Consider the following 111,695-nt stretch of genomic DNA (forward strand, 5'->3'; position numbering starts at 1 on the left):
CATAGATGATCGGCAGATCGGGCTCGCCTGCGTCAGCGATCAGCACCCCGTTGACGCTGGCTTCCACGCCGCGCTCGAGGATCCGCAGCCGGGTCTCGTGTTCCCGGCGTCGCGTCACGTCCTTGGCGATGCCATAGACCCCCTGGATGCGCTCACCGACCACGATCGGCAGATTCGTGATGTCCAGGCGGCGGACCTTGCCGTCCCGATGGGGGATCTGCAGTTCATAGCGGCAGGGGTCGCCGGCCGCGGTGATCTCGAATTTCTGTTGAACATACGCCAGGTCGTCGGGCTGCAGGAACTGGGAAAAGTGCGCGCCCATGATCTGCTCGACGGGGAAGCCGGTCAGCGAAGAACAATGCTCATTGGCCGTGGCGAAGTGTCCCCGCAGATCCAGTGAAAACACCGCATCCGGGTTATAGGCGAACAACGAGCGGTAGCGCTGCTCGCTCTCCCACAGCGAACGCCGGTCCTGCTCGCGCTCCACCGCCAGGGCCACCAGATCCACGGCCTGACGCGTCATTTCCAGTTCGGACTCGTCCGGTCTGGCCGGCCGCCGATAGTAGGTCGCAAAGGTGCCCAGCAACCGACCATCACTGGCGATCACCGGATAGGACCAGCAGGCCCTGAGCCCCTCGTTCGTGGCCAGGGTCCTGAATCCCTTCCAGCGTGGATCATGTGCGAGGTCCTCGCAGACCACCACTTCACGGCCATGAGCCGAGCTGCCACAGGCGCCCATGCCGGCGCCGATGGGAATCGAGCCGATCGCCTCCCGGTAGCGCAACGGCAGACTGTTGCCCGCCACCAGGCGCAGCGCGCGGCCTTCGTCGTCGGCCAGCATGATCGAGCATAGCCCTCCCTGCAGTTGCCCCTCGAGCATGAGGCAGATGGCATCGAGCGTCTGGTCGAGCGGGACTTCCTCGGCAATCATCGCCTGGATGGATTGCTGCTGCTCGAGCTGCTCCCGCGCCGCCATCAGCTCCCGGGAGTGCCCCAGGACCAGGCGCACCATCCCCAGGCTGAAGACCAGTAGATAGGTCAGCGTCAGCCCGCCCAGACCAACGGCTGACGGCACGATAACGGCCTGCAGCCAGCTCGCCTCGGACGCGGGGTGCACGGAGGGACTGAGCATCGGTCCGCCCGGCAGCCCGATGTGGCGTGCCGCAAAGGTGGGGGAATCCGTCACATCTCGCGCGACCATGCCCGGCGCCGCCAGCGAGAGGAGCGCCTCGTCATCACGGGAGAGGTTGACCTGAAAGCCGCCCAGTTGAATGCGCAGCCCACGCTCCAGGAGGGTCGCCATGTCCAGCACGGCCACCAGCTGCTGGTCGCGACGCGGGACCGCGATCGCCATGATCGCCAGACCCGGGGCGCCGTCATCGGGCACCATCATGCGCGGCTGGGGAAACGGCATGTCCAGCCAGTCGCGCACGCGCTCGGAATCCGCCCATTGCGCCCACCAGCGCCGGGCCTCCTCGCTGCGCGCCCGGCCCCAGCGCCAGTCCTGGTCGCTGCCCAGCAGGCCGATGACCTCGAGGCTGGGGGTATCACGCAGGTAGTTGGCCGCATCACGGTTCAGCACGGCGGGCTCCAGGCCCATGGCGGAGGCATCCAACCGCTCGGCCATGCGCTGCATCAGCATCAAGTGCGACCCCATCACCTGCTCGGCATTGAGGCGAACGTTGTCGAGCAGATACTCCGCCTGCTGGTCGATCCGTTGCTGCTGCTGCCAGCTGAGCAGGTACCACGCCAGACTGCTGGCCACCACCCCGGCCAGGCCTGCCATGACGGCCGCCCTTCCCAGCTTGAGCTGTCGCTGGGCCGTCCTGGCAGTCGCCGCCACCATGGCGCCGCCGAACATCAGCGCGAACAGCGCCACCACCAGCGGGGATGCGGTCATGCCCTCCCATCCAGGACCATCCCCCGAGACGACGCGCATCATCCCCAGCATGGTGAGCCCGAAGAGCAGCAGCAGGCACCCGCACACCTGCCACAGCCGACGCAGACCCTGTCGCCCGAGCCCCGAGACTAGACAGGCGGCTACCACCACCAGCAAGGCGGCCAGGAGTGAGGAAACCCGCGGTTCCCCGGACAGCCAGGAGGCGCCCTCCTGGCTCCCGCCGACCGCGGCATTGTGCAGCAGGGTATATCCCATCAAGACCAGCAGGCCGCCACCTGCCAGAAGGCGCGTGCGCTGCCAGTGCTGGACCACGGCGAGAAGGCCAACACCGGACAACATGGCGGCCAGTGAGGCATCCGGGCCCAGCAGCGTTTGCGGGGGGTAGTGGAACCACTCCAGCATCCCGGCCAGGCCCATCAGCACGAAAGCCGCCGATACCATCAGCAGCCAGCTATCCAGGGCAATATCGCGGGTCTTGAACGGCATGAACGTCGTGCTCCCTGCGCGTGATCTACAAGGTGCCTGGCACTACCCGGCCCAGTCGCCGCCTTGTCGCGGTGCCCCAGATGGTGCGGTGCTTCGCCTGGGAACACCAGCCTCTGTCCTCATCCAATAGGCTGAGAATCCTCAGCTTACCATTCCCGGCCCATGGCGTTGCCGACCTTCGGCCGGCGGGGCAGCCGCGTCAGGATGAACGGCAAAGGGGGAATGACGATTTCGCTACTGGCCACGAGCCTAATAACCAAAGGCTATTGGAAAAACGCTTTCTTATTCTCTAGTGTATTTTTCCCAACAACGGCGCGTACACCGCGACGTCTTCCCTGGTTTCAGCGAATACACAGGAGCAACCCATGCTCAAGCGCATAGCCCTTACCGCCATGGCCGCAGGCCTGATGACCGCTGGCGGCCTGGTCCAGGCCGACGACCACGCCATCAAGGTCGGCATGTCCGGCGGCTACTTTCCCTTCACTTTCGTCGAACAGGACAAGCTCCAGGGCTTCGAGGTGGATGTCATGGAGGCCGTGGCCGAGGAGATGGAGGTCGAGGTCGAGTTCGTCACGGCGAACTTCTCGGGACTGTTCGGCATGCTCGAGTCCGGTCGGATCGACACCATCGCCAACCAGATCACCATCACCGAGGAGCGGGCCGCCAAGTACGCCTTCACCGAGCCCTACGTCTACGATGGCGCCCAGGTCGTGATCAGGGAAGGCAACGAGGAGATCCAGGGCGTCGAAGACCTGAAGGGCAGGACCGTTGCCGTCAACCTCGGCTCCAACTACGAGGAACTGCTGCGCGAGTTGCCCTATGCCGACGAAATCGACATCCGCACCTACGAGAGCAACATCGAGCAGGACACGGCCCTGGGCCGCGTCGACGCCTTCGTCATGGACCGGGTGAGTGCCAGCCAGGTGATCAAGGAGAAGCCGCTGCCCCTGGCGCTGGCCGGCCAGCCCTTCTCCAAGATCCGCAATGCCCTGCCCTTCCGGGACACCGAGGAGGACCGCGCCCTGCGTGACCGGGTCGATACCGCCCTGGCCACCCTGCGCGAGTCGGGCGAGCTGCAAGCGATCTCGGAAGCGTGGTTCGGCACCGACATCACTCGCCCCTGAGGCGCTGAGTCGCTCCCGTGCGTTTGCTCGATGTCGACTACATGCTGGGGCTGGTGCCCATCCTGCTGCGCTATCTGCCGCTGACCCTGCAGATGGCCGCCGTGGGGATGGCACTGGCCCTGGTGCTGGCCTGTGGCCTCGCTGTGATCCGCGTGCTGCGAATCCCGGGCTTGAACGCCGCCACGCTACTGTTCATCTCCTTCTTTCGCGGCACGCCACTGTTGGTGCAACTGTTCCTGTTCTATTACGGCTTGCCCCAGCTGCTGGCCTTCCTGACCCAGATCAATGGCATTACCGCCACCATCATGGGCCTGACCCTGCATTTCTCGGCCTACATGGCGGAATCCATCCGCGCCGCCATCGTCGGGGTCGACAGGAGCCAGACGGAGGCTGCGCTCTCCATCGGCATGACCAACGGCCAGCTGATGCGGCGCATCGTGCTGCCTCAGGCCACGAGGGTCGCGGTCCCGACGCTGATGAACTACTTCATCGACATGATCAAGGCGACCTCCCTGGCGTTCACCCTGGGAGTCACCGAGCTGATGGGCGCCACCCAGAAGGAGGCCGCCGGCAGTTTCCTCTACTTCGAGGCCTTCATCACCGTGGCGGTCTTCTACTGGGTCATCGTCGAGCTGCTGGCCTGGTTCCAGCGGCGCCTGGAAATCCGACTCAACGAAGCATATCGCCGATGATCAAGGTAGAGGGACTCGTCAAGCGCTTCGGCGGAACCGCCGTGCTCGACGGCATCGACCTGGCCATCGAGCAGGGCGAGATCATCGTCGTCATCGGCCCCTCGGGGACCGGCAAGTCGACGCTGCTGCGCTGCCTGAACTTCCTCGAGCGCCCGGATGCCGGCCGGCTGACCATCGGCGACCTGAACGTCGACGTCACACGGGCCAGCCGCGCAGACATCCTGACGGCACGCCGGCGCACGGCCTTCGTGTTCCAGAACTATGCGCTGTTCGCCAACAAGACGGCGCTGGAGAACATCGCCGAGGGGCTGATCGTCGTCAACCGCTGGCCCAAGGAGAAGGCCCATGCGCGGGCCAGGGAGATCCTGGAGCGCATCGGCCTGGCCGACAAGGCCGACGCCTACCCCGCCGCCCTGTCCGGCGGCCAGCAGCAACGCGTCGGCATCGGGCGCGCCATGGCGGCCCAGGCCGAGGTGATCCTCTTCGACGAGCCGACCTCCTCGCTGGATCCCGAATGGGTCGAGGAGGTCCTGAGCCTGATGAAGCAACTCGCGAGAGAGCGTCAGACCATGCTGGTGGTCACCCACGAGATGAGCTTCGCCCGGGACGTGGCGGACCGGGTGATCTTCATGGAGGGCGGACGCATCGTCGAGCAGGGACCACCCAGCCAGCTCTTCGGCTCGCCGAAGGATCCCCGCACCCGGGACTTCCTGCGCAAGGTACTGGCGACCCAGGTGTCGATCGACTCCCCGACCTAAGCCGAACGGCTGACAGGCGCGTTGTGGGGCCCGGCGGGCTTCCCGTATAGTGTTCGTACACTTTCCCAGGCCCTCGCCCTCCTCGATGCCACAGCCACGCGTCCAGATCCGCCCTCGCCGTCGCCCTCCCCTGCATTTCCTGCCGCTGGGTGGCTGTGGCGAGATCGGCATGAACCTCAGCCTCTATGGGTATGGGGAGAGGGGCCACGAGGACGACTGGATTGCCGTGGACTGCGGCATGATGATCCGCCAGGACTTGCCCGACAATCCGCTCCAGGTGCCGGACCTTTCCACCCTGGAGACCCTGTCGATCCGTCCTCGGGCACTGATCATCACCCATGGCCACGAGGATCATATCGGGGCCGCCGCCTGGCTCTGGCCCCGGTGGGGCTGCCCGATCCACGCCACCCCGCTGGCCGCCGGCCTGCTAAGGGCCAAGTTCGGCGAACGCGGGCTGGCCACCGACGCCATCCGGGTCATCGAACCCGGCGAGGCGCTCGAGACCGGCCCTTTTACCCTGCGCTACCTGCCGCTGACCCACTCGATTCCCGAGAGCTGTGCACTGCTGATTGCGGCCGGGGAGCATCGAGTACTGCACACCGGCGACTGGAAGCTCGATCCCGAGCCGTTGATCGGCCCCCCGATCTCGGCCGCGACCTTTCGCGCCATCGCGCCCGTGGACCTGGTGGTGGGAGATTCCACCAACGCCCCCATGCCCGGCCACTCCCGCAGCGAAGGCGAGGTCGCCGAGGCGCTGACCCACACCATCGCCGGCTGCGAGGGGCGCGTGGTGGTGAGCTGCTTCGCCAGCAACCTGGCACGGGTGCTGGCCATCGGTCGCGCGGCAGAACGCTGCGGTCGCCGGGTCAGCCTGATGGGGCGCTCCATGGAGCGCATGGTGGGCGTGGCCCGGGGGCTCGGCTACATGGACGACCTGCCACCGCTGGTGCCGGTGACCGATCTGGGCTATCTGCCGCCGGAAGAGGTGCTGGTGATCGCCACCGGCAGCCAGGGCGAGCCGCGGGCCGCGCTGTCACGCCTTTCCCGGGGCCGCCATCCACACTTCGAGCTGATGGCCGGCGACACCGTGATCTTCTCGGCCAAGGCCATCCCTGGCAACGAGCGACTGATCGACCGCCTGAAGCGCGGGCTGAAGCAATTTAGCGTGGCTATCCTCGACGAGGAGAATCACCCCGAACTGCACGCCTCGGGCCACCCGGCGCAGGACGAATTACGCACCTTCTACGGCTGGGTGAAGCCACGCCACCTGCTGCCGGTACATGGCGAACCACGCCACCAAGAGGCCCACCGTGCCCTGGCCGAGGCGTTAGGCATCCAGGCACCGGTGACGCCGGTGAACGGGGATTTGATCCGCCTGGATGCCCAAGGGCTTTTTCTGGAGACGCGCCATCCCCAGAAGCCGCATATCGTCAGCCAGGATGCCGTATCCGCGTTGCCCGGCCTGGGGAGTAGCGACAGCGGAAACCGCTCACGCCATGGGAGCCTTTACCTGGCCATCTCGGTGGCTGCCACTGACACCGGCTGGACCCGCATCGGTCGACTGATGCTCGATGCCAGCCAGGCGAGCCCCATGGACGAGACTGCCTTCGCCGACTGGCTCGATGACTGCCTCGAGGAGATCCAGGTGGATTCCCTGGCGGAATTGCGCCTGGCCCTGCAGCCTAGACTGCTCGGATGGCTCGCCGATCACCTGCACCGTGTACCCGAGGTGCACCTGCAGATTCTGGCAGTCGAAGCCGAGATGTTGGGGAAGTAAGGGGTACTTTCGATTGTGGGAGAGACCTTCCTGTCGCGATGAAGAAGGCAATCATCGCGGTGCAACCGCTCCCACAGGGGCCTCAAAGCCTACACGGGATTGTAGGCGCCATGCTTGCACGGCGACTATTTGAATCCGGCCTGCCAATGCCGTGCAAGTCGAAGCGTCGAAACGACGGCTCCCACGAGAGGTCAGAAACTGCATAGGCTTGTGGGAGCCACGACAGCAAGGCCGGGATAAAGCGCCTCAGGCCTTGCTGGCATTCTTCGGCGGACGACCGCGCTTGCGCTTGGGCTGCTCGGTCACCAGGTCATCTAGGGAAAGGCCGGCTTCATTGATCTGTTCGCGGATCTCGGCGAGCTTCCTGGCCTTCTCGGCTTCCTCTTCCTGGCGCTGAACTTCCTCGTCCTTCTTCTGCTCGATCACCTCACCGATGACCTCGGCCAGCTTGTGGAGCTGTTCCATGCTCAGCTGGCGTGCCGCGGCACGAGCCACGTTCTTGTTGCGGGCGATGCGCTCCAGGGATTCGCTGGACATTAGCGGTCTCCATGCCGAATGTTGGACGGTTGCTTTATGTAATGACACGTCAAAAGTATATGCACTTGCATGACATTGGCAAGAAAAGTCGCGTTAAAAAATGGAAGAAAGCCGGGAGAAATTAGAATGCACTGGGCCAGGCAGCCGAGGGACATTGGCGAAATCCCGCCAGGATTTCCCTCGCCCGTAAGGCAACGGGCGACATCATGATGTCGCCCGTTATGCCATGGTGCTGGCTTCAGGGTAGCGATGGTGACGGCTCAGCCGCCGGTCATGTTCATGAAGCGTACCACCTGGACGTCGCCGTCGGTAGTGAAGTGATGACGCTCGGGCTTGAGCGGCATGGCGCGCACGATGGCCTGCTTGAGCGCCTCGATATCGCCGGGATAGCGGCGCAGCACGGCACGCAGGTCCACGGAGTGCTCGTTGCCGAGGCACAGCAGCAGGCGCCCCTCCACGGTGACGCGAACCCGATTGCAGGTATCGCAGAAATTATGGCTGTGGGGGGAGATGAAGCCGACCCGGGACTCGCTGTCGGGCATCATGAAGTAGCGCGACGGGCCGAGGGTCGACTCGGTGGTGGGAATCAAGGTGTGGCGGGACTCGATGTGCGCCTGGACCTCGTCGCTGGAACAGAAGGTCTCGGCCCGGGAGTGGTCCGACACGTCGCCCAGCGGCATCTCCTCGATGAAGCTGATATCGAGGCCCTCGTCACGCGCGAAATCGACGAGGTCGATCACCTCGTCATCATTGCGCCCCTTGAGGATGACAGCGTTGAGCTTGATCCGCTCGAAGCCGGCGTCGCGTGCGGCACGAATGCCGTCGATGACCTTGTGCAGGTCGCCGGTACGGGTGAGACGACGGAAACGGTCGGGATCCAGGGAATCGAGGCTGATGTTGAGACGCTTGAGCCCGCCCTCGCGCAGGCGAGTGGCGAACCTGGGCAGGCTCGCGCCGTTGGTGGTCATGGCAAAATCCTTGAGCCCCGGCAGCGCCCCGATATCCGCGACGAGGCGATCGATATCACGACGCACCAGAGGCTCGCCCCCGGTCAGCCGGACCTTCTCCACGCCCATCTCGGTGAAGGCCCGAGCGACCATCCCCAACTCCTCCAGGGTCAGTACCTGGGCACGCGGCAGGAAGGTCATCTCCTCGCTCATGCAGTAGACGCAGCGAAAATCGCAGCGATCGGTGACCGAGATGCGCACATAGCGCACTCGCCTGCCGAAATCGTCGATCAGCTCATCGGTCATGAAGACATCTCCCAGCGACGGGCATCATGATGGTCCCCGTCGCGCTCCGAAACCCAGTAGTCCCCGCTGGCGGTATGCTCCTTCTTCCAGAAAGGCGCGCGGGTCTTGAGGTAATCCATGATGAAGTCGCAGGCCTCGAAGGCGGCGCGTCGATGGGCGCTGGCGACCACTACCAACACGATAGGGTCTGACGGGGCGAGGCGTCCAATCCGGTGGATCACGGTTACGCCCTGGAGTGGCCAGCGGGACTCGGCCTGCTCGACAATCTCGCCGAGGGCCGCCTCGGTCATGCCTGGGTAGTGTTCCAGGGTGAGCGCCTGAACCTCGGGACGCTCGTTGAAGTCGCGCACCAGTCCGGTGAAGCTCACCACCGCCCCAATGTCGCTACGCCCTTCGAGCAGGGCGCGCTGTTCTACGCCGGCATCGAAGACGCTTTCCTGCACGCGGATCATCGTTAGCCTCCGGTCACCGGGGGAAAGAAGGCGACCTCGTCGTTGTCGGTCAGCGGCGTGGCATCGCTGGCCATCACCTGATTGACGGCACACAGCACGCGCCCCTGGTCGAGACCCTCGAAGCGGGGATCCAGGGCCTTGAGGGCCGTCTTGAGGCCGGCCACATCGGAACTCGGCAGACGCTCGACCGGAACCGAGACATCGCCCACCCCGAGACGCTCGCGCAGTTCGGCCAGGCACTTGACGCGGATGCAGGGCGCGGCGATATCGCAACGCTGCCCCACCGAGACTTCTCCGGAAGCCCCCTCGCCGGTGACGATCGGCGACGGGGCGGATTCGATGATCGAGGGCGCTACCGCTCGCTCCCCGCGGGCCTCGTCCCGCCGATAGTCGCCGGACTTGCCACCGGTCTTGGTGTCCAGGTGGATGGCGCCGATCTCCATGCCCTTGTCCACCGCCTTGCACATGTCGTAGAGGGTCAAGCAGGCCACCGAGACCGCCGTCAACGCCTCCATCTCCACCCCGGTTCGTCCGTTGAGGCGACAGGTGGCGGTGACATGCACGCAGGACTCTGGCTCGTCGAGGTCGAAGTCGATGGCGACCTTCGACAGGGCCAGGGCATGGCAGAGCGGGATCAGCTCGTGAGTGCGCTTGGCGGCCTGGATGCCGGCGATACGCGCCGTGGCCAGCACGTCGCCCTTGGGCAGGCCGCCCTCGGCGAGCAGCGCCAGGGTCTCGGGCTGCATGCGGATGAGGCCCGAGGCGCTGGCCTCGCGGCGGCTCTCCGGCTTGTCGGCGACGTCGACCATGTGGGCCTCGCCGCGGGCATTGAGATGGGTCAGGGACGGGTTGGACAGAGGCATGGGGGCAGCGTCTCATGGCAGTCGATGTAGGGGTTGGATGCTCACCGTCTCGCCCGGGGCAACTCCCTCGCGCTCGTCGGTGAGCTCGATCAGGCAGTTGGCCGCCACCATCGAGGACAGGATCCCGGAGCCCTGGGCGCCGGTGCTGCGCACGTGCAGGCGGCCCTCGGCGTCGGCGTGGTAGCAACCGCGCAGGAAGTCGGTTCGCCCGAGACGGCTCTTCAGGGCCTCGTCGGCGATGGCCGTCAGCCGTAGCGGCTCGCGCACCGCCCTTCCCTGCAGCTTGGACAGCAGCGGCGCCACAAATTGCAGAAAAGTCACCATCACCGCCACCGGGTTGCCGGGGAGCCCCAGGAAGGGTACGCCTCGCTCCCCCAAGAGGCCGCAGGCCAGGGGGCGCCCGGGACGGATGGCAATCCGCCAGAAGGCCAGGCGACCGACTGCCTCCAGCGCCGCACGGGTGAAGTCGGCGTGGCCCACCGACACGCCGCCGCTGGTGATCACCATGTCGGCCCGCCCGGCGGCATCGCCCAGGGCGGCGACCATGGCGTCCCGGTCGTCGGGGAGGATGCCCAGGTCGATCAACTCGGCGCCCTGCTCGGCCAGCAGACCGGCCAGGGTATGGCGGTTGGCATCGAAGATACCTGCCGGCGGCAGGGGCTCACCGGGAGCGGTCACCTCGTCGCCGGTGGAGAAGATGGCCACCCGAGGGCGGCGATGCACGCTCGCCTCGGCCAGACCCAGCGAGGCCAGCAGGCCCAGTTCGGCCGCTCCCAGCCGGTTACCGGCGCGCAACGCAGTCTGGCCCCGGGGAATGTCCTCGCCGGCCTGGCGCACGTGCTGGCCGCGCTTCACTCGCTCTGTTTGATGCACCACCACCGTCTCACTTCGCTCCTCGAGCTGTTCGAGCATGATCACGGTATCGGCCCCCGGCGGCAGCGGCGCCCCGGTGGTAATGCGCACGCACTCGCCGGCACCCAGCGCCTCTTCCAGGCGACTGCCGGCGAGCACCTCGCCGACGACTCGCCACTCACCCGGCAACTCGGCGTCCCCAGGCCAGGCCAGGGCTATTCCATCCATGGCGGCATTGGTGTTCTGGGGCACATCGATGGGCGAGACGACATCTTCTGCAAGCACACGTCCGTGCAGTTCGGCCAGCGCCACCCGTTCGGCGGGTAGCGGTGCCTCGGCGAGACTGGCCAGACGCACGCGTGCCTCCTCTACCGGGAGCATGCGCTCGCCGAGATCGAAGCAGGAGAGCGTCATGGCGCGGTCTCCTCGCACCTGCGTTCGCGGGGCAGCTGGCAGCTCGGCCAGCGAGCGGGCCAGGCGGCGATCCAGTCGGTGAGTGCCTCGAGATCATTGAGATCCAGTGCCGCGACGCCCTCGGGCAGCGCGAGGGACGCGTCACTGGCCACGGCGCACACCCAGGGGTCCTCGGCCACGCGCAGCGACTTGCCCACCTCGGGGCGATAGAGCTCGAGCTTGGGCAGTGGCCAGGCCTTGAAGCCTTCCACCAGGATCAGGTCGGGATGCTGAGGCCGCACCATGTCGATGAGTTCGGCCAGATCCGCCTCCTTACGCCCGGGGGTCTCCATCATCAGCGCCACTCGGGCGCGGGACGCCACCAGCATCGGCGAGGCGCCGGCCTGGCGCAGGCGGTGGCTGTCCTTGCCGGGCTGGTCGACGTCGAAGGCATGGTGAGCATGCTTGATCACCGCCACACGCAAGCCCCGCTCGCCGAGGCGTGGCAACAGCTGCTCCAGCAGGGTGGTCTTGCCGGTTCCGCTCCAGGCGGCGATGCCGAGCAGTGGCAGATCGTCGTCGAACGAGAGGCTCTCGGGTACGCCATCGCTCATGGGCTCAGGGACTCCTTCTTTCCTCCGCGGTTTGAGTTTCCCTCGCTCAGGGCGCGCTCAAGCCGTCGCTTCTCGTCATCGGTATTGAGGTTGGCCAAGGCGTCCGGGCAGTCGCTGACGTCCACCCGGCACCAGGCGTGGCGGGCGTACCAGCGGTCGATCTTGCGCTCGCCATCGGCCAGGGAGGACGCCAGGTCCTCGGCCAGGGCGGTACGGATCAACGCCACCACCGGATGCAGCCGCTCGCCGTCGAAGGCCACGGCGATATCGCACTCGCCGATGCCGGCCACCAGGCGATCCACCAGGTCATGGGGCAAGGCCGGGCTGTCGCAGGGCACCACCAGCAACCAGGGGGTGCGCGCGGCCCGCAGGCCGCTGTAGATGCCCATCAGCGGGCCCTGGAAGCCGCCTTCGGCATCCTGGATCACGCGGTCGGCCAGCGGCGCATAGGCCTCGGCATTGCGATTGGCGTTGATCAGCACCTCGGCGACCCGCCCCGCCAGGCGCTCATGAACATGGGCCACCAGCGGGCGTCCCGCGAAGGGTTCGAGCCCCTTGTCGCGACCGCCCATCCGGCGTCCCTGGCCGCCGGCCAGGATCAGGCCAGTGAGGTCGTCTCGGGTGATCATTGGCGCTCCTGACGAATCGGTCATGTTGTGAGTCATGATGCCTCAGCCCGGCGGCGGGTGCCATGCCGGCCGTCCACGCTGGCCCCCTGCCCTGACGCCGGTCAAGCCGTGGCTTATCCCCGTGCCGCCAAGGAGGTACACTATGTTGAAAATATTCCACGAATGCGGCAACAACCGCGGTAAGGACCGACCCATGGAAGAGGCATTCGATGTAGGCGCCCGGCTCAAGCAGCTGAGGCTTTCGCGCGGGCTGTCCCAGAGAGAGCTGGCCAAGCGGGCCGGTGTCACCAACAGCACCATCTCGCTGGTCGAGCAGAACAACGTCAGCCCGTCGGTGAGTTCGCTGAAGAAGATACTGGACGCCCTGCCGGTGTCGATCAGCGCCTTCTTCGCCGGCGACGAGCCCAGCCAGCCGCAGCCCTTCTATCGGCAGGACGAACTGACCGATATCGGCGATGGCAGGCTTTCCTGGCGGCTGGTAGCCGCCCGCCGCCCCGACCGGCGCATGTCGATCATCCACGAGCGCTACCCGCCCGGGGCCGACAGCGGCGAAGAGATGCTGGAGCATGATGGCGAGGAAGGCGGCGTGGTGATCGCGGGGCAGATCGAGATCACCGTGAACGGCGAGGTGGGGGTGCTGGGCGCAGGCGACGCCTACTACTTCGATTCCCGCCTGCCCCACCGCTTCCGCAACCCCGGCCGCGAGGAGTGCGTGATCGTCAGCGCCAGCACCCCGCCGACCTTTTCCGACGCGGGCCAGGAGCAACACCACGCCTGAGCAGGATCACTCCTCCTCGGCGCGGGGCAGTACCCAGTTGAGGACGATGCCGACCAGAGCGGCGAGACTGACGCCCTGCAGGGTGAACTGGCCATTGCCGAACTGCATGCCGCCGATGCCGAAGACCAGCACCAGGGAGACCACCACCAGATTGCGCGGCGCGGTGAGCGGCTTGCCGGCCCGCACCAGGGTGTTCATGCCGACCACGGCGATGGAGCCGAAGAGCAGGGTCATGATGCCGCCCATTACCGGACCGGGGATGGTCTGCAGCAGCGCGCCGAGCTTGCCGACGAAGGCCAGGACGATGGCGATGCAGGCGGCGACCACCATGATCCTGGGGTTGAAGGCACGGGTCAGGGTCACGGCCCCGGTGACCTCGGAGTAGGTGGTGTTGGGCGGTCCGCCGAAGATCGCCGCCGCGGTGGTGGCCAGGCCATCGCCCAGCAGGGTGCGATGCAAGCCGGGCTTCTCCAGGTAGTTCTTGCGAGTCACCGAGCCGATGGCGACCATGTCGCCGATATGCTCTACCGCCGGGGCGATCGCGACCGGAATCATGAACAGGATCGCCGCCCAGTGGAAGCTCGGCGCGGTGAACGATGGCAGCGACAGCCAGGCCGACTCCTGCACCGGCGTGAAGTCCACGACCCCCATCACCAGCGAAAGCACATAGCCCGTGACGATACCGCCCATGATCGGGATCAGGCGGATCAGGCCGCGACCGAACACCGCCAGCACCAGGGTGACCAGCAGGCTGGTCATGGAGAGGAAGATCGCCGCGCCGTAGCCGATGTTCTCACTGGTCTCGCCGGTGGCCATGTCCACCGCCACCGGGGCCAGTGCCAGGCCGATCACCATGATCACCGGCCCCACCACCACCGGGGGCAACAGCCGATGCAGCCAGGCGGTGCCCTTGAGGCGCACGAACTGGGAGATCACTACATAGACCAGGCCGGCGGCCATCAGTCCTCCCAGGGTGGCGGGAATGCCGTAGTTCGCCACGGAGCCCTGGATAGGCGCGATAAAGGCAAACGACGAGGCCAGGAAGACCGGCACGCTGACCCGGGTCACGCCATGGAAGATCAGGGTGCCGATGCCCGCGGTGAACAGCGCCACATTGGGGTCCAGGCCGGTGAGCAGGGGCACCAGCACCAGGGCGCCGAAGGCCACGAACAGCATCTGCGCCCCGGTCAGCAAAGTGCGCAACGGGGAGTCGGTGGGCATGGCGGCCGCCGCCGTGTTGTCGGTCATGATCAAGGGCTCCGGGAAAATCGAGGGGAACGGGTCGCGCGGCATTCTACCAGCCTGACTTACCCAATAGCTTCTCGTCGCTCAACGCTCGGCTGAGCTATCGCAGTAGCTGCCATCGCTCAGGGCTGACCTGTCGGCAAGCCTGCGAGGAGGCGCTGTGAATACTTCCCTGTACGCTACCGACGCCATCCATGGCGTAGGACCTCCTCTTCGGCTTGCCCCCAGCGCCCTCTCGCTTTTCGTAACTGTGATAGTCCTGTCAAAACTCGGGTGTCGCCGTCTCCAGATACTCCTTCAGGCGTGCCTCGGCCTGGTCGTCGAAAAGGATATCGCAGGCTTCGCGCAGTCCCGGCGAGTTGCGGATGCTCTGCTCAGGCACCACCAGCGAGACCTTGGCGCGACGCCTCAGGAAATCCTCGAGCTTGGTCACCATCTCGCGACGCCTGGCCAGTTTCAGCTCGCAGCGCAGGTATTCGGTACCCTCGATCAGCACCTCGCCCTGGCGCGGGTCCTGGCGGATGTCCTCGAGCATCTCCAAAGCCTGGGCGCCATAGCGGCGCCAGAGCCGTGTGCTGAGCGGCTCGGAGGCCTCGGCGCTGGTCATCGCATCCAGGTCCATGAGTCGCGCCTGGTGCATGAACGCCTCGCGGACCGAGGGATCGGGCTCACCGTACCAGCGAACATCCGGGTACGGGATCTCGACGCCGAGCCGGCGAACCTCCTCAACCACCTCCTCACCGACATTGAGACAATCGGTCAGCTTGCCGCCGAAGATGCTCAGATGGCGCCGCTCGTCGTCGATGTCGATGGCATGTTTGCGCGACAGGTTGAGGAAATCCCGGTCGCCGCCACCGCTGGGCTTGACCGCCAGAGGGCGCACGCCGCAACGCGTGGCGATGATGTCCTCCTTGCCCAGCGGTGTCTGGAGTTCGAGTCGCGTGTTGATGTTGTCGAGCACGAAGCGGATATCCTCCTCCGTCGCGCCGACCTCGGGCTTCTCGACCCGGGTATCGGTGGTGCCGATACAGGTGCGCGGCCCCATGGGGATGACGAAGAAGAGTCGACCGTCGTCGGCGAAGAAAGCCAGTACGCGCTTGCTGTCGGTCAGCCGCGGCACGATCAGATGGATGCCCTTGGAGAAGACATGATGGTGATCGGTCTGCTGCCCCGAGAGGTTGTTGTGTTGGTCGACCCAGGGCCCGGCCGCGTTGATCAACACCTTCGAGCGAATCTCGAAGGTCCTATCATCGGTACGGTCCCGGACCGAGGTGACCCAGAGGTCCCCTTCTCGGCGGGCCCCCAGCGACTCGACGTAGTTGGCCGCCACGGTGCCGAAATCCAGCGCGCCGCGCACGAAATTGAAGACGAAACGCGCATCGTTGTCGTGCAGGTAGGCATCGGAATACTCGAAGCCTCCCTGGGCATTGCGCGTATTGATGATCGGCTCCCGCGCCTTGATCCCCGACGGACGCAGAAAATTCGGCCTCCGGGTGAAGGCGCTGCCCATCAGCCAATAGAGCCAGGTACCGGCCCAGGGGTAGAGAGGGTGGTGGCGAAAGCCCTTGTTGATGGTGGTCAGAAAGCGAATCTCCTGGACGGTGGAGGGGTAGCTTCTGATCAGGTGGTTGCGGCTCTTGCACAGCTTGCGCACCAACTTGAAGTCGCCGCTCTCCATGTACTTGATGCCACCCCACACCAGGTTGGAAGAGTGCATGCTGGTGCTGCCGGCGAAATCGCCCCGGTCGATCAGGGCGACCCTGGCCCCCTTGCCGCTCAGCGCCGCCGCCGCCGAGGCGCCGTTGATGCCGCCGCCGATGACCAGCGCATCGAAGATCTGATCGGGGAGCTTGCGGATGTTGTTCTCTCTGAGTTGCATGTCTGGCCCTTTTTCAAAGCAACGGGCCCCACTCGGACTGCACCGAGCGGGGCCCTGGGTCCCGTTCAGGCAACCGGTCACACGATCTGGAACCGCCCCGGGAGCATCCGGGGCAAGGTTGGGCGGATCAGGCGACCCGCCCGCCCATCATTCGCGGGAACCGGCGGCCATCCACGTCTCCATCATCTCGTCGTAGGGAACGGTGGTGCCCTGCGGCATCTCGTCATCCAGCTTCGCCTTGGGCGAACCCGGCTCGTCGAGCCACTCCTGGGGATCGCGCTCCTCGTTGAGGTTGGGCGCGTAGACCTCGAAGACGCCGGCCCGTGCCAGGCGCGCCATGATGCTGTCGAGATCCCCGGCCAGGTTGTCGAGCGCCTCCTGGGGCGTGATCTCGCCATTGACCGCCGGCGCCAGGTTCTGCCACCACAGCGGTGCCATGCGCGGGTAGTCCGGCACGTTGGTGGAGGACGGCGTCCAGTTGGACTCGTTGGGGCTGCGGTAGAACTCCACCAGGCCGCCGAGCTTGGGTGCCATCTCGCTCATCTGGTCGGAGAACACGTCCGACTCGCGGATCGGCGTGAGGCCCTCCATGAGCTTCTCCAGGGAGACCGTCTTGGAGACGGTGAACTGGGCAAACAGCCAGGCGGCGGTACGACGGTCTTCCGGGGTGGAGTCGAAGAAGGTCCAGGACCCCACGTCCTGATAGCCGACCTTCATGCCCTCTTCCCAGTACGGACCGGTGGGCGATGGCGCCATGCGCCACTTGGGATTGCCCTCTTCATCGGTGACCGGGAGGTCGGGGTCGGTCATGTCGGCGGTGAAGGCGGTGTACCAGAACATCTGCTGGGCGACATTGCCCTGGGCGGGTACCGGCCCGGCCTCACCGAAGGTCATGCCACTGGCCTCGGGCGGCGCGTACTTCTCGAGCCAATCTACCATCTTGGTCACGGCGAACACCGAGGCCGGCGAGTTGGTGGCACCTCCGCGGGAGACGCTGGCGCCGACAGGCTGGCTCTCCTCGTTGACGCGGATACCCCAGTCGTCCACCGGATTGCCGAACGGCACACCGGGGCTGCCCATGCCCGCCATGGAGAGCCAGGAGTCATGGAAGCGCCAGCCCAGCGACGGGTCGCGACGGCCATAGTCCATATGGCCATAGACCTTGGTGCCGTCGATCTCGCCGACGTGCTCGCTGAAGAACTCGGCGATATCCTCGTAGGCGGTCCAGTTGGTCGGCACCCCCAGGTCATAGCCGTAGATGTCGCGGAACTGCTCCTGGAGGTCCTCGCGCTGGAACCAGTCGTAGCGGAACCAGTAGAGGTTGGCGAACTGCTGGGTGGGCAACTGGTAGATGCTGCCATCCGGACCGGTGCCATACTGCAGGCCGATGAAGTCATCGAGATCCAGGGTCGGCAGGGTATAGTCGGCCCACTCGTTCTTCATGGCGTTGGAGATGTTGATGGTGGTGCCGTAGCGGATATGGGTCCCGATGGCGTCGGAGTCATTGACGTAGCCATCGTAGATGTTACGACCCGACTGCATCTGGGTCTGCATGTTGTTGACCACATCACCCTCGCCGATGATGTTGTGGGTCACCTCGATGCCGGTCAGCTCGCTGAACGCCTCGGCCAGCACATCCCGCTCATAGATGTGCGTGGTCAGGCCTTCGGCGACGGTGTTGATCTCCATGTCGCGGAAGGGCTCGGCCGCCTTGGCGAACCACATCAGTTCCTCTATCTGCTCCTCGCGGGACAGCGTCGAGTTCTGGAAGTGTTCATCGACCAGGCGTTCGGCGATGGCGCGCGCGTCGTGCTCGTCGGCGTGCAGTGCACCACTTGCCAGCATGACACCGGCCGCCAGTAGAGAGAGTCGCATTGTTGTCGCTTTCATGTTGACCTCTTTGGTTGTCGTGGTCCGTCCCTGGACATTCGGCTCCATGCGTTTCTGTCAGCCCCAGCGCATCAGGATCAGTAGCCAGAGACCCGATGCCCCCAGAGCCAGCCAGATGCTGAGCGGGGTGAAGCCCACCACCACCAGGTGGATATAGGCAGCGGATAGCAGCCCGATGAAGAGCCGGTCACCGCGGGTCGTCGAGATCGGCAGGAAGCCCTTGCGCTCGACCGTCGGCGAGATGACCTCCCAGGCCGTCATGCCGGCCAGCATGGCGGCGATGACCGCGAAGAAGACCGTAGTGGGGGTGGTCCAGACCATCCATTCCATGTCGCGTCCTCCTCAGGTGCGGCCCAGGGCAAAGCCCTTGGCGATGTGGTTGCGAACGAAATAGACCACCACGATGCCCGGCAGGATCGTCAGGGTACCGGCGGCGGCCAGCGCCCCCCAGTCGATCCCCGAGGCGCCCTTGGTCTGGGTCATCACCGAGGCGATGGGCTGGGCGCCGGTGGAGGTCAGGGTGCTGGCCAGCAGCAGCTCGACCCAGGAGAACATGAACAGGAAGAACAGAGTCACGCCGATGCCCGAGCTGATCATGGGGATAAAGATCTTCACGAAGAACTTCGGGAAGCTGTAGCCATCGATGAAGGCCGTCTCGTCGATCTCCTTGGGGACCCCGCTCATGAAGCCCTCGAGGATCCACACGGCCAGCGGGATATTGAACAGGCAGTGGGCCAGCGCGACCGCGATATGGGTGTCGAACAACCCAACGGTGTAGTAGAGCTGGAAATAGGGCAGCAGGAAGACGGCCGGCGGCGCCATCAGGTTGGTCAACAGCCAGAAGAACAGGTGCTTGTCGCCGATGAACTTGTAGCGGCTGAAGGCATAGGCCGCCGGCAGCGCCACCGCGATACTGATCAGCATGTTCATCAGCACATAGGCGATCGAGTTCACGTAGCCCATGTACCAGCTGGACTCGGTGAGGATCTTGGCATAGTGCTCGAGGGTGAAGCTCTCGGGCCACAGGGTCAGTCCGCCGAGGATCTCGGTGTTGGACTGGAAGGACATGTTGAGCAGCCAGTAGATCGGCAACAATACGAACACGATATAGGCGGTCATGAGCCCCCGGCGGCGCCACTGGCGAGAGGCCGGACGAGCCTTGCGGCGACGCCGGTTATCGGCGGCAGCGGCACGTTGGCGCACGGCGTCGGGGGTCGTGGGCAATGAATCACTCATTTCATGCCTCCTTGTTGTTGTCGTCTTTCTGCATGTTCATGATCGCGGTGTAGAACACCCAGGTGACCAGCAGGATGATTAGGAAGTAGATCAGCGAGAATGCCGCCGAAGGCCCCAGGTCCTGCTGGCCGATGGCCATGGTCGTCAGCGACTGGCTGAGAAAGGTGGTGGAGCTGCCGGGGCCCCCACCGGTAAGCACGAAGGGCTCGGCGTAGATCATGAAGGAGTGCATGAAGCGCAGCAGCACCCCGATCACCAGCACGTTGGTGAGCTTGGGCAGCTGGATGTAGCGGAACACGGCCCACTTCGAGGCGCGATCGATGCGCGCCGCCTGATAGTAGGCATCGGGGATCGAGCGCAGGCCGCTGAAGCAGAGCAGCGCGATCAGCGGCGTCCAGTGCCAGACATCCATCAGGATGATGGTCGCCCAGGCATCCACCGGGCTCGCGGTGATGTTGTAGCCATAGCCGAGCTCACGCAGGCTCCAGCCCATCAGGCCGATATCGCCCCGGGTGAAGATCTGCCAGATGCTGCCCACCACGTTCCAGGGGATCAGCAGCGGCATGGTGACGAGTATCAGCACGGCAGAGGCCTGCCAGCCCTTCTTGGGCATGATCAGGGCAATGCCGATCCCCAACGGCACCTCGATGGCCAGCACGGTCAGCGAGAAGGCGAACTGGCGCGCCAGGGCGGCCTGCAGCCCCGGGTCGTTGAGCATCTCCCGGAACCACTCGGTGCCGGTGAAGAAACGGGTATTGGCATCGAAGACATCCTGGACCGAGTAGTTCACCACGGTCATCAGCGGGATGACGGCCGAAAAGGCCACCAGCAGCAGCATGGGCAGGATCAGCCACCATGCTCGATTGTTGTAGACTTTATTCATGGTCGATCTCCACGCGGTATTCGTCGACGTAAAGGCCGAGTCGCTCGTCGGGAAAGCGCAGCCATGCCTTGCCGGTCGGCGTCTCCTGGTCTTCCTCGATGCGCGCCTTGAGCGCCATGCTGCCCAGCGTCAGGTAGACGATCGAGTAGGTCCCAAGGTCCTGGGCGTGATCCACCCGAGCCTCCATACCCCCCTCGACCGGCTCGGGATGCACCTCGATGAATTCGGGACGAATACCGAGCTTGATGTTGGTGGAGCGGGCACGAGCCACGGCATGGTGGACATCCTGCCCTACCGTCAGCTCGATGTTACCGGCCATCACGCGCCCGTCACGGGTCATCACATCCAGGAAATTCATGCCCGGGCTGCCGATGAAGTAGCCCACGAAGGTATGGTTCGGCCTCTCGAAGAGCTCCCTGGGCGTGCCGAACTGCACCACCTGGCCCTCGTACATCACGGCGATCTTGTCGGCGAAGGTGGAGGCCTCGAGCTGGTCGTGGGTCACATAGACCATGGTGATCTCGAAGCGCTGGTGGATCTCCTTGAGCTTGCGGCGCAGCTTCCACTTGAGCTGGGGGTCGATGACGGTGAGCGGCTCGTCGAAGAGGATCGCCGAGACGTCCTCGCGCACCAGCCCCCTGCCCATGGAGACCTTCTGCTTCTCGTCGGCGGTGAGGTTCTTGGCCTTGCGCTTGAGCTGGGGGGTGAGCTCCAGCACATCGGCGACCTCCATGACGCGCTCATGGACCCGCGCCTCGGGGGTCTTCACATTGCGCAGCGGAAAGGCCAGGTTGTCGTAGACCGTCATGGTGTCGTAGATGACGGGGAACTGGAAAACCTGGGCGATGTTGCGTGCCTCGGGTGGCAGGGCATTGACCACCTCGCCGTCGAAGAGCACCTCACCGCTGGAGGGTTCCAGCAGGCCGGAGATGATGTTGAGCAGGGTAGACTTGCCACAGCCCGAGGGCCCGAGCAACGCATAGGCCCCGCCCTGGTGCCAGACGTGGTTCATCTCGCGAATGGCATAGTCCTCGGGTGACCGCGGATCGGGCAGGTAGGTATGGGCCAGCGATTTGAGGGTGATCTCCGCCATGTCAGATGCCCCCCAGGTGAGTCGGTATATGCACCACCGCGCCCTGGCGGTCGAAGGCATAGACCTTGTGGGTCGGGAAATAGAGCGTCACGGGTGCATCGACACGGAACTCGTGAACCCCCTCGAGGTGTACCGTCATGTGGAAGAGGTCGTTGTGAACGTGAAGGAAGGTCTCGGAACCGCTGATCTCCGCCAGGTCGACGGTCATCTTCACCTCGATGTCATCCTTGGCCCGAGGCGTGAGCGAGATGTGCGAGGCGCGCACGCCGAAGCGATACTCTCCCGGCGCCAGGCTGCGCAGGTCATCGTTGATGGGAAAATGCAGTGTCTTGTCGAAGGTGACCTCGGCGCCGGAGATGATCCCCTTCACGATGTTGATCGGAGGCTCGGAGAACATCTCCGCGGTCAGGATATCTTGCGGACGGTGGTAGACGTCCTCTGTCCGGCCATACTGCAGCAGGCGCCCCTCGTGGAGGACGGCGGTGTTGCCTCCCAATGCCAGGGCCTCTGCCGGTTCGGTGGTGGCATAGACGGCGATGCAGTTGCGCTCGCTGAACACCGAGCGCAGCTCGTCGCGGAATTCCTCGCGGAGCTTGTAATCGAGGTTGACCAGCGGCTCGTCGAAGAGCACGACATCGGCATCCTTCACCAGCGCACGCCCCATGGCGGTTCGCTGCTGCTGACCACCGGACAGCTCGAGGGGCAGGCGATCGAGCAGGTGCTCGATATGCAACATCTCGGCGACCGCCCGCACCCGCCGGTCGATTTCGGCGCGCTCGACCTTGGCCAGCTTGAGGGGCGATGCGATGTTGTCGTAGACGGAGAGAGCCGGATAGTTGATGAACTGCTGATAGACCATGGAGACGTTGCGCTTGCGCACCGAACGTCCGGTCACGTCTTCCCCGTTCATCAGGATGCGCCCCCGGGTCGGGGTATCGAGCCCTGCCATCAAGCGCATCAGGGTGGTCTTGCCGGCCAGGGTCCGCCCCAGCAGGACGTTGAAGGAGCCGGGCTGTAGCTCCAGGTTAACGCCCGCGATGTGAGTGGCGCCACCGACCACATGATCGATGTTATCTAGGATCAAGGACATACAGATCTCGACGGTTCGTTGTTATGTGATGGGTTCGGAGACTGCTGAACACAACGTAGCCGAGATTCGCTTTCAAACACAAATGTCGTCAAGCGAAAACACCACGAACCAGCATGACTATCACCTCAACAGGCGATCAACTTGCTGATATTGCGATGGTTTCGCTATTCATTGAACTTTTGTCTAACGGATGGGATCGGGAGATGGCAGAACATCAGATAGCGGGAAATGTCACCATGTGATCGAAAACGAACATCATGCAACATGGCGAGGCTACCCAGGACAGGCAGGATGGAAACGAAAACGCCATCATCCCCTGCTGGGCCGTGCAGGGGATGATGGCGACAGGAAGGAGCCGTAGTGGCGTTCAGCGCGTGCCGAAGATCTTGTCGCCCGCGTCGCCCAGGCCGGGAACGATGTAGCCGTTCTCGTCCAGGTGGTCATCCACTGCGGCGGTGTAGAGCTCGATGTCCGGATAGCTGTCCTGAACCCGCTTGATACCCTCGGGAGCCGCCACCAGCACGATCACTTTCATGTGCTTGCAGCCGCGCTCTCGCAGCATGTCCAGGGTCGCGACCATGGTGCCGCCGGTGGCCAGCATGGGATCGATGACAATGGCCATGCGCTCGTCAAGGTCATTGGCGAACTTGGCGAAGTAAGGCACAGGCTCCAGCGTCTCCTCGTCACGGTAGAGCCCCACCACGCTCACCCGGGCGCTGGGGATCAGATCGGTGACGCCGTCGAGCATGCCCAATCCCGCGCGCAGGATCGGCACGATGGTGACCTTCTTGCCCTTGAGCAGCTGCACCGGAATCTTGTTGCCGCTCCAGCCGTCGATTTCCTGCTCCTGGAGCTCCAGGTCGCTGGTTGCCTCGTAGGTGAGCAGCTTGGCCAGCTCGCCGGCCAGTTCACGGAAGCTCTTGGTGCTGATGCCGGCTTCGCGCATCAGACCAAGCTTGTGCTGGACCAGGGGATGCTGGATGGCGTGGACGCTCATGGGAGGAACCTCTTCGACGGCGGTGGGTATGTGGCGACTATCGTCGGATGGACAGCAACGACAAATTGACGGCCATTCTACCCGCATCCCGCGTTGAGGTTAAGGCTGAGCGAGCGCCTCGCCACCCCGCAATAAATCACTACAGTACCGCTCGGAGCTGATCCAGCGGCAGGCCTACGAGGAGGCGCTGTGAATACTTCCCTGTACGCTACCGACGCCCTGCTTCGCTCACGCGTCCTGCTCCGCTTGCAGGACCGGTGCTGGCCATCCATGGCCAGCCCGTTCGGAGGAATCCTCCTCACCCCTGGCGTAGGACCTCCTCTCCGGCCTGCCCCTGGCGCCCCTCGTTCGGGTCAGTGAGGACCGCTCTAAGGCGTTGTGGGTAGCTGCCAGTCGATGGGCTCACGCCCGTGCTCGGCCAGAAAGGCGTTGGCCCGGGAAAAGTGGTGGTTGCCGAAAAAGCCGCGGTGGGCGGAGAGCGGTGAGGGATGCGGCGATTCCAGCACCAGGTGGCGCGACGTATCGACCAGCGCCTTCTTCTTGCGTGCGGGGCTGCCCCACAGCAGGAATACCGAGGGTTCGGCATGCTCGCTCACTGTGGCGATGGCGCGGTCGGTGAAGGTTTCCCAACCCTTGCCACGGTGCGAGCCGGCATTGCCCTGCTCCACCGTCAACGAGGTGTTGAGCAACAATACCCCCTGGCGTGCCCAATGCTCGAGGTTGCCGTGATCCACCGGCTGGAAGCCCACGTCTGCCTGCAGTTCCTTGTAGATGTTGACCAGCGACGGGGGGACGCGCACGCCCGGGCGCACCGAGAAACACAGCCCATGGGCCTGGTTCGGTCCGTGATAGGGATCCTGTCCGAGAATCACCACCTTGACCCGATCCAGCGGCGTCAGATCGAAGGCGCGAAACCAGTCCGCCGAGTGCGGATAGATCACCTTCCTGGCGGCCTTCTCGGCGGCCAGGAAGTCGCGCAGCGCCTGCATGTAGGGCGCCTCGAACTCGTCGCCCAGCCACTGTTGCCAGCTGTCGGGAAGTGGACAGGCCATGGGTCAGCGCTTCGCCTGGTCGACCAGCGGCTCGACGTAGGCCACACCCATGTCCCAGGGGAACTGGATCCAGCAGTCCTGGGCCACCTCGGTGAGGTACTGGTCGACCAGCGGCTTGCCCTCGGGCTTGGCATAGATGGTCACGAAGTGGGCCTTCGGCAGCATCTCGCGCACGGTCTTGGCGGTGCGGCCGGTATCGACCAGGTCATCGACCAGCAGCCAGCCCTCCCCTTCGTGATCGACGCCCTTCATCACCTCCAGGCCGCCCTGATCCATGTGATCGTAGCTCTTGATGCAGACGGTATCGATCAGGCGCACATTGAGTTCACGGGCGATCAGTGCTGCAGGAATCAGCCCCCCGCGGGTGATGGCGATGATGCCCTTGAAGTCACGCTCGATCAGACGATGGCAGAGTTCGCGCACGTCGCGATGCAGCTGATCCCAGGAAACGGTGAAGTGCTGGTGGTAGCGATGGGTGCTCATGAGGTTCACTCGTCCTCGGTGAAGGAACAGACCGAGAAGACCCCGTAGCCCGCTTCACGGATGCGCTGGGACCCGCCCAGGTCCGGCAGGTCGACGACGGTGGCGGTCTCGACGACCTGCCCGCCGCTGCGGGTGATCAGCTTGGCCGCGGCCAGCATGGTGCCGCCGGTGGCGATCAGGTCATCGACGATCAGGATGCGATCCCCCTGCTGGAAGGCATCGGAGTGCAGCTCCACCTCGGCCTCGCCGTACTCCAGGGTATAGGTTTCGCTGATGGTGCGGAACGGCAGCTTGCCCTTCTTGCGCACCGGCACGAAGCTGCAGCCCAGCTCGTAGGCGAGCGGCGCACCGATGATGAAGCCGCGGGCATCGATGGCGGCGATGGCGTCGAGGTCCATCTCCTGGTAGCGATGCACAAAGCTGTCGACCAGCTTGCGGAAGGCCGCACTGTTCTGCAGCAGCGGGGTAATGTCGCGGAAGTTGACGCCCGGCTGCGGCCAGTCGGGGACCGTGCGGATCACGGACTTGATGTAGTCGCCGTAGATGCTCATCAATACGAGTCTCGGTGAGTGAGTGCAGTCAGTAGGTTCAGTCGAGGAACAGGAACTTGCCGGCAAACAGCAGGGCCAGCACGATCACCGCGGGGTTCAGGTCCTTGAAGCGCCCGGAGAGCGTCTTGATCGCAGCGTAGCTGATGAAACCCAGCGCGATGCCCTCGGCGATCGAGAAGGTCAGCGGCATGGCAAGTGCAGCGATCAGCACCGGCGCGGCGTCTGTCGGGTCATCCCAGTTGGCATGGGCCAGGCTGCCGGCCATCAGCACCGCCACATAGAGCAGGGCCCCGGCGGTCGCGTAGGCCGGGATGGAGCCCGCCAGCGGGGCAAAGAACAGGCTGATCAGGAACAGCACCGCCACCACCACGGCAGTCAGGCCCGTGCGCCCGCCGGAGGCGATGCCGGCAGTGGACTCGATATAGCTGGTGGTGGTGGAGGTGCCCAGCACCGCGCCAGCCATGGACGCGCCACTGTCGGCCATCATCGCGCGACCGATGCGCGGCAGCTTGCCGTCCTTGTCCAGCAGGCCACCCTTGTGGGCCACGCCGACCAGGGTGCCGGAAGTGTCGAAGAGGTCAACGAACAGGAAGGCGAAGATCACGCTGAGCATCGCCACGTCCAGGGCGCCGGCCAGGTCCAGCGCCATGAAGGTCGGCGCGATGGCGGGCGGCATGGACATGAAGCCACCGAACTCGTTGTGGCCAAGGACCATCGCCAGCACGGTGACGCCGAGGATGCCGATCATCACCGCCCCGGTGACCTTGAGGTAGGCCAGTGCGGTGATCACGAAGAAGCCCAGAAGCGCATAAAGGGCAGCGGGCTCGGAGAGATCCCCCAGGGCCACGTAGGTGGCCTCATTGGCCACCACGATGCCGGCATTCTTCAGCGCGATCATCGCCAGGAAGAGCCCGATACCGGCGGCTATCCCTAAGCGCAGGGAGAGCGGGATCGAGTTGATGATCCACTCGCGGACCTTGAAGATGCTGAGCAGGAAGAAGATGAAGCCGGAGAAGAAGACCGCGCCCAGCGCTGCCTCCCAGGTGTACCCCATGCCCAGTACCACGCCGTAGGTGAAGAAGGCGTTGAGGCCCATGCCGGGCGCCTGGGCGATCGGGTAGTTGGCCCACAGACCCATGATCAGGCAGCCCACCGCGGCGGCCAGGCAGGTGGCGACGAAGACCGCGCCGTAGTCCATGCCGGCCTCGGAGAGGATGCTCGGGTTGACGAAGATGATATAGGCCATGGTCAGGAAGGTGGTGATCCCGGCGATGACCTCGGTCTTCACATCGGTCTTGTGCTCGACCAGCTTGAACTGGTTGTCGATCAGGCGTTTCAGCATGGTTATCGTTCCTGCGCGCGTGGACGTTGCGATGGTCCTGGGGTGCGAGAAAGCCCGCGAGAAAAGCCGCCTATGGTACCCAAAGCCTCGGCGTGTGGCGAGGCGCCCGGGTGACCACAGGCAGCACGGTCCCACCTAGTTAAGCAACTTGCGGGCCATTCGCCACCCGACCCACCAACGAAGACTTGACGGAACGGTCAGGTTCTATCGTTCGTATCACACGCCTCGCGCTTCCAGTACCCGCTCCACCGTCTCGACGATGGCTTGGGTCTGGGGATCGATCTCGATATTGATGGCGTCACCCGGAACCCGATCCACCAGAATGGTACGAGCCAGGGTCTCGGGAATCAGGTCGACGCAGAACCGCGGGCCGTGGTCAGTGGTGGCCGATTGCACCTGCCCGATGGTCAGGCTGATACCGTCCACCCCGATGTAGCCCTTGTCGAACAGGAAGCGGCCCAGCGCATGGGGCACCTCGAACCAGAGGCGGCGATTGTTGGGGGCCTCGTCGAGCTCGACCAGCTCGGCCAGGGCCATCACGTGGCCGGACATGGCATGGCCGCCGATCTCGTCGCCGAAGCGCGCCGCCCGCTCGATATTGACGCGGTCGCCCACCGTGATCGCACCAAGATTGGTCACCCGCAGGGTCTCGCGCATCAGGTCGAAACTGACCCGCTCGCCATCGATGGCGGTGACCGTGAGACAGACCCCGTTGTGGGCCACCGAAGCGCCCAGCACCAGGCCCTCGCGCAGCTCTGCCGGCAGCGCCAGCACATGGGTACGAAAGGCCTCCGCCTCATGGATGGCCACCACCTCGGCGGTGCCCTGTACGATGCCTGTGAACATGAACGCTCCTCGTGCTGGCCGACCGCGACCGGGCCGGAGAAAGATCGCCAGTCTAGGAAACCCCGGGGACGACGTCCATGGCAGCAAGGGGCAAGGGGCAAGGAGAAAGGAGTGAGATGCGAAGAGCAAGTGCCAGCCTCCAACGACAGCCACGCCACCACGAATATGTTCCAGCATTATGCCGTAAGGCAGGAAATCCCACCAGAGCAAAGCGTTCTTAACGACATCATCTCCCATTCTCATTGACATACGGTCGTTCGAAACCTAGGATAGGCAGCTACATTTTAAAGGCGCCGATTTGTACCCGGATTGCGGGCGCCGACGTCGCGGACCGTCCCCGAGGCAGCCCACGGCGTGAAGTGCAGCTAAAAGGGTGTGTCCAGCGTTGATGGCCACCCGCCAGGGTGGCCTTTTTTTCGTGCCTGCCCACTGCCCCGCCCGCCCGATGCTCGACCGGCGCCCCACCGGCGGCTGTGATGATTCGACTCCACGACGTTTCCAAGACTTACTACCCCAGGGGGCGGCGCAGCAGCGCCTCGGCCGTGACGGCACTCAAGCATGCCGACCTCCACGTCCCCCAAGGCCAGATCCATGGCGTGATCGGCCTCTCCGGTGCCGGCAAGTCCACTCTCATCCGCTGCGTGAACCTGCTCGAGCGCCCCACGACCGGCACCGTCACCGTGGACGGCCAGGAGCTGACGGCCCTCTCCGGCGCGGCGCTCAACCAGGCTCGCCACCGCATCGGCATGATCTTCCAGCACTTCAACCTGCTGACTTCACGCACGGTCTTCGCCAACGTGGCCCTGCCGCTGGAGCTGATGGGCATGAAGCGCGGCGAGATCCGTGAGCGGGTCACGCCCCTGCTGGAACTGGTGGGCCTGGCCGACAAGGCGAAGCAGTACCCGGCACAGCTCTCGGGCGGCCAGAAACAGCGCGTGGCCATCGCCCGGGCACTGGCCAGCCGCCCCAAGGTGCTGCTCTGCGACGAGGCCACCTCGGCCCTGGACCCCCACACCACCGGATCGATCCTCGACCTGCTGCGCGACATCAACCAGAAGCTCGGCCTGACTATCCTGCTGATCACCCACGAGATGGAAGTGGTCAAGTCTATCTGCCATCGGGTCAGCCTGATCTCCGACGGCGAGCTGGTCGAGGAGGCCGACGTGGGTGACTTCTTCACCGCACCGCGCACCCGCCTGGGACGCGACTTCCTCAACGATTTCCTGGAGCTCGACCCGCCGCGCGCCCTGATCGAGCGCCTCGAGGAGACCCCCGGGCCACACAGCCATCCGGTGGTTCGCCTGGCCTTCTCGGGCGACGCCGTCTCGACCCCGCTGATCTCGCGACTGGCCCGGGAGTGCGGCGTGGACGTCAGCATCCTCCAGGCCAAGGTGGAGTCGATCCAGGAGCGCACCCTGGGGCTGATGATCGCCGAACTGATGGGCCCGGCGGAGAAGACCCGCGAAGCCCTCGACTATCTCGAATCCCACGACCTGCAGGTGGAGGTGCTCGGCCATGTCCAGCGCGATGATTGACCTGATTCTCAAGGCCACCCTGGATACGCTCTACATGGTGGGCGTGTCGGGTGTGATCTCGGCCCTGGTGGGCATCCCGCTGGGCGTGCTGCTCTACGTCACCCGGCCGCGACAGATACTGGCCGAGCCGACGCTCAACCGGGTGCTGGGGGCGATTACCAATATCGGTCGCTCGATCCCCTTCATCATCCTGATGGTGGCGATCATCCCCTTCACGCGGATGCTGGTCGGCTCGTCGATCGGCACCAATGCCGCCGCCGTGCCCCTGACCATTGCCGCCATCCCCTTCGTGGCGCGCCTGGTGGAGGGCGCCCTCAACGAGATTCCCCCAGGACTGGTCGAGGCCGCCCAGTCCATGGGCGCCACGCCTTGGCAGATCATCACCAAGGTGCTGGTCCCCGAGGCGCGCGGCGGCATCTTCACCGCACTCACGGTGACCGCGGTCACCCTGGTCAGCTACTCGGCCATGGCCGGTGCCGTGGGCGGCGGCGGCCTGGGCGACCTGGGCATCCGCTATGGCTACAACCGCTTCAATCCCACCATCATGCTGATCACCGTGGTCATCCTGGTGGTGATGGTCCAGGGCTTCCAGAGCCTGGGCGATTATCTGGTGCGAAAGAGCGACCACAAGTGATTCTTTCGGATTGATAACCAAAATGCATTACAGTTTCTCTGGTTATTCCACTATCATCGTGACCGAGTCTGCGACACCTTTAACGAGGAGAACCACAACATGCGCAAGAGCCTGATCGGCACCCTGGCGGCCTCCGCCCTGACCCTCGGCGCCGGCACCGCCCTGGCCGACGAGCATTCCATCAAGGTCGGCACCGTGGCGGGGCCCGAGACCGACGTCATGCAGGTGGCCGCCGAGATTGCCCAACGCGAGTACGGCCTCGAGGTCGAGATCATCGAGTTCACTGACTATGTGACACCCAATGCCGCCCTGGCTGACGGCAGCCTCGACGCCAACGCCTACCAGCATGAGCCCTACATGCGCTCCATGGTCGAGGACCGCGGCTACGACTTCGCCATCGCCGGCTATACCTTCGTGTACCCGATCGGCGCCTACTCCGAGAAGTACGACAGCATCGAGGAACTTCCGGACGGGGCCACCATCGCCCTGCCCAACGACCCCTCCAACGAGGGTCGGTCACTGATCCTGATGCACAACGAGGGGCTGATCGAGCTCAACGATCCGGAATTCCTGGAAGCGACCCCGCTGGACATCGCCGAGAACCCGCGTGACTTCGAATTCCGCGAGATCGAGGCCGCCCAGCTGCCCCGCGTGCTGCCCGACGTGGACATGGCCTTCATCAACAACACCTTCGCCCAGCCGGCCGGGCTGAGCCTGGACGACGCCCTGATCAAGGAGGGCGCGGAGTCTCCCTACGTCAACCTGATCGTGGTGCGCGGTGGTGACGAGGAGCGCAAGGCCATCCAGCAGCTGGTCAAGGCCTACCAGACCGAGGAGGTCGAGGCCAAGGCAGACGAACTGTTCGGACCACAGGCTGTTCCCGGCTGGAAGTAAGGCAACTCGATTGCCTGCCGCGAGGCGCGCCGGGGGCAAGCCGTAGAGGAGGTCCTACGCCAGGGATGGCGTCGGTAGCGCCCAGGGACGGGTTCACAGCGCCTCCTCGAAGGCTTGACCACGGGTCAGCCCCGAGCGAAACCACGATTCGAGATAGCTAAAGGGCCGGCCACTGTGCCGGCCCCTTTCGTTAAAGGAGCCACCATGACACCGGACTACCCCTTGCTGGCCCGCCAGCTCGAGGCCCTGCTCGATACGCCCGACTGGCTGACCAACAGTGCCCAGACCTGCGCCTTCCTGATGCAGGAGCTCCCCGACCTCAACTGGGTCGGCTTCTACCTGCAGCGTCAGCCGGAGATGCTCTCGCTGGGCCCCTTCCAGGGCAAGCCAGCCTGCCATCCGATCCCCTTCACGAAGGGCGTCTGTGGTGCCGCTGCCCGCACGCGCGAGACCCAGCGCGTGGCGGATGTGCATGCCGTGGCCGACCATATCGCCTGCGATGCGGACTCCCGGGCCGAACTGGTGGTGCCCATCGTGGTCAATGACCGGCTGTGGGGGGTATTGGACCTGGACAGCCCAAGGCAGGACCGCTTCAGCGACGCCGACCAGGCGGGCATCGAGCGGTTGGTGGCAGTGTTCATCGAGAAAACCGCCCTGCCCCAATAGAGAAACGCCCCGCAGCCGAGGGCTGCGGGGCGTTTCGGTATCTGGTAGGACCAGGCGGATTTGAACCGCCGACCTCCACGATGTCAACGTGGCGCTCTAACCAACTGAGCTATGGTCCTGAAGCTGTCGTCACCGGGCGAGTTGTGGTAGGACCAGGCGGATTTGAACCGCCGACCTCCACGATGTCAACGTGGCGCTCTAACCAACTGAGCTATGGTCCTGCATCACCGCTGCGGCATGACTTCGCCGTGGCAACGGATGCGTATTCTACCCATCCGCCCCCGAAATGCAAGCCCGGCATCGCCACTCAATGGCGGCGAATCAGCACCTTGACCCAGCTTCACGCTACTGGGTGCGGACCCGCTCGACGGCTTCCTTCCAGCCGGCGTAGAGACGCTCGCGTTCCGACTCTTCCATCTGTGGCGTGAAACGCCGCTCGCAGCGCCACAGTTCGGCGATCTCGTCGAGGTCGCGATACCAGCCGAGGCGGAGACCTGCCAGGTAGGCGGCCCCCAGAGCCGTCGTCTCCAGCACCGTGGGGCGATCCACCTGGACGCCCAGCATATCGGCGAGGAACTGCATCACCCAGTTATTCGCCACCATGCCACCGTCGACCCGCAAGATGCCCGGCGATGCCGACATGTCATCGTCCATGCAGACCTGCAGGTCGCGCGTCTGGTAGCAGACCGCCTGGAGGCCGGCGGCAACGATCTCAGCAATGCCGGTGTCGCGGGTCAGGCCGAAGATGGCACCGCGCGCCTTCGGGTCCCAGTGCGGCGCCCCGAGGCCGGTAAAGGCCGGTACCAGATAGACGCTATGACCGCTGCGCGTCTGGCACGCCAGGGCTTCGGTCTCGGCGGCATCGGCAAACAGCTGAAGGCCATCGCGCAGCCACTGCACCGTGGCCCCGGCGACGAAGATGCTGCCCTCCATGGCGTAGGTCGGCTTGCCGTTCAGCCGATAGGCCACCGTGGTCAGCAGGCGATTGCGAGAGGTCTCGGCGGTCTCTCCGGTGTTGACGATCATGAAGCAGCCGGTGCCATAGGTACTCTTGCCCATGCCGGGCGAGAAGCAGGCCTGGCCAACCAATGCGGCCTGCTGGTCACCCGCCACCCCGGCGATGGGCAGTTCGCCCCCCAGCCAGCGGCCATCGACCACGCCGAAGTCATCGCTGGAATCCTTGACCTCGGGCAGCAGACTGGCCGGAATGTCGAACAGGGCCAGCAGTTCTTTGTCCCAGCGCTGCTCATGAATATTGAACAGGGCGGTGCGCGAGGCGTTGGTGGCATCGGTGGCGTGTACCCGACCGTCGGTGAGTCGCCAGATCAGGAAGGTGTCCACGGTACCGAAAGCCAGCTCGCCCCGCTCGGCCCGCGCCCGAGCATCGGGCACTTCATCGAGCAGCCAGGCGAGCTTGGTGGCCGAGAAGTAGGGGTCGATCAGTAGCCCGGTCCGCGCCTGAACGTCCTCCAGGTGGCCCGCCTCCCGGAGCTGACAGCAGGCCTCGTCGGTGCGACGATCCTGCCAGACGATGGCGTTGTGCAACGGCTCGCCGGTGACCCGATCCCACAACAGGGTGGTCTCGCGCTGATTGGTGATGCCGACCCCGGCGATCTCCTCGGGCGACACGCCCGTCTCGGCGAGCACTTCACGGCAGGTGGTGAGCACGGTCTCCCAGATGTCCTTCGGGTCATGCTCGATCCAGCCGTCATGGGGAAAATGCTGGGGGAATTCGCGCTGCGCCGAGGCGACGCTGCGCCCCTGGCGGTCGAAGAGGATGGCGCGGGAGCTGGTGGTGCCCTGGTCGATGGCCAGTAGATATGAAGCCATGGCAAGCATCCTGATTGTGGTTGTAGTGGCGTGCGGATTTCGGTTTTAAACGCTAATGTTCGTTTATGATCATCCAGACTACTCCAGCCGACCGCCCCGCTCAAATTCCCGGACGCCGGAGCCACTACGACTTTGGATGAATCTAGAGGACCGACCAGGCTATCGCAGTTGGCCTTAGCGAGGGGCGCCGGGGGCAGGCCGAAGAGGAGATCCTACGCCAGGGATGGCGTCGGTAGCGCCCATGGAGGGGTTTACAGCGCCTCCTCGCAGGCCTGCAGCCGGATCAGCCCCCCAGTGCTGGAATCTGTCATAGCTCTTGGAGAACAGAACCGATTTCTGCAGCGTCCGAGACGATGACGTAAAATCCGGGAAGCCAAGGAGATTCCATGAACCAGCAGCAACGCCAGGACGCCATCATCGAGCTGGTGCGCCGCCAGGGCTATGCCAGCATCGAGCAGCTCACCGAGCACTTCACGGTCACCCCCCAGACCATTCGCCGCGACCTCAACACCCTCTCCGCCGAAGGGCGCATCCGCCGGGTCCATGGTGGAGCAGGCCTGGAGTCGAGCACCGTCAATACCGCCTACTCGACCCGCAAGACCCTCAACCTCGAGGCCAAGCAACGCATTGCTGCCCTGCTCGCCCGGCACATCCCCGACCACTCGTCGCTGTTCATCAATATCGGCACCAGCAACGAGGTGATCGCCGAGGCGCTGCTCGACCATCAGGGGCTGGAGGTGATCACCAACAACCTCAACGTGGCGGCGATCCTCCAGCACAAGGAGGACTTCAACGTGATCATCGCCGGCGGCCAGGTGCGCTCCCGCGACGGCGGCATCATCGGCGAGGCGACCATCGACTTCATCAACCAGTTCAAGGTTGACTACGGCATCATCGGCATCAGCGGCATCGACGAGGATGGGTCCCTGCTGGAATTCGACTATCAGGAAGTGCGTGTCGCCCAGGCCATCATCCGCAATTCCCGCAAGATCTTCCTGGCCACCGACCACTCCAAGTTCCAGCGCAACCCGGTGGTCCGCCAGGGCAACCTGGCACAGCTTGACGCCCTGTTCACCGACCGCGAGCCGCCCGAGGCCATCCTGCGGCTGCTGAAGCAGCACGACGTGACGCTGCATATCGCCTGACACCGCACACGGCAGCCTTTTTCTATTGCCCCTCAGCCCTGCCTGCAAGCCAGGGGCGCCATGACGCGCCTTGATGTTCGCTTTGTTTTCGTCTATTTTCGATATCAAACATCATCGACGTCCGGGTCAGCGCTGGACGGGAGACTCCATGAGCGACAAGTCGAACGAGGTGCTCGACCTCTTCGTGATCGGCGGCGGTATCAATGGCACCGGCATTGCCAACGATGCTGCAGGACGCGGCCTGGCGGTAGGCCTGTGCGAGCAGGGGGATCTCGCCGGCGCCACCTCCTCGGCGAGCAGCAAGCTGATCCACGGCGGCCTGCGCTACCTGGAACACCATGAATTCCGCCTGGTGCGCGAGGCACTTCGCGAGCGCGAGGTGTTGCTCGCCAAGGCCCCGCACATCATCTGGCCACTGCGCTTCATCCTTCCCCACCGCCCCCACCTGCGCCCGGCCTGGATGCTGCGCGCCGGCCTGTTCCTCTACGACCACCTCGGCAAGCGCGAGAAGCTCCCGGGGTCACGGGGAGTCAGGCTCACCGCGCACCAGGGCCTTGCTCCCGGCATCACCCGTGGCTTCGAGTACTCGGACTGCTGGGTGGATGATGCCCGTCTGGTGGTCCTCAACGCCATCCAGGCTCGCGACAACGGCGCCGAGATCCAGGTCCGCACACGCTGTATCGGGGCCCGCGAGATTGACGGCCAGTGGGAAGTGGAACTCGAGGAGATAGATTCGGGCCATCGGCTGACCCGCCGCTGCCGGACACTGATCAACGCCGCCGGCCCCTGGGTGGAGCAGGTAGTGAGCCGCCAGGCCAGGCGGCAGTCGCGATATGGCGTGCGCTTGATCCAGGGCAGCCATCTGATCGTGCCTCGCCTGAATCACGATGAGCGGGCCTATATCCTCCAGAACACCGACCGGCGCATCGTCTTCGTGCTGCCCTACGAGGAAGACTTCAGCCTGATCGGCACCACCGACCGGCGCTTTGAGGGCGACCCGTCGCGCGTCGAGACCAGCGAGGAGGAAATCGACTATCTGCTCTCGGTCGTCAACGCCCACTTCCGCATCCAGCTTTCTCGGGACGCCGTAATCCGCACCTTCTCCGGCGTGCGCCCGCTGTGCGACGACGAATCGGCCGAACCCTCGGCCATGACGCGCGACTACACCCTCGACCTGGACACCCGTGGTGCCCCCTTGCTTTCGGTCTTCGGCGGCAAGATCACCACCTATCGCAAGCTTGCCGAGGCTGCCCTTGCGGCGCTAGAGCCCCACCTGCCGGCGATGGCCGCCCCCTGGACTGCCGAAACGCCACTGCCGGGCGGCGACATTGGTGACCAGGCCACCTTCGAGTCACAACTGCTGGAGGCCTACCCCTTCCTGGATGCCGCGCAGGCCCGGCGCTTTGCTCGCTCCTATGGCTCGCTATGCCGGGAGTTCCTGGACGGCAGGGACTCCCAGTACGCCCTGGGGCAGGCATTTGGCGCCGGGCTGACCGCGGCCGAAGTGGACTATCTGATCGAGCAGGAATGGGCGCGCTCGCTCGAGGACATCCTGTGGCGGCGTACCAAGCTGGCCCTGCGTCTCAATGCGGTCGAGACTCGGCGCCTGGGGGAGTACCTGGAGGAACGGCTGGCTCGCCAGAGCCTCCCCCCTACCCCATCGAAGCCATCTACCCGGGTGCATCCCCGCGCAGCTCGATCCCGACCGCGACGCACGGCCTGAGATCAGGCGCCAAAGAAAAGAAATCACAGAACGGTGACGCTGGCCGGCGCGAGCGGATCCCGCTCGCGATGCTGGCTAAGCTCGCGGCCCTCCAAGGCAGTCAGCAGGATCTGCAGTGGATCCCCGTGACTGACCAGCAGGATGGTTTCCCCCGCATGGTGCTGCTCCAGGTCGGCGATCAGCTCCGTCATGCGCGCGGCCACCTCTGCGACGGCCTCGACGCCGGCATGGCGGTGCGCCGGGTCACGGGCGTCCCGTGCCCAGACCTCGGCATAGCGGTGATCTCCCTCACCCTCGAACGCACCGAAGTGGCGTTCCCGCAGCCGCGTATCGGCCTCGCACCGCAGGCCGAAGTGCTGCGCGATACGGGCTGCCGTCTCGGTGGTGCGACGGAAGTCCGAATGCAGGATCCGGGCGGGGATCGCCCAGCACCAGTCGGACAGCAGCCCATCGAGTTGCTCCCGGCCCCGGGACGAGAGGCCGAAGCCAGCCAGCCCATGCTCCGGCGTGCTGATGATCAGCCCCTGCTGGTTGGCCAGGCTGTGACCATGGCGCATGAGCAGGTAGCGGTTATGCCAGTGGCCTGACGCCGCGGGGAAAGTGTTTGACATAGTTTTGTCACGAACTCTAGATTGGAAAGGGTTATTCGGAATCAATCATCGACATGTCGAGATCCGAACGTCCTGCACAACAATAATCTCACGAGGCACGCCATGATCCATCATCCCCTCCGGTCTCGAAAGCACCCACTCACCACGCTGGCCCTCTCCTCGCTGTTGCCGCTTGCCCTGCTGGCCGCCACTCAGGTCCAGGCACAGGACGATTGCGAGCGTGGCGCTCTGGATGACATCTACTGCGACGAGAACGGCGACATGGTCGCCGACCGCCCGGCCGACGAATCCGAGTGGGCCGACCCCGACACCCTGATCTTCGCCTATACCCCGGTCGAGGATCCGGCGATCTATTCCGATATCTGGCAACCCTTCATCGACCACCTGCAGGACGTCACCGGACGCGACGTACGCTTCTTTGCCGTGCAATCCAACTCGGCCCAGGTCGAGGCGATGCGCAGCGGTCGCCTGCATATCGCCGGCTTTTCCACCGGCCCGACGCCTTTCGCCGTCAACCTGGCCGGGGCCGTCCCCTTCGCCCTGATGGGCTCGGATGACGGCCAGTTCGGCTATACCCTCCAGCTCTATACCCACGTCGACTCCGGCATCGACGAGATGGCTGACCTCAAGGGCAAGCGCGTCGCCCATACCTCGCCCACCTCCAACTCCGGCAACCAGGCGCCGCGAGCCCTGTTCCCCGAAGAGGGCATCGTCCCCGACGAGGACTACGAGGTCATCTACTCAGGCAGCCACGACCAGTCCATGCTGGGGGTGGTGGCCCAGGACTACGATGCGGCACCGGTAGCCTCGGAAGTGGTCGATCGGATGGCCGCCCGCGACCTCTATGACCCGGAGGACGTCAAGATCATCTACGAGTCCGACCGCTTCCCGACCACGTCCTACACCTATGCCCACAACCTGCATCCCGATCTGGTCGACAAGATCGAGGAGGCCTTCTTCAGCTTCGCGTTCGCCGGCACCGAACTGGGGGAGGAGTTCGAGGGGGTCGAGAAATTCATCCCCATCAACTACCAGGAGCACTGGAAGGTCATCCGTACCATCCAGGAGGCCAACGGGGTCGAGTACACCCCCGACAACCTCGAGTAATCCACGCCTGGCAGCACGACGCCGGCCTTCCCTCGAAGGCCGGCGTCGCTGTCTCGTTGATCCTTCGCCCTCCGGGACTCGCCGATGCTAGAGATATCCAACCTGATCAAGCGTTACGGCCACGATGATCCTGTGCTCAAGGGGCTTGATCTGAGCGTCGAGGACAACAGCGTGGTCGCCATCGTCGGTGCCTCGGGCGCCGGCAAGAGCACCATGCTTCGATGCATCAACCGCCTCGTGGAACCCACCTCGGGGTCGATCAAGCTCAACGGCACCGAACTCGTCAATCTCCGACACCGTGACCTGCGACGAGCTAGACGCAAGATCGGCATGGTCTTCCAGGGCTTCAACCTGATCGATCGCCTCACGGTAATGGAGAACGTGCTGGCCGGCCGACTCGGCTACGTCAGCCTCTTCCAGGCCATTACCCGCCGCTATCCAACCGCGGATATCGAGCGGGCCTTCGTGCTGATGGAGCGAGTGGGCATCGCCCACTATGCCAACAAGCGCGCCGACGAACTCTCCGGCGGAGAACGCCAGCGGGTCGGCGTGGTCCGCGCCCTCATGCAGGAACCGGAGGTGCTGCTGGCCGACGAGCCAACGGCCTCGCTGGACCCGCGCACCTCCGAGCAGATCATGGTGCTGCTGCAAAGCCTGGCCAGCGAACTGTCGCTGCCGGTGCTGATCAACATTCACAATGTGGCCCAGGCCAGGGCCTATACCGACCGTATCGTCGGCTTGCGCCACGGCACCATGATCTTCGATGGCACTCCCGCCGACTTCGACAAGGAGGCGTTGGATGCCATCTATGGTGGCATCGAGTCGCCGGAGGATGAGAGTGCCACCCCGCAGGCTGCCCCTGGAAAGGCTGAACGGGAGATCCGCCATGACCAGGCCTGACACCAGCCGGGCAACGACGTCGCGGACGTGGCGCAAGCCGCCCTTCATTGCGAACCCCGTCATGCGTTATGGCATGCTGCTGGTGGTGGTCGTCTATCTGGTGTGGGCCTTCGCCACCCTGCCCTTCAACTGGGAGCGCATCAGCGAAGGGTTGCCTCGGGCAGCGCGCATCTTCGGCGGCGGCTTCCCGCCGAGCTTTTCGCGCTTCGACCTGCTGCTGACCGGCTTCACGGAGAGCCTTCAGATCGCCATCCTGGCCACCCTGCTCGGGGTGTTGCTGTCGATTCCTTTCGCGGTGATGGCGGCACGCAACATCGCACCCCTGCCTGTCTACCTGGTGGGGCGCGCGGTGATCATCGTCTCGCGCAGTTTCCATCCGGTAATCGTCGCCATCCTCTTCGTCGCCGCGGTGGGCTTCGGTCCCCTGGCAGGCATCCTGACCCTGACCCTCTACTCCATCGGCTTCGTCGGCAAGCTGCTCGCCGAGGAGATCGAGGAAATCGACTGGGGCCAGGTGGAGGCCATGCGCGCCACGGGCGCCGGCTATCTGGCAACGCTCTACTATGCCGTCTTCCCGCAGATCCTGCCGCGCCAGGTAGGACTCTCCATGTACCAGCTCGACAGCAACCTGCGTGCCTCTGCGGTGGTGGGTATCGTCGGGGCGGGTGGCATCGGCAGCACCCTGATGAATGCCTTCGGGCGCTACGACTATGACTTCGCCTTTGCCATCCTGCTGGTGATCATCGCGGTGATCCTGGTCAGCGAAGGCGTCAGCGGCTGGGTAAGGAAGAAGATATGGTAGAGGACGCCGACCTGCTCGCCGATCGTATCTGGCGACGCTACAACCGCAGGGAGCAGCTCATCCGTTACGGCGTAATGCTGGTGACGCTGATGCTGGTCGTCTGGGCGGTGCGCGACATCGACATCTTCTGGCCCTGGGTATGGGATGCCCCCAACCAGATCTCGAGCCTTGGGGCACGCATGTGGCCGCCGGATCCGAGCCGCCTCGGCGAGATCGTCAATGCCATGATCGAGACCGTGCATATCGCCACGCTCGCCACCCTGCTGACGATCTTTATCGCCCTGCCGGTCTCCTACATCGCCGCCCAGAACACCACACCCAACCGTGCCTGCCTGTGGCTGGGGCGCTTCATCCTGGTCTCGAGCCGCTCGGTGAACACCATCATCTGGGCGCTGCTGTTCGTGGCGATCTTCGGCCCCGGGGTGTTGGCCGGGATACTGGCCATCATGTTCCGCTCGGTGGGCTTCATCGGCAAGCTGATGGGCGAGGCCATCGAGGAGATCGACCGCCGCCCGGTGGAGGCCATGGAAGCGACCGGCGCCTCCAAGGCGAAAGTGATCGCCTATGCCGTCGTCCCCCAGGTGATGCCGGCCTTCTTCGCCATCGTCATCCTGCGCTGGGACATCAACATTCGCGAGTCCACGGTACTGGGGCTGGTCGGGGCTGGCGGTATCGGCGTGATCCTGCAGGGCTCCATCGACACCTTCGCCTGGCAGACGGTGGCCACCATCCTGATCGCCATCATCGTGCTGGTGCTGATCGGCGAGGCCATCACCGGCCTGCTGCGCCGCAAGGCGCTCTAGACATTCACGACCCGGCATTCACGGCCGATGGCATGCGGAGTAGGCTGGGAACGGGACGTCACTGAGGCCACAGGGAGGTCATGTCGTGCTCTCGATTGTGCTTGCGGTGATCGCCACCGCACTGCTGGTGGTCACCTTGGTGGCGCGATCGCCGCTGACCTGGTGGTGGATCCGTGCCTGCGAGTTTCCACGCCTGCAGCTCGCCGCACTGGCGGCGGTGACCGCTCTGCTCTCCCTGCTGGCCACCCCGCCCTGGTCGTGGGTCGCGATGGCGTCGAGCCTTATCACCCTCGCGCTTCAGACGGCCCGTATCCTGCCCTGGACGCCGTTCTGGCCGGTGCAGGTCCAGCGCACCGAGCCGGGACAGGAGAGCCGATGCCTGACGCTGCTGATCGCCAATGTACTGACCACCAATCGCAACGCCGAGACGCTGACCCGGCTTATCCATCAACATCGGCCCGACCTGGTCTTGACCCTGGAATCCGACGCCTGGTGGCAGGAGAAGCTCGACGGGGCATTGCATGAGGACTGGCCCCATGCGGTGCGGGTGCCACTGGACAACCTCTACGGCATGCACCTCTATGCCCGGCGGCCGCTGGTCGACCCCGAGGTCCAGTGGCTTATTCAGGACGATATCCCCTCGATCCATACCGGCGTCACGCTACCTAGCGGTGAGGTCGTCCAGCTGCATGCCGTGCATCCCCGCCCGCCGGCCCCCAACGAGAGCGAGGAGTCGCTGTGGCGCGATGCCGAGCTGCTGCTGGTGGGCAAGGCAATTCACGAGGACCCGGTGCCCACTCTGGTGGCCGGTGACCTGAACGACGTGGCCTGGTCACGCACCACTCGGCTCTTCTGTCGAGTCAGCGGCATGCTTGATCCCCGCCGCGGGCGCGGCATGTACAGCACCTTCCACGCCAGCTATCCCCTGCTGCGCTGGCCGCTGGACCACGTATTCGTCAGCGAGCACTTCACTCTAAAAGCCATGCAGCGCCTGCCACACATCGGTTCCGACCACTTCCCGATGCTGGCCACCCTCTGTTACCGCCCCTCCCGCGCCGACGAGCACGAGACACCCGAGGCCGACGGGCAGGAGCACCGCGACGCCCGGGAGACCATCAAGGAGGGCAAGGAGCGCGACCAGCAGGAGTGAGCGCTATTCCGGTACCCCGCCTCGCGTCAGCGTCGCGGGGTCGAGAAGTCGTTCAAGCTCCGCTCTGGACAGTTCGGTCTGCTCCTCGGCCACCTCGATGATCGGCCGTCCGGCCTGGTAAGCGTGCTTGGCGATGGCCGCCGCAGCGTCGTAACCGATCACCGCGTTCAGCGCCGTGACCAGGATGGGGTTGCGCGCCAGCGGACCCTCGAGGTGGTCGTGGCGCACCTTGAAAGTAGCGATGGCGCGATCGGCCAGCAGCCGGCTGGTATTGGTCATCAAGGTGATCGAGGTCAGCAGGTTGTTGGCGACCAGCGGCAGCATGACATTCAGCTGAAAGTTGCCGCTCTGCCCGGCCACCGTCACCGCCGTGTCGAGCCCGATCACCTGGGCGGCGGCCTGGGCAGCCGACTCGGGGATCACCGGATTGACCTTGCCAGGCATGATCGAGCTACCGGGCTGCAGGGCCTCGAGCTCGATCTCGCCGAGCCCGGCCAGAGGCCCGGAGTTCATCCAGCGCAGGTCGTTGGCGATCTTCATCACCACGCAGGCCAGCCCCCTTAACTGTCCAGAGAGTTCCACCGCGGCATCCTGAGAAGCGAGGCTGGCGAAGAAGCTGTCATTGGGCGAGAACGACAGCCCCGTCTGCTCGCTCAGGTCCCGCGCCATGCGTTCGGCGAACTCGGGATGGGCATTGATGCCGGTGCCTACCGCCGTACCGCCCTGGGCCAGTCGACAGAGTCGCACCAGGGCGCTGTCCAGGCGCTCGATGGCCTGCCCCACCTGGCTCGACCAGCCGCCCAGCTCCTGATCCATGCGCAGCGGCATGGCATCCATCAGGTGGGTACGCCCGGTCTTGACCACGTCCTCGAGCTCCAAGGCGCGCGCGTCAATGCTCTCGCGAAGGTGCTCCAGCGCCGGGCGCAGCTGGCTGGTCACTGCCAGCGCGGCGGAGACATGGATCGCCGTGGGAATCACGTCGTTGCTCGACTGCCCCATGTTGACGTGGTCGTTGGCGCCGACTTCCACCCCGTCGCGGCTGGCTCGTCTGGCGATTACCTCGTTGACGTTCATGTTGCTGGAGGTGCCCGAGCCGGTCTGGAAGACGTCCACCGGGAACTGGTCGTCGAGGTGGCCCGCAAGGATCGCCTCGGCGGCGGCAACGATCTCCCGGGACCGAGCGTCGTCGAGGAGGCCCAGCTCGCGGTTGACCCGGGCCGCCGCCAGCTTGATCCGGGCGATGGCGTGGATGAAGGCCGTCGGCATCGGCTGGCCCGAGACCGGAAAATTGTTGACGGCGCGCTGGGTCTGGGCACCGTAGAGGGCCTCCCTCGGCACCTCCAGCTCACCCATGCTGTCGCGCTCGATGCGATGGTCGCTCATGTCCGGCTCCTCATGTTCGGGATGGATGATGCTCCATTCAACATGGTGTCCAGCAGACCGCCTTGCAAGAGACCTCCTCATCGAAAGAAAGGATGTTGCACTGCACAAACCGCTCTGCTATTGTGCATCGCAACAGAGACGCAGAAGGCATCGGCAGACCGCCACGGCCTTCGAATTGATCCGAAATCCCTGGGAGGGACTTACGATGCAAAACTTCGACACCAAGCAGTTCACCGAACAGTTCGAATCCATGTTCTTCGGCCCGGCCCGCGCCTATGCCGCCCTGTCCGTGGACTACACCGAGAAGCTGGTCAACGCCCAGCTGGACGCCAGCAAGGCCTACACCGACACTGGTCTGGCGCAGCTGCGCAGCCTGATGAACGTGAAAGATGCCGAAGGCCTGCGCACCTACATGGAAGGCCAGCAGAAGGTCGCCAAGGACCTGACCGAGCGCCTGAAGGGCGACGCCGAGAAGGTCGTTTCCCTGCAGCAGGACTTCGTGCAGCAGAGCCAGAAGCTGACCGAAGACAACGTCAAGCAGGCTACCGAGACTGCCACCAAGGCAGCCAAGTAAGCCTGACAGCGCCGGCACCGCCGGCGCTTGCTTGAACGCAAGAAGGGCCGCTGATCGATGATCGGCGGCCCTTTTGCGTTATGCTCACCGGGCACGGGGCGTCGTCCACCATCCGGGAGAGTGCACATGACACGTTGGATCCTTCCTGCCCTGCTGGGGCTCTCGCTGGCCGGCTGTCAGATCATCGAACCACGCTATCCCGCGGGAGAGCGTGAGCGCGTCGAGGTGATCGAACGCGGTACGGAGGCGCCACGCGAGATGGAGACGCCCCGCGAGACCGAACGGGCCGATCGCCCTGCCACGACCGGACGGGCTGCTCGCCAGGTGGCCTTCCCCGCCGAGGAGTATGCCGCACTGGAGAAGAGCGGTAGTGCCGAGATCAGCGGACGCCTGTTGCTGGGCGGGCACCCAGTAGCAAATCGCCCCGTCTCGGCAGCCCCGGTGACCACCTACTCTGCAGAGGCCGCGGAGCAGGCCCTGGCGGGCCGTGCCGTGGAGCCCGCCGATCCACGGGCCCGTGAGTACACCCACACCACCCGCACCAACGGCAATGGCTACTTTCGCCTCGGGGGCCTGCCGGCCGGCGAGTTCTATGTGTCGGGCAGCGGACAGGACCCATCCACCGGCAAGACCCGCGTGGTCATTCACCAGATCAGCCTGAGCAATGGCCAATCCCGTAGCATCGAGCTCAGCCGTTGAGTTCTCTGGCACAGGGGGTCTGAGACTTACCGTCTCTTGTAGGACATCGCCGACAGTCGTTGTCCGCGAACTGCCATAGTGGCTGTTCGCGGTCTAGCAGCCCATCAACGTTACTTCTACGCTTAATTCACCGCCATCGCGAGATGGCGGACATGACACCATGATGGCTTCGATACGCTGATACACCATGGATCATGACCCATCACACATCGCTCCGACCCAGCGGCTTATGCGCCATGGCCGATACCCGAGTGATCCGGGACGCGGTAAGTGTCGGAACGACGCTACGCGGGGGCACTAACAATGACACCAATGACGTTTTCCCAGGGCAGATTGCCCCTTATGGCTAGCGCTCTTGCCACCCTGCTGGCCATTCCCGGGCTGCAGGCTGATACCCTCAAGGAGATCCAGCAGCGCGGCGTGATCCGCATCGCCGTCGCCAACGAGAAGCCCTATGGCTACCTGAACGAGCAAGGTGAGCCGCTGGGAGTCGGCCCGGAGGTCGCTCGGCGCATCCTGGATGATCTCGGCATCGAGGAGATCGAATGGGTGGAGACGGAATTCAAGAACCTCATCCCGGGGCTGGAAGTCGGTCGCTTCGACATGGCCGCAGCGGAGATGGCCATCATGCCCGAACGCTGCGCGCGCGTGCTCTTCTCTGACCCCAACACCTCCTATGGCGAAGGGCTGCTGGTACTGGCCTCCAACCCCAACCGCATTCGGGCCTACGAGGACTTCATCGAACGCCCTGACACCATACGTGTCGCGGTTCAGGAGGGCACGGTCACCCAGGACATGTTCAATGCCCTGGGTATCGACCCGGACCGGATCATCACGGTAGAGCGCCACCAGGATGCCATCGAGGCCATCGTCCGCGGGAGAGCCGATGCCTTCGCCGCCACCGGGATGACGGTAGCGTCCATGGAGCAGATGAGCCCGCAGGTGGAGGCGGAATTCAACTTCACCGATCCGGTGATCGACGGTCGTGAGGTACGTTACTTCGGCGGCTTCGCCTTCCCCCTGGATGCCGAAGACCTGCGAGACGCGGTAAACGAGGCGTTGCTGGAAGAGAAGCGCAACGGAGACTGGCAACAGACACTGACGCGCTATGGCTTCCTGCAGAAGGACGTCCTGTACTCCTACCGCTTCAGTGCCGACCAACTCTGCAACGGGATCGGCTAGCACCGCCACGCCCATCCTGCCGGATTGAGGGAGCACGGGGCATTTGAAGCAGCGTGCGCCGAACTCCGGGAGGCCTCCTACCAGCCCAGCGCCTGCTTGACGAAGGGAATGGTCAGCTTGCGCTGGGCAGATAGCGAGGCGCGATCCAGGGCCGCCAGGGTCTCGAAAAGTGCATCCAGCCGTCGCGGTCCGCGATGCAGGATGTAGCGGGCTACCTCATCGGGCAACTGCATGCCACGACCCCGGGCCCGCAGCTGAAGCGCCGCCAGGCGTCCGGCGTCATCGAGTCCCTGCAGGTGGAAGGTCATACCCCAGGTGAGTCGCGACGCCAGGTCAGGAAGTTTCACCGGCAGCTGACGTGGCGGCGCCTCGGCAGCGATTACCAGGCGCTTACCGGCATCCCGCAGACGATTGAACGCGTGGAACAATGCCTCCTCCCAGCGCTTGCGTCCCATCACGCGGTCGAGGTCATCGATCGCCACCAGATCCAGGCGCTCGATCTCCTCGAGCATCAGCGGCGGGAAGTGCCCGAGCTCCGCCAGGGGCAGGTACAGCGCACGGCAGTCGCGGTCGGATGCCGCATGGCAAGCGGCCTGCAGCAGGTGGCTACGCCCTGTGCCGGAGGCGCCCCATACGTAGAGGAAGGGTTCGCCGCCGTCGTTGAGCTGGTGCACTAGCCGGTCGACCAGGGTCGCATTGGGCCCGGGGTAGAAGTTGGCGAAGGTGGCGTCGTCGCGCAGCCCCACGCCCAGCGGCAACTGCGCGGGTGCTCGACTCATGGCGACTCCTCGTCGTGGGTACGTTGACGTCCGGCGTCATACAAAGTGCTGTTTTTATAGTGCTCGTGGAGATAACGCAACACCACCATCAGCATGGCGGCTACGGGCAGCGCCAGCAGCACCCCGGTGAAACCGAACAGCTGCCCACCGGCCAGTACGGCGAAGATAACGGCCACCGGATGCAGGCCAATCTTGTCGCCGAGCAGCTTGGGCTGGAGCACCACGCTCTCGACCAGCTGACCGAAACCGAACACCGCCGCGACGCCGAGCAGTATCAGCCAGTCGCCGAACTGGAAAAACGCCACCACTCCGGCCACGGAAATGCCCACGATCACCCCGAGATAGGGCACGATGCTGGCGAGACCCGCAAGCAGGCCGATCAGCAAGCCGAAGCGCACACCCAGCAGGGTCAGCCCCACCGCATAGATCACCCCCAGGCAGAGCATGACGATCAGCTGGCCACGCAGGAAGGACGACAGCACCTCGTCGCATTCGCCGGCGAGGCGCACCACGGCGGGCTCCCAGCTGCGCGGCAGCGAGCCGCGCACCTTGGCAACCAGGACGTCCCAGTCCAGCAGCAGATAGAACGTCACCACCGGAATCAGCGCCAGGTTGCCGATCCAGGCGACAAACGCCAGGCCGGAACGCGAGGCCTGGGCCAGCAGGCTGGCGGCGAAGGTCCCGGTCTCCTTCCAGTTGTCGACGATCGCCTGGCGCATCTCGTCGATGTCGGTGGAGAGGTCCATGCCGGTCAGCGACTGGATGCGCGGCACCACGGTTTGCTGAGCCCAGTTGAGCACTGCCGGCAGCGATTCGATCAGCTGGCCGAGCTGTCGGCCCAGTATCGGCACCACCAACAGTAGGGTAAGCACAATGACCAGTGTCAGCAGCAGGAAGACCAGCGAGACCGCCAGGCGCCGCGAGAGGCCGTGAGCCTCGAGGCGGTCGGCCAGGGGGTCGCCCAGATAGGCCAGGATCATGCTGACGAAAAAGGGCGTCAGCACCGGCTCGATACTGATCAGGAACCACAGTCCCACCGCCGCCACCGCGGCCGCCACCCACCACTGTCTGTGCATCGCTTCCTCCCTGTTCCGACGCGACCGGCAGGCTGCCAGCCGCGCGCCGTGATGCTACAATTCATCGCCCAAACCTGACCGTTGCGCGTCGCCCTGCGACAGGCATCGCGAGCGCCCATCTCATACAGGAAGCGACATGACCGATTCCACCAATCGCCCGACCGGGGCATCGCTCAGTTACAAGGATGCCGGGGTCGACATCGATGCCGGGAATGCCCTGGTCGACCGCATAAAGGGCGTCGCCAAACGCACTATCCGCCCCGAGGTGATGGGCGGACTGGGTGGTTTCGGCGCCCTGTGCGAGCTGCCGACCGGCTACCGGGAGCCGGTGCTGGTATCCGGTACCGACGGCGTCGGCACCAAGCTGCGCCTGGCCATGGACCTCGGCCGCCATGACACCATCGGCATCGACCTTGTGGCCATGTGCGTCAATGACCTGGTGGTGGCCGGTGCGGAACCGCTGCTCTTCCTCGACTACTATGCCACGGGCAAGCTGGACGTGGATATCGCCGCCGACGTGGTGACCGGTATCGGCGAGGGCTGCGAGCAGGCCGGTTGCGCCCTGGTGGGCGGCGAGACCGCCGAGATGCCTGGCATGTACGAGGGCAGTGACTATGACCTCGCCGGCTTCTGCGTCGGCGTGGTGGAGAAGTCCGAGATCCTCGACGGCAAGAAGGTCGGCGAGGGCGACGTGTTGCTGGGACTGGCCTCCTCCGGCCCCCATTCCAACGGTTACTCGCTGATCCGCAAGATCCTCGAGGTCGGCGACGCCTCGCTGGACACCGCCATCGACGGGCGGTCGCTGGGCGAGGCCCTGCTCGCTCCCACACGCATCTATGTCAAGCCGCTGCTGTCGTTGCTCAAGGAGACCGATATCCCGGTACATGCCCTGTCACATATCACCGGCGGCGGCCTGCTCGAGAACATTCCCCGCGTGCTGCCCGAGACCCTGGCGGCGCGCATCGATGCGTCCAGCTGGACGCGTCCGGCCGTCTTCGACTGGCTCCAGGCACAGGGCAACGTCGAGGAACACGAGATGCACCGTGTGCTCAACTGCGGCATCGGCATGGTGATCGTGGTCCCGGCGGAGAAGGCCGACCAGGCCCGTGCCCACCTGCAGGGCCTGGGCGAGACGGTCCACCGCATCGGTGTGATCACCGCGCGGGGTGATGCCGAGGAGCAGGTCCAGCTGGAGAACCTCGAAGGATGAGCGGGACCAACTACCAGAGTGACACCCTGAACGCCTTCACCCCCGAGCCCAGCGAAACGCGGCGAGTGGTGGTGCTGATCTCCGGCAGCGGCAGTAACCTCCAGGCACTGATCGACGCCCAGAGTCATGACGCGCTGGGCGGCGAGATCGTCGCGGTGATCTCCAATCAGCCGGATGCCTACGGACTCAAGCGTGCCAAGGATGCCGGCATCGATGCCGTGGCCCTGCCCCACCGCGAATACGACAGCCGCGACGCCTACGATGGTGCCCTGATCAAGGTCATCGAGCGTCACGAGCCCGACCTGATCGTGCTGGCCGGCTTCATGCGCATTCTCACTCCGCGCTTCGTCAACCGCTTCCTGGGCCGGATGCTCAATATCCACCCCTCGTTGCTGCCGGACTACCAGGGCCTGCATACCCATGCCCGCGCGCTGGCCGATGGCGTGGACACGCACGGCTGCAGCGTGCATTTCGTCACCGAAGAGCTGGATGGCGGACCGGTCGCCCTGCAGGCAGAGGTGGCTGTCGCCGAGGACGACACGGAAGAGAGTCTCCAGGCCAAGGTGCAGGCCCGTGAGCACCTGATCTATCCGATCGCTGTGCGCTGGTTTCTGGAGGGGCGACTGCAGCTCAAGGGCGATAGTGCCACCATGGACGGCGTCGAGCTTCCTCCCACCGGCATGCGACTCTCCCATGCCGATGCCGCCGAGGAGCTGGACGAGGACTGACAGCTGCAAGCTGCAAGCTGCAAGCTGCAAGCTGCAAGCTGCAAGCCAGCCTACCCCCAAACGAAAGGAGCAAGCCAAGGGGGTCCTTGAAGCTTGCTCCTTGTGACTTGAAGCTGGCCGAAGGCCCTTACGTCCTGGGCAGGGTCACGCCGCGCTGCCCCATGTACTTGCCGCCGCGGTCCTTGTAGGAGGTCTCGCAGACCTCGTCGGACTCCAGGAACAGCATCTGCGCCACCCCCTCGTTGGCATAGATGCGCGCCGGAAGGTTGGTGGTGTTGGAGAACTCCAGGGTCACATGCCCTTCCCACTCGGGTTCCAGCGGGGTGACGTTGACGATGATGCCGCACCGGGCATAGGTAGACTTGCCCAGGCAGATAGTCAGCACGCTACGCGGGATGCGGAAATACTCCACGGTGCGTGCCAGGGCGAAGGAATTGGGGGGAATCACGCAGACATCCCCCTTGATGTCGACGAAGCTCTTCTCGTCGAAGCCCTTGGGGTCCACCACCGCGGAGTGGATGTTGGTGAACACCTTGAACTCGTCGGCGCAGCGCACGTCGTAGCCGTAACTGGACGTCCCGTAGGAGATCACCCGCCGCTCGTTCTCGTAGCGTACCTGATCGGGCTCGAAGGGCTCGATCATGCCTTCCCGCTCGGCCATGCGGCGTATCCACTTGTCGGCTTTGATGCTCATCGAAACGTCCTGCACTGTGTCTAGGGGAACCGGCGAAAGAAAACCGGGGCCACATCATAGCGGCCCCGGAAGGGAAGGTCACGGCAGTAGCCATCTCACTCGCTGAAGGAGATCTCGGGTCCCTCGGTGCCCTGGCCGCGGATCTGGTCGGCGACCTGGCGCGCCATGTCGCGGAAGGTCGCGGTCACCTCGCCCTTCGGCTCGGCCACCACGGTGGGCTGCCCACCATCCACCTGTTCGCGAATCGACAGGGTCAAGGGCAGGCGACCGAGCACCTGGGTCTCGTACTCCTGGGCAATGCGCTCGCCCCCGCCCTCGCCGAAGATCGGCTCGCTGTGGCCGCAGTTGGAACAGATGTGCAGGCTCATGTTCTCCACGACCCCGAGGACCGGCACGTTGACCTTGCGGAACATCTCGATGCCCTTGCGCGCGTCCAGTAGCGCAATGTCCTGGGGCGTGGTGACGATCACCGCGCCGTCCACCGGTACCTTCTGGGCCAGGGTCAGCTGGATGTCGCCGGTACCCGGCGGCATGTCGATGAACAGGTAGTCCAGATTGTCCCAGACGGTCTGAGTGAGCATCTGCTGAAAGGCGCCAGCGACCATGGGCCCTCGCCAGACCATGGGCTCGCGGATGTCGACCAGGAAGGCCATGGACATGGCCTGGATGCCATGCGCCTCGAGCGGCTTGAAGCGATTCTCGCCTGCGGACTGGGGACGCACGCCCTCGCCCACCCCCAGCATCTGCGCCTGGCTGGGGCCATAGATGTCGGCATCAAGGATGCCGACCCGATAGCCTTCGGCGGCCATGGCCAATGCCAGGTTGACGGTCACAGTGGACTTGCCCACCCCGCCCTTGCCGGATGCCACGGCGACGATATGCTTGACCCCTTCGATCACGACTCGCTCCTTATTCAGTTGGGGGTGCCATGCAAGCGGCACGAAAGGTCAGTATACCCGGCGGGTCGCCCTGCCATGCAATGCCTGCCAACGCATGACGGCGAGCCCTTGGCTCGCCGTCATGCGTGCTAGACCGCTCCGAAGAGGTGATCAGTCTGACTTGGCCTCTTCCTCGGCCTCACCTTCCTCCTGAGCAGAACCGCCGTTGTCATCTTCCTGGGACCCCGACTCCTGCTGAGCAGCACCGGCGTTACTATCTTCCTGGGTATCGGTTCCCTGCTGGGCAGCACCGCCATTGCCATCTTCCTGGGTACCGGACTGCTGCTGAGAGGACGCGCCGTCCCCCTCCCCGGCCTGCACGCTCTCCTCCAGACGGGACAGTTCGTTGCGCCAGGTCTCGAGCTGACCTTCCAGGCGCTCGAGCTGGGACTGGCGGGACTCGACCTGAGACTCGATCTCGGCGACCTCCTCACGGCCCACCTTGATGGCGACCTCGAGGTCCTTGAACGTCTCGCGAGCCTGGTCGACCTGTGACTTGGCCTCCTCCAGCTCACTACGGGTCGACTCCAGCGCCTCACTCGCCTCGTCGCGGCTGGCCTCGAGCTCGCTGAGCTCCTGCTGGAGGGTATCACGCTCCTCCTGCCTGGCTGAGATCTCCTCGTTGAGGCCGGCTAGATTGTCCTCGGCCGAAGCGATCTCGTCCTGCAGTCCCTCGAGTTCGGCACGGGCCTCGTCGCGGGCGGAGACCGCGTCGCTGCGCTCCTGTTCGGCCTGCTGGCGGGCCTCCTCGGCTTCTTGACGGGCCTCTTCGGCGGCCTGGCGGGCCTCCTCGGCTTCCTGACGCGACGCCTGGGCCTCGTCGCGGGCCTGCGCTTCCTGCTGTCGCTCCTCCTGGGTGGACGCGAGGGCTTCGTCGGCGGCCTCGAGTTCACCCTGGCGGGCTTCCAGATCGGCCTGCACCGCCTCTACCGAGGCCTGGGCCTCTTCCAGCTCGGTGCGCGCCGTGGCGACCTCGCCCTCCATGCGCTCCAGCTCGGCCTGAGCGGCCTGCTGCTGCTCCTCGATTTCGCTGCGCTGCGCTGCCAGTTCATCGAGGTTCCCCGCGGCGCTCTGAAGTTCCTCGACGCGACCGGACAAGGACTCGTTTTCGGCCTGGACGTTATCGAGTCGCGTCTGCAGCGACTCGCGGGCCTCATTGCTGGAGCTGACGCTGGACTGGGCAAACAGGGCCCAGATGATGGCAACCACCGCCACGGCCGCCAGGCCCTTGACGCGGTTGTCCTTGAAAAGCTCACTCATCGACGTATCTGCCATCGATGTATCCCCCTGCGTGGTTGGATGTCACCGGCCAAGGGTGGCCAGCCTTCGTCGTCACGACTTTCAGCATACACGCCCGGTGTGGAGTCGCCACCCGATCTCCGATGCACCTATCAACGTCATGTCTCGACCTTGCCGCGCAACGCCTTGTGCCGGCTGCGTTTCTTCTTGCTGTCCAGGCGGCGCTGTTTGGCGCCCTTGCTGGGGCGAGTCGCGATGCGCTTCTTCGGGGCGTACATGACGCTCTTGATCAGCGCCTTGAGTCGCGCCAGGGCTTCGGCGCGATTGCGCTCCTGAGTGCGATGACTCTGGGCCTTGATGATCACCACCCCGTCGCGGGTAATGCGCTGATCGCCCAGTGCCAGCAGCTTCTCCTTGAAGCCCTCGGGCAGGCTCGACGCCTGGATATCGAAGCGCAGGTGAATGGCAGTGGCGACCTTGTTGACGTTCTGTCCGCCGGCCCCCTGGGCGCGCACGGCCTGCATCTCGATCTCGTGGTCGGGAATGCTCACCTGGCGAGAGAGTTCCAGCATACTGTCTGCCTTGTCGTGAAAGTGGGCCCGACCGATGTCGGGTACGATAGTGTGTCAACTTGCCAGCCAGATCCGGTGTTTGGCCCCCTTGCCGGGGCGATGGGCGCGCACCGTGACCTCCTCGACCAGCAGGCCGACACGCCGCAATCGCTCGGTGAAGGCCGGATCCTGACCTGCCGACCAGACCGCCAGCACACCGTCGGGCCGCAGCGCCTGCTGGGCCGCGGCAAGCCCTCGAGGCGAGTAGAGCCAGTCGTTCTCCCGGCGCGTCAGCCCCTCGGGGCCATTGTCCACGTCGAGCATGATGGCGTCGAAACCGCCAGGCTCGCGGCGCAGCAGTAGACCGACATCTCCCACGCTGACGCGGGTACGCGGGTCGTCGAGGGGGCGACCGGCGGCAACACCGAGCGGCCCCCGGTTCCACTCCACCACCCCCGGCACCAGCTCGGCGACGACGACCTCGGCGTCCTCGCCCAGCGCCTTCAGCGCCGCGGCCAGGGTGAAACCCATGCCCAGCCCGCCGACCAGTACCCGGGCGCCGGGGCGGTCGGCGACTCGCTGGCAGGCCAGCTCCGCCAGGGCATCCTCGGAGCCGTGCAGGCGGGTATTCATCAGCTCGCCGGGGGCCCCGGCGATGCGGATGGAGAACTCGTCGTTGCGCTTCAGGAGTCTCAGCTCGCTGCCCTGCCCCGGAATGATCGCCGTATCGATCGTTTCGAACTTGGCCATGCTGCCTCGCTGGCAATGTAAGAAATAGGGTGGAACCCTGAGGGCGCTGACGCCTCGAATGTCGGGTCGCCCCCGCGGATCAACATCACAGCGCGCAAAGGAGTCCCGATGACGATCCCCCGCCCCTACGAGACCCTGCGCGCCCTGGGTATCCTGCTCATTATGCTGGCTGCCGCGTCGCCATGCCATGCGCCTGCCGGCGAGACGCCTGAACAGGCAGTCCTCCCGCAGGTCGCGCTGGAACACCTCGACGCCCAGGCCGAACGCCTCGACCGCCTGCACGCAGTGGTGGTGGCCCAACGGGGTGAGATCCGCTTGGAACGCGCCTATGGCGGGCCCGGGGTCGACCGGCCGGCCAACATCAAGTCGTTGTCCAAGACGGTACTGGCGGCGCTGGTCGGCGCCGCCATCGAGGAAGGAGTGCTCGACTCCCCCGACCAGCCTGTCGCCGAGCTGCTCGGCGACATGGTGCCGGCCGACGCCGATCCACGTGTCCGGGAGATCACCGTCGGACACCTGATGTCGCTGCAGGCCGGGCTCGAACGCACCTCCGGCGGCAACTACGGTGCCTGGGTGGCCAGTCCCGACTGGGTGCGAGACGCCCTGTCGCGGCCCTTCGTGGACGAGCCGGGCGGGCGAATGCTCTACTCGACGGGGTCGAGCCACCTGCTCTCGGCCGCCCTGACCCGTGCCAGCGGCGAGAGTACCCTGGCGCTGGCGAGGCGACTGTTGGGCAAGCCGCTTAACATCACGATTCCCGCCTGGCCGCGCGATCCCCAGGGGATCTACTTCGGCGGTAACGACATGCGTCTGTCCCCGCGAGCCCTGGTCCAGATCGGTGAACTCTATCGCAACGACGGCGTGATCGACGGCACCCGCGTGTTGCCGGATGGCTGGGTCGAAGCCTCCTGGCAGCCGCGGGGCACATCGCCCTGGACCGGCGACGGCTATGGCTATGGCTGGTTCGTCACGACCCTGGCCGACGAACGGGTCTACTACGGCAGGGGGTTTGGTGGCCAGGCACTTTACGTGATTCCTGAGCGGGAACTTACCGTCGCCATCACGGCGGATCCTCATCCGCCTTCTCCTGGAGGGCAGTTCCAGCAGGAACTGCATGCCCTCGTCGAGGGCATGCTGGAAGCGAAATGAGTGGCGTGAGCTCGTAGGTCGGGATCCAGCCTCAAGTGCCGCGACAGGAATGGGGGTGAATCAGCGCAATCCAAGCAGGGACAGAATGAACAGCACCACCACGACCAGGCCAATGATATAGATGATGTTTCGCACGTTGCTCTCCTTGCCGACGCATCATAGGGGAAAGCGGGACAACGCCCGCGACCTCTGTGAAGGACACCTTTCAGTGTAGCCAGCGATGGTGACCGGACCACCTTGCCGTTCACCATGCAATGCAAGCAACATGATCACGTCCAGGGGCGGTATTGGCCCCCAGGCGCTCCGGTGGCGCGGCACGGCAGGCTCTGTTCTCAAGCCCGCCGTCACTCCTGCTTGTGCGCCAGCGCCATCAGGTAAAGGGCGAGAGCCAGGGCCAGCACCGACAGCGCCAGGTAGATGGCGTCCAGCGGCGTATCGAAGCTGATTCCCACCACGGCCCGGAAGAACTCGATGATCACGGCCAGTATCACCACTCGGGCGATCTTGTCCTTGAGCTGGTCGAGGGAGCTGACGTTGAAGGGATGCTGGGGGTCGCGCCCCTCGACGGGCTCGATGCGCGAGACAAAGAGCTTGTACACCCCGAGGCCGAAGATCATCAGCACCAGAGCGATCAGGTAGATATCCACGGCGACGATGATATTGGTGACCACGCTCTTGTGGATGTCGGCCCCCCCGCCGGTGTAGTGGCGCCAGGTATCGGCCAGTACCGAGAGAATATCCAGGCTGGCGATGATGAAGAGCACCAGGGCCCCCAGCAGCGCCGGCACCACGGCCAAGAGGACCATCAGGCGCGAGCTCCAGAGGAAGGCCTCGAAGTGTCGCTCAAGCTCGCTGCGTTTCGACTTGCGCTCGGGCCGGGAATCCGGGTCCATGACTCTCTCCTGTATTCAAGGGCATTGCGGGAAGGGGGTTTGACTAGACGACGCCGAAAGCGCCTATGATGGCGCAAGCACTCTCGCACGGCAGCCCCGATGACATCACCACCTGTTCGCTACCGACGTCTGCTCTTCACCTTGCTGCCACGTGTTCTGCACTTCCTGTGGCGTGTGTTGTGCGCCTTTCTGCGCAACCGCGGCATCCTGCTTGCCGGTGGCGTGGGTTATAACATCCTGCTCTCCATCGTGCCGCTGTTCGCCCTGATGGTGGTACTTCTGGCCGGCGTGGTCGACCAGCAGCACCTGCTCGAGGTGCTCACCGTCCAGGCACGCCACCTGGCCCCCGCCCATGCCGAGGTTCTGCTCGAGGCGGTCCGCACCCTCCTCGACTCCCGGGACGTGATCGGCATACTGGGCTTTCCTGTGCTGCTGCTGTTCAGTTCCTTCGCCTTTCGCATGCTCGAGGACGCCCTGGCGATCATCTTCCACGCGCCGGACACGCACCTGACCAGGCGCAGTGCCTGGGTCTCGGTGCTGCTGCCCTATGGCTTCATGCTGGTACTCGGGGCGGGCCTGCTGGCCCTGACCCTCCTGGTCAGCCTGGTCAGCTCGATGAATGCCCTGTGGGTAGCCCTCTTCGAGCGTGAACTGCCGCTGGCCGGCCTCTCCGAGCCGATGCTCAACCTGACCAGCTTCCTCGGCGTCTTCCTTCTGTTCAGCGCCATCTACAAGTTCCTGCCGGTGGTGAAGATCGCCCTGCGTCGCGCCGTGGTGGGCGGCTTCGTCGCCGCGCTGCTATGGGAGGGAGTGCGCCTGCTGCTGGTCTTCTACTTTGCCAACATCTCGCTGGTGAACGCGGTTTACGGCTCCCTGGCGACTCTGGTGGTCGTGCTGCTGAGCCTGGAAGTGGGGGCCATTATCCTGCTGCTCGGGGCTCAGGTCATTGCCGAACTGGAACGCAATGCGCGACTCGGCCTGGCCTGGTACATCGATCCCCGCCGCCAGGCCGTGACGCACGTCGACTAGTCTGTTCACGTTCAGAACGCGGCATGCACCATCAGCTGTCAGAACGTGGAAAGCCCCGTCGCCTCCATGACGCGATAACGCAGTCGTTGCCAGGCCGTGGTGTCGTCATGAGTCTCGAAGGGCTCGCTGGTGATCCGCTGCGGCGTATCCTGCCAACGACGCTCGAAGAATGCCGCGGCGTCGATCAGGGCCGGCGTCTCGGCGGGCCCCGCCAGGCGCACACTGGTCTCCAGGTTGAGATCGTCCAGGTTGCGCCGAGTGAAATTGGCAGAGCCGAGGATCATCTCGGCCTCGGCGCCGGCCTCGGCGGGACGGCGCAGCAGCAGCTTGCTGTGACACTGCTCGCCCCGACTGGCACACCAGCGCACCGGGATGCCAGCCTCATGGAGTTCGCGGGCCACGGGCCGGTTGGGAATTCCGCCCTTTTCCAGCCCGAAGGCATCGCGGTTGGGGTCGAGCAGCACGCGGAGGGCCACCCCGCGAGCATTGGCCGCCACCAGCGCGGCGATTACCTCCCGATGGGCCAGATAGAAGACGGCGATGTCAAGCCGGTCACCCTCGCCGCTGGCCTCGATGGCTGCCAGCAGGGCATCGCGGATCGCGCCCTCGGTCAGCACCTGAAGCCTGGCCCGCTGGGGCGGCTCCTCGGGGCTATCGGGTGGCGTCGGTCCGGCCAGGCTCACGCCCGACCAGCCTGCCACCGGACGCTCGGAGGCCAGCAGGTCCAGTGCCGCCTCCCCTTCGAAGCGCAACGCCACGTTGCCGTGGAGGCTGCTGGCGTCGTGGGGATTGGCGGAGGTGACCAGTCCTGCCCAGCCATCGCCATGGTCCACCACCAGGGTCTTGCGATGGTTGGCATTGAAGTTGAGCAAGGCCAGGTAGCTGCGTAGCGGTACCCTCCCCGGCCCCAGGGCATTGGGCAGAAAGCCGCCGTCGCTGTCGTTGCCGAGCCAGCGCGGGCCCAGGTGCCAACCCCCGGACCAGAGCGGGTTGGAGGCCCGCAGCCGATTCAGGTCGGTAATCACCACCCTGACGCCGGCATCGCGCAGGGCCTGAAGATGATCGAGCTCCAGCCCTCCGTATAGGGTATTGAGCGGGTCGGTGATAACCACCGCCTCCAGGCCAGGGTGACGCCGCTTCTGCTCGAGCAGGGCATCGGTGACTTCCGCCGACAGCGGCCGGAACTCCTGGCCGTCGGCAGCGCCAGCAAAGTCATTGAACAGGAACATGTCGAGCACCAACAGACGCCGAGCCTGACCGATCAACGTCAGCACCTCATCGAAGATCTGCCGCCGGGTGTGGCGCTCCCCCGAGGGGGTATACCAGGTCTCGTCGGCGAGAAAGCGTACCTCGGCAGCAGCGCGTTCCGGGAAGGCCCGGGACACACCCTCGGGCAACGGCTTGTAGCTCTGCCAGGTCCCCATCCCGACCCAGGCCACCAGCAACGCCGTCACGATCCATGGCCACATTCGCCGCCTCCCCTGCCCCAGTTTCTGAATGCCGCCCATGAGGTCCTCAGTCGTTCGTGCCACCCCAGAGGGCGACGTCAACCGCCAGCATAGCGACAGGCCTTGCAAAAAGCAGTGCACCCGGCCGAAGCCGGGTGCCCATTTGACCGAAACAGGCCAGCTCAGTCCTGGCGGCGCAGTCGACGGCGACGCAGGATCAGGCGCGCCAGCCCCGCCAGGGAGGCCACGCCCAAGGCAACAATGCCGAGTACGGCCAGCATCGATGGGCTACCGGTATGGGCATGCACCGAGGGGGCTCCATGGCCCGAGTGGGCCAGGGCCACAGTGGTCGGCAACATGGCAGCGGCCGAGATAGCGAAGCGGGTTATCGAAAAGACACGAACAGTCATGGGGCTGTCTCCTTGGTGATTAGGGATCATGGAAGGGCTCAGGCGGAGGCAGGCTGGGGCCGGCATCCCGGTGTCCGGCGCTCCGGCAACATGCCCCGGTCGAGGATGAAGCGGATGATGTCCTCCAGCCCGACGCCGTCGTAGAGGTTGGTGAATACGAAGGGGCGCTCGCCGCGCATCGTCTTCGAATCATGCGCCATGACGTCGAGCGAGGCATGCACCTGCTCGGCAATATCGATCTTGTTGATGATCAGCAGGTCCGACTTGGTGATGCCGGGCCCGCCCTTGCGCGGAATCTTGTCGCCGGCAGAGACATCGATCACATAGAGGGTCAGGTCTGACAGCTCAGGGCTGAAGGTCGCAGAGAGGTTGTCGCCGCCGGACTCTACCAGCACCAGTTCCAGGCCGGGATGGCGGGCCTGGAGATCGTCGATGGCTGCCAGGTTCATCGAGGCATCCTCGCGGATGGCGGTATGCGGACAGCCGCCGGTCTCCACCCCCAGGATGCGATCCGCCGGCAGGGCCTCGTGCTTGAGCAGGAAATCGGCATCCTCACGGGTATAGATATCGTTGGTCACCACGGCGATATCATAGTGATCACGCAGCGCTCGGCAGAGCTGCTTGAGCAGGGCCGTCTTGCCCGAGCCCACCGGTCCACCAACGCCTACGCGTAGACAATGTGTCATGTCGTTCTCCTAGCTTCGGAACAATCGTGAGTACTGGGTCTCGTGCAGGGCACTACCCAGGGCCAGCCCGGGCAGAACCGGGCCCAGGTCGTCATCTTCCAGTGCCAGGGCCTGGTCCACGGCGGTCACCAGTGCCGGGCGTAACCGTTCCACCAGACGCTGGGCAGCGGTATGGCCCAGAGGCAACGCCTTGCAGGCGACGGCCAGTTGGTTCTCCAGCCAGGCCCAGGCGAAGCCGAGCAGTGCCTGGCGCCTGGTCACGCCGCGAGCATGGGCCGTCCAGGCGAAGACGGTCACATAGCCAGCGCCCGCTGGCATCGCCGGCGACTCTCTCGAAGGGCCAGGGGGGTAAAGCCCCAGGCTCTCCAGGAGACGCGCCAGCGACGCGCCCAGCCGGCTGTCTTCGGCGGCGAGCTCGGCGGTCTCGCGGTTGGCGGCGAGCCAGGTGTCCCACTCGGCCAGCGCCGCGTGGTCGCCCACGCCCCAGGCTGCCTGCAGTCGGGCCAGCGCCGGCAGCTCGCAACGGGTCAGGCCATCCTCCAGCACGCCGTCGAGCCACTCGCCAAGGGTGGCCTCGTCGGTCACCCAGCCCAGCTCGAAGGCGCTCTCCAGTCCCTGGGAGAAGGCGAAGGCACCGATGGGCAGGGCCGGACTGACCAGCTGCAGCAATCCCAGCAGCGCCAGGTCATCGCCGTGACCCGCTCTCGACGGCAGCACGGTGGCCTCAGTGGGCATGGGGGGGCGCGTGGTCATGATGGTGATCGTCGTGTGAGTGGCCAGGCGCGTGTGCATGAGCGTTTGAACGGGCATCCCCTTCCTGCGCCTGATAGGCGCCCGACTCCGGGTCGAAGGGAGCCTCATGGCGTTCGAGGCTAGCTCCCAGCCGTTCGGCCAGCGCCTCCAGCACATGATCCGGCGGGAAGCGCACGTAGCTGCCCTGGAGGTCCTCGCCCAGCGCCAGCTGCACGTGCCGGTTGCCCAGATGGTAGGCAAGCCGGGCCAGGGGCAGCCCCGCTGCAATACGGGCGGTGACCACCGGTTCCACGGCCGCCTTCACCCGCACGACCTCCCCGCTCTCGGCTCGCAGTCCTTCGCCGTCGCGTAGCACCGGGCCACGGTCCAGGAACAGGCCAAGAGAGAGACCGGCATCACTCGTTGCCTTGAGGCGGCCCAGCACACGCCGCTCATAGGGCAGGGTCAGGGTGTCGGTCGCCCGGTTCGCCTCGATGGGCCCGAGGCGTTCGATCAGCATCAGCATGGGTATGTGCCTCCTCGCCGTCCGCCAGCCTTGCCCTCGCTCAACGCCCCGTGACCGAAACCCTGACACCCCGTGCGGACTCCCGCGGTCGGAAAGACGGCACATCCCTGTGCCGGCTTTCCTCGATCTTCATCCATGAAGATCGACCGCGTCGCTTCGCCCGTGGTGTCAGCGTTCACGCGAGGTCTCGCGATGACAAGCTGGCTTGGCGATGTCGTCATGGTTCAGAACAGGTGGTAGCGCTGGGCCAGGGGCAGCTCGGTGGCGGGCTCGCAGGTCAGAAGTTCACCGTCTGCATGTACCTCGTAGGTCTGGGGATCCACGGAGAGCTCGGGACAGGCCTCATTGAGCTTCATGTCGCCCTTCCGGACCAGCCTGACATCGCGGCAGGCGCTGAGCGCACTGCGCAGCCCGAGCCGCTCCCCGATGCCGGCCTCCAGCGCCGCCCGGCTGACGAAGGTCAGGCGCGTCTGGCTCGCTGCTCGGCCGAAGGCACCGAACATGTAGCGGTAGTGAACCGGCTGGGGCGTAGGGATCGAGGCGTTGGGGTCGCCCATGGGCGCGGCGGCGATCATGCCCCCCTTGAGGATCAGTGCCGGCTTGGTGCCGAAGAAGGCCGGTTTCCAGAGCACCAGATCGGCCAGCTTGCCCACCTCGATGGAGCCCACCTCATGACTGATCCCGTGGGTGATGGCCGGATTGATGGTGTACTTGGCAATATAGCGACGGGCCCGGACGTTATCGGCCCCCAGGGCCTCGTCCTCGGGCAGCAGGCCACGCTGGACCTTCATCTTGTGGGCGGTCTGCCAGGTGCGGCACACCACCTCGCCAACGCGTCCCATTGCCTGGGAATCCGAGGCGATCATCGAGATCACGCCCATGTCGTGGAGGATATCCTCGGCGGCGATGGTCTCGCGGCGGATGCGCGAGTCGGCGAAGGCCACATCCTCGGGAATCTTCGGATCGAGGTGGTGACAGACCATCAACATGTCGAGATGCTCATCGATGGTGTTAACGGTATAAGGTCGCGTCGGGTTGGTCGACGAGGGCAGTACATAATCCTTCGAGCAGGCCGTGATGATGTCCGGGGCATGGCCACCCCCGGCGCCCTCGGTGTGGTAGGTGTGGATGCAGCGCTCCCTGAAGGCCGCCAGGGTATCCTCCACGAAGCCCGACTCGTTGAGGGTATCGGTGTGGATCGCCACCTGGACGTCGTAGGCGTCGGCAACGGTAAGGCAGTTATCGATGGAGGCCGGGGTGGTCCCCCAGTCCTCGTGGAGCTTGAGCCCCATGGCCCCGGCCTCGAGTTGGGCCTCCAGCGCCTCGGGCAGGCTGGCATTGCCCTTGCCGAGAAAACCGATGTTCATCGGCATGTCGTCGACGGACTGGAGCATCTTGCCCAGGTGCCACTCCCCGGCGGTGCAGGTGGTGGCATTCGAGCCTGTCGCGGGCCCGGTTCCACCCCCCAGCATGGTGGTGATGCCGCTCATCAGCGCCTCTTCCACCAGTTGGGGGCAGATGAAGTGGATATGGGCATCCAGGGCGCCGGCGGTGAGGATCTTGCCCTCCCCGGCGATGATCTCGGTGCCGGGCCCGATGACGATCTCCACATCGGGCTGGGTGTCGGGGTTGCCGGCCTTGCCGATGGCGGCGATGCGTCCTCCCTTGAGTCCCACATCGGCCTTGACGACCCCCCACCAGTCGAGGATCAGGGCATTGGTGATCACGGTATCCATGACCGCCTCGTCATGGCGCTGGCTCTGCCCCATGCCATCGCGAATCACCTTGCCACCGCCGAACTTCACCTCGTCGCCGTAGTGGGTGGCGTCGCGCTCCACCTCGATCCACAACTCGGTGTCGCCCAGGCGCACCCGATCGCCCACGGTGGGGCCGTACATGTCGGCATAGGCCTGTCTCGAGATTTTCATTGCACGTCTCCCTCCAGGCTGCCCATGACGGAGCCGCGAAACCCGTAGATGTGGCGTCGGCCGCCGTAGGGGATCAGCGTCACCTCGCGCATCTGACCGGGCTCGAAACGGATCGCGGTGCCGGCGGCCACGTCGAGGCGATAGCCGAGCGTCCTGTCACGATCGAAGCGCAGGGCCGCATTGGCCTCGGCGAAATGGTAGTGAGAGCCGACCTGGATGGGGCGATCGCCGGTATTGGCGACATCGACGGTAATGCGATCACGCCCCTCACAGAGCGCGATGTCACCGTCCTTCAAGAAATATTCACCGGGAATCATTGAGTTTTCCCTCTTCATTTTTGGCTGCTGTAGAAACAGCTAAAACTGCGCGAACGAAGGCCATTTTTCCCTCCCTAGACGATGGGCTCGTGGACGGTGACGAGCTTAGTGCCATCGGGAAAGGTCGCTTCCACCTGGACCTCATCAACCATCTCGGCCACGCCCTCCATGACGTCATCGCGCGTCAGGATCTCGCGGCCGACGTTCATCAGTTCCGCGACGCTGCGTCCATCCCGGGCACCCTCGAGAATCTCGAAGCTGATCAGTGCCACCGCCTCGGGATAATTGAGCTTGAGGCCACGCGCGCGGCGCCGTTCGGCCAGCTGGGCCGCCGAGAAGAGCAGCAGCTTGTCCTTGTCTCTGGGAGTCAGTTCCATGGGAGCCTCACAAGGTGAAGGGGGTGATCTTGGGTCATGACCACAAGGATCGCCGTACCTGTGGGAGCGCTGCTTGCAGCGCGAATGACAGTTGCACAAATCGCCGTGCAAGCACGGCTCCCACAGGACGGCAGCACGTTTCTCACAGTACCCAAACTACGTCAGCCAAATGCGCGGCGTATGGGCCGGCAGGCCAATCAAACGTGGCCGCAGGATTTCCCAGGCACGACGACACAGGTCCCAGGCCTCGTTACGCTCCTGGCCGAGGTAGCGCAGCAGCAGTACGCCGTGGCGCACCGTGACCGCGCACCGGGGAGACATCCCGGGCAGGCCTTCGCGCAGGGCGTCAACGGCTTCGCGTTCATCCTCGAGTCCCACCGCCCAGAGCGTGGCCTGCACGGTGGCCCCGCCCTGCCCCCAGTGGCCACGGAAGCGCGGGTGGCCAGGATCCAGCGGCTGACGCTCCAGCCAGAGTGGCCGACCATCCCGGGTCAGGCGGAAGCGCTGCTCGATGCGCCCCGAGGAAAAGGGCAAGTCGCTCGCCGGGCGGCCCAGGGCCATCACCTCCCAGCCCAGGCAGCGTGCCGACCCCGAAAGCGCGATGGTGGTGCGCTGTTCTCCTCGGGAGCCATCGAAGGCAATGGTTTCCTGTGGCAGCCACTCGAGTATCCCGCTGTCGGCGATGTCGAGGCGGGTGTGCTGTTGCCAGGCCACTCCATGGCTGTCGGCCTTGTAGAGCTTGTTGGCGGCGGGGGTCGTCAACAGCGCATGGGCATGTGCGCCGACCCCGGCGGTAATCGACAGGGCGTCACCGCTGACCAGGCCGCCGGGGGGATGCAGCAGGTAGACATGGCAGGCGCCGCCCTGGCCTTCGGGGTGGAAGGGACGCTGGACGCGCAGCGGACCCAGATGACGGGATCGCGCCATGCGGGTCACCCCCTCACGGGCCTCGAAGCCGAGCTCGAGAGAGGCCGCCCAATGGCGATCCGCATCGAAGCGGTGACCGGAATCGATCGGCAGCGGGGCATCCAGGGAAGACTCGAAGACGGTCATGGGCAGCTCATAGCCAGGTATCTCTGCACAAGCATCAGCAAGGGATGTACCAGAATGGGGAAGCATGAGGTTTTTCTATTATATTCAACGGCTTGAGAAAGAGGACAGGCTCTCGGTAACGGACCACAACGTCTCATCGGGGTGCAGCCGACACGCCTCGCTGCCCCCTGAAGGTGCAGCCGCCCGGACAGTCGGGCCATAAACGAGCAAGGGGCCCTATGCACAAAGGACCCCTTGCTCCTTGCCTTCTGGCGCTCCCCGGCCTAAACCGTCAGGTGCTCCTTGATGAGTGCATCGGACAACTCATCGATCCTGCCCCTGGCCATGGGGCGTCCGCGGTCCATGATCACGAAGCGGTCGGCATATCGGCGGGCGAAGGGCAGCTTCTGCTCCACCAGCAACACGCTCAGACCATCCTCCTGAATCAGTCGACGAATGACCTCACCGATCTGGGCCACGATATTGGGCTGGATGCCCTCCCCCGGCTCATCGAGGATCAGCAGCCTCGGTTCCAGCACCAGCGCCCGGCCGATGGCCAGCTGCTGCTGCTGCCCTCCCGAGAGGTCACCGCCGCGACGATGCTTCATCTCCTCGAGGACGGGAAAGAGCTCATAGACGCGCGGCGGAATGTGCTTGAGCCCATCCGTCCTCGCCGCCAGGCCGGTGCGCAGGTTCTCCTCCACGGTGAGCAGGGGGAAGATCTGCCGTCCCTGAGGCACGTAGCCGATCCCCAGCCGTGAGCGTTCCTCGACACGACGCGTCGTCAGCTCGATGCCCTCGTCATAGCGGATGCTGCCCGAGGCGAGTGCCACCTCGCCCATGATGGCCTTCATCAAAGTGGTCTTGCCTACCCCGTTGCGGCCCATCACGCAGGTGCATTCGGCGGTCGGCACGGTCAGGTCGAGGTCCCACAGGGTGTGACTCTCACCGTAGAACTGGTTGAGCGTGTCGATGGTCAGCATCAGGCGGCCTCCTCGTCGGGGTCGGCGCCCAGGTAAACCTCGACGACCTTGGGATCGCGGGAGACCTGATCCATGCTGCCCTCGGCCAGCACGCTGCCCTGATGCAGCACCGTCACCGTGCGGGCGATCGAGCGCACGAAGCCCATGTCGTGCTCCACCACCACCACGGACTGCTTGCCCTTTCCGGCCAGGCTGGTCAGCAACTCCGCGGTGCGTTCCATCTCCTGCTCGGTCATGCCTGCCACCGGCTCGTCCACCAGCAGCAGTCGCGGACGCTGCATCAGCAACATGCCGATCTCCAGCCACTGCTTCTGCCCGTGGGAGAGGATGCCCGCCGGGTGGTGGCGCGTCGCCACCAGACCGGTGGTCGCGAGCACCTCCTCGATGCGGTCACGGACCTCGCCGGTCATCCGGGCGGTAAGCGTGGGCAGGATGCGTTTGTCGGCCGCCATGGCCAGCTCCAGGTTCTCGAACACCGTCAGCGCCTCGAAGACCGTCGGCTTCTGAAACTTTCGCCCGATGCCGAGGCTGGCGATTTCGGGCTCGCTCATGGCCAGGAGGTCATGCCGGCTGCCGAACCAGACCGAGCCGCTGTCGGGCCGCGTCTTGCCGGTGATGATGTCCATCATGGTGGTCTTGCCCGCACCATTGGGGCCGATGATGCAACGCAGCTCGCCGTCGTCGATGGTCAGGTTCAAATCATTGATGGCCTTGAAGCCATCAAAGCTGACGGTGACATCCTCGACATAGAGGATCGGCCCGTGGCGAACATCGACCGGTGATCTGGCGGGGACCAGGAAGTCGAAGACGCGATCACGATCGGCCAGGGAATGCAGAATGTTCATGCGGAGGCCTCCCCGGGAGTAGATGACTGGGCAGCGGGCTTTCTCTTGAGGCGCCGGGGTGTCAGGCGATAGGCGAGCAAGCCGGCTATCCCCTTGGGCAGCAGCACCGTAACCAGCACAAAAAGGCCACCGAGGGCGAACAGCCAGGCATCAGGCATCACCCCGGTGAAGACCGTCTTGGCGTAGTTGACCAGAATGGCACCAATGACCGCCCCGTAGAGGGTGGCCCGCCCGCCCAGCGCGACCCATAGCACGATCTCGATCGAGAAGATCGGCGAGAACTCGCTTGGATTGATGATGCCCACCTGGGGCACGTAGAGGGCGCCGGCCACCCCGGCCAGCATCGCCGAAACCACGAAGACGAAGAGCTGAAAGCGTTCGACCCGGTAGCCGAGGAAACGCGTGCGCGCCTCGGCGTCGCGGGTAGCCACGCTGACCCGGCCCAGCTTGCTGGCGACGATCGCCCGGCACAGCACATACCCCAGCGCCAGCGCGATCCCGGTGGCAAGGAACAGCCCGAGCCGGGTGGCATCGCTGCGCAGGTCGAAGCCCAGCAGCTCCCTGAAGTCGGTGAGACCGTTGTTGCCACCGAACCCCATCTCGTTGCGGAAGAAGGCCAGCATCAGGGCGAAGGTCAGCGCCTGGGTGATGATCGACAGGTACACCCCCGTGACCCGGGAACGGAAGGCCAGGAAACCGAACACCAGGGCCAGCAGGCCCGGCGCCAGCAGCACCATCAGGAAGGCGAACCAGGCCATGTCGAAGCCCAGCCAGTACCAGGGCAGCGCCTCCCAGTCGAGGAACACCATGAAATCCGGCAGCACCGGATCACCATAGGTGCCCCGGTCGCCGATCTGGCGCATCAGGTACATCCCCATGGCATAGCCGCCCAGGGCGAAGAAGGCCCCGTGCCCCAGGCTCAGGATACCGAGATAGCCCCATACCAGGTCCACGGCTACCGCCAGCAGTGCATAGCTCAGGTACTTGCCGAGCAGCGTCACGGTGTAGGTCGAGACATGCAGCGGATGACCCGCCGGCAGCATCAGGTTGAGCAGCGTCACCGTTGCCAGAGCGGCGAGCAGGATCCCCAGGAAGAGCTGCGTCGATCGTTCACGAAATGGTCTTGTCAGCCACATGACGAATCAGCCCTCCGCCGCCCGGCCCTTCTGCGGAAAGAGTCCGCGGGGGCGCTTCTGGATGAACAGGATGATGAACACGAGCACCAGGATCTTGGCCAGCACGGCACCTGCCCAGGGTTCGAGGACCTGGTTGATCACGCCCAGCGAGAGCCCGGCCACAAGGGTACCCCACAGGTTTCCGACGCCGCCGAAGACCACCACCATGAAGGAGTCGATGATGTAGTTCTGGCCCAGGTTGGGCCCCACGTTGGTGAGCTGGGAGAGCGCCACGCCGGCGAGCCCGGCCACGCCCGACCCCAGGGCGAAGGTCATGATGTCCACACGGGTCGCCCGAATGCCCATGGAGCGTGCCATGGCGCGATTCTGGGTCACCGCCCGCACCTCGAGCCCCAGGCATGTGCGTCGCATCACCAGCATCAGGCCGGCGAACACCACCAGCGCAAAGCCCAGCACGTAGAGGCGGTTGAGGGTCAGCGAGAGCCCCTCATTGATCATGATCGAGCCGCTCATCCACTCCGGAGTGACCACGGTGCGATTCAGCGGCGAGATCACGGTGCGCACCAGCTGCTGGAGGATCAGGCTAACACCGAAGGTGGCCAGCAGAGTCTCCAGAGGACGGCCCTTGAGGAACTGGATCACGCCGCGTTCGATGGCAATACCGGCCAACGCCGCCACCAGGAAACCGGCAGGAATCGACAGCACCATCGCCAGTCCCGGCTGGCCAGGCATCAGCTGCTGCATGGCCCAGGTGGTGTAGGCGCCGAGCATGATCAGCTCGCCATGGGCCATGTTGATGACGCCCATGACGCCAAAGGTGATGGCGAGCCCGATGGCCGCCAGCACAAGTACCGAGCCAAGCGACAGGCCGAAGTATAGGGTCTCGAGTCCTCGATTGAGCTTCATCTTCTGCTCGATATCGGCCAGGGCCGAGGTCGCAGCGGCGGCGAGCCCAGGGTCCTCGCTGCGACTGGCGGTATTCAGCGCCGAGCGTACCCGGGAATTCAAACTGCCCGCCAGGGCGTCCACCGCCGCCAGGTCACCCTCTTCCAGGCGATGGATCGCCAGCGCCTGTTGGAGCAGGCGGCGAACCTCGGCATCCTCCTCGGCGTCGATCACCACCGTCAGTGGCTCGGCAAGGGTGGCATCGACGTCGCCGAGCAGGGCGCGAGCCGCCTGGCGGCGTTCGCTGACCCCATCGGCCTGCAGGTCAAGCACCGCCAGCGCGCCCTGCAACTGGCCACGCAGGGCGTTGTTGATGCCGAGCCGATCAAGGTCGCGCCTCGACATCTCGCCGAGGGCCTCGCCCGTCAGGGCATCGACCACCGGCCAGTCACGGCCCCGGTTCTCGAGCACCACGACAAAGCGGCCCGTCTCCTTGTGTCGCTGCAGCTTGCCGCCCAGCAGCGCCTCCAGCCAGCCACGACTGCGCTCGTCGCCACTGGTAATGATGGCCTCGATGGCCACACCCATCTGGGCGTAGGACGAGGCATCGAGTGACTCGAGGAGCTGCTGGCCGTCGTCATCCTGCGCATTGGCCGCCAACGGCAGACAGGCCAGCAGGCACAGGACCAGCATCCGCCTGAGACAAGGGGGGATCTTCATGGGGAATTCCTGGCAATGATCGTCGAGTGGCGTGTCATCACCACCGGGTCAGGCGCTGACCCGGTGGCAGACCGGTCCTATTCGTCTGCGGAGGCGACCTCTTCCTGGGCCTCGCTCCCACCGCAGCTACCCTTCACGACGTTGTAGTTGCCGCACTCCATGGGCTTGCGCCAGTCGCTGATCAGGTCCCTGGATCCCTCCAGATAGTCTGACCAGGCATCACCGGCCACCGTGGACGGGGTCTCCCAGACGATGGAGAACTGACCATTGTCCTGGATCTCGCCGATCAGCACCGGCTTGGTAATGTGGTGGTTGGGCATCATGGCCGCATAGCCACCGGAGAGATTGGGCACGCTGACACCGATGATCGCGTCCTTGACCGCGTCGACGTCGGTGGTGCCGGCCTTGCGCACTGCCTCGGCCCACATGTTGAAGCCGATGTAATGGGCTTCCATGGGATCGTTGGTCACCGCCATCTCGTCCCCGGTGTATTCGATCCAGGCGTCGATGAAGTCGTAGTTGGCATCGGTATCGACGCTCATGAAGTAGTTCCAGGCCGCCAGATGCCCGACCAGCGGCGCCGTGTCGATGCCGGTCAGCTCCTGCTCGCCCACCGAGAAGGCCACCACCGGGATGTCGGCGGCATCGATACCCTGGTTGCCGAGTTCCCGGTAGAAGGGCACGTTGGCGTCTCCGTTGATCGTCGAGACCACGGCGGTCTTCTTGCCCTCACTGCCGAACTCCTTGATCTCGGAGACGATGTTCTGCCAGTCCGAGTGCCCGAAGGGCGTGTAGTTGACCATTATGTCGTCTTCCGCGACCCCGAACTCGTCCTTCAGGTAGGCCTCGAGGATCTTGTTGGTGGTGCGCGGATAGACGTAGTCGGTGCCGGCCAGTACCCAGCGTTCAACGCCGACGTTGTTCATCAGGTAATTCACCGCGGGGATCGCTTGCTGGTTGGGCGCCGCGCCAGTGTAGAAGACGTTTTCGGAGGACTCCTCGCCCTCGTACTGCACCGGATAGAAGAGCAGGCCATTGAGCTCCTCGACCACCGGCAACACCGACTTGCGCGATACCGATGTCCAGTTGCCGAAGATGACGTCAACCTCCTCCTGGGCCAGCAGTTCGCGCGCCTTCTCGGCAAACAGCGGCCAGTCGGAGGCCGGGTCCACCACCACGGCTTCCAGTTCACGTCCGAGCAGGCCGCCCTGGGCGTTCTGCTGCTCGATCAGCATCTCGACGGTGTCCTTGAGCACCGTCTCGCTGATGGCCATGGTGCCGGAGAGAGAGTGCAGGATGCCCACCTTGATGGGGTCTTCCTGGGACAGGGCGGGTGTGGCGACGGCCGCACTCAGCAGCGGAACGGCCAGCCAACGGGAAGTGCGATTCACGGAGGACGGGATCATGGGATCTCCTTGCGATCGATGTTGTTGTCGATGAGTCCAGCGAGGGAGAACATCGCGGGATGTCTCTCACCGCTGTCGCAAGGGATGTGCCATATCAGCACGATGCCGGTTTTTATCCTTTCATTCAGATAGTTGGATGAACGCCCCCGAAGGACCGGAGGCATCACAAGGCGATATCCTGGTGCAAGGGGCACACCGCCCTGCCCCACGATCGTCTATGCCTCTGGTGCAACGCACCGTCGTGACGCAGGAGGGCCAACACGCAAAACGGGGGCGCCGGCTCGGCCGGCGCCCCCGATAGGCAGTGACGATGGGGCCGAGGCTCAGTCGCCCTCGGGACCGCCCGTGCCGGTGGTGACCCGCATCCGACGGCGCAGGACCGGGCCGACGATGTAGGGCAGGATCAGCCCCAGGCCGGCGAACACCCACAGCCCGATGGCCAACCCGCTATCCCACAGGATAGTCCAGTCACCATCGGAGATGTCCATGGCATGGCGCAGGTTCTTCTCCATCTCCGGCCCCAGCAGCAGGCCGAGGATAATCGGTACCAGCGGAATCTCCAACTTGCGGAAGATATACCCGGCAACACCGAAGGCCACCATGAAGTAGAGATCAAAGACGGTGTTGCTGATCGAGTAGATGCCCACGAAAGCGATCATGGTGACCACCGGCAGCAGGAACATCGGCGGCACCGAGAGCAGCTTGACGAAGATCCCCACCAGCGGAATATTTAGAATCAGCAGCAGGAAGTTACCGATCAGCAGCGCAGCGATCACGCCCCAGACGATATCGGCATTCTGGGTGAACATCAGCGGCCCGGGCGTGATGTTGAGCGAGATCAGCAGCGCCAGCAGCACCGCAGTGGTGCCGCTGCCCGGCACGCCGAGGGTCAACATGGGCACCAGGGCGCCGCTGGAGGCGCCATTGTTGCCGGCCTCGGGGCCGGCCACGCCGCGCGGGTCACCCTGGCCGAAGTAGCCCTTCTTGCCGACTATCTTCTTCTCGAGGGTATAGCCGATAAAGCTGCCCAGCGAGGCGCCGGCACCGGGCAGGACGCCGGCAATGAAGCCCAGCACGCCACCCCGGAAGCTGGAAGGCAGGATGTTGCGGATATCCTTCCATTTCAGCGTAAGCTTGTTCACGGCCATCTTTTCCTTGCCGCCGCCGGCCTTCTCTTCAATGAAGAACAGCAACTCGGAGATGGCGAACAACCCGACGATGGCGATGATGAAGTCCACGCCCTCGTAGAGCTCCAGGGTGCCGAAGGTGTAGCGTTGCACCCCGGTGGAGTCGATGCCCACGGTGGCGATCATCAGGCCGATGGCGGCGGCCACCACGGTCTTCATGGGGTTCTTGCCGGTGATGCCACCAAGGGTGGCAAAGGCCAGCAGGAACAGCGCGAAGTACTCGGCCGGGCCGAAGGTCAGGGCGAAATCCGCCAGCAGAGGCGCCAGCAGGATCAGGCCGATGGTGGCGACCAGGCTGCCGATGAAGGAGGCCACGGCGGAGATCGCCAGCGCCTCGGAGGCCTTGCCCTGCTGGGCCATGGGATAGCCGTCGAGGCAGGTCATCATCGCCGGTTCGTCACCGGGGATGTTCAACAGGATCGACGAAATGCGTCCGCCATACATGGCGCCGGCATAGACCGACGTGAGCATGATCATCGCGGTTTCCGGGGCGAGCCCCAGGGTGAAGGCCAGCGGAATCAGGATCGCCACCCCGTTGGCCGGCCCCAGGCCCGGCAGCGCCCCGATCAGGGTGCCGAGGAAGGCACCGAGTAGCGCGAACATCAGGTTGTGCGGCGCCAGGGCGACGCCAAACCCATCCATCAAGAAGCCAAGCGTTTCCATCAACTCACCTCCAGGAATGACAGCAGGCCCAGCGGCAGCGACAGATCGAGGGCGAAGTTGAACAGCAGGAACACCACCACCCCGGAAATTGCCCCGGTGGCGTAGGCCTTGACCGGACGCGATCCCATGCGCCAGCACAGGGTTCCCACGGCGAGGGTCGTGCTGATGATGAAGCCCAGTGGCTGAAGCAACATGGCATAGAGGATCAGCACCACCACGGCGATGATGAGCTCGATACCGGTGCGGCTCCAGGGCCACGCATGGTCTGGATCCGGCCGTACGACCATGTAAAGGCTGGAGAGCCCCAGTACGACGGCCAGCAGGCGGGGAAAGGTCTCGGGGCCGACTGCCTCGGCTCCGCCGAAGGGTTCGTTGAACTGAGTGGTGCCCCAGCCGTACGCGACGGCCAGGACGATCATCAGTATGCCGAAGATACGATCGTTATAGGTCATTCCTGAATCAGCCCGATATCTTTGGAGAGAGTCTCGATCTCTTCGATCTGGTTCATGACGAACGTCTCGAATTCCCCGGCGCTCATGTGGAAGGGCATCAGACCATTCTGCTTCATGACGCTCTGCCACTCCTCGCTTTCATAAATGGTGTCCATGGCGTCGACCCAGTACTGCTTGGCGTCGTCAGAGATGTCAGCCGGCATATAGAAGCCGCGCCAGTTGGGCCCCAGGGCATCGACCCCCTGCTCCATGGCAGTCGGAATATCCTCGAACTCGCCGGGCAGACGCTCCTCGGAAAGCACCGCGAGCACCTTGAGATCACCGGACTCCATGAACCCCTGCGCCTCGGTGATATCGCCAGTGAAGGCATCGACATGGCCGCCGATCACCTGGGTCAGGGCCTCGCCGCCGTTGTTGTACGACAGGTAAGGAATCCGCGGCAGGTTCTCGACATCGGCAGCCTGGGCGGCAATCAATACCTTGAGGTGGTCCCAGCCGCCCTTGGCGCTGCCGCCGGCGAACTTGACGCTGCGCGGGTCTTCCTTGAGGGCCTCCATCAGGTCGTTGAGGTCTTCGTGCTCGGAATCGGCCGCTACAGCGATGATGCCGTAGTCGGCTCCCAGGGCCCCGATCCAGTTGACCATGTCGGCGGTCATGTTGGGGAACTGGCCCTGAGCCAGGCGGGTCGTGGTGGCAGTCGAGGCGGCCACCAGCAGCTGTTCATCACCGGCACGCTTGCTGATGGTGTGACCGAAGGCCACGCCACCGCCCGCGCCGGCCATGTTGATGGTCTGGACACTGCGCGGGACGATATCCAGGTCTTCCATCACCTTGCCGACACTGCGGCAGGTGAAGTCCCAGCCGCCGCCCGGATCGGCAGGTGCCAGGCATTCCACCTTGCCCTGGGGCTCGAAGGCGAAGGTCGAGGCGGCGGTGGTCGCCAGAACGGCGACGGCTACCAGCTGGACGGGGCGCTTGAGATTCATGGCGGCGTTCCTCCTGATGTCATGCTTGTGTGATTGTTGGCTTGCGGAACCTGTCAGCTTTCCTTACAATTCTGTAAGGCAGAACATCGTTCCTCAGAGTGGAAAGTTAGGCTTGGCGTTGACGGGCGTCAACGCCTGAGGCTCCGATTACGACCAAAGTTCAACGCAACGAGGAGGCGCGTCCCTTCGATGGCACAGGACCGTGTCGAAGCCGTGGAACGGGCACTGACGGTACTCGAGGCATTCGACTCCCCCCAGGACCACTTCACGCTGGCCGAGCTGGCCCAGGCCACCGGCTATTACAAGAGCACCTTGCTGCGGCTGCTGGGGTCGCTGACCCGCTTCGACTATGTGCAACGCGACGAGCAGGGACGCTGGCACCTCGGCCATGCCCCGGTCCGCCTGGCACGACGGCACCTCCCCGGCCGACACCTGGCGACCCGGATCCAGCCCCTGCTCGTCCGCCTGGCGGCCGATACCGGTGAAACGGCGGCCCTGCTCGAGGTGGAGGACGGCATGGTGGAGTGCCGCCTCGTCACCCTTCCCGACGTCGCCCTGCGTCATGACCTGCGCCCGGGGGACCGCTGGACAGCGGCGGCCGCGGATGACCCTCGACCGGAACTGCCCGGCGGCGTGATGGTGTGCCAGCCACTGCCGGGGGATGCCATCGAGCCCCCCATGTGGCTCGCCCTGTCGGGCCCCACCGGACGTCTGGACTCGCACCAGGCACATCGCCTCCTGGCCGATGCCATGGCGTCGCTGGCGACCAGCCCACCCCGGGAGGCAGGGCCATGACCGTGTTGCTGGTGGAGGATGATGCGCTGCTGGCTGAGACCCTGGTCGACACCCTCGGTCTCGAGGGCCACGACGTCTGCCACCTGGCGGACGGAGACGCGGCGCGGGCGCGTCTCTCGGTGCCGGGGCATGGTGTCGAACTGGTGCTGCTCGACCTGAACCTGCCGGGATGCAACGGCCTGGCGGTCCTCGAGGCACTGCGGCGCCACGACCGTGACACCCCGGTGCTGATCCTGACGGCACGAGGCGCCGTGGAGGATCGAGTGCGAGGCCTCGACCTGGGCGCGGACGACTACCTGGCCAAGCCCTTTGCCCTGGATGAACTCGAGGCCCGGGTCCGCGCCCTGCTGCGGCGTCGCGGTCCTGATCCGCAACTCAGGGTCGGCCCCCTGGTGCTCGACACCCAGAACCAGCGTTTCACGCTCGAGGAGGCACCGCTCGCTCTTCCGCCCCGCGAGCAACGCCTGCTGGCTTGCCTGATGCGCCATGCCGGCCAGCCGGTGGAGAAGGCCCGGCTTGCCGAGGAGGCCTTCCAGGGCGATCCCATGGGGGACAACGCCATCGAGGTCTATGTCCACCGCCTGCGCAAGCGACTCGGCCACGCCGGCGTTGCCTTGCGAACGGTGCGTGGGCTGGGTTACCTGCTGGAGGTCGAGTGAGGCGGGGCGACAGCCTTTATCGGCGCCTGCTGGGATGGCTGCTGCTTCCCCTGCTGGTGCTGGGCAGCCTGATCCTGATCCAGGCCTGGGTGGACGCTCAGCGTACTGCCGACCGCGCCTTCGACCGGCTGCTCGAAGCCGCCTCCCTGGCCATTGCCGAACAGGTACAGTGGCAGGACGACCGTCTCTGGCTAGACCTGCCGCCAGCGGCCCTGGAGATGCTGGCCACCGATGCCGAGGAGCGGGTCTTCTACAGCCTGGTGGACGGCCAGGGTCGCCTGATCACCGGCAATGCCAACCTGCCGGGGGATTCGCGACAGGGCCTGGGGGGAGAGGACACCCTGCTCTATCGCAACATCAACTGGCAGGATCTGTCGCTGCGCCAGGGAGTCCGCCGCACGCGCTTCGAGGACTGGCGGGTGCGCGAACCCTTCGAGGTCCGTGTCGCCCATAGCCGCGAGGGTCGTGATGCCTTGGCCGCCGAGTTGTGGCGAGCCAACCTCGCGATGATCCTGGCCATGGCGGCACTGGCGACGGTGGGGCTGCTGATGGCGATCCGTGCCGCGCTGACGCCGCTGACCCGACTGCGCCGCGCGATCCGTGCCCGTGACCCGCGCACCCTCGCCCCCCTGGAGCTCACCCTGCCGCGGGAACTCGCCGAGCTTCGCGATACCGTCAACGAGTTGTTGGCCAGGATGCGCCGGGTGCGCGCCAATCAGGAACGCTTCATCGGCGATGCCTCGCACCAGTTGCGGACCCCCCTGGCGGGTCTGTCGGCTCGGGCCGAACTCGCCCTTCGACAGGACGATCCGGCGCGCTGGAAGGAGGCGCTGGTTGCCATGCAGGCCACCAGCGCCCGAACTGCAAGGCTAGCCGTTCAGCTGCTCTCGTTGACCCGGCTGGCCAATCCGGAATATCGCCCGGACCTGGTCCCCCTGGAACTCAACACCATCGCCCGCCAGGCCGTTCGCGACCACTGGGCGTCATGCCACCGGCAAGGGGTCGACCTGGGGGTCGAGACCGTCGAGGGCGAGGTCTGGGTCCGAGGCATCGACTGGCTGATCGCCGAGGCCATCGGCAACTTGATCGACAATGCCTGTCGCTACGGAGGGCGACGGGTCACGGTGCAGGTCGAGGACGAACCGCCCCGCCTGGCTGTGGAGGACGACGGCCCCGGGATACCCCCCCAGAGACGGCTGCTGATGCTGCGCCCCTTTCACCGCGACCGCGAGGACGTGGAAGGGTCCGGTCTGGGACTGGCGATCGTCGATGGTATCGCACGAACACACGGCGCACGCCTGCAACTCTCGTCCGGCCATGACGGCCGTGGACTGACCGTGGTACTGCAATTTCCGGGAGAAAGCCCATGAATCGCCTGAGCCGGCTTGCCTGTCGCTGGCTGCTGCCTCTCGGCCTGGTCGGTGCGCCCGCCGGCGCAGACGAAACTCTGCGCTACGCTGCCAAGACCGACATCGGTCCCACCTCTCAGCTGGTGGTTCATGGCGCCCTGGACCTGCCCCAGATGCGCCCGCTATTGGAGGGCTTTCATCGCGAGAATCCCGACCTGGAGGTGCGCTACCGCAACCTGACCACCCTGGCGCTGCATGAACGCTTCCTGGTCGAGCCGGACGAGGCCGATGTGTTGCTCTCCTCGGCCATGCCCTGGCAGTACCGGCTGGCGAACGAGGGTCATGCCCGCTCCCTGGAGAGTCCCGACGCACGGCGCTGGCCGGCCTGGGCACGCTGGCGTCATGAGCTCTTCGCCTTCACCTTCGAGCCCATCGTCATGGTCGTGAACGAGACCGTCATCGAGCGCTTCGGGGAGGTACGGGGGCATGCCGACCTGCTCGCCCTGCTGGAGCGCCATGCAGAGACCCTGCAGGGCCAGGTGGTGACCTATGACCCGGCCACCAGTGGCGCAGGCTATACCTATGCCATCGAGGAATCGCGGCTCTCGCCCCGCTACTGGGATCTGGTGGCGGCACTGGGAAAGGCCGAGGCCGATCTGGTGGACACCACCGGGGAGATGCTGGAGGGACTGATCGAGGGACGCTATCAGGTGGGCTACAACCTGCTGGGAAGTTATGCCCGGGACCGTCTGGCCGATCAGCCGCAGCTGAGGATCGTGGTGCCCGAGGACTATGCGCTGGTGACCCAACGCCTGGCCCTGATCCCGCGTCAGGCGCCCCACCGCGCCGCGGCCGAGCGCTTTCTCGACTATCTGATCGGCGAGCCGGGCCAGACAGTACTCGCCCGCGAGACCACTCTGGGCGCCATCCATCCTGCCCTCGAGGGGCCGGGCACGGCGACGTCACTGCGCCAAGAAAGAGGCGAGGCATTGCGACCATTCACCCTGGGCCCCGGTCTTCTGGCCACCCTGGACGACCTCAAGCGTGAGGCACTGCTGACCCGCTGGCAGCGGGAATTCTCACGCAGGGAACAACGGTGACCGACGAACAGCCTGACGGGCGCTTCGCCCACCACGGCCGACTCACTGCACGTAGGAGATTTCCACCGGGGCGGTACCACGATGCAACATGCCGAGCGCCTTGGCGGCACGCTTGGAGAGGTCGATGATACGCCCCTTGGCATAGGGGCCCCGGTCATTGATCAACACCTCGACCTCGCGGCCGTTATCCTCGCGAGTCACCACCACCTTTGTCCCGAACGGGAGGGTGGGATGAGCGGCAGTGAGGGCCTGCTGGTCGAAGGACTCGCCGCTGGCCGTGGTCCGGCCCTGGAAGCGGTCGCTGTAGTAGGACGCGACCCCCTGCTGGGTCTCTGATGTCGTCTCGTGGGCCTGCCCCTTGCCGGCGCAGCCGGTCATCAGCAGACCCGCCAGGCAGCAGGTCAGAATCAGGCGGGATCGTATCCCCATGCTGTCACCTCATGACTTACCTTGGTGCGCCGAATCTCGCATCCAGCGATCAGGCGCCATGATCGGTTGTTGACGGCGCAGGGTGCTTGCCCTGCAGCCAACCCGAACTCGTGGCTCGGTCCCGGTCAAACCAGGCCAGCCGTTCGTGCAATGTCACGACACTGCCGACGATAATCAGGGTCGGCGGTCGGATAGTAACCACTTCGCCTGTCGGCGGCAACTCTTGCAGGGTTCCGACATGCACTCGCTGGCGTCCCGTGGTGCCCTGCTCGATCAGGGCCACAGGCGTCTCGGGCGGCAATCCATGACGCTGAAGCTGCTCACCGATCAGTGCCAGGCTGCCCAGCCCCATGTAGAACACCAGCGTCTGGCCGGGGCCGGCCAGCGTCGGCCAGTCCAGGTCGCTGCTGCCATTGCGAAGGTGCCCGGTGACGAAACGCACCGACTGGGCATGATCGCGGTGGGTCAGCGGGATGCCGGCATAGGCGGCGCATCCCGACGCCGCGGTAATGCCGGGAATCACCTCCACTTCGATGCCAGCCGCTACCAGGGTCTCGAGCTCCTCGCCGCCGCGGCCGAAAATGAAGGGGTCGCCGCCCTTGAGACGGACCACCCGCTTGCCGGCCCGGGCCCAGTCGACCAGCGCCTGGTTGATGCCATCCTGGGGCACGCTGTGTCGCGAGCGCTCCTTGCCCACGTAGAACCGCGACGCCTGGGGGGCCGCCAGGGCGAGGATCTCGTCGCTGACCAGACGGTCATGCAGGATCACCTCGGCGGCCTGCAGGCGGCGCAGTGCCTTGATCGTCAACAGCTCCGGGTCTCCGGGACCGGCGCCCACCAGGCTGACGCCACCGGAGGGAAAGGCTGAGCCGGCCGGCCACCTGAGGCCCGAGGCGAGCGATTCGCCGTGGTGTTGAGGACCGACCTGCATATTCCATTATCTCCAGTTCAATCAGTTCATCTATTCACTATGGTAATTAAAAGACGCATCGCCTGCCACTATTCCCTCGTCACAAGCCTATAACCGCGGGTCCGCCAATTGACGGGCGCCCCGGGACGCGCCAATGACGTCGCCCCCGCTGGGCGGGGGCGACGAGGGCTCTTCTGGACGTGGCGTCGGGCTCAGGGGCAGAGCACGCGGCGCAGGCGAGGGCTGGTCAGCTCACCGACCAGGGTGATCACCACCAGCACCGCCAGCAGCCAGGGCCAGTGCAGCGCGAAGTCCACCCGGGTGATCCCCAGGGCATCGACGAAGATCACCAGGATGCCCAGCGGACTCACGTAGCGGACCATGAACAGCCAGAGCGCATGCCAGCCGGCAGAGAGTCCGAGCTCCTCGCGGAAGGTCTCGCTCTTGAGCACGAAGCCGGCGAGGAGCACCATGCCCAGACCGCCCAGCGGCATCATCCAGCGCGCGGTCAGGTAATCCAGCCAGTCGAAGAAGTGTTTGCCGGCCAGGGTCCAGTCGGCCCCGACATTGAACGACAGCATGGCCAGGGTGCTGACCAGCCAAAGTACGATGCCGGTCCCCCAGGACGCCGTACGCCGCGAGAATCCCTTGTTGTCGCACAGCCACGAAACCGTGGCCTCGACCATCGAGATCGAGGACGTCAGAGCGGCCATGGAGAGCATGACGAAGAACAGGATGCCGAAAAGGGTACCCAACGGCATGGCCTGGAACGCCAGTGGCAGGCTCATGAAGATCAGCCCTGGTCCGCTGCTCGGGCTCATGCCATTGGCGAAGATCACCGGGAAGATCGCCAGCCCCGCCATCAGGGCCACCAGGGTGTCGGCCAGCGCCACGGTCAGCGTCGTGCGGGCAATGGAGGCCCGCGCCGGCAGGTAACTGCCGTAGGTAAGGATGGCCCCGGAGGCCAGGGAGAGGGTAAAGAAGGCATGCCCCAGAGCGGCCAGCATGCCCTCGCTGGAGAGGCTGCCGGCATCGAAAGAGAACAGGAAGCGTAGCGCATCGCCGAAGCCGCCGGTGAACATCCCATAGACGATCAGCACCAGCAGCATCACCACCATGCCGGGCATCATCCAGCTGACGCTCTTCTCGATACCGGCCTGGACGCCCTTGCCGACGATCACCATGGTGGCCACCGTGACCAGGGTGCTCCAGAACCCCAGGTTCAGGGGGCTTTCATTGTTGGCGCCGAAGATCGCCGCCATCTCCTCGACACTGGAACCGGCCAGGCCACCACTCAGCATCTTCCACAGGTAGGAGAAGGACCAGCCCGCCACCACCACATAGAACGACAGGATCAGGAAGCCGCACAGCATGGCCATCCAGCCCAGCAGTGACCAGGCCGAGCCGCGGCCCGACTCGCCGACCACGCGACGGATGGCGTCGATGGGGCTACCACGACCGCGGCGACCGAGGGCAATCTCGGTCATCATCACCGGCACCCCCACGGCCAGGATGCAGGCCAGGTAGACCAGCACGAAGGCCCCGCCACCGAACTCACCGGTGATATAGGGGAATTTCCAGATGTTACCCAGGCCCACCGCGGAGCCGGTCGCCGCCAGGATAAAACCCCAGCGGCCGAGCCACTGGGTTCGGGATTGTGGATTCGTTGTCATAGCACACCAGGGGTCACGGAAATTGTTGTTCCGACACGGCGAAGGGTCGCCACATGGGCGCCATTGTGACGGATTTTATCGTGATTGGGCAGACGGGCGGTCGATTGTGCTGCTATCGACCGCTCTCGCCTGCCGGATGCTCAGCGACCAGCATCAAGTCGAGGATCAATCCGCCTTGAGGACGCCGCGACGAATCTGGTCTTCCTCGATGGATTCGAACAGGGCCTTGAAATTGCCTTCGCCGAAGCCGTCGTTCCCCTTGCGCTGGATGATCTCGAAGAAGATGGGTCCGATCACCGTCTCGGTGAAGATCTGCAGCAGCACGCCCTGGTCGGGACCGCCATCGACCAGCAGGCTCAGCTCGCGAAGGTCCTCGACCTTCTCCTGGTGGTTGGGCACCCGCTCGTCGACCTTCTCGTAATAAGTGTCCGGGGTCGTCAGGAAGGTGACGCCATTGGCCTTGAGGGCCCGCACCGTGGCATAGATGTCATCGGTGGCCATGGCCAGATGCTGGATCCCCTCGCCGTTGTACTCACGCAGAAATTCGGCGATCTGCGAGGTGTCGTCGGCCGACTCGTTGATCGGGATATGCATCTTGCCGCAGGGCGCGGTCATGGCGCGGGAATGCAGCCCGGTCATCTTGCCTTCGATGTCGAAGTAGCGGTTCTCGTGGAAGTTGGCGATGCGGGTGTAGAAGTCGGCCCAGACATCCATCTGGCCTCGATCGACGTTGTGCGTCAGGTGGTCGAGGACCTGCAGGCCGACGCTGTTGTCCTGCGGTGTGCGCCCCGGGATCGCTTCGAAGTCGATGTCGTAGATGGTTCGGCCTTGGGCGTCGAGCTTATGGTCGACAAAGTAGAGCAGCGAACCGCCGATGCCTTTCACGGCGGGAATGCCCACCTCGCCATCGGCCACGGGGTTTTCGACCGGCTCCGCGCCATTGTCCACGGCATGCTGGAAGGCCTGGCGCGCATCGGCCACCTTCCAGGCCATGGCGCAGGCGCTGGGTCCGTGAACTCTGGCGAACTCGGCGGCATGACTGCCCGGCTCGGCATTGAGGACGAAGTTCACGCCCTCCTGCTGGAACAGCGTGACCTGCTTGGAGCGGTGGCGCCGGGTCTCGGTGAACCCCATGCGGACGAACAGGGCGCGCAGCGCCTCGATGCCTTCGGCGGTCGGTGCGGTGTACTCGACGAACTCGAAGCCGTTGGTCCCGATGGGATTGGCGTGGTCGAGGGCGTCGTGGGTATGGGCGGGAGCGTTCATGCATCCTCCAGGGGCTGTTGTTGTGAATTCGCGATGGAGCGTCATCGACCCGTGGCGGACGTTGTCGCCGCCGGCGGGCTCTCGATGACGCTCAGCCTAGTGCCTCGACCAGCCGGCCGGAACGTGCCAACCCTGCCCCTGATGCCCCTTCAGCACGACCCATGCCCCCTGTCTCGTAACGAATTCCTTACAACCACCGCAAGCCCATCGCGTCCGCCCCCGGCATGGCGCAAACCCCTGACAGGGCGTAACGAAAAATTGACAGCCAAACTGCCGCAGCCGTGACCCCTCGGGTTTACTGCCTGCCCAGCAGGGTCTCGACGCTCGCCACCTTGTCGTCCATGCGCTGGTCGCGATCGGTGCGGGTCCCGAGTTTGAGCGTGCTGGTGATGCGCGGCGCCCCCATCTCGTGCACGACCTCGTGACAGCGCTTGACCACTGCCATCACCTCGTCCCATGGCCCCTCGATGTTAGTGCCGTAGGCATGCATGCGGTGCTCGAGACCGGACGCCTGGATGACGCGCTGGCATGCCGCGATATGCGGAGAGACCGACACCCCGACACCCAATGGCACTACACATAAATCGATGATCACGTTCATGGCTCTCACTCTCCTCGTTCGTGAAGTCGTTGAAATACACGACCTCAGGATGCTGGTCTATGCTGGTTTTCAAAAGTGCCACTGACGTAGAGCCGTGCCCAGCGCGTTCGCCAGCCTGACATCCATCACCGGATCCGGAGGACTCCATGACCAGCGAACCCCGCATCGGTCCCATCGCCCTGCCCGATACTCGGGCCCGCCGGGTCATCGAACAGCTCCTCGATGGCTCGGGCGTCACGCTCAACGGGGATGCGCCACATGATATCCGCGTACTGCATCCCGACTTCTTCTCTCGAGTGCTGCATAAGGGGACCCTGGGGCTCGGCGAGTCCTACATGGATGGCTGGTGGGAGTGTGATCGCATCGACGAGTTGGCCTGCCGGCTGCTGCTGAATGGACTCGGCGAGCATGCCCGCTCGACCACCGAGCGCCTCAAGTACCGCCTGCAGGCCGGCTTTCTCAACCTGCAGAGCAAGGCCCGTGCCTACATGGTGGGCGAGGCCCACTACGATCTGGGCAATGACCTCTTCGAGCGCATGCTCGACCCCACCATGTGCTACTCCTGCGGCTACTGGAAGTCGGCCGATGACCTGCACCAGGCCCAGCGGGCCAAGCTGGAACTGACCTGTCGCAAGCTCGACCTCAAGCCGGGCATGAAGGTCCTCGATATCGGCTGTGGCTGGGGCAGCTTCGCCGAACATGCCGCCCGCCACCACGATGTCGAGGTCACCGGCATCACCATCTCCCGGGAACAGGCCGCCCTGGCCAGGGAGCGCTGCGCCGAATTGCCGGTGGAGATCCTGCTGCAGGATTACCGCGACCTGGATGGGCTCTATGACCGCATCGTCTCCATCGGCATGTTCGAGCACGTGGGGCACCGCAACTACGCCACCTACTTCGAGACGGTGAGGCACCTGATGCCGGCCGATGGCCTCTTCCTGCTGCATACCATCGGCTCCAACCGATCCGATGTGAGCGCCGATCCCTGGTTCAACAAATACATCTTCCCCAATGGCGTCCTGCCCTCGGCCATGCATATCGCCAAGGCCAGCGAGGATCACCTGATGATGGAGGACTGGCAGAACTTCGGCCCCGATTACGACCACACCCTGATGGCCTGGCTGGCGAACTTCGACGCCCACTGGCACGAGATCGCTCATCACTACAACGAGCGCACCCGCCGCATGTTCCGCTACTATCTCTCGGTATGCGCCGGGGCCTTCCGGGCGCGCCATATGCAACTCTGGCAGGTCGTCTTCTCCCGCGGACGCCCTAGGCGCTACGACGCCCCGCGATGACCCTCCGGGCCGATGGAGGACTGGCGCTTACATGACCCCCGGTCGGCCCCGACTATGACAGAACGCTGATGGCCTGGCTGGCGAACGTCGACGCCCACTGGCACGAGATCGCTCATCACTACAACGAGCGCACCCGGCGCATGTTCCGCTACTATCTCTAGGTGTGCACCGGGGCCTTCCGGGCGCGCCATATGCAACTCTGGCAGGTCGTCTTCTCCCTAGGTCGCCCGGCGCACTTCGACGCCCCGCAATGAGCCTCCAGAAAGACGGAGAACTGGCGCTCCGGCAGGTCATCTTCTGCCACGGATGCCCAACGCATTCAGGCGACCAGCGGTAACCTCTCCCTTTCTTGACTCAGGTCATCCACTCGATGCGTTTGTAGGCGATCTCCTACATCCGAGGGAGGATGCCACCACGATCCTGACGGCGTATCATAATGTGCTTGACCAAGACGCCCAGCGTCGACACCTGCCGTCCCCATGGGGCAGGACAATAACGAAGAACGAACAACCTGTTCGCAGCAGGGAAAAGGACACCCGCATGCCTTCCAACGACGTCATGCCGGGTGGGGAAACGCCGCAGCCGGACTGGATCCTCGAGTTGACCGAGCAATTGCCCGGGGTGATCTTCCAACTGCACCGGGCTCCCGACGGCCGGATGCACTTTCCCTACCTGGCCGGCAGCGGTACGCAACTGACCGGAGTCGACCGGCGTGATCTGGCGCAGAATGCCCTCCCGGCCCTCGAGCGCCTGGCCGAGACGGATTACCCTCGCCTCATGGCCGCCATCGAGCGTTCTGCCCGCTGGCAAAGTCCCATCACCACCAAGTTCCGGCTGAGGATGGCCGATGACCGCCTGAGCTGGATCGCCCTGCGCGCCCAGCCCCGCAAGGTGGATACCGGCGTCCTCTGGTACGGCATGATGATCGACATCAGCGAACAGATGGCCGAGGAGCAGCGTCTGCGCCGGCTGTCCGACACCGACGACCTGACCGGCCTGGCCAATCGCCGCAAGCTGATGCAGCGTCTCGACGAGGAGATCTCGTTGAGCAACCGGCACGCCCTGCCGCTGTCGCTGATGATGCTCGACCTCGACCACTTCAAGTCAATCAACGACACCTGGGGGCACCTTCAGGGAGACCAGGTGCTTCGCGACCTGGCCGGGCTCTGCCGCGAGATGCTACGCGAGGAGGATCTGGTGGCTCGGCTGGGTGGCGAGGAATTCGCCCTGCTGCTGCCTCTCACCCCTGAGCTTCACTGCCGGCAGTTGGCAGAACGCCTTCGCGAGCGGATCGCCGACCATGACTTCGGTATCGGTACGGGATGCATCACGGTCAGTATCGGCGTCGCCGAACATCGCATCGGTGACTCCCGCGAGACCCTGATCCACCGTGCCGACGACAGCCTCTATGCGGCCAAGCATGGTGGGCGCAACCAGGTCATGGCCGGCGTCTAGACCCGGCCGAGATGGTCGAGGAACCAGCGCGCAGCATGGGCCTCGACCTTCTCCAGGGTGCCGGGCTCCTCGAAGAGGTGGGTGGCGCCCGGCACGATCAGCAGCTCGCGCGAACAGGTCATGCGCGCCATGGCCTGTTCGTTCAATTCGATCACCTGGGTATCCCATCCGCCGACCAGCATCAGGGTCGGTGCCTTCACCTGCGGCAGGGCCTCCCCAGCGAGGTCGGGCCGCCCGCCCCGCGAGACCACGGCCCGCACCAGCGACGGCTGATCGGCGGCGGCGATCAGTGCCGCCGCCGCCCCCGTGCTGGCCCCGAACAGGCCGATCCCCCATTCCCGGGTCTCCGGCACTTCGGCCACCCAGGCCACGGCCCCGCTCATGCGCGACCCGATCAGGGGAATGTCGAAGCGCAGCGCCCGGGTGCGCTCATCGATCAGGCTCTCGTCGGGCGTCAGCAGGTCGAACAGCAGGGTCGCCAGCCCCTGCTCGGCCAGGTGGCGCGCCACCCGACGGTTACGCACGCTGAAACGACTGCTGCCGCTGCCGTGTGCGAACACCACGATGCCCGCCGGATTGTCGGGCCGCAGCAGATCGCCTTCGAGTGTGACACCGCAGGTCTCGAGTTCGAGATGACGCTCGGTGATGGACATGGTGCCCTCCTGCCCCGTCTTGAGGTAACGGGGTCACGAAAAAGTGTAGCGATGCCGGCACGCATGCGCGCGGACGAGAGCCGACGAGCACGTTATACTGGAAAAAATCCCAGTAACTCTCCGATGCCAGACGGCAGGACCTGCCCATGATCCAGCAGACTCTCCAGGAGGTCTTCGGCTATGACGACTTCCGCCCCGGCCAGCGGCCGGTCATCGAGGCCATCGTGGCCGGCCGCTCGGCAGCGGCGATCTTCCCCACCGGCTCCGGCAAGTCGCTCTGCTACCAGCTTCCGGCCCTGCACCTCCCGCACCTGACCCTGGTGATCTCGCCGCTGCTGGCCCTGATGCAGGACCAGCTGGCCTTCCTCGGCCGCCACGGCATCCCCGCTGCCAGCCTCGATTCGGGCCAGAGCCGTGAGGAGGCGGCAGCGGTCATGGAAGGGGTCAAGCGCGGCGACATCCGCATCCTGATGGTCTCGGTGGAACGCCTCAAGAACGAGCGGTTCCGCGCCTTCATCCGGCGAGTACCCATCTCCTTGATGGTGGTGGACGAGGCCCACTGCATCTCGGAATGGGGCCACAACTTTCGCCCGGACTACCTCAAGCTGCCGGACTACCGCCGTGACTTTGCCATCCCGCAGGTGCTGCTGCTCACCGCCACGGCCACCCCGCGGGTGATTGACGACATGCGCTCGCGCTTTGACATCGCGCCGGGGGATGTCACTGGCACCGGCTTCTACCGCGCCAATCTCGACCTCCAGGTAACGCCGGTACCCGCCGTCGAGCGCCCCCGCCGTCTGGTCGAGTGGCTACGTCCCCGCTTCGAGCAGGGCCCACCCAAGCCGACCATCGTCTATGTCACCCTTCAGCAGACGGCGGAACGGCTGGCCGCCTACCTGGCGAAGGCGGGCCTGCCGGCCATCGCCTACCACGCCGGTCTCGACGGCGAGCGGCGTGAGGCGATCCAGCGTGACTTCATGGCGGGCCACACGCCCTGCATCGTCGCCACCATCGCCTTCGGCATGGGCATCGACAAGGCCGATATCCGCAACGTGGTGCACTTCGACCTGCCGAAGTCCATCGAGAACTACAGCCAGGAGATCGGCCGTGCCGGCCGCGACGGCCTGCCCTCCAGTTGCCTGATGCTGGCGGGGCGTGACCATATCGAGGTGCTGGAGAACTTCGTCTACGGCGACACCCCCGAGCATCATGGCATTCGTCGGGTGATCGACGATCTCCGCGCCGCCGGCAGCCAGTGGGAGCTGATGCTCAATACGCTGTCGCGGCACAGCAATATCCGCCCCCTGCCGCTCAAGACCCTGCTGGTGCAGCTCGAACTGCGCCGCCTGATCGCGCCCCGCTACAGCTACTTCGCCGACTACCGCTTCCGGCTGGAGGGTGAGCCAGAGGCCCTGGTCGACCGCTTCCAGGGCGAACGGCGTGACTTCGTCCAGGCGATTCTTGATGCTTCCTCCCGCGCGCGGACCTGGTACAGCCTGGACTTCGCCACCCTGGAGGCGCTCGGGGCGGAGCGCGGCCTGGATACCCGTCGCGGCCGGGTGATCACCGCCCTGGACTACTTCGTCGAGAAGGGCTGGATGGTGCTCGAGAGCAAGCAGATGACCGAAGTCTATGAGGTGCTCTCGGCCGAGATCGATCCGGTGTCGCTGACCGACGACCTCTTCGGCTACTTTCGCGACAAGGAGCGGGCAGAGATCGACCGACTGCACGCCATGCTCGCGCTCTTCGAGAGTGACCGCTGCCTGAGCCGCCGGCTCGCGGACTGGTTCGGCGATGCCAGGGCCCCCGAGCACTGCGGGCACTGTTCTGCCTGCCGAGGGCAGGTCGCACGACTCCCGGACGCCGCGCCGACACAACCGCTGTCGTCACGGGAGATCGCGCCTCTTTGCGGCCCCTTCCTCAAGCGGCTGGCGGAAGCCGGCGAAGGCCATCCGCCCACGGCGGACCTGCTGACACGCTTCCTGTGCGGGATCACCACGCCGCTGTTCACCCCCATGAAGGTGCGCAAGCTGGAGGCCTTCGCCGCCCTGGAGGGCTATCCCTATGCCGAGGTTCGCCAGCGCGTCGCCGAGCAGATCGCCGGTTGACCAGGTCAGCCGCGGCGGCGACGTGACAGCGCCAGGGTCAGCCCGTGCACCGGAAGATAGATCAACAGCGGCCAGAGGATCATCAGCCCCGCCAGGTAAAGCAGAGGGTCCATCATCGACTGGGGCTGCCCGAAGGGCCCCTCGACCCAGTTGATGTTGCGCTCGGCCTCGGTGAAGAGATAGCTGGCAGGGATTACCAGCCAGGTAAGCACGCTCTGCCAGACCAGCGCCCGGCGATCATAGCCGATCCGCCAGATCGCGAATCCAGCCACCAGCGGCAGGATCAGATGGTAGAGCGACATTGCCCGTGTCAGCGGGGGGTGTTCGGGATCGAACATGTACTCGGTCCCGCCGATAGGATGCCAGCCGGTCAGCCAGGCGGTGCCCACGTCCACCGCCCAGAAGGTGCCCACCAGGGCCACGGCCAGCCACTGCATGGAGACCAGCCGCCGGCTCTCGCTCCAGAGCCCCGCCAGGAGCAGGAAGTTGGCCAGGTTGCACAGCCAGAAATAGTTCTGGGGGCCCAGCAGCATCCAGTAGGTCGGCGCCCAGACCAACACCCAGAAGCTGAAGACCAGCTTGAGCCACAGCGGCAACCCCTCTGAAGGCAACGAGTTGGCAGTCAGACGGCGCATCACTCCTCCCCGCCAATCCCATAGCGCTTAAGCTTGTTGGCGATGGTGGTATGAGAGACCCCGAGGCGCCTGGCCAGCTGCCGGCTGGACGGATGCCGCGGATAGAGCTCCTCGAGCACCCGGCGCTCCACTTCGCCGAGGATGCCGGAGAGGGATCCCTCGAGATCGATGCCCGCAAGACCTGCCGAAGCCCCAACGTCGGGCAGGCGCAGATGCGCAGGCTCGATGGCCTCGCCCTCGCACAGCGAGACCGCCTGGAAGAGCACGTTCTCGAGCTGGCGAACATTTCCGGGCCAATGGTAGGCGGCAAGCCTCGCCAGGGCCGGCGAAGAGAGGCCCGGGAGGCGGCAGCCGATCTGACGAGCCGCGCGGTCAATGAAGTGCATGGACAGCGCCTCAATGCCATCACGGCACTCGCGCAGTGGAGGTACCTGCAGCGACAGCACGTTGAGACGATGATAGAGGTCGTGGCGAAACAGCCCCTCGGCACAGAGCGCAGGCAGGTCCTGCTGGGTGGCACAGATCACCCGCACGTCGAGCCAGGTCTCCTCGTCGCTGCCCACCCGACGGAAGCCGCCATCCTGAAGAAAGCGCAGCAGCTTGACCTGCAGCCGCGGGCTCATCTCGCCCACCTCGTCAAGGAAGATGGTCCCCCCTGCCGTCAACTCCAGAAGCCCCAGCTTGCCCTCGGGGCGTGCACCCTCGAAGGCGCCAGGGGCATAGCCGAACAACTCGGTCTCGGCCATGGACTCGGGAAGGCCGGCACAGTTGAGGGCCATGAAGGGCGACTGGCCACGCGCACTGGCCAGGTGACAGGCCCGGGCCAGCAACTCCTTGCCGGTGCCGGTCTCGCCCTGGATCAGCAAGGGGGCATCCAGCGGCGCCATCCGCCGCGCCTCGCGGATCAACGCCTGCAGCCTCGGGCTCGCCTGGAAGATCGCCTCGAAGCCGCGGAGCTCCTGGCGCTGCACCTGGTAGATGCGCTCCCCGATGCGATCGGCCCGGTGAAGGGTCACCACGGCCCCGGCCAGCGAGGCCACGTCGTCCTGATGCTCTCGATGCAGGGGCGCGATATCGGCAAGGAAGGTGGTATCGCGCAGCTTGATGCGCAGGCCGTTGACCCGGGCGTTGTTGCGCCGGATCAGCGCCGGCAGGTCCAGTTCAGGAAGATGGCGATCCAGCGACAGCCCCGGCACCTCGTCGATGCGCACGCCGAGCAACTGCCCGGCAGCCCGGTTGGCGGCCACGATATGCCCCTCCATGTCGATGGACATCACCGGGTCGGAGAGCGACGAGAGCAGCGCATCCAGTTCCAGGTGACGACGCTCGCTGGGCATCAGGTTGACCTGGCGAACCCCGAATACGCCTGGCACGGCTTCCAGCTCCGGCCTTAAGGTAGCGAGCTGCGCATGCAGCAGGTTCGGCACATGCAGGTAAATCGCATTGCCGTGCTCGCCCCCCACCTCGCCACGGGCCACGTTGAGGCCATAGTCGGAGAAATGGGCGACGATGTCGCGCAGGATGCCGATCCGGTTCTGGCAGTGAAACCTCAGTCGCATCTGGCTAGGTTCTCTCTTGGTATCTTGAAAGTCGTCACGTCGACGTGACTTGAGTGTCAAGATAACGTGACACCTGTACCGCCTCAATCCGCGCCAGCACGCATCTTGCCTCTTGGACCCTTGCTGGCGGTAAAAATCGTCATGATTTCTTTACAGGCAACCGATCTCGAACTGCCTGGCTTGCGTGGCAAGACTCTCCTGTGGACATCCCGTCACGCCTAGACTCGAGGGGATTCCGCACGGCAGACAACAACCCACAAGCGACGCCACGGAGAAATCATGACGACCAGATTGAGTGAACTGAGCGACTTCGCCAGCAAGACCGGCTACCGCGCTCGACTGCCCGACGACCGGGGCCATATCGCCTACAGCGACACCGAGCATGCCACCTGGCAGGCCCTCATGCAGCGCCAGCTGGGCATGATCGAGGGGCGCGTCTGCCAGCAGTACCTCGACGGCCTGGAGCGCCTGGCCCTGCCCGAGTCACGCATTCCCCAGCTCGGCGAGGTGGACAGGGTCCTGCAGGCCGCCACCGGTTGGCAGACGGCCCAGGTACCCGCCCTGATCCCCTTCGACACCTTCTTCGACCTGCTCGCCAATCGACGCTTTCCGGTGGCCACCTTCATCCGCACTCCGGAAGAAATGGACTACCTGAAGGAGCCGGATATCTTCCACGAGATCTTCGGCCACTGCCCGATGCTCACCGACCCCTCGTTCGCCGAGTTCACCGCCACCTATGGTCGCCTGGGCAAGGCCGCCACGCCGAAGGAGCGGGTCTATCTGGCGCGGCTGTACTGGATGACCGTGGAGTTCGGCCTGGTCGATACACCGGCCGGGCGGCGCATCTACGGCGGCGGCATCATCTCCTCGCCCAGAGAGACCCTGCACTCGCTCTCCGACGTGCCGGTTCATCGGCCCTTCGATCCCGTGGATGCCCTGCGCACCCCCTACCGCATCGACATCCTCCAGCCCCTCTACTATGTGCTTGACGATCTCACCACCCTGCACGACCTTTCCCGGCAGGACATCATGGGCATGGTGCACCGTGCCATGGAGCTGGGCCTGTTCGAGCCGCGGTTCGAACCGGCCCCGAGCAGCGCCAGGGCCAGTGCCTGACCCCCACTGACTACCCACGGCAAGCACAATTGACTGGAGCGCGAGACGCCCCAATCACCACGACGACGATCCATCGAGACGACAAGGAGATACCATGAGCCAGCTTTCCGAACAGCAATGCGAGGCCTGCAGCTGGGACGCCCCCCATGTCACCGAGGCCGAGATCGAGCAGTATAAGGCCGAGATCCCCGAGTGGCAGATCATCGAGCGCGATGGCATCATGAAGCTGGAGCGGGTCTTCAAGTTCCGCAACTTCAAGCAGGCCCTCGACTTCACCAACCGCGTCGGCGAGATCGCCGAGGAAGCCGGGCACCATCCGGCCCTGCTGACCGAATGGGGCAAGGTCACCGTGACCTGGTGGTCGCACGAGATGAAGGGCCTGCACAGGAACGATTTCATTCTTGCCGCCAGAACCGACGAGGTAGCGAAATAAATGTTCGAGAAAATTGAGCGGGTTCCCGGGGACGCCATCCTCGGTCTGATCGAGGCCTTCAAGAAGGACACCAACCCTCAGAAGGTCGATCTCGGCGTCGGCGTCTACAAGGACGCCCAGGGCAACACCCCGGTGATGCGCGCCGTCAAGGAAGCCGAGGCCCTGCTGCTCAAGAACGAGACCACCAAGACCTACATCGGCTCCCATGGTGCGCCGGCATACGGTGAGGTGATACTGCCGATGGTATTGGGCGAAGGATCGCCGGTGCTGGAGGCCAAGCGTGCCAGCGCTACCCAGTCCCCAGGCGGCACCGGCGCCCTGCGCCTGGCAGCCGACTTCATCGCCCACCAGCTGCCCGGCAAGGACATCTGGGTCTCCGACCCGACCTGGCCGAACCACCTGGGCATCTTCCCGGCCGCCGGCCTGACGCTCCACAAGTACCCCTACGTGGACGCCGAGAACCGTCTCGACTTCGACGGCATGCTGGCGGCGCTCAAGCAGATCCCCGAGGGTGACGTGGTGCTGCTGCACGCCTGCTGCCACAATCCCACCGGCTTCGACCTGTCCCGCGACCAGTGGCAACAGGTGCTGGAAGTCGTCCGCGAGCGCAACCTGCTGCCGCTGATCGACTTCGCTTACCAGGGCTTCGGTGAGGGCCTGGACGAGGATGCCTATGGGGTACGCCTGATGGCCGAAAACCTCGACGAGGTCATCATCACCAGTTCCTGTTCCAAGAACTTCGGCATCTACTGCGAGCGCACCGGCTGCTTGATCATGGTGGCGAAGAATCAGGAGCAGATGGAGAACGTGCGCTCGCAGATCGCCATCGTGGCCCGCGAGAACTACTCGAACCCGCCGGCCCACGGCGGCGCCATCGTCAGCGAGATCCTGCACTCCGCGGAGCTCGCCACCATCTGGCGCGAGGAACTCACCGAGATGCGCGACCGCATCAACACCCTGCGTCGTGACTTCGTCGAGGCCCTCAAGCCCTATAACCTGGACGAGAAGTACGCCTGCGTGGCCGAACAGCGCGGCATGTTCTCCTACACCGGCCTGACGCCCGAGCAGGTCGACCGCCTGCGCGACGAGTTCGGCATCTACATGGTACGCTCTGGCCGCGCCAACGTGGCCGGCTTCTCCCACGAGAACCTGCCCTACCTGGCCAAGGCGATCGCCGCGGTCAACTGATCGCCACCTCGCCTGAGACCATCGAGCAAAGGCCCGCCGGGAAACCGACGGGCCTTTTCGTATGCAAGCGGCTTGGCACTGCTTCCCTTGCTCCTTGCTCCTTGCTCGTATCAGGCCGCGTAGCGGGAGACATCCAGCCCACTGGGGTCGATGGCCGGCGCCTTCCCGCTCATCAGGTCGGCCAGCAGCTGGCCACTGCCGCAGCTCATGGTCCAGCCCAGGGTACCGTGGCCGGTGTTGAGCCACAGGTTGTCGACCCGCGTGGCCCCGATGATCGGCGTGGAGTCCGGGGTCATGGGGCGCAGTCCGGTCCAGAACTCGGCGTTGGCCACGTCCCCGCCCTCCGGGAATACGTCACGCACCACCATGCCGATGGTGGCCCGGCGCTTCTCCAGCAGGTCGAGGTTGTAGGAGGCAAGCTCGGCGGTGCCGCCCACCCGGATGCGGTCATCGAAGCGCGAGATTGCCACCTTGAAGCTCTCGTCCATGACCGTGGACTGGGGTGCGCCGCCGTCGTCCGTGACCGGCACGGTCAGACTGTAGCCCTTGACCGGATAGATCGGCAGCCTGAGGCCCAGGTCCTTGACCAGAAACGGCGAATAACTCCCCAGGCAGACTACATAGGCATCGGCGGTCAACTCGCCCGCGCTGGTCACCACGCTCTCCACCTTGCCGGCACTGCGTCTGAGGCGCTGGATGTCGACGTTGAAGCGGAACTCGACACCCAGCCGCTCGCGGCAGTAGTCCGCGAGGCGGTTGGTGAAGAGATGGCAATCGCCGGTCTGGTCGTCAGGCAGGTGCAGGCCGCCGACGAACTTGCCCGGCACCCGGGAAAGGGCGGGTTCCACGCCGGCGATCTCCTCGGCGTTCAGCAGTTGGTGGCGCACCCCGCACTGCTCGAGCACCCTCATGTCCTTCTCCACCGCCTCCACCTGGCTCTCGTGGCGGAACAGCTGCAGCAGGCCGCGCTGGCGGTCTTCGTAGCGGATACCGGTCTCGTCGCGCAGGGCATTGATGCAGGCCCGGCTATGCTCGGCCACGCGGACCATACGCTCCTTGTTGACCATGTAACGGTCGGCATTGCAGTTGCTCAGCATCTGCATCATGAAACGCGCCATGGTCGGATCCATCCTGGGTTGGATCTTGAGCGGGGCGTGCTCCTGGAACATCCACTTGACCGCCTTCTGCGGGATGCCGGGCGCCGCCCAGGGCGAGGAGAAGCCGAAGGAGACCTGGCCCGCGTTGCCATAACTGGTTTCCAGCGCCGGTGATGGCTGACGGTCCACCACCGTGACCTCGTGGCCCTGGCGGGCCAGGTAATAGGCGCTGGTGACGCCGACGACGCCGCTGCCGAGAATCAGTACCTTCATGGAGGCTCCCCTTCTGCCTTGTGGTTGTGGGATCAAAGGCGGGCAGTATAGGGAGATTCTTCCAGTTGATTGGACTGATTTTTCCACTGTTATAATGTATATATTTTATATTTAATATTTTTATTGTTTTTTTATATTGTGATATCGATGCTTTCTAGTTGATTGCACTATCCATCTTTCCCGGCTGCCGGCGCGGGCTGGCGAGGATGCGTCGCAGCACCTCCCAGGCCGCCAATCCTGCCAGCAGATTGCCGAGCGCCGCGCCCATGGCCAGGCCCACCAAGTCGCCCAGCCAGGCCCCGGCCCAGAGACAAGGCAGGTAGAAGACGAACAGCCGGGCGGCCGACATCAGCATGGCACGCAGCGGCCAGCCCAGGGCGTTGCCCGCCGAGACCACGATCATGCAGACGCCCAGTGCCGCATAGCTTGGCAGCAGGAAACGAATCAGCGTCGCCAGGTCATCGCGCACCTCGGGATTCCCGGAAAGCGCGAGCGCCACCCAGGGAGAGGCCAGGGCCATCAGGATTCCCAGCGACAGCTGCCAGGCTACCACCCCCCTGAGCGCCAGGCGCATCAGCCGGTGTATCTGGTCCCAGTCCCCGGCACCGTAACAACGGCCGAGCCAGGGCGGAAGCGACATGGTCATGGCCAGCACCACCATCAGCGAGAGGGTTTCCAGGCGGCTGGCCAGCCCCCAGGCCGCTACCTGAGCCTCGCCGAGGGAGGCCACTACCGAGATGGCGAGCATGGCCGCCAAGGGCGGCATCAGCTGGCTGATCATGGCCGGGCCGGCGATACCGGCGAAGGGCACCAGCGAACGGCGCAATTCCCCGAGCAATCCTTCGGCCGCCAGCCAGTCCATGCCACTCAGCCGGCGGCCCAGCACCAGCAGGCCGGTCGCGAAGGCGATCGACGTGGCCCACGCCGCCCCGGGCAGACCCAATCCCTGCCAGGGACCGATGCCGAAGATCAGCAGCGGGTCGAGGACCAGGTTGACCAGGCTGGTGATCACCATCATCTTGCCGGGCAGCCAGGTGTCCCCGTGGGCCCGGAACAGGCTATAGCCGAAATAGAGCACCGCCCCCAGCCAGGCCGCCAGCAGTTGGGGCGCCCAGTAGGCTCGGATCAACTCGCGGGTGGACTCGTCGGCCCCCAGCAGGGCGAAGACTGGCGCCTGGATGGCCCACAGCAGCACCACCAGCAGGGCAATGGTGACGGTCCCCACCAGCAGCACCAGGCTGCCCAACCGACGTGCCCGGAAGGACTCCCCTCCCCCCAGGGCCCGCGAGATCATCGCCGCGATGGCGATCCCCATGCCGACCTGGATGCCGATGACCAGAAAGGAGAGCGGGAAGGTGAAAGACTGGGCGGCCAGCGGTGCCGTGCCGAGTCGCGCGATGAAGGCACTGTCCACCAGTTGGAAGCCGAGCAGTGCCAGCACACCGATGGCCATGGGCCAGGTCTGGCGCCAGAGGGTGAGGCCAAGTGAGGAACGGGATTCGTCGAGGGAATTCACAGGGGCTCCGTGGTCGTCCGCAGGGCTGGCATTCTACGCCAAGCGGACGTCGGACTCAGCCCACAAACCCCTGGTGCCCCGTCACCAGCCCGCCAAGGACACGCTCCATTTCCAGGGCCGGCATGGGGCGGAAGAAGTAGAACCCCTGGACCAGATCGCAGCGCATCTCCCGGATCAACATTAGCTGTTCGCGGTTCTCGACGCCTTCGGCCACGACCTCGAGCCCCAGGCGATGGCCGATGAAGATCGCCGCCTCCATGATGGCCCGATCTTCGGGCTGGTCCGGCGCATCGCGCACGAAGGTCCGATCGATCTTGAGTGCCGTGACCGGGAAGTGCTTGAGGTAGCTGAGCGACGAGTAGCCGGTACCGAAATCATCGATGGCAATGCGAAAGCCCAGATGATGGAGCCGGCGCAAGCCTTCGAGGATCCTGTCGTCGGCCTCGATCAGCACGTTCTCGGTAAGCTCGAGACCGATATGCCGGGGTCCCAGACCGTGGCGTGCCAGGCAGGCCTCGAAGCGCTCGAAGACATCGGACCGGCTCATCTGCCGACCGGAGAAATTGATATCGATACGCTCGATTGCCAGGCCGGCATCTCGCCAGAGCGCCCGCTGACGACACGCGGTCTCCATGACCCAGTCACCGAGACGATGAATCAGGTCGGAGCGTTCGGCGAGGGGAATGAACTCGGCCGGCGAGATCGGCGGACCTTCCGCGGGCTGCCAGCGAAGGAGCGCTTCGAGGTTCTCGATACAACCGCTGACGGCGGATACCTGCGGCTGGTAGTGCAACGAGAGCCCCCCGCTGTCCAGGGCCTGCTCCAGTCGGTCGACGAGGCGATGCTGATGGAGCAGCTCGTCGTGGAGCTGCTGGTCGAAGAACCAGACGCTGCCGCGGCCGTCCAGCTTGGCCCGGTTCTTGGCCACATCGGCGTTGCGGATCAGCTCGCGTGCCGTATCACCGTTGTCCGGATAGAGGCTGACGCCCAGGCAGGCCGTCACCTGGCGCCGCGACCCATCCATCAGGAAGGGAGCGCGCAGGACCTGCTGGACCTTGTGGACCAGCTGCGGGAGGACATCCTCGCGCTGGAACCCAGGGAAAGCGATCACGAACTCGTCGCTGGAGAGTCGAGACATCATGTCCGAGGCCCTCGTCGCCCGATGCAGCCGCCGGGTCAGCTCGACCAGCAGCCGATCCCCCTGCTCGTAGCCCAGGGCGTCATTGATCTCCACGAAGTGGTCGATGTCCAGATAGACCAGGACCAGCCCGGTGTCCTGTCGGCGACAGTCGGCGATGGCCTCGTCCAGTTGCGCCTCGAAGGTCTGGCGATTGGGCAGGTGAGTCAGCGAATCGAAGCGCGTGGCGAAATCCAGCTCACGATGCGCTCGCTTCTGGTCCGAGAGGTCCACGTCGATACAGAACATCAGGGGGTCATCGGTGTGCTCGCCGAGCATGACATGGTGGGAGAAGACCGGGACCAGCTCCCCGCTCTTGTGCTGGAGCTCGAGCTCATCGGCGGGGATCTCGACCCCTTCCCGCACCCAGGCCCGGTGCGCCTGTATGACGGGCTCGCGCATCGGCGCCGGGATGATCAGCTCTTCCAGCAAACGCCCCTGGGCCTCCTCGGAGGCATAGCCATAGAGCCGGGTGCTGGCCTCGTTCCAGTAGATCACGCGGCGGTCGCGGTCATAGCCCTGGACCGCCACCTTGGGCAGACTCTCCAGCAGGGCCCGGAATCGCTGCTCGCTCTCGAGATACTGGCGGCGCACGACCTCGACATCTTCCCGGACACTATCGTCCCGGACATCGGGCCTTCTCGCTCTGACCTCTTGCCACCGACGCGCCAGCCAGTGCCGGAAGCCGGTATCGCGACCGCTCATTCGCTCCCTCATCTTCGGATGACGATGTCACCCCTCATCATGAAGCCAGATGGCCCCTTGGTGCGACATCGAGACTCCCCATCCTACCCGCATGTGTAGGAAATATCCTACAACGCATCAGGTCGGCCAGGTGTTGCCATCCGCCGATTCAACGAAGGATCCCAACCGACCAGTACGACAAGTCTGGTACATTTTTTGACATTTCGTTGCAAATCTTCTCCTTTTCCTAGGGTTGCCCGGGCTTTCGGGCAACCCACGGGCAATCACGCCCCACACCCAATGGAGAAGATCCCATGAAACTCGATACCCTCAAGTACGGCTTCGATCCCGCCACCATGCCCCTCGACCCGGTAGCCGACTACTGGTCACCGGAGGTCACCGACGCCCTGCAGCGACAGGACTGGGCCAGGACCGAGGTGCGCTCCCGGGTGGATCTCGAGGCCTGGCAGGCGTTCACCGCCGACCTGCCCCGTGACCCCTACGTCAACCGTCGCTGGAAGCGGATGTCCTGGCTGACCCTGGATGAGCGGGGGGAGGCCTACGATATGGGCCATTGCCCCATGGCGCAGGGGGGCGCCTTCAATGATGCCGAGAGCATGGCGGACCGCCTTCGCTACTACGAGCCGCTGACGCCCGAGTTCATGGCTCGCCCGGATGTGAAGGCCTTCGTGCGCGCCTGGGCCCGGCTCTGGGACCTGAAACCGAACGAGCCCATCCTGATGCAGATTACCGGCGTTCGCGGCGAGGGCATGGTCGACCCCCTGCAGGGCCAGGGTATCCACGCCGATGGTTGCAAGGCGCTGAGCATCCTGGTGCTGAATCGCCACAATGTCGCCGGGGGGGATAATCACCTCTATGCCGACAAGGCAGGAACCCGCCCCCTGGTCGAAACGACCCTCGCCCCCGGGGATATCCTGCACCTGCGCGACGACCGTCTCTTCCACAGCGTGGACGGCATCCACCAGGAAGATGCCGATGAGCCCTTCGAGCGCTTCATCATCATCATCAATAGCCGCTTCGTGGATGAGTTCCAGAACCGCATCCTGCGCCGGCACTTCCCCGAGGCGGTGCTCAACGAGACTCGCTGAGCCTCACCTCTAACCCTGTAATGAAACGCCCCCCGGAGCATCTCCGGGGGGCGTCATGCTGCCTGCGTGTGGAATCGCGGGCATGCCTTACTGGCGAATGCCCTCGAAGGTCACATAGAGCTCAAGCTCGTACATCACCTCGGGGAAATCCCCCATGTCGATGCCGTAGTCGGCCAGCACGAGGGTGGTGGAGCCTTCGAAACCGGCGCGATAGCCCCCCCAGGGATCCTCGCCCTCCCCGACTAGAGTGACCGGCATCTCGATCTCGTTGGTCTCGCCGTGCAGGGTCAGTTCACCCGTCATCACGCCTTCATTGTCGCCGGTCGACTCGAAGCCGGTGGACGTGAAGGTGGCGGTGGGGTACTCGCCCGCATCCAGGAAGTCATCGCTCAGGATGTGCTTGTCGCGCTCGGCATGGTTACTGTTGAGGCTTGCAACATCGACCTCCACACTGGCGGAAGACGCGTCCAGGTTCTCGGGATCGTAGCTGAAACTCCCGGAGAAATCCTCGAAGCTGCCGAGGATGTAGGAGTAGCCCAGGTGGCTGATCTTGAACTGCACGAAGGCGTGCTGACCGTCCTCGGTGTCGATGACATAGTCGGCGGCCTGGGCCTGGCTGACGCCCACCAAGGCGGCGGCGCTCAGGGCGGTGGCAATGGCGGTCTTCTTGATCATCGGGTGTCTCTCCTTGCGGGTCGTGTCGGGGGTGAATCGCCTCAGGGACGACGGGAACGGCGCGGGTCGACCATGCGCCACAGGACGTCATTGCGATCGACCCAATGGTGTTTCAGGGCGGCCAGGGTATGCCCCGCCGCCAGCAGGATCAGCGCCAGGGCGCTGTACCAGTGGACCTGGCCGGCCACTGTGGCCTGATTCGGCAGATCGCTGATCATGGCAGGCACCGTGAAGGCGTCGAACACGCTGATCCCCCTGCCATCGGCGGTAGAGATCAGGTAGCCGCTGACCAGCACCACGAGCATCAGTACATAGAGGCCGATGTGGCCGAGATGGGCGGCCAGGCGCTCGAGGCGATGCCCCTTCTCCACCGGCACAGGATTCGTGATGCGCCAGACCACGCGAAAAAAGGTGGCAAACAGCAGCAACATACCGATGGAGCGATGCCACCAGGGCCCCAGGTTATACCAGCTGTCATAGTAGCCGAGCCCGGTCATCCACCAGCCCAGGGCGAAGAGGCCGATGATGGCCATGGCACTGATCCAGTGCAGCAGGATACTGACCAGCCCCCAGCCGCTGCGGGTGTTCTTCCACATGTCCAGATGCCTCGGTCTGCGTCGTGTCGATCACATCATCCTACCGCAGCGCTACATCGGCATCCGCTGAAAAAAGCCGAACGCACCTTTCGGAAAAAGCACATGACGCCCGCCACGGTAGGCATGGCGGACAGCGTGGCATGCTCGGTGGATCGAGACCTGTCAGCTTCGCTCGGCGAGCACCTCGAGCAACAGGCGAGCAGTTGAAGCGCTGGACGCCGGGTTCTGACCGGTCACCAACAGACCATCGCGCACCTGGAAGGGAGCGAAATCATCGCTGCTGCGCTCGTAGCGACCGCCCTGCGACTTGAGCGCATCCTCCAGCAAGTGCGGCACCACCTGGGACAGGCCCACGGCCTCCTCTTCGCTGTTGGCGAAGCCGGTGACCTTGCGCCCCTTGACCAGCGGCTCGCCCTCGGGCGTGCGGGCCTCAAGCAGCACCGTGGGCGCATGGCAGACCGCCGCCACGGGCCGCTCGGCCGCCAGGAAGCCTTCGATCAGGCGGCGGGCATCGGGATCACCGGTAAGGTCCCAGAGCGGCCCATGTCCGCCGGGAAAGAAGACGGCGTCGAAGTCGCTCACCTCGACCTCGGAGAGCTTGTGGGTCTCGGCGAGTTGCGCCCTGGCCTCGGCATCTGCCTCGAAGCGCCGGGTCTCCTCGGTGAGAGCCTCCTCGGCCTGGGAGTTGGGGTCCACCGGCGGCAGGCCGCCCTTGGGCGAGGCCAGGGTGATCTCGGCGCCGGCGTCCTTGAAGACGTAGTAGGGTGCAGCGAACTCCTCGAGCCAGAAACCGGTCTCGTGGCCGGTGTCACCCATGCGGTCATGCGACGTCAGTACCATCAGGATCTTCATCATGGCCCTCCTTGGGCGGCAATGAATGCGTGCCCTGTTGAGATGGCGACGAGAAGCAGGAGTTCAAGATGGAAGACTGTGCGACAGCCGATCGCCTGCCACATGGACAAGCGATCGGGTTGACGATCACACCAGGGCGTCGAGCCCCCGGGCCAGATCGGCGCGGATGTCTTCCATGGCCTCCAGGCCGACCGCCACGCGGATCAGCCCCTCGGTGATCCCCGCGGCATCCTTCTGCTCTTCGGAGAGGCGCCCATGGGTGGTGGTGCCGGGATGGGTGATGGTGGTCTTGACGTCCCCCAGGTTGCCGGTGATGGAGAGCATGCGAGTCGCATCGATCACCGACCAGGCTGCCTCGCGCCCCCCCTTCACCTCGAAGCCCAACACCGCCCCATAGCCCTGCTGCTGGTGGCTGGCGAGTTCGTGCTGAGGATGGGTGGCCAAGCCGCTGTAGTGGACCCGCGCCACCGCGGGATGTCCCTCCAGCCACTCGGCCAGGATCCGGGCGTTCTCGCAGTGCGCCCTCATGCGCAGGTTGAGCGTCTCCAGGCCCTTGGTGAAGATCCAGGCATTGAAGGGGCTCAGGCAGGGGCCACAGGTGCGCACCACCCCGAACACCTCCTCGAGCTCCTTGTCACGCCCCACCACGGCACCGCCGATCGCCCTGCCCTGCCCGTCCAGGTACTTGGTGGCGGAATGGATCACCAGGTCGGCGCCCAGTTCAATCGGCTTCTGCAGCGCCGGGGTCAGGAAGCAGTTGTCGATGGCCAGCCAGGCCTCATGTTTGCGGGCGATCCTCGCCAGCGCCGCGATGTCCACGACCTCGGAGAGCGGGTTGGACGGTGTCTCGGCAAACAGCAGCCGGGTGGCCGGCGTCATGGCTGCCTCCCAGGCCTCGAGGTTCGAAAGCTCCACGTAGCGCGTCGTGATGCCGAGCTTGCCCAGGTACTTGTCGAACAGGCTGACGGTGGAACCGAACAGCGACCGCGAGGCCACGATCTCGTCACCAGACTGGAGCAGGGCCAGCGCCGTGGCCAGGATCGCCGCCATGCCGGAGCTGGTGGCCACACAGCGCTCGCCTCCCTCCATGGCTGCCAGTCGCTGCTCGAAGGTGCGCACCGTGGGGTTGGTGAAACGCGAGTAGATGTTGCCCGGTTCCTCGCCGCTGAACTTGGCCGCCGCCTCGGCGGCGCTGCCGTAGACGAAGCTCGAGGTCGGGAAGATCGGCTCGCCATGCTCCTGCTCATGGGTACGCTGGTGACCGGCGCGGATCGCCAGGGTCTCCAGTGCCCATTCCTGCTCTGGTGTCTGATCCTGCTGCATGACGTGCCCCTCAGTCGTCGATGTCATCTTCCTGGTTGTGCATCCCCACCAGGGCATGGTCGCCGGCGCTGCGCTGCTGCTTGGCGTCGTCGCTGCGCGAGGCCTCGAGGTCTGACAGATAGCGCTCGTCGATATCGCCGGTGACGTACTTGCCGTCGAACACCGAACAGTCGAAGGCCTCGAGTTCCGGGTTCACCTCGCGACAGGCGGCCTTCAGGTCGTCGAGATCCTGATAGAAGATCCGGTCGGCGCCGATCAGCTCGCCCACCTCGGCCTCGCTGCGGCCATGGGCGATCAGCTCGCTGGCCGCCGGCATGTCGATGCCATAAACGTTGGGATAGCGCACCGGCGGCGCGGCGGAGGCGAAATAGACCTTGCGCGCACCGGCTTCCCGGGCCATCTGGATGATCTGCTTGCAGGTGGTGCCGCGTACGATGGAGTCATCCACCAGCAGCACGTTCTTGTCCTTGAACTCGACGCCGATGGCGTTGAGCTTCTGGCGCACCGACTTCTTGCGCTGGGTCTGGCCCGGCATGATGAAGGTCCGACCGATGTAGCGGTTCTTCATGAAGCCTTCGCGATAGGTCACGCCCAGGTGCTGGGCAAGCTCCAGGGCGGAGGTGCGCGAGGTGTCGGGAATGGGGATCACCACGTCGATGTCGTGCTCCGGCCACTCGCTCTGGATGCGGTCGCCGAGCTTGCGGCCCATCTGCATACGGGTGCCGTAGACGTAGGCACCGTCGAGGATGGAGTCGGGGCGTGCCAGGTAGACGTGCTCGAAGATGCAGGAGGCGAGTCGCGGATGATCGGCGCACTGCTGGGTATGGATGGCACCGGTCATGTCGACGAAGATCGCCTCGCCGGGCGCCAGGTCACGGTGCAGGTCGAAGCCGCCCACGTCGAGGGCCACCGACTCGGACGCGATCATCACCTCCTCCCCCTCGCCCTCGTCACGGGTGCCGAAGACCACCGGACGGATGCCGTGGGGGTCGCGGAAGGCGACCAGACCCACGCCGTTGATGATCGCCACCGCGGCATAACCGCCCCGGCAGCGACGATGCACGCGGCGCACCGCGTCGAAGATGTCGCCCGGCTCCAGGTGCAGGCCTTGCTTGCCCAACTCGTGGGCAAAGACATTGAGCAGCACCTCCGAGTCGGAGCTGGTGTTGATATGGCGCAGGTCAGAGGAGAACAGCTCCTGCTTGAGCTGATCGGAATTGGTCAGGTTGCCGTTGTGGGCCAGGGTGATGCCATAGGGCGAGTTCACGTAGAACGGCTGCGATTCCGCCTCGCTGGAGGACCCTGCCGTGGGATAGCGCACATGGCCGATGCCCATGTTCCCCTTCAGGCGGGCCATGTGACGGGTGTGGAAGACGTCCCGCACCAGGCCGTTGCTCTTGCGCAACAGGAACCGGCCCTCATGCCAGGTCATCATGCCGGCGGCATCCTGTCCGCGATGCTGGAGCACCGTCAGGGCGTCATAGATGCCCTGGTTAACCGCCTGCTTGGCCATCAGGCCCACGATACCGCACATTCCACCTTACCTCGCTTGCCTGGAGCTTGCTTAAAGAGTCGGGACGGGACCGTGAACAGTCGCCCGCCCCGGGATTCACATGTCAGGGGGTCGTCGCCCTCCGGCGCCTTCCGGGGCCGGGTCGGAGTCGGTTACCGGCGTCTGCTCCGAACGCGGCAGGGAGAACTCGCGCAGCGACGCCGGCGCTTCCGGCAGGCGCCCTTCCCAGCCCTCGAGCTGGCTCACCGTCCAGTCGCGCAGCTGCTCGAAGGTCGGCCGCAACTCGGCCTCCTGCCAGGCCTGCATCTGCACCAGCGGCGTCAGGGTGAGCAGGATGGTCGCCAGCACCAGGATCGCCGCCCCCTTGGCCATGCCGAAGGCAGCACCGGTCACTCGGTTGAGCAGTCCCATCCCGACCCACTCCACGGCGGCATGGACCATGCGGATGACAATGCCGCAGAGCAGGATCACCGCGAAGATCACCAGCACGAAGGCCAGCACCAGTCGCCCGTCCGGGTTGTCGATCACCCCCGAGAGCAGGTCAGCCACCGGCTCGGCCAGCAGCCGCGCAGCCATCAGGGCAATGATCCAGGCGGCCAGCCCCAGCGCCTCGCGGATCAGCCCACGCAGGAACCCGGTCAGCCCCGTCACCACCAGCACCGCAACGAAGAGCCAGTCGATCCAGGTCAGCGCCATGCTCAGTTGCCCGCCCGCACCAGCAGGCCCTGGAGGTTGGCCTCGGCCTTTAGCTCTGCCATCACCTCCTCCGCCTCGCGGGAGGTGGCGTAGGGACCGACAAAGACGGTGGTCAGGCCGTTGTCCCGGACGCGACGGTAGACGGGCAGGCCCTGTGCGGCCAGGTTCGATTCGAGACGCTCGGCATTGGCCGACTCCCCGAAGCTGCCTACCTGGACGGCCCATTCGCCCTCGGGGGCCGCTTCGGCCGGCTCAGCCTGCTCGCGGGCCGCCTGCTCGGCCTCGCCCGACATGCGCTCGTCAGCGGCACGGGCAAGCTCGGCAATGGGATCCTCGCTGGGCGCGCCCCGTGTCTCGGACGCCCCATCGGCACCGGTCTCGGCGGACTCGTCGCCCGAGGCCTCGGCAGAAGACGATTCAGCCACGGCCTCCACCGCCTGTTCGGCCTCCGGTTCGACCCGCTCATCCGGGGCCTCCTGTCGAGACGACGACACCCCGCTGGGGGACTGGATCTGCCCGAGGCTCGCCGGCGGCTCCGGGTCGGGCACGTCACGACGCTCGACCTCGACCGGCTGCTCGATGGTCATCACCGGTTGGGGACGCTCGCTGCGCGGCGCAGGATCGTCGAACAGCATGGGGACGAAGATCACCGCCAGGGCGATCAGGATCACTGCTCCGCTGAGACGTTCTCGCATTCCGTATTTCATCTCGCTCCCTCGATGGCCGTGTCTTGCCCTGAAGTCTGATCCGATGACTTCCCAGCCGCCAGCCGCCATTCCAGCACCTCGGCCACGGTGAAAAAGGAGCCGCAGACCAGCACTCGATCCTCGGGCACGAGCCGGGCCGCCAGCCAGCCGGCCGCATCAACCGGCGAGGCGCCGCGGTGCCATACCTCCCCGCCGTGGAGTGCCAGGCGCTCGGCCAGGTCGTCCGCCGTGCGGGCACGCTCCCCCGCGAGACTCGCCGGTACCCAGGCATCCACCACCGGCGACAGGGCGGTGATCACGCCATCGGCATCCTTGTCGGCGAGCATCCCCAGCAGGCCGAAGGTGCGCCCTTTGCAAGGGCGCGCCGCCAGGCGCCTGGCCAGGTAGCCGGCGGCATGGGGGTTGTGGCCGACATCCAGGCACCACTGCCCCAGCCACTGCATGCGTCCCGGCAGCTGGACACCGGCAAGCGCCCGGCGACAGGCGTCTTCCTCCAGGTCGACATCGGCCAGGATCAGGGCCTGCAGGGCCGTGGCGGCATTATCCAGGGGCAGGCCCGGGTCGGGCAGATCGGGCAGCGTCAGCGCCTGGCCTTGGAAGGTCCAGCCCACGCCCTCCCCCTCGCGATGGAAGGCCTCACCCAGGGCATGGACGTCGGCGCCGAGTTCCGTGGCCGTCTGGCGCACGCTGTCCGGCAGCGTCATGCTGCCCAGGACCGCGGGCCGACCGGCACGCAGGATGCCGGCCTTCTCGCGGCCGATGCCTTGCAGGTCGGTGCCGAGAAAGGCGGCGTGGTCCTGGGCCACGGTGGTGATCACCGACACATCCGGATCGATGACATTGACGGCGTCCAGCCGACCACCGAGGCCCACTTCGAGGATCGCCAGGTCCGCTTTTCCTCTGGCGATGGCCCATAGCGCCCCCAGGGTGCCCACCTCGAAGTAGGTCAGGCTGACCGGTTCGCCTTCCAGCCGCGCCAGCTCCACTGCCTCGAAGCCGGCGATCAGCGTCGCGTCGTCGGCCTCCTGGCCGTCGAGACGCAGGCGTTCGTTGTAGCGCAGCAGGTGGGGCGAGGTGTAGGCCGCCGTGGAGAGGCCATGGGCCAGGGCCAGTGCCTCGAGCATGGCCACGGTCGATCCCTTGCCGTTGGTACCGGCAACGGTGATGACCCGGTCGGAAAGCCGGGCATCCAGAAGCCCCATGCGGCGAGCGACCTCGGCCACGCGCTCGAGGCCAAGGTCGATACCGACCGGGTGGGCCGCCTCCAGCCGGGCCAGCCAGGCCGGAAGCGTATCGGGAAGGGCGTGGTCGCTCATGCCGATCGGTCAGCGCGCCGAATCGGGGCGCTCACCGGCCTGCTCGGTATCACTGTCGGCCTCCGGCTCGGCGACCGCCGTGCTGGTGGTCGCCAGCTCCTCCTGCTGCTCGGCTTGCTCGGCCGCCTGGACCAGGTCTGGCTCGTCGCCGAGGTCATCGCCCTGCCCGGCCACCGGCCAGTGGGTGAACTTGCGCAGCACGCCACCCAGACGCTCGCGCATCTCGCCCCGTGGCACGATCATGTCCACGGTGCCGTGCTCGAGCAGGAACTCGCTGCGCTGGAAGCCTTCAGGCAGCTTCTCGCGGACCGTCTGCTCGATGACCCTAGGGCCGGCGAAACCGATCAGTGCATTGGGCTCTGCCACGTTGAGGTCGCCGAGCATCGCCAGTGACGCCGAGACACCCCCGAACACCGGATCGGTCAGCACCGAGATGTAGGGCACGCCGGCCTGCTTGAGCTTCTCCAGGGCCGCCGAGGTCTTGGCCATCTGCATCAGCGAGAACAGCGCCTCCTGCATCCGTGCGCCGCCGGAGGCGGAGAAGCAGATCAGCGGGATGCCTTCCTCAAGGGCGACGGTCGCGGCACGCACGAACTTCTCGCCCACCACGGCCCCCATGGAGCCGCCCATGAAGGTGAACTCGAAGGCCACCACCACCACCGGCAGCCCTTCCAGGGAGCCGCGCATGGCGATCAGCGCATCCTTCTCCCCGGTCTCCTTCTGGGCTGCCGACAGGCGGTCCTTGTATTTCTTGGAGTCACGGAACTTGAGGCGGTCCACCGGCTCGAGGTTGGCGGCGATTTCCTCTCGCCCCTCCTTGTCCAGGAACCAGTCCAGCCGCTTGCGGGCGGTCAGCCGCAGATGATGGTCGCATTTGGGACAGACATTATGGTGCTTCTCCAACTCGGGGAGATAGAGCACCGCCTCGCACTTGGGGCACTTGCGCCACAGGCCGTCAGGCACGCTCGCCCGGCGATCCTTGCGCTGGATACGGCCCACCGAGGGCACGATTTTGTCTAGCCAGCTCATGTCAGAAACACTTCCGTATAGGCTGATGCCCCCGGCGGCACCGGGGACAGGGTCGATTCGGTTGGCGACGGGCGCGGATCAGGCGTCCAGCGCCTGGCGCATCTCCCCAAGCACCGCCTTCAGGGCGGCCGGGATCGCCTCGGGACGTTCGGCGTTCTCGGCGATGCGGTTGACGAGCGCCGAGCCGACGATCACGCCATCGGCCACCTTGCCCACCTCGGCCGCCGAGGCCCCGTCACGGATACCGAAACCCACGCACAGTGGCAGGGCGGTCATCTCGCGCAGCGGCGCCAGGTGCTCCGCCACATCCTCGGCATTGAGGATGGCCGAGCCGGTCACGCCCTTCAGCGAAACATAGTAGATGTAGCCCTCGCCGTGGGCGCATATTGTAGCGGCCCGTGCGCGCGAAGTGGTAGGGGCGACAAGGAAGATCGAGGCCAGCCCGCGGGCCTTGAGCAGCGGCCCCACCTCGTCGGCCTCCTCTGGCGGCATGTCGACGATCAGCACGCCGTCGACGCCGGCCTCGGCGGCCTGGTCGGCGAAGGTCTCTAGGCCGATGCGTTCCACCGGGTTGAGGTAGCCCATCAGCACCACCGGGGTCTCCCCGTCGGTCTGACGGAACTCGTGCACCATCTCGAACAGGTGGGAGAGGCGCACGCCGTGCCTAAGGGCGCGCTCGCAGGCCTTCTGGATCACCGGCCCGTCGGCCATGGGGTCCGAGAACGGCACCCCCAACTCGATGACATCGGCCCCCGCCGCCACCAGGGCGTGCATGAAGCCGACGGTATGCTGAGGGGCCGGGTCACCGGCCGTGATGTAGGGAATCAGCGCGCGGCGGCCCTCGGCCTTGAGCGCGGCGAAGCGTTGGTCGATACGATTCATGGTCTGGGCCGTCATCTAGAATTCGATCCCGTCGATCTTTGCCACCGTCATGATGTCCTTGTCACCACGACCGGAGAGGTTGATCACGATGTTCTGGTCGGGACGCATGGTGGGGGCCAGCACCTTGGCATAGGCCAGGGCATGGGCGGACTCCAGGGCCGGCATGATGCCCTCGACGCGGGTCAGTTCGCGGAAGGCCTCTAGGACCTCCGTGTCATTGGCGGCCACATAGTTGACCCGCCCCACATCCTTCCACAGCGCATGCTCGGGCCCCACGCCGGGGTAGTCCAGGCCCGCCGAGATCGAGTGGGTATCGGAGACCTGGCCGCCCTCGTCGGACATCAGGTAGGTCCGGTTGCCGTGCAGCACGCCGCGGGGCGCGCCGGACGCCAGGGGCGCGGCGTGACGGCCGGTCTCGACGCCATCACCGCCCGCCTCGACACCGTACATGACGACATCATCGTCCTCGACGAACGGATAGAAGAGGCCCATGGCGTTGGAGCCACCACCCACGCAGGCGATCAACGCATCGGGCAGCTTGCCGAACTCCACAAAGGATTGCTCACGCGCCTCGCGCCCGGCCACCGCGTTGAAGTCGCGCACCAGCATCGGGTAGGGGTGCGGCCCGGCCACGGTGCCGATGATATAGAAGGTGTCGTCGACATTGGTCACCCAGTCGCGCAGCGCCTCGTTCATGGCGTCCTTGAGTGTGCGGGTACCGGACTCGACCGGGATGACGTTGGCCCCCAGCAGGCGCATGCGATAGACGTTGAGCTTCTGGCGCTGCACGTCCTCGGCGCCCATGTAGACCTCGCACTTCAGCCCCAGCCGCGCCGCCACGGTGGCCGTCGCCACGCCATGCTGGCCGGCGCCGGTCTCGGCGATGACCCGCGGCTTGCCGCTCTTCTTGGCGAGCAGCGCCTGACCGATGGTGTTGTTCACCTTGTGGGCGCCGGTGTGGTTGAGGTCTTCGCGCTTGAGCCAGATCTGTGCCCCACCGAGCTGCTTCGACCATCGCTCGGCATGATAGAGCGGTGACGGGCGGCCCACATAATGGGCCAGGTCATAGTCGAATTCCGCCTGGAAGGCCGGGTCGTCGCGAAGACTCAGGTAGGTCTTCTCCAGCTCATCCAGGGCGAAGCTCAGGGTCTCCGAGACAAACCGGCCGCCGTAGGCGCCGAAATGGCCGCGGGCATCCGGCAGTCGGGTCAGGTCACTGAACTTGCTCACGAAAGACACCTCACAGGGTCGCCAGAAGGGGTGTAGGGGGAACAGGGTGTAGCGATCACTCAAGCGCCTAAACGCTCGTTATCGGCCTGTCGCACGGCCTGCAGGAAGGCCGCCATGCGCGCGGCATCCTTGACGCCGGGGGCGGCCTCGATGCCGCCGGAAACATCCACGGCGAAGGGGGCCACGGCCGCGATCGCCTCGGCCACGTTATCCGGCGTCAGGCCTCCGGCGAGGATAACAGGTTTTGCCAGGCTTGCGGGGATTCGCGACCAGTCGAAGGTCTCGCCGGTGCCCCCCGGCACCCCCGGCCGATAGGCGTCCAGCAGCAGTCCCCGCGCCCCGTCATAGGCTTCGACGGCGTCGTGGAGATCGAGGCCATCGCGCATGCGCAATGCCTTGATCCAGGGGCGCCCGGCGGCCATGCAGGTCGCGGGGGACTCGCCGCCATGAAACTGCAGCAGGTCCAGGTACTCGGCGCAACGCGACACCAGCGTTGGGTCCGGGTCGACGAAGAGCCCGACCCGGGTGACGAAGGCCGGCACCCTGGCGCAGAGCTCGGCGAGTCGCTGCTCGTCGATGGCCCGCTTGCTGCCCGGCCAGAGCACAAAGCCCAGGGCATCGGCGCCCGCGGCCACGGCTGCGTCGACGTCCTCGGGACGCGTCAGGCCACAGAACTTGATGCGGGTGCGAGTTACAGCGGAGGGGTATAATGGCAAAGCAGGCTCTCCCGGCACAGGCAGCAATCTTGAACGACAGCAAGGCTGCTGACGAGGATACCATGGCTGACGGCAAAGCCGGCCAGTGTGGCCGCTGAAGAAGGTCAACCCCAACGGGAAGCGCCAAGAGCAACAACGAAGCTCGAACAAGGGCTATAAAGAATATCAGGAATGTTGCAGTAAACCGTGCCTTTCCAGTTCAGACACAAAAGCCAGGAGGTCGCGGCGAAGCTCGGTGTCGGGGACCGAATAGCGCTCTTGCAGCCGGGACAAGGCTGACTCAAGGCTATCGCTCTGCAGCAGGGTCCGCCACATGTCGCCGGCGATATCGTCGAGCCTGAAGCAGGCGGCCGTGGCGTTCGGGTCAACAGGAAATTCCGCCACCGCCAAGGCACTGCCGAACTCGCACCAAAGCGCACGCGGCGCCACCTGAAACGCAGCACCTGTCGTTGCCAGCAGAGCTGGCCGCCCCAACGCCTCGGGCGATGCCAGCGACCGGAGGTCCTCGGCCTCCTTCCTTCGCTTGAGAGAAAGCGAGGGCGGAAGAAGGTTCCAACTGGCGCAGTAGCAGCCTGCGTCGGCATCCCAGAACTTTGCCTGTGGCTCACACCAGGCAAAGGCTACGTACTCGGCAATGCCGAGCCAGTAGGCGCTCTTTCCGACGCGTTCTTTTCGCTGCTCGAGCCACTGCGGATAAGTCTCGCCAAAGCGCTGTGGCGCCACGTCGTGAAGATCCACCGCATTGAGGCACGCCTCCACACCGGGCTCGGCGCGCTGGATGGCCTCGCACAGGCCGGCGGGTGCATAAAGAGGGCAGAAGATGACCGAGCCAAGGTCACGGCTTGTCAGAAACTGTCGAAAGCGCAGCCCGGACAGGGCACAGTCGTCGACGATCACCCAGGTTTGCGACTTGCCGTCATCCAGCGGATCACCGGGTACACCGACCTGATCCGGGCGTAGACCGAGACAATAGGAGAGCATTCCCAGCACGATCCAGCCGCCGCGCGGGATAGCCGTGAAGCGAAAGCCATCCAGTCCATCATGCGCGAAGCGCGATTTCAGCCTTGTGGCAAGAGCCGCGGCAGCTTCTTCGGCCTCGGCATAGCCCACAAAGCGGTGGCCATGAATCACATCGTAGAGCTCAGCAGAGAGATTCTCCAGCAGCATTCTCTGGCGAGAGGTGAAGTGACCGAATGCGGCCAGCAATGGCGCGGGCCTGGCACGCGCCACCAGGCGCACGTCATCAAACTCATTCCACAATTCGTTGGCCTCGAGGCCCGCGAAGAGCGCTTCGAGAGCCGACTCCGGATCAGGGCATTGCGTGAATGACAACAACGACTCGACGCCCTGATGGGCGTCGAGCAACAGGAATGCATCTACCTGGCGATGCATGTTCATATCAGCGGTTAAGTGCTTAGCCGCTAAGACCATCGGGCGTGATGCTGCCACCATCCCGACCTTCAGAATTGCCGGGCAGCACGTCACCGCCGGGCCTGGTCTGACCGACCTGGGTGATGTCGGCCACGGCTCCCCACTGACTAAGCTGTGGAGCACGATACTCGCGACGCTCGGTTTTCTTGATTTCCATAGTCTTGCCCTCTGCCTGTGTAGCCTGCTTGATCGCAGCCACATGACTGATGACTGGCAGCGCCAGCGTCCAATCCCACGGGCACTGGATGCTGCTGCCGTCGACTGTAAGATTATGTGTCTCAGGCAAGGCACTCAATATCAGAAAGGCATGATTTGATGCACTTTCAGGTACGAAATATTTCCCTCTCGACGTCACCTCGCATTGTGAAAATTTCATGCCCAGTATCGGCGCAGCCACAGTTCCAGCGACAGCGTGGGCCAGAGGTCAAAGATCGGCTCCTTGCCCCCAACGAAGCGCTCGAAGCGTGCTTTCAATGCCGGTTCGTCAATGCAGCCGAGGTCGGCACAGCGGCTATTGGTCAGCAGGTCCAGGACCTTGTCATGCGCCCTCCCCCGCAG

111 protein-coding genes, 2 tRNA genes and 1 pseudogene (1 of these 114 running past the window's edge) are annotated in these 111,695 nt (G+C 65.1%); 36 read left to right on the forward strand and 78 right to left on the reverse strand.

Features of this window, described 5'->3' with window-relative positions; genetic code table 11:
* A partial coding sequence (locus tag QLQ86_RS12985) for a GAF domain-containing protein (RefSeq protein ID WP_282817231.1) occupies positions 1-2,386 on the reverse strand: 2,386 nt, incomplete at its 3' end.
* A 365-nt stretch (positions 2,387-2,751) separates the two neighbouring features.
* On the opposite strand from QLQ86_RS12985, the gene QLQ86_RS12990 reads away from it, so the two are divergent.
* From QLQ86_RS12990 to QLQ86_RS13005, 4 genes are all read left to right on the forward strand, one after another.
* Positions 2,752-3,510 (forward strand): amino acid ABC transporter substrate-binding protein, encoded by a 759-nt coding sequence (locus QLQ86_RS12990; protein WP_407650093.1) that lies wholly within the window; start codon positions 2,752-2,754, stop codon positions 3,508-3,510.
* A gap of 17 nt (positions 3,511-3,527) precedes the next feature.
* On the forward strand, positions 3,528-4,202 hold the full coding sequence (locus QLQ86_RS12995) for an amino acid ABC transporter permease (RefSeq protein ID WP_282817232.1): 675 nt from the start codon (positions 3,528-3,530) through the stop codon (positions 4,200-4,202).
* Positions 4,199-4,960, forward strand: a complete 762-nt coding sequence (locus QLQ86_RS13000) for an amino acid ABC transporter ATP-binding protein (RefSeq protein ID WP_282817233.1) — start codon at positions 4,199-4,201, stop codon at positions 4,958-4,960. The genes QLQ86_RS12995 and QLQ86_RS13000 overlap by 4 nt, the downstream gene beginning before the upstream one ends.
* Before the next feature lie 169 nt (positions 4,961-5,129).
* Positions 5,130-6,737 (forward strand): ribonuclease J, encoded by a 1,608-nt coding sequence (locus tag QLQ86_RS13005; protein ID WP_282817406.1) that lies wholly within the window; start codon positions 5,130-5,132, stop codon positions 6,735-6,737.
* Between the two features lie 246 nt (positions 6,738-6,983).
* Here the strand turns inward: QLQ86_RS13005 and QLQ86_RS13010 are convergent, their stop codons facing one another.
* From QLQ86_RS13010 to mobA, 7 genes are all read right to left on the reverse strand, one after another.
* On the reverse strand, positions 6,984-7,274 hold the full coding sequence (locus tag QLQ86_RS13010) for an H-NS family histone-like protein (protein WP_133633719.1): 291 nt from the start codon (positions 7,272-7,274) through the stop codon (positions 6,984-6,986).
* Between the two features lie 260 nt (positions 7,275-7,534).
* Positions 7,535-8,527 (reverse strand): GTP 3',8-cyclase MoaA, encoded by a 993-nt coding sequence (moaA, locus tag QLQ86_RS13015; protein ID WP_282735323.1) that lies wholly within the window; start codon positions 8,525-8,527, stop codon positions 7,535-7,537.
* Entirely contained in the window at positions 8,524-8,979 is a 456-nt protein-coding gene (moaE, locus tag QLQ86_RS13020; protein WP_282735324.1) for a molybdopterin synthase catalytic subunit MoaE, read from the reverse strand. The genes moaA and moaE overlap by 4 nt, the downstream gene beginning before the upstream one ends.
* 2 nt (positions 8,980-8,981) lie before the next feature.
* On the reverse strand, positions 8,982-9,842 hold the full coding sequence (moaC, locus tag QLQ86_RS13025; protein WP_282817234.1) for a cyclic pyranopterin monophosphate synthase MoaC: 861 nt from the start codon (positions 9,840-9,842) through the stop codon (positions 8,982-8,984).
* 12 nt (positions 9,843-9,854) lie between these two features.
* Positions 9,855-11,108 carry a bifunctional molybdopterin-guanine dinucleotide biosynthesis adaptor protein MobB/molybdopterin molybdotransferase MoeA gene (locus tag QLQ86_RS13030; protein WP_282817235.1) on the reverse strand — a complete coding sequence of 418 codons (1,254 nt, stop codon included), beginning with the start codon at positions 11,106-11,108 and terminating at the stop codon, positions 9,855-9,857.
* Positions 11,105-11,701 (reverse strand): molybdopterin-guanine dinucleotide biosynthesis protein B, encoded by a 597-nt coding sequence (gene mobB / locus QLQ86_RS13035; protein WP_282735327.1) that lies wholly within the window; start codon positions 11,699-11,701, stop codon positions 11,105-11,107. The genes QLQ86_RS13030 and mobB overlap by 4 nt, the downstream gene beginning before the upstream one ends.
* Entirely contained in the window at positions 11,698-12,330 is a 633-nt protein-coding gene (gene mobA, locus QLQ86_RS13040; protein WP_282817236.1) for a molybdenum cofactor guanylyltransferase MobA, read from the reverse strand. The genes mobB and mobA overlap by 4 nt, the downstream gene beginning before the upstream one ends.
* A gap of 193 nt (positions 12,331-12,523) precedes the next feature.
* On the opposite strand from mobA, the gene QLQ86_RS13045 reads away from it, so the two are divergent.
* On the forward strand, positions 12,524-13,108 hold the full coding sequence (locus QLQ86_RS13045) for a cupin domain-containing protein (protein WP_282735329.1): 585 nt from the start codon (positions 12,524-12,526) through the stop codon (positions 13,106-13,108).
* Positions 13,109-13,114: 6 nt separating this feature from the next.
* Here QLQ86_RS13045 and QLQ86_RS13050 read toward each other — a convergent pair whose 3' ends face one another.
* From QLQ86_RS13050 to QLQ86_RS13085, 8 genes are all read right to left on the reverse strand, one after another.
* The gene (locus tag QLQ86_RS13050; protein WP_282817237.1) at positions 13,115-14,356 is read right to left on the reverse strand and encodes a uracil-xanthine permease family protein; all 1,242 of its coding nucleotides are present in this window, start codon (positions 14,354-14,356) and stop codon (positions 13,115-13,117) included.
* A gap of 259 nt (positions 14,357-14,615) precedes the next feature.
* On the reverse strand, positions 14,616-16,232 hold the full coding sequence (locus QLQ86_RS13055) for a glycerol-3-phosphate dehydrogenase/oxidase (protein ID WP_282817238.1): 1,617 nt from the start codon (positions 16,230-16,232) through the stop codon (positions 14,616-14,618).
* 147 nt (positions 16,233-16,379) lie between these two features.
* Positions 16,380-18,122, reverse strand: a complete 1,743-nt coding sequence (locus tag QLQ86_RS13060) for an ABC transporter substrate-binding protein (RefSeq protein ID WP_282817239.1) — start codon at positions 18,120-18,122, stop codon at positions 16,380-16,382.
* Positions 18,123-18,179: 57 nt separating this feature from the next.
* The gene (locus QLQ86_RS13065; protein WP_282735333.1) at positions 18,180-18,452 is read right to left on the reverse strand and encodes a DUF2160 domain-containing protein; all 273 of its coding nucleotides are present in this window, start codon (positions 18,450-18,452) and stop codon (positions 18,180-18,182) included.
* Positions 18,453-18,464: 12 nt separating this feature from the next.
* Positions 18,465-19,358, reverse strand: coding sequence for a carbohydrate ABC transporter permease (locus QLQ86_RS13070; protein WP_282735334.1), 894 nt, complete (start codon positions 19,356-19,358; stop codon positions 18,465-18,467).
* 1 nt (position 19,359) lies between these two features.
* Positions 19,360-20,241 carry a carbohydrate ABC transporter permease gene (locus tag QLQ86_RS13075; RefSeq protein ID WP_282735335.1) on the reverse strand — a complete coding sequence of 294 codons (882 nt, stop codon included), beginning with the start codon at positions 20,239-20,241 and terminating at the stop codon, positions 19,360-19,362.
* Entirely contained in the window at positions 20,234-21,334 is a 1,101-nt protein-coding gene (locus tag QLQ86_RS13080; RefSeq protein WP_282735336.1) for an ABC transporter ATP-binding protein, read from the reverse strand. Before QLQ86_RS13080 ends, QLQ86_RS13075 begins: the two co-directional genes overlap by 8 nt.
* A gap of 1 nt (position 21,335) precedes the next feature.
* Positions 21,336-22,424: an ABC transporter ATP-binding protein gene (locus QLQ86_RS13085; RefSeq protein ID WP_282735337.1), complete on the reverse strand. Its 1,089-nt coding sequence runs from the start codon at positions 22,422-22,424 to the stop codon at positions 21,336-21,338.
* Positions 22,425-22,537: 113 nt separating this feature from the next.
* Here QLQ86_RS13085 and QLQ86_RS13090 point away from each other — a divergent pair, with 113 nt between their 5' ends.
* Entirely contained in the window at positions 22,538-22,666 is a 129-nt protein-coding gene (locus QLQ86_RS13090) for a hypothetical protein (protein ID WP_282735338.1), read from the forward strand.
* 125 nt (positions 22,667-22,791) lie between these two features.
* On the opposite strand, the gene upp is transcribed toward QLQ86_RS13090, so the two are convergent.
* The 6 genes from upp to QLQ86_RS13120 all read right to left on the reverse strand — a co-directional run bounded on the left by upp (position 22,792) and on the right by QLQ86_RS13120 (position 27,695).
* Positions 22,792-23,421 (reverse strand): uracil phosphoribosyltransferase, encoded by a 630-nt coding sequence (gene upp / locus QLQ86_RS13095; protein WP_282735339.1) that lies wholly within the window; start codon positions 23,419-23,421, stop codon positions 22,792-22,794.
* Between the two features lie 368 nt (positions 23,422-23,789).
* Positions 23,790-24,473 (reverse strand): uracil-DNA glycosylase, encoded by a 684-nt coding sequence (ung, locus tag QLQ86_RS13100; RefSeq protein ID WP_282817240.1) that lies wholly within the window; start codon positions 24,471-24,473, stop codon positions 23,790-23,792.
* A 3-nt stretch (positions 24,474-24,476) separates the two neighbouring features.
* Positions 24,477-24,956: a xanthine phosphoribosyltransferase gene (gpt, locus tag QLQ86_RS13105; RefSeq protein WP_282735341.1), complete on the reverse strand. Its 480-nt coding sequence runs from the start codon at positions 24,954-24,956 to the stop codon at positions 24,477-24,479.
* 5 nt (positions 24,957-24,961) lie between these two features.
* Entirely contained in the window at positions 24,962-25,507 is a 546-nt protein-coding gene (locus QLQ86_RS13110; protein ID WP_282735342.1) for an adenine phosphoribosyltransferase, read from the reverse strand.
* A 37-nt stretch (positions 25,508-25,544) separates the two neighbouring features.
* Positions 25,545-26,849, reverse strand: a complete 1,305-nt coding sequence (locus QLQ86_RS13115; RefSeq protein WP_282735343.1) for an NCS2 family permease — start codon at positions 26,847-26,849, stop codon at positions 25,545-25,547.
* 216 nt (positions 26,850-27,065) lie between these two features.
* Positions 27,066-27,695, reverse strand: a complete 630-nt coding sequence (locus QLQ86_RS13120) for a riboflavin synthase subunit alpha (RefSeq protein ID WP_282817241.1) — start codon at positions 27,693-27,695, stop codon at positions 27,066-27,068.
* Positions 27,696-28,171: 476 nt separating this feature from the next.
* Between QLQ86_RS13120 and QLQ86_RS13125 the strand changes: the two genes are divergently transcribed.
* The 4 genes from QLQ86_RS13125 (at position 28,172) to QLQ86_RS13140 (ending at position 31,424) form a co-directional block, all read left to right on the forward strand.
* Entirely contained in the window at positions 28,172-29,230 is a 1,059-nt protein-coding gene (locus QLQ86_RS13125; RefSeq protein WP_282817242.1) for a methionine ABC transporter ATP-binding protein, read from the forward strand.
* Positions 29,211-29,864: a methionine ABC transporter permease gene (locus QLQ86_RS13130; protein ID WP_280548073.1), complete on the forward strand. Its 654-nt coding sequence runs from the start codon at positions 29,211-29,213 to the stop codon at positions 29,862-29,864. Before QLQ86_RS13125 ends, QLQ86_RS13130 begins: the two co-directional genes overlap by 20 nt.
* A gap of 99 nt (positions 29,865-29,963) precedes the next feature.
* Positions 29,964-30,758 (forward strand): MetQ/NlpA family ABC transporter substrate-binding protein, encoded by a 795-nt coding sequence (locus tag QLQ86_RS13135; protein WP_282735347.1) that lies wholly within the window; start codon positions 29,964-29,966, stop codon positions 30,756-30,758.
* A gap of 204 nt (positions 30,759-30,962) precedes the next feature.
* Positions 30,963-31,424 (forward strand): GAF domain-containing protein, encoded by a 462-nt coding sequence (locus tag QLQ86_RS13140; protein WP_282817243.1) that lies wholly within the window; start codon positions 30,963-30,965, stop codon positions 31,422-31,424.
* Between the two features lie 42 nt (positions 31,425-31,466).
* Here the strand turns inward: QLQ86_RS13140 and QLQ86_RS13145 are convergent.
* From QLQ86_RS13145 to glpK, 3 genes are all read right to left on the reverse strand, one after another.
* A tRNA-Val gene (locus QLQ86_RS13145) sits at positions 31,467-31,543 on the reverse strand.
* 25 nt (positions 31,544-31,568) lie between these two features.
* Positions 31,569-31,645: transfer RNA gene (locus tag QLQ86_RS13150), tRNA-Val, on the reverse strand.
* Positions 31,646-31,769: 124 nt separating this feature from the next.
* Positions 31,770-33,254 (reverse strand): glycerol kinase GlpK, encoded by a 1,485-nt coding sequence (glpK, locus tag QLQ86_RS13155; protein ID WP_282817244.1) that lies wholly within the window; start codon positions 33,252-33,254, stop codon positions 31,770-31,772.
* 386 nt (positions 33,255-33,640) lie between these two features.
* Between glpK and QLQ86_RS13160 the strand changes: the two genes are divergently transcribed.
* Both QLQ86_RS13160 and glpD read left to right on the forward strand, forming a co-directional pair.
* The gene (locus tag QLQ86_RS13160) at positions 33,641-34,399 is read left to right on the forward strand and encodes a DeoR/GlpR family transcriptional regulator (RefSeq protein ID WP_282735350.1); all 759 of its coding nucleotides are present in this window, start codon (positions 33,641-33,643) and stop codon (positions 34,397-34,399) included.
* A 148-nt stretch (positions 34,400-34,547) separates the two neighbouring features.
* On the forward strand, positions 34,548-36,122 hold the full coding sequence (gene glpD / locus QLQ86_RS13165) for a glycerol-3-phosphate dehydrogenase (RefSeq protein WP_282817245.1): 1,575 nt from the start codon (positions 34,548-34,550) through the stop codon (positions 36,120-36,122).
* A 23-nt stretch (positions 36,123-36,145) separates the two neighbouring features.
* On the opposite strand, the gene QLQ86_RS13170 is transcribed toward glpD, so the two are convergent.
* Complete coding sequence (locus QLQ86_RS13170) at positions 36,146-36,733, reverse strand: histidine phosphatase family protein (RefSeq protein WP_282817246.1); 588 nt, start codon at positions 36,731-36,733, stop codon at positions 36,146-36,148.
* A gap of 102 nt (positions 36,734-36,835) precedes the next feature.
* Between QLQ86_RS13170 and phnD the strand changes: the two genes are divergently transcribed.
* The 5 genes from phnD (at position 36,836) to QLQ86_RS13195 (ending at position 41,495) form a co-directional block, all read left to right on the forward strand.
* Entirely contained in the window at positions 36,836-37,840 is a 1,005-nt protein-coding gene (gene phnD / locus QLQ86_RS13175) for a phosphate/phosphite/phosphonate ABC transporter substrate-binding protein (protein ID WP_282817247.1), read from the forward strand.
* Between the two features lie 84 nt (positions 37,841-37,924).
* Positions 37,925-38,740 (forward strand): phosphonate ABC transporter ATP-binding protein, encoded by an 816-nt coding sequence (gene phnC / locus QLQ86_RS13180; protein ID WP_282817248.1) that lies wholly within the window; start codon positions 37,925-37,927, stop codon positions 38,738-38,740.
* Positions 38,727-39,542 carry a phosphonate ABC transporter, permease protein PhnE gene (gene phnE, locus QLQ86_RS13185; protein WP_282817249.1) on the forward strand — a complete coding sequence of 272 codons (816 nt, stop codon included), beginning with the start codon at positions 38,727-38,729 and terminating at the stop codon, positions 39,540-39,542. Before phnC ends, phnE (QLQ86_RS13185) begins: the two co-directional genes overlap by 14 nt.
* Entirely contained in the window at positions 39,536-40,345 is an 810-nt protein-coding gene (phnE, locus tag QLQ86_RS13190) for a phosphonate ABC transporter, permease protein PhnE (RefSeq protein ID WP_282817250.1), read from the forward strand. The genes phnE (QLQ86_RS13185) and phnE (QLQ86_RS13190) overlap by 7 nt, the downstream gene beginning before the upstream one ends.
* Before the next feature lie 85 nt (positions 40,346-40,430).
* Positions 40,431-41,495 carry an endonuclease/exonuclease/phosphatase family protein gene (locus QLQ86_RS13195; protein ID WP_282817251.1) on the forward strand — a complete coding sequence of 355 codons (1,065 nt, stop codon included), beginning with the start codon at positions 40,431-40,433 and terminating at the stop codon, positions 41,493-41,495.
* Between the two features lie 3 nt (positions 41,496-41,498).
* On the opposite strand, the gene QLQ86_RS13200 is transcribed toward QLQ86_RS13195, so the two are convergent.
* Complete coding sequence (locus QLQ86_RS13200) at positions 41,499-42,878, reverse strand: class II fumarate hydratase (protein ID WP_282817252.1); 1,380 nt, start codon at positions 42,876-42,878, stop codon at positions 41,499-41,501.
* A gap of 205 nt (positions 42,879-43,083) precedes the next feature.
* On the opposite strand from QLQ86_RS13200, the gene QLQ86_RS13205 reads away from it, so the two are divergent.
* The 3 genes from QLQ86_RS13205 to ehuB all read left to right on the forward strand — a co-directional run bounded on the left by QLQ86_RS13205 (position 43,084) and on the right by ehuB (position 45,333).
* Positions 43,084-43,452: a phasin family protein gene (locus tag QLQ86_RS13205; protein WP_282735359.1), complete on the forward strand. Its 369-nt coding sequence runs from the start codon at positions 43,084-43,086 to the stop codon at positions 43,450-43,452.
* Positions 43,453-43,578: 126 nt separating this feature from the next.
* Complete coding sequence (locus QLQ86_RS13210; RefSeq protein ID WP_282817253.1) at positions 43,579-44,151, forward strand: carboxypeptidase-like regulatory domain-containing protein; 573 nt, start codon at positions 43,579-43,581, stop codon at positions 44,149-44,151.
* A 342-nt stretch (positions 44,152-44,493) separates the two neighbouring features.
* The gene (gene ehuB, locus QLQ86_RS13215) at positions 44,494-45,333 is read left to right on the forward strand and encodes an ectoine/hydroxyectoine ABC transporter substrate-binding protein EhuB (RefSeq protein WP_282735361.1); all 840 of its coding nucleotides are present in this window, start codon (positions 44,494-44,496) and stop codon (positions 45,331-45,333) included.
* A gap of 77 nt (positions 45,334-45,410) precedes the next feature.
* Here the strand turns inward: ehuB and hda are convergent, their stop codons facing one another.
* Both hda and QLQ86_RS13225 read right to left on the reverse strand, forming a co-directional pair.
* Complete coding sequence (gene hda / locus QLQ86_RS13220; RefSeq protein ID WP_282817254.1) at positions 45,411-46,112, reverse strand: DnaA regulatory inactivator Hda; 702 nt, start codon at positions 46,110-46,112, stop codon at positions 45,411-45,413.
* Positions 46,109-47,188, reverse strand: coding sequence for an AI-2E family transporter (locus QLQ86_RS13225; protein WP_282735363.1), 1,080 nt, complete (start codon positions 47,186-47,188; stop codon positions 46,109-46,111). The genes hda and QLQ86_RS13225 overlap by 4 nt, the downstream gene beginning before the upstream one ends.
* 136 nt (positions 47,189-47,324) lie before the next feature.
* Here QLQ86_RS13225 and purM point away from each other — a divergent pair, with 136 nt between their 5' ends.
* Positions 47,325-48,398 carry a phosphoribosylformylglycinamidine cyclo-ligase gene (gene purM, locus QLQ86_RS13230; RefSeq protein WP_282817255.1) on the forward strand — a complete coding sequence of 358 codons (1,074 nt, stop codon included), beginning with the start codon at positions 47,325-47,327 and terminating at the stop codon, positions 48,396-48,398.
* The gene (gene purN / locus QLQ86_RS13235) at positions 48,395-49,126 is read left to right on the forward strand and encodes a phosphoribosylglycinamide formyltransferase (RefSeq protein ID WP_282817256.1); all 732 of its coding nucleotides are present in this window, start codon (positions 48,395-48,397) and stop codon (positions 49,124-49,126) included. The genes purM and purN overlap by 4 nt, the downstream gene beginning before the upstream one ends.
* Positions 49,127-49,253: 127 nt before the next feature.
* Here the strand turns inward: purN and dcd are convergent, their stop codons facing one another.
* The 5 genes from dcd to QLQ86_RS13260 form a co-directional block, all read right to left on the reverse strand.
* Positions 49,254-49,820, reverse strand: coding sequence for a dCTP deaminase (gene dcd / locus QLQ86_RS13240; protein WP_133637335.1), 567 nt, complete (start codon positions 49,818-49,820; stop codon positions 49,254-49,256).
* Positions 49,821-49,915: 95 nt separating this feature from the next.
* Entirely contained in the window at positions 49,916-50,716 is an 801-nt protein-coding gene (gene apbC / locus QLQ86_RS13245) for an iron-sulfur cluster carrier protein ApbC (RefSeq protein ID WP_407650101.1), read from the reverse strand.
* A gap of 153 nt (positions 50,717-50,869) precedes the next feature.
* The gene (locus tag QLQ86_RS13250) at positions 50,870-52,018 is read right to left on the reverse strand and encodes a kinesin (RefSeq protein ID WP_282817257.1); all 1,149 of its coding nucleotides are present in this window, start codon (positions 52,016-52,018) and stop codon (positions 50,870-50,872) included.
* Between the two features lie 137 nt (positions 52,019-52,155).
* Positions 52,156-52,569, reverse strand: coding sequence for an alternative ribosome rescue aminoacyl-tRNA hydrolase ArfB (arfB, locus tag QLQ86_RS13255; protein WP_282735368.1), 414 nt, complete (start codon positions 52,567-52,569; stop codon positions 52,156-52,158).
* A gap of 54 nt (positions 52,570-52,623) precedes the next feature.
* Positions 52,624-53,298, reverse strand: coding sequence for a spermidine synthase (locus tag QLQ86_RS13260; protein ID WP_282735369.1), 675 nt, complete (start codon positions 53,296-53,298; stop codon positions 52,624-52,626).
* Between the two features lie 108 nt (positions 53,299-53,406).
* Between QLQ86_RS13260 and QLQ86_RS13265 the strand changes: the two genes are divergently transcribed.
* Positions 53,407-54,447, forward strand: a complete 1,041-nt coding sequence (locus tag QLQ86_RS13265) for a serine hydrolase domain-containing protein (protein ID WP_282817258.1) — start codon at positions 53,407-53,409, stop codon at positions 54,445-54,447.
* A gap of 344 nt (positions 54,448-54,791) precedes the next feature.
* Here the strand turns inward: QLQ86_RS13265 and QLQ86_RS13270 are convergent, their stop codons facing one another.
* Positions 54,792-55,340, reverse strand: coding sequence for a YqhA family protein (locus QLQ86_RS13270; RefSeq protein ID WP_282735371.1), 549 nt, complete (start codon positions 55,338-55,340; stop codon positions 54,792-54,794).
* 99 nt (positions 55,341-55,439) lie between these two features.
* On the opposite strand from QLQ86_RS13270, the gene QLQ86_RS13275 reads away from it, so the two are divergent.
* Positions 55,440-56,369 (forward strand): YihY/virulence factor BrkB family protein, encoded by a 930-nt coding sequence (locus tag QLQ86_RS13275; RefSeq protein WP_282817259.1) that lies wholly within the window; start codon positions 55,440-55,442, stop codon positions 56,367-56,369.
* A gap of 38 nt (positions 56,370-56,407) precedes the next feature.
* Here QLQ86_RS13275 and QLQ86_RS13280 read toward each other — a convergent pair whose 3' ends face one another.
* The 17 genes from QLQ86_RS13280 to QLQ86_RS13360 form a co-directional block, all read right to left on the reverse strand.
* Positions 56,408-57,838, reverse strand: a complete 1,431-nt coding sequence (locus QLQ86_RS13280; protein ID WP_282817260.1) for a phospholipase D-like domain-containing protein — start codon at positions 57,836-57,838, stop codon at positions 56,408-56,410.
* 161 nt (positions 57,839-57,999) lie between these two features.
* Entirely contained in the window at positions 58,000-58,227 is a 228-nt protein-coding gene (locus tag QLQ86_RS13285) for a hypothetical protein (RefSeq protein WP_282735374.1), read from the reverse strand.
* A gap of 38 nt (positions 58,228-58,265) precedes the next feature.
* A complete protein-coding gene (gene ureG, locus QLQ86_RS13290) occupies positions 58,266-58,913 on the reverse strand; it encodes an urease accessory protein UreG (RefSeq protein ID WP_282735375.1) in 648 nt (215 codons plus the stop codon).
* 9 nt (positions 58,914-58,922) lie between these two features.
* Positions 58,923-59,648 (reverse strand): urease accessory protein UreF, encoded by a 726-nt coding sequence (locus tag QLQ86_RS13295; RefSeq protein ID WP_282817407.1) that lies wholly within the window; start codon positions 59,646-59,648, stop codon positions 58,923-58,925.
* Positions 59,638-60,171, reverse strand: coding sequence for an urease accessory protein UreE (gene ureE, locus QLQ86_RS13300; RefSeq protein ID WP_282817261.1), 534 nt, complete (start codon positions 60,169-60,171; stop codon positions 59,638-59,640). Before ureE ends, QLQ86_RS13295 begins: the two co-directional genes overlap by 11 nt.
* 224 nt (positions 60,172-60,395) lie before the next feature.
* The gene (ureC, locus tag QLQ86_RS13305; protein ID WP_282817262.1) at positions 60,396-62,099 is read right to left on the reverse strand and encodes an urease subunit alpha; all 1,704 of its coding nucleotides are present in this window, start codon (positions 62,097-62,099) and stop codon (positions 60,396-60,398) included.
* The gene (locus tag QLQ86_RS13310) at positions 62,096-62,416 is read right to left on the reverse strand and encodes an urease subunit beta (RefSeq protein ID WP_282735378.1); all 321 of its coding nucleotides are present in this window, start codon (positions 62,414-62,416) and stop codon (positions 62,096-62,098) included. Before QLQ86_RS13310 ends, ureC begins: the two co-directional genes overlap by 4 nt.
* A gap of 74 nt (positions 62,417-62,490) precedes the next feature.
* Positions 62,491-62,793, reverse strand: coding sequence for an urease subunit gamma (locus QLQ86_RS13315; RefSeq protein WP_282735379.1), 303 nt, complete (start codon positions 62,791-62,793; stop codon positions 62,491-62,493).
* A gap of 156 nt (positions 62,794-62,949) precedes the next feature.
* Entirely contained in the window at positions 62,950-63,846 is an 897-nt protein-coding gene (locus QLQ86_RS13320; RefSeq protein ID WP_282735380.1) for an urease accessory protein UreD, read from the reverse strand.
* 263 nt (positions 63,847-64,109) lie between these two features.
* Positions 64,110-64,808, reverse strand: coding sequence for an urea ABC transporter ATP-binding subunit UrtE (urtE, locus tag QLQ86_RS13325; RefSeq protein WP_282817263.1), 699 nt, complete (start codon positions 64,806-64,808; stop codon positions 64,110-64,112).
* Positions 64,808-65,653, reverse strand: a complete 846-nt coding sequence (gene urtD, locus QLQ86_RS13330; RefSeq protein WP_282735382.1) for an urea ABC transporter ATP-binding protein UrtD — start codon at positions 65,651-65,653, stop codon at positions 64,808-64,810. Before urtD ends, urtE begins: the two co-directional genes overlap by 1 nt.
* Positions 65,650-66,789, reverse strand: a complete 1,140-nt coding sequence (urtC, locus tag QLQ86_RS13335) for an urea ABC transporter permease subunit UrtC (protein ID WP_282735383.1) — start codon at positions 66,787-66,789, stop codon at positions 65,650-65,652. Before urtC ends, urtD begins: the two co-directional genes overlap by 4 nt.
* A gap of 6 nt (positions 66,790-66,795) precedes the next feature.
* On the reverse strand, positions 66,796-68,394 hold the full coding sequence (gene urtB, locus QLQ86_RS13340; RefSeq protein ID WP_407650094.1) for an urea ABC transporter permease subunit UrtB: 1,599 nt from the start codon (positions 68,392-68,394) through the stop codon (positions 66,796-66,798).
* A 77-nt stretch (positions 68,395-68,471) separates the two neighbouring features.
* Positions 68,472-69,800: an urea ABC transporter substrate-binding protein gene (gene urtA / locus QLQ86_RS13345; RefSeq protein ID WP_282735384.1), complete on the reverse strand. Its 1,329-nt coding sequence runs from the start codon at positions 69,798-69,800 to the stop codon at positions 68,472-68,474.
* 323 nt (positions 69,801-70,123) lie between these two features.
* The gene (locus tag QLQ86_RS13350; protein ID WP_282735385.1) at positions 70,124-71,650 is read right to left on the reverse strand and encodes a tripartite tricarboxylate transporter permease; all 1,527 of its coding nucleotides are present in this window, start codon (positions 71,648-71,650) and stop codon (positions 70,124-70,126) included.
* A complete protein-coding gene (locus QLQ86_RS13355; protein ID WP_282817264.1) occupies positions 71,650-72,102 on the reverse strand; it encodes a tripartite tricarboxylate transporter TctB family protein in 453 nt (150 codons plus the stop codon). Before QLQ86_RS13355 ends, QLQ86_RS13350 begins: the two co-directional genes overlap by 1 nt.
* Positions 72,099-73,088, reverse strand: a complete 990-nt coding sequence (locus QLQ86_RS13360; RefSeq protein WP_282735387.1) for a Bug family tripartite tricarboxylate transporter substrate binding protein — start codon at positions 73,086-73,088, stop codon at positions 72,099-72,101. The genes QLQ86_RS13355 and QLQ86_RS13360 overlap by 4 nt, the downstream gene beginning before the upstream one ends.
* Before the next feature lie 189 nt (positions 73,089-73,277).
* On the opposite strand from QLQ86_RS13360, the gene QLQ86_RS13365 reads away from it, so the two are divergent.
* The 4 genes from QLQ86_RS13365 to QLQ86_RS13380 are packed head-to-tail and all read left to right on the forward strand — an operon-like array spanning position 73,278 to position 76,991.
* Positions 73,278-73,883, forward strand: coding sequence for a helix-turn-helix domain-containing protein (locus QLQ86_RS13365; protein ID WP_282735388.1), 606 nt, complete (start codon positions 73,278-73,280; stop codon positions 73,881-73,883).
* Positions 73,880-74,542: a response regulator transcription factor gene (locus tag QLQ86_RS13370; RefSeq protein WP_282817265.1), complete on the forward strand. Its 663-nt coding sequence runs from the start codon at positions 73,880-73,882 to the stop codon at positions 74,540-74,542. The genes QLQ86_RS13365 and QLQ86_RS13370 overlap by 4 nt, the downstream gene beginning before the upstream one ends.
* The gene (locus QLQ86_RS13375; RefSeq protein ID WP_282817266.1) at positions 74,539-75,912 is read left to right on the forward strand and encodes a sensor histidine kinase; all 1,374 of its coding nucleotides are present in this window, start codon (positions 74,539-74,541) and stop codon (positions 75,910-75,912) included. The genes QLQ86_RS13370 and QLQ86_RS13375 overlap by 4 nt, the downstream gene beginning before the upstream one ends.
* On the forward strand, positions 75,909-76,991 hold the full coding sequence (locus QLQ86_RS13380) for an ABC transporter substrate-binding protein (protein ID WP_282817267.1): 1,083 nt from the start codon (positions 75,909-75,911) through the stop codon (positions 76,989-76,991). Before QLQ86_RS13375 ends, QLQ86_RS13380 begins: the two co-directional genes overlap by 4 nt.
* Positions 76,992-77,033: 42 nt before the next feature.
* Here the strand turns inward: QLQ86_RS13380 and QLQ86_RS13385 are convergent, their stop codons facing one another.
* From QLQ86_RS13385 to QLQ86_RS13405, 5 genes are all read right to left on the reverse strand, one after another.
* Complete coding sequence (locus QLQ86_RS13385; protein WP_282817268.1) at positions 77,034-77,420, reverse strand: septal ring lytic transglycosylase RlpA family protein; 387 nt, start codon at positions 77,418-77,420, stop codon at positions 77,034-77,036.
* 49 nt (positions 77,421-77,469) lie between these two features.
* Positions 77,470-78,351, reverse strand: a complete 882-nt coding sequence (gene cobA, locus QLQ86_RS13390; RefSeq protein WP_282817269.1) for a uroporphyrinogen-III C-methyltransferase — start codon at positions 78,349-78,351, stop codon at positions 77,470-77,472.
* A gap of 191 nt (positions 78,352-78,542) precedes the next feature.
* Complete coding sequence (locus tag QLQ86_RS13395) at positions 78,543-80,003, reverse strand: sodium-dependent transporter (RefSeq protein WP_282817270.1); 1,461 nt, start codon at positions 80,001-80,003, stop codon at positions 78,543-78,545.
* Positions 80,004-80,168: 165 nt separating this feature from the next.
* On the reverse strand, positions 80,169-81,269 hold the full coding sequence (gene hppD, locus QLQ86_RS13400) for a 4-hydroxyphenylpyruvate dioxygenase (RefSeq protein ID WP_282817271.1): 1,101 nt from the start codon (positions 81,267-81,269) through the stop codon (positions 80,169-80,171).
* Between the two features lie 295 nt (positions 81,270-81,564).
* Entirely contained in the window at positions 81,565-81,870 is a 306-nt protein-coding gene (locus QLQ86_RS13405) for an MTH1187 family thiamine-binding protein (RefSeq protein ID WP_282817272.1), read from the reverse strand.
* 146 nt (positions 81,871-82,016) lie between these two features.
* Here QLQ86_RS13405 and cfa point away from each other — a divergent pair, with 146 nt between their 5' ends.
* The 3 genes and pseudogenes from cfa (at position 82,017) to QLQ86_RS13420 (ending at position 84,623) form a co-directional block, all read left to right on the forward strand.
* Positions 82,017-83,168 carry a cyclopropane fatty acyl phospholipid synthase gene (gene cfa / locus QLQ86_RS13410; RefSeq protein ID WP_282817273.1) on the forward strand — a complete coding sequence of 384 codons (1,152 nt, stop codon included), beginning with the start codon at positions 82,017-82,019 and terminating at the stop codon, positions 83,166-83,168.
* A gap of 56 nt (positions 83,169-83,224) precedes the next feature.
* Positions 83,225-83,329: pseudogene (locus tag QLQ86_RS13415) on the forward strand (class I SAM-dependent methyltransferase); the annotation flags it as partial.
* 379 nt (positions 83,330-83,708) lie between these two features.
* Positions 83,709-84,623: a GGDEF domain-containing protein gene (locus tag QLQ86_RS13420; protein WP_282817275.1), complete on the forward strand. Its 915-nt coding sequence runs from the start codon at positions 83,709-83,711 to the stop codon at positions 84,621-84,623.
* Here the strand turns inward: QLQ86_RS13420 and QLQ86_RS13425 are convergent.
* Entirely contained in the window at positions 84,620-85,276 is a 657-nt protein-coding gene (locus QLQ86_RS13425) for a dienelactone hydrolase family protein (RefSeq protein WP_282736600.1), read from the reverse strand. The two genes, QLQ86_RS13420 and QLQ86_RS13425, sit on opposite strands and share 4 nt — an antisense overlap.
* 146 nt (positions 85,277-85,422) lie before the next feature.
* On the opposite strand from QLQ86_RS13425, the gene QLQ86_RS13430 reads away from it, so the two are divergent.
* Positions 85,423-87,384, forward strand: a complete 1,962-nt coding sequence (locus tag QLQ86_RS13430; RefSeq protein ID WP_282817276.1) for a RecQ family ATP-dependent DNA helicase — start codon at positions 85,423-85,425, stop codon at positions 87,382-87,384.
* Between the two features lie 5 nt (positions 87,385-87,389).
* On the opposite strand, the gene QLQ86_RS13435 is transcribed toward QLQ86_RS13430, so the two are convergent.
* Complete coding sequence (locus QLQ86_RS13435; RefSeq protein ID WP_282736598.1) at positions 87,390-88,019, reverse strand: hypothetical protein; 630 nt, start codon at positions 88,017-88,019, stop codon at positions 87,390-87,392.
* Positions 88,019-89,578, reverse strand: a complete 1,560-nt coding sequence (locus QLQ86_RS13440; protein ID WP_282736597.1) for a sigma-54-dependent transcriptional regulator — start codon at positions 89,576-89,578, stop codon at positions 88,019-88,021. Before QLQ86_RS13440 ends, QLQ86_RS13435 begins: the two co-directional genes overlap by 1 nt.
* 279 nt (positions 89,579-89,857) lie before the next feature.
* On the opposite strand from QLQ86_RS13440, the gene phhA reads away from it, so the two are divergent.
* From phhA to QLQ86_RS13455, 3 genes are all read left to right on the forward strand, one after another.
* Positions 89,858-90,694, forward strand: coding sequence for a phenylalanine 4-monooxygenase (gene phhA / locus QLQ86_RS13445; RefSeq protein WP_282817277.1), 837 nt, complete (start codon positions 89,858-89,860; stop codon positions 90,692-90,694).
* A 94-nt stretch (positions 90,695-90,788) separates the two neighbouring features.
* Positions 90,789-91,127, forward strand: a complete 339-nt coding sequence (locus tag QLQ86_RS13450) for a 4a-hydroxytetrahydrobiopterin dehydratase (RefSeq protein ID WP_278031052.1) — start codon at positions 90,789-90,791, stop codon at positions 91,125-91,127.
* The gene (locus QLQ86_RS13455; RefSeq protein WP_282817278.1) at positions 91,128-92,315 is read left to right on the forward strand and encodes an amino acid aminotransferase; all 1,188 of its coding nucleotides are present in this window, start codon (positions 91,128-91,130) and stop codon (positions 92,313-92,315) included. It begins immediately after the preceding gene.
* Positions 92,316-92,425: 110 nt separating this feature from the next.
* Here QLQ86_RS13455 and QLQ86_RS13460 read toward each other — a convergent pair whose 3' ends face one another.
* From QLQ86_RS13460 to QLQ86_RS13470, 3 genes are all read right to left on the reverse strand, one after another.
* Positions 92,426-93,685, reverse strand: a complete 1,260-nt coding sequence (locus QLQ86_RS13460; protein WP_282817279.1) for a D-amino acid dehydrogenase — start codon at positions 93,683-93,685, stop codon at positions 92,426-92,428.
* Between the two features lie 154 nt (positions 93,686-93,839).
* On the reverse strand, positions 93,840-95,138 hold the full coding sequence (locus QLQ86_RS13465) for an MATE family efflux transporter (protein WP_282817409.1): 1,299 nt from the start codon (positions 95,136-95,138) through the stop codon (positions 93,840-93,842).
* A 118-nt stretch (positions 95,139-95,256) separates the two neighbouring features.
* The gene (locus QLQ86_RS13470; protein ID WP_282817280.1) at positions 95,257-97,083 is read right to left on the reverse strand and encodes a putative bifunctional diguanylate cyclase/phosphodiesterase; all 1,827 of its coding nucleotides are present in this window, start codon (positions 97,081-97,083) and stop codon (positions 95,257-95,259) included.
* A gap of 293 nt (positions 97,084-97,376) precedes the next feature.
* On the opposite strand from QLQ86_RS13470, the gene QLQ86_RS13475 reads away from it, so the two are divergent.
* Complete coding sequence (locus tag QLQ86_RS13475) at positions 97,377-98,171, forward strand: 2OG-Fe dioxygenase family protein (RefSeq protein ID WP_282817281.1); 795 nt, start codon at positions 97,377-97,379, stop codon at positions 98,169-98,171.
* An 87-nt stretch (positions 98,172-98,258) separates the two neighbouring features.
* Here QLQ86_RS13475 and QLQ86_RS13480 read toward each other — a convergent pair whose 3' ends face one another.
* The 15 genes from QLQ86_RS13480 to QLQ86_RS13550 form a co-directional block, all read right to left on the reverse strand.
* Positions 98,259-98,846, reverse strand: coding sequence for a YceI family protein (locus QLQ86_RS13480; RefSeq protein WP_282817282.1), 588 nt, complete (start codon positions 98,844-98,846; stop codon positions 98,259-98,261).
* A 41-nt stretch (positions 98,847-98,887) separates the two neighbouring features.
* Positions 98,888-99,442: a cytochrome b gene (locus tag QLQ86_RS13485; protein ID WP_282817283.1), complete on the reverse strand. Its 555-nt coding sequence runs from the start codon at positions 99,440-99,442 to the stop codon at positions 98,888-98,890.
* Between the two features lie 162 nt (positions 99,443-99,604).
* The gene (locus tag QLQ86_RS13490) at positions 99,605-100,294 is read right to left on the reverse strand and encodes a type 1 glutamine amidotransferase domain-containing protein (protein WP_282736588.1); all 690 of its coding nucleotides are present in this window, start codon (positions 100,292-100,294) and stop codon (positions 99,605-99,607) included.
* A 126-nt stretch (positions 100,295-100,420) separates the two neighbouring features.
* The gene (locus QLQ86_RS13495; protein ID WP_282817284.1) at positions 100,421-101,617 is read right to left on the reverse strand and encodes an O-succinylhomoserine sulfhydrylase; all 1,197 of its coding nucleotides are present in this window, start codon (positions 101,615-101,617) and stop codon (positions 100,421-100,423) included.
* A gap of 10 nt (positions 101,618-101,627) precedes the next feature.
* Positions 101,628-103,151 carry an amidophosphoribosyltransferase gene (gene purF / locus QLQ86_RS13500; protein ID WP_282817285.1) on the reverse strand — a complete coding sequence of 508 codons (1,524 nt, stop codon included), beginning with the start codon at positions 103,149-103,151 and terminating at the stop codon, positions 101,628-101,630.
* Positions 103,152-103,226: 75 nt separating this feature from the next.
* The gene (locus QLQ86_RS13505; RefSeq protein ID WP_282817286.1) at positions 103,227-103,826 is read right to left on the reverse strand and encodes a CvpA family protein; all 600 of its coding nucleotides are present in this window, start codon (positions 103,824-103,826) and stop codon (positions 103,227-103,229) included.
* Between the two features lie 2 nt (positions 103,827-103,828).
* Positions 103,829-104,533, reverse strand: a complete 705-nt coding sequence (locus tag QLQ86_RS13510) for an SPOR domain-containing protein (protein WP_407650095.1) — start codon at positions 104,531-104,533, stop codon at positions 103,829-103,831.
* On the reverse strand, positions 104,530-105,849 hold the full coding sequence (folC, locus tag QLQ86_RS13515; protein WP_282817288.1) for a bifunctional tetrahydrofolate synthase/dihydrofolate synthase: 1,320 nt from the start codon (positions 105,847-105,849) through the stop codon (positions 104,530-104,532). The genes QLQ86_RS13510 and folC overlap by 4 nt, the downstream gene beginning before the upstream one ends.
* 9 nt (positions 105,850-105,858) lie before the next feature.
* Positions 105,859-106,878 (reverse strand): acetyl-CoA carboxylase, carboxyltransferase subunit beta, encoded by a 1,020-nt coding sequence (gene accD / locus QLQ86_RS13520; protein ID WP_282817289.1) that lies wholly within the window; start codon positions 106,876-106,878, stop codon positions 105,859-105,861.
* Between the two features lie 78 nt (positions 106,879-106,956).
* On the reverse strand, positions 106,957-107,760 hold the full coding sequence (trpA, locus tag QLQ86_RS13525) for a tryptophan synthase subunit alpha (protein WP_282817290.1): 804 nt from the start codon (positions 107,758-107,760) through the stop codon (positions 106,957-106,959).
* Between the two features lie 15 nt (positions 107,761-107,775).
* Positions 107,776-108,990: a tryptophan synthase subunit beta gene (gene trpB, locus QLQ86_RS13530; protein ID WP_282736580.1), complete on the reverse strand. Its 1,215-nt coding sequence runs from the start codon at positions 108,988-108,990 to the stop codon at positions 107,776-107,778.
* A gap of 59 nt (positions 108,991-109,049) precedes the next feature.
* Entirely contained in the window at positions 109,050-109,706 is a 657-nt protein-coding gene (locus tag QLQ86_RS13535; RefSeq protein WP_282817291.1) for a phosphoribosylanthranilate isomerase, read from the reverse strand.
* A gap of 165 nt (positions 109,707-109,871) precedes the next feature.
* Positions 109,872-111,098: a PqqD family protein gene (locus QLQ86_RS13540; protein ID WP_282817292.1), complete on the reverse strand. Its 1,227-nt coding sequence runs from the start codon at positions 111,096-111,098 to the stop codon at positions 109,872-109,874.
* A 22-nt stretch (positions 111,099-111,120) separates the two neighbouring features.
* A complete protein-coding gene (locus QLQ86_RS13545) occupies positions 111,121-111,513 on the reverse strand; it encodes a hypothetical protein (protein ID WP_282817293.1) in 393 nt (130 codons plus the stop codon).
* Positions 111,510-111,695: the end of an asparagine synthetase B family protein gene (locus QLQ86_RS13550; protein ID WP_282817294.1), read on the reverse strand. Its footprint extends 1,746 nt past the window's final position; 186 of the gene's 1,932 nt are visible here — the last part of the coding sequence; its start codon lies beyond the right edge, outside the window; it ends in the stop codon at positions 111,510-111,512. The genes QLQ86_RS13545 and QLQ86_RS13550 overlap by 4 nt, the downstream gene beginning before the upstream one ends.

The organism is Halomonas rhizosphaerae, assembly GCF_030012485.1.
GTDB lineage: Bacteria > Pseudomonadota > Gammaproteobacteria > Pseudomonadales > Halomonadaceae > Halomonas > Halomonas rhizosphaerae.

Bases quoted from the DNA above. Each gene is read 5' to 3' on its own strand.
- QLQ86_RS12990 (WP_407650093.1), top strand. From the start codon at position 2,752: ATGCTCAAGCGCATAGCCCTTACCGCCATGGCCGCAGGCCTGATGACC.
- QLQ86_RS13000 (WP_282817233.1), top strand. From the start codon at position 4,199: ATGATCAAGGTAGAGGGACTCGTCAAGCGCTTCGGCGGAACCGCCGTG.
- QLQ86_RS13005 (WP_282817406.1), top strand. From the start codon at position 5,130: ATGAACCTCAGCCTCTATGGGTATGGGGAGAGGGGCCACGAGGACGAC.
- QLQ86_RS13010 (WP_133633719.1), bottom strand. From the start codon at position 7,274: ATGTCCAGCGAATCCCTGGAGCGCATCGCCCGCAACAAGAACGTGGCT.
- moaA (WP_282735323.1), bottom strand. From the start codon at position 8,527: ATGACCGATGAGCTGATCGACGATTTCGGCAGGCGAGTGCGCTATGTG.
- moaE (WP_282735324.1), bottom strand. From the start codon at position 8,979: ATGATCCGCGTGCAGGAAAGCGTCTTCGATGCCGGCGTAGAACAGCGC.
- moaC (WP_282817234.1), bottom strand. From the start codon at position 9,842: ATGCCTCTGTCCAACCCGTCCCTGACCCATCTCAATGCCCGCGGCGAG.
- QLQ86_RS13030 (WP_282817235.1), bottom strand. From the start codon at position 11,108: ATGACGCTCTCCTGCTTCGATCTCGGCGAGCGCATGCTCCCGGTAGAG.
- mobB (WP_282735327.1), bottom strand. From the start codon at position 11,701: ATGAGCGATGGCGTACCCGAGAGCCTCTCGTTCGACGACGATCTGCCA.
- mobA (WP_282817236.1), bottom strand. From the start codon at position 12,330: ATGATCACCCGAGACGACCTCACTGGCCTGATCCTGGCCGGCGGCCAG.
- QLQ86_RS13045 (WP_282735329.1), top strand. From the start codon at position 12,524: ATGGAAGAGGCATTCGATGTAGGCGCCCGGCTCAAGCAGCTGAGGCTT.
- QLQ86_RS13050 (WP_282817237.1), bottom strand. From the start codon at position 14,356: ATGACCGACAACACGGCGGCGGCCGCCATGCCCACCGACTCCCCGTTG.
- QLQ86_RS13055 (WP_282817238.1), bottom strand. From the start codon at position 16,232: ATGCAACTCAGAGAGAACAACATCCGCAAGCTCCCCGATCAGATCTTC.
- QLQ86_RS13060 (WP_282817239.1), bottom strand. From the start codon at position 18,122: ATGAAAGCGACAACAATGCGACTCTCTCTACTGGCGGCCGGTGTCATG.
- QLQ86_RS13065 (WP_282735333.1), bottom strand. From the start codon at position 18,452: ATGGAATGGATGGTCTGGACCACCCCCACTACGGTCTTCTTCGCGGTC.
- QLQ86_RS13070 (WP_282735334.1), bottom strand. From the start codon at position 19,358: ATGAGTGATTCATTGCCCACGACCCCCGACGCCGTGCGCCAACGTGCC.
- QLQ86_RS13075 (WP_282735335.1), bottom strand. From the start codon at position 20,241: ATGAATAAAGTCTACAACAATCGAGCATGGTGGCTGATCCTGCCCATG.
- QLQ86_RS13080 (WP_282735336.1), bottom strand. From the start codon at position 21,334: ATGGCGGAGATCACCCTCAAATCGCTGGCCCATACCTACCTGCCCGAT.
- QLQ86_RS13085 (WP_282735337.1), bottom strand. From the start codon at position 22,424: ATGTCCTTGATCCTAGATAACATCGATCATGTGGTCGGTGGCGCCACT.
- QLQ86_RS13090 (WP_282735338.1), top strand. From the start codon at position 22,538: ATGACTATCACCTCAACAGGCGATCAACTTGCTGATATTGCGATGGTT.
- upp (WP_282735339.1), bottom strand. From the start codon at position 23,421: ATGAGCGTCCACGCCATCCAGCATCCCCTGGTCCAGCACAAGCTTGGT.
- ung (WP_282817240.1), bottom strand. From the start codon at position 24,473: ATGGCCTGTCCACTTCCCGACAGCTGGCAACAGTGGCTGGGCGACGAG.
- gpt (WP_282735341.1), bottom strand. From the start codon at position 24,956: ATGAGCACCCATCGCTACCACCAGCACTTCACCGTTTCCTGGGATCAG.
- QLQ86_RS13110 (WP_282735342.1), bottom strand. From the start codon at position 25,507: ATGAGCATCTACGGCGACTACATCAAGTCCGTGATCCGCACGGTCCCC.
- QLQ86_RS13115 (WP_282735343.1), bottom strand. From the start codon at position 26,849: ATGCTGAAACGCCTGATCGACAACCAGTTCAAGCTGGTCGAGCACAAG.
- QLQ86_RS13120 (WP_282817241.1), bottom strand. From the start codon at position 27,695: ATGTTCACAGGCATCGTACAGGGCACCGCCGAGGTGGTGGCCATCCAT.
- QLQ86_RS13125 (WP_282817242.1), top strand. From the start codon at position 28,172: ATGATTCGACTCCACGACGTTTCCAAGACTTACTACCCCAGGGGGCGG.
- QLQ86_RS13130 (WP_280548073.1), top strand. From the start codon at position 29,211: ATGTCCAGCGCGATGATTGACCTGATTCTCAAGGCCACCCTGGATACG.
- QLQ86_RS13135 (WP_282735347.1), top strand. From the start codon at position 29,964: ATGCGCAAGAGCCTGATCGGCACCCTGGCGGCCTCCGCCCTGACCCTC.
- QLQ86_RS13140 (WP_282817243.1), top strand. From the start codon at position 30,963: ATGACACCGGACTACCCCTTGCTGGCCCGCCAGCTCGAGGCCCTGCTC.
- glpK (WP_282817244.1), bottom strand. From the start codon at position 33,254: ATGGCTTCATATCTACTGGCCATCGACCAGGGCACCACCAGCTCCCGC.
- QLQ86_RS13160 (WP_282735350.1), top strand. From the start codon at position 33,641: ATGAACCAGCAGCAACGCCAGGACGCCATCATCGAGCTGGTGCGCCGC.
- glpD (WP_282817245.1), top strand. From the start codon at position 34,548: ATGAGCGACAAGTCGAACGAGGTGCTCGACCTCTTCGTGATCGGCGGC.
- QLQ86_RS13170 (WP_282817246.1), bottom strand. From the start codon at position 36,733: ATGTCAAACACTTTCCCCGCGGCGTCAGGCCACTGGCATAACCGCTAC.
- phnD (WP_282817247.1), top strand. From the start codon at position 36,836: ATGATCCATCATCCCCTCCGGTCTCGAAAGCACCCACTCACCACGCTG.
- phnC (WP_282817248.1), top strand. From the start codon at position 37,925: ATGCTAGAGATATCCAACCTGATCAAGCGTTACGGCCACGATGATCCT.
- phnE (WP_282817249.1), top strand. From the start codon at position 38,727: ATGACCAGGCCTGACACCAGCCGGGCAACGACGTCGCGGACGTGGCGC.
- phnE (WP_282817250.1), top strand. From the start codon at position 39,536: ATGGTAGAGGACGCCGACCTGCTCGCCGATCGTATCTGGCGACGCTAC.
- QLQ86_RS13200 (WP_282817252.1), bottom strand. From the start codon at position 42,878: ATGAGCGACCATCGCATCGAGCGCGACAGCATGGGTGAGCTGGAGGTG.
- QLQ86_RS13205 (WP_282735359.1), top strand. From the start codon at position 43,084: ATGCAAAACTTCGACACCAAGCAGTTCACCGAACAGTTCGAATCCATG.
- QLQ86_RS13210 (WP_282817253.1), top strand. From the start codon at position 43,579: ATGACACGTTGGATCCTTCCTGCCCTGCTGGGGCTCTCGCTGGCCGGC.
- ehuB (WP_282735361.1), top strand. From the start codon at position 44,494: ATGGCTAGCGCTCTTGCCACCCTGCTGGCCATTCCCGGGCTGCAGGCT.
- hda (WP_282817254.1), bottom strand. From the start codon at position 46,112: ATGAGTCGAGCACCCGCGCAGTTGCCGCTGGGCGTGGGGCTGCGCGAC.
- QLQ86_RS13225 (WP_282735363.1), bottom strand. From the start codon at position 47,188: ATGCACAGACAGTGGTGGGTGGCGGCCGCGGTGGCGGCGGTGGGACTG.
- purM (WP_282817255.1), top strand. From the start codon at position 47,325: ATGACCGATTCCACCAATCGCCCGACCGGGGCATCGCTCAGTTACAAG.
- purN (WP_282817256.1), top strand. From the start codon at position 48,395: ATGAGCGGGACCAACTACCAGAGTGACACCCTGAACGCCTTCACCCCC.
- dcd (WP_133637335.1), bottom strand. From the start codon at position 49,820: ATGAGCATCAAAGCCGACAAGTGGATACGCCGCATGGCCGAGCGGGAA.
- QLQ86_RS13250 (WP_282817257.1), bottom strand. From the start codon at position 52,018: ATGAGTGAGCTTTTCAAGGACAACCGCGTCAAGGGCCTGGCGGCCGTG.
- arfB (WP_282735368.1), bottom strand. From the start codon at position 52,569: ATGCTGGAACTCTCTCGCCAGGTGAGCATTCCCGACCACGAGATCGAG.
- QLQ86_RS13260 (WP_282735369.1), bottom strand. From the start codon at position 53,298: ATGGCCAAGTTCGAAACGATCGATACGGCGATCATTCCGGGGCAGGGC.
- QLQ86_RS13265 (WP_282817258.1), top strand. From the start codon at position 53,407: ATGACGATCCCCCGCCCCTACGAGACCCTGCGCGCCCTGGGTATCCTG.
- QLQ86_RS13270 (WP_282735371.1), bottom strand. From the start codon at position 55,340: ATGGACCCGGATTCCCGGCCCGAGCGCAAGTCGAAACGCAGCGAGCTT.
- QLQ86_RS13275 (WP_282817259.1), top strand. From the start codon at position 55,440: ATGACATCACCACCTGTTCGCTACCGACGTCTGCTCTTCACCTTGCTG.
- QLQ86_RS13280 (WP_282817260.1), bottom strand. From the start codon at position 57,838: ATGTGGCCATGGATCGTGACGGCGTTGCTGGTGGCCTGGGTCGGGATG.
- QLQ86_RS13285 (WP_282735374.1), bottom strand. From the start codon at position 58,227: ATGACTGTTCGTGTCTTTTCGATAACCCGCTTCGCTATCTCGGCCGCT.
- ureG (WP_282735375.1), bottom strand. From the start codon at position 58,913: ATGACACATTGTCTACGCGTAGGCGTTGGTGGACCGGTGGGCTCGGGC.
- QLQ86_RS13295 (WP_282817407.1), bottom strand. From the start codon at position 59,648: ATGCCCACTGAGGCCACCGTGCTGCCGTCGAGAGCGGGTCACGGCGAT.
- ureE (WP_282817261.1), bottom strand. From the start codon at position 60,171: ATGCTGATGCTGATCGAACGCCTCGGGCCCATCGAGGCGAACCGGGCG.
- ureC (WP_282817262.1), bottom strand. From the start codon at position 62,099: ATGAAAATCTCGAGACAGGCCTATGCCGACATGTACGGCCCCACCGTG.
- QLQ86_RS13310 (WP_282735378.1), bottom strand. From the start codon at position 62,416: ATGATTCCCGGTGAATATTTCTTGAAGGACGGTGACATCGCGCTCTGT.
- QLQ86_RS13315 (WP_282735379.1), bottom strand. From the start codon at position 62,793: ATGGAACTGACTCCCAGAGACAAGGACAAGCTGCTGCTCTTCTCGGCG.
- QLQ86_RS13320 (WP_282735380.1), bottom strand. From the start codon at position 63,846: ATGACCGTCTTCGAGTCTTCCCTGGATGCCCCGCTGCCGATCGATTCC.
- urtE (WP_282817263.1), bottom strand. From the start codon at position 64,808: ATGCTGACCATCGACACGCTCAACCAGTTCTACGGTGAGAGTCACACC.
- urtD (WP_282735382.1), bottom strand. From the start codon at position 65,653: ATGAACATTCTGCATTCCCTGGCCGATCGTGATCGCGTCTTCGACTTC.
- urtC (WP_282735383.1), bottom strand. From the start codon at position 66,789: ATGTGGCTGACAAGACCATTTCGTGAACGATCGACGCAGCTCTTCCTG.
- urtB (WP_407650094.1), bottom strand. From the start codon at position 68,394: ATGAAGATCCCCCCTTGTCTCAGGCGGATGCTGGTCCTGTGCCTGCTG.
- urtA (WP_282735384.1), bottom strand. From the start codon at position 69,800: ATGATCCCGTCCTCCGTGAATCGCACTTCCCGTTGGCTGGCCGTTCCG.
- QLQ86_RS13350 (WP_282735385.1), bottom strand. From the start codon at position 71,650: ATGGAAACGCTTGGCTTCTTGATGGATGGGTTTGGCGTCGCCCTGGCG.
- QLQ86_RS13355 (WP_282817264.1), bottom strand. From the start codon at position 72,102: ATGACCTATAACGATCGTATCTTCGGCATACTGATGATCGTCCTGGCC.
- QLQ86_RS13360 (WP_282735387.1), bottom strand. From the start codon at position 73,088: ATGAATCTCAAGCGCCCCGTCCAGCTGGTAGCCGTCGCCGTTCTGGCG.
- QLQ86_RS13365 (WP_282735388.1), top strand. From the start codon at position 73,278: ATGGCACAGGACCGTGTCGAAGCCGTGGAACGGGCACTGACGGTACTC.
- QLQ86_RS13370 (WP_282817265.1), top strand. From the start codon at position 73,880: ATGACCGTGTTGCTGGTGGAGGATGATGCGCTGCTGGCTGAGACCCTG.
- QLQ86_RS13380 (WP_282817267.1), top strand. From the start codon at position 75,909: ATGAATCGCCTGAGCCGGCTTGCCTGTCGCTGGCTGCTGCCTCTCGGC.
- QLQ86_RS13385 (WP_282817268.1), bottom strand. From the start codon at position 77,420: ATGGGGATACGATCCCGCCTGATTCTGACCTGCTGCCTGGCGGGTCTG.
- cobA (WP_282817269.1), bottom strand. From the start codon at position 78,351: ATGCAGGTCGGTCCTCAACACCACGGCGAATCGCTCGCCTCGGGCCTC.
- QLQ86_RS13395 (WP_282817270.1), bottom strand. From the start codon at position 80,003: ATGACAACGAATCCACAATCCCGAACCCAGTGGCTCGGCCGCTGGGGT.
- hppD (WP_282817271.1), bottom strand. From the start codon at position 81,269: ATGAACGCTCCCGCCCATACCCACGACGCCCTCGACCACGCCAATCCC.
- QLQ86_RS13405 (WP_282817272.1), bottom strand. From the start codon at position 81,870: ATGAACGTGATCATCGATTTATGTGTAGTGCCATTGGGTGTCGGGGTG.
- cfa (WP_282817273.1), top strand. From the start codon at position 82,017: ATGACCAGCGAACCCCGCATCGGTCCCATCGCCCTGCCCGATACTCGG.
- QLQ86_RS13420 (WP_282817275.1), top strand. From the start codon at position 83,709: ATGCCTTCCAACGACGTCATGCCGGGTGGGGAAACGCCGCAGCCGGAC.
- QLQ86_RS13425 (WP_282736600.1), bottom strand. From the start codon at position 85,276: ATGTCCATCACCGAGCGTCATCTCGAACTCGAGACCTGCGGTGTCACA.
- QLQ86_RS13430 (WP_282817276.1), top strand. From the start codon at position 85,423: ATGATCCAGCAGACTCTCCAGGAGGTCTTCGGCTATGACGACTTCCGC.
- QLQ86_RS13435 (WP_282736598.1), bottom strand. From the start codon at position 88,019: ATGCGCCGTCTGACTGCCAACTCGTTGCCTTCAGAGGGGTTGCCGCTG.
- QLQ86_RS13440 (WP_282736597.1), bottom strand. From the start codon at position 89,578: ATGCGACTGAGGTTTCACTGCCAGAACCGGATCGGCATCCTGCGCGAC.
- phhA (WP_282817277.1), top strand. From the start codon at position 89,858: ATGACGACCAGATTGAGTGAACTGAGCGACTTCGCCAGCAAGACCGGC.
- QLQ86_RS13450 (WP_278031052.1), top strand. From the start codon at position 90,789: ATGAGCCAGCTTTCCGAACAGCAATGCGAGGCCTGCAGCTGGGACGCC.
- QLQ86_RS13455 (WP_282817278.1), top strand. From the start codon at position 91,128: ATGTTCGAGAAAATTGAGCGGGTTCCCGGGGACGCCATCCTCGGTCTG.
- QLQ86_RS13460 (WP_282817279.1), bottom strand. From the start codon at position 93,685: ATGAAGGTACTGATTCTCGGCAGCGGCGTCGTCGGCGTCACCAGCGCC.
- QLQ86_RS13465 (WP_282817409.1), bottom strand. From the start codon at position 95,138: ATGGCCATCGGTGTGCTGGCACTGCTCGGCTTCCAACTGGTGGACAGT.
- QLQ86_RS13470 (WP_282817280.1), bottom strand. From the start codon at position 97,083: ATGAGCGGTCGCGATACCGGCTTCCGGCACTGGCTGGCGCGTCGGTGG.
- QLQ86_RS13475 (WP_282817281.1), top strand. From the start codon at position 97,377: ATGAAACTCGATACCCTCAAGTACGGCTTCGATCCCGCCACCATGCCC.
- QLQ86_RS13480 (WP_282817282.1), bottom strand. From the start codon at position 98,846: ATGATCAAGAAGACCGCCATTGCCACCGCCCTGAGCGCCGCCGCCTTG.
- QLQ86_RS13485 (WP_282817283.1), bottom strand. From the start codon at position 99,442: ATGTGGAAGAACACCCGCAGCGGCTGGGGGCTGGTCAGTATCCTGCTG.
- QLQ86_RS13490 (WP_282736588.1), bottom strand. From the start codon at position 100,294: ATGAAGATCCTGATGGTACTGACGTCGCATGACCGCATGGGTGACACC.
- QLQ86_RS13495 (WP_282817284.1), bottom strand. From the start codon at position 101,617: ATGCAGCAGGATCAGACACCAGAGCAGGAATGGGCACTGGAGACCCTG.
- purF (WP_282817285.1), bottom strand. From the start codon at position 103,151: ATGTGCGGTATCGTGGGCCTGATGGCCAAGCAGGCGGTTAACCAGGGC.
- QLQ86_RS13505 (WP_282817286.1), bottom strand. From the start codon at position 103,826: ATGGCGCTGACCTGGATCGACTGGCTCTTCGTTGCGGTGCTGGTGGTG.
- QLQ86_RS13510 (WP_407650095.1), bottom strand. From the start codon at position 104,533: ATGAAATACGGAATGCGAGAACGTCTCAGCGGAGCAGTGATCCTGATC.
- folC (WP_282817288.1), bottom strand. From the start codon at position 105,849: ATGAGCGACCACGCCCTTCCCGATACGCTTCCGGCCTGGCTGGCCCGG.
- accD (WP_282817289.1), bottom strand. From the start codon at position 106,878: ATGAGCTGGCTAGACAAAATCGTGCCCTCGGTGGGCCGTATCCAGCGC.
- trpA (WP_282817290.1), bottom strand. From the start codon at position 107,760: ATGAATCGTATCGACCAACGCTTCGCCGCGCTCAAGGCCGAGGGCCGC.
- QLQ86_RS13540 (WP_282817292.1), bottom strand. From the start codon at position 111,098: ATGCATCGCCAGGTAGATGCATTCCTGTTGCTCGACGCCCATCAGGGC.
- QLQ86_RS13545 (WP_282817293.1), bottom strand. From the start codon at position 111,513: ATGAAATTTTCACAATGCGAGGTGACGTCGAGAGGGAAATATTTCGTA.